The organism is Shewanella marisflavi (assembly GCF_023283925.1).
In the GTDB taxonomy this organism is placed as follows: Bacteria; Pseudomonadota; Gammaproteobacteria; order Enterobacterales; family Shewanellaceae; genus Shewanella; species Shewanella marisflavi.
Window position 1 is genome coordinate 632,786 of record NZ_JAKIKX010000001.1, and the last position, 115,343, is coordinate 748,128.

105 protein-coding genes, 2 tRNA genes and 1 other annotated feature (2 of these 108 running past the window's edge) are annotated in these 115,343 nt (G+C 48.1%); of the genes, 75 read left to right on the forward strand and 32 right to left on the reverse strand.

Annotation, left to right across the window (positions count from 1 at the left end):
- The 8 genes from ptsP to L2712_RS02700 form a co-directional block, all read left to right on the forward strand.
- On the forward strand, positions 1-720 hold the 3' portion of the coding sequence (gene ptsP, locus L2712_RS02665; RefSeq protein WP_248976810.1) for a phosphoenolpyruvate--protein phosphotransferase. 1,512 nt of this gene lie to the left of the window's left edge; 720 of the gene's 2,232 nt are visible here — the last part of the coding sequence; its start codon lies beyond the left edge, outside the window; the stop codon is at positions 718-720.
- 76 nt (positions 721-796) lie between these two features.
- Positions 797-1,591 (forward strand): sulfite exporter TauE/SafE family protein, encoded by a 795-nt coding sequence (locus L2712_RS02670; protein WP_248976811.1) that lies wholly within the window; start codon positions 797-799, stop codon positions 1,589-1,591.
- A gap of 76 nt (positions 1,592-1,667) precedes the next feature.
- On the forward strand, positions 1,668-2,519 hold the full coding sequence (locus tag L2712_RS02675; protein WP_248976812.1) for a thymidylate synthase: 852 nt from the start codon (positions 1,668-1,670) through the stop codon (positions 2,517-2,519).
- A gap of 308 nt (positions 2,520-2,827) precedes the next feature.
- Positions 2,828-4,003 (forward strand): Na+/H+ antiporter NhaA, encoded by a 1,176-nt coding sequence (nhaA, locus tag L2712_RS02680; protein ID WP_248976813.1) that lies wholly within the window; start codon positions 2,828-2,830, stop codon positions 4,001-4,003.
- Positions 4,000-4,383 (forward strand): hypothetical protein, encoded by a 384-nt coding sequence (locus tag L2712_RS02685; RefSeq protein WP_033539772.1) that lies wholly within the window; start codon positions 4,000-4,002, stop codon positions 4,381-4,383. The genes nhaA and L2712_RS02685 overlap by 4 nt, the downstream gene beginning before the upstream one ends.
- A gap of 22 nt (positions 4,384-4,405) precedes the next feature.
- A complete protein-coding gene (nhaR, locus tag L2712_RS02690) occupies positions 4,406-5,314 on the forward strand; it encodes a transcriptional activator NhaR (protein WP_033539773.1) in 909 nt (302 codons plus the stop codon).
- A gap of 77 nt (positions 5,315-5,391) precedes the next feature.
- Positions 5,392-5,631, forward strand: a complete 240-nt coding sequence (locus L2712_RS02695) for an FAD assembly factor SdhE (protein ID WP_033539774.1) — start codon at positions 5,392-5,394, stop codon at positions 5,629-5,631.
- Complete coding sequence (locus tag L2712_RS02700) at positions 5,612-6,049, forward strand: protein YgfX (protein WP_346347558.1); 438 nt, start codon at positions 5,612-5,614, stop codon at positions 6,047-6,049. The genes L2712_RS02695 and L2712_RS02700 overlap by 20 nt, the downstream gene beginning before the upstream one ends.
- A 6-nt stretch (positions 6,050-6,055) precedes the next feature.
- Here the strand turns inward: L2712_RS02700 and nadB are convergent, their stop codons facing one another.
- Entirely contained in the window at positions 6,056-7,669 is a 1,614-nt protein-coding gene (nadB, locus tag L2712_RS02705; RefSeq protein ID WP_033539776.1) for an L-aspartate oxidase, read from the reverse strand.
- 199 nt (positions 7,670-7,868) lie between these two features.
- Between nadB and rpoE the strand changes: the two genes are divergently transcribed.
- From rpoE to L2712_RS02765, 12 genes are all read left to right on the forward strand, one after another.
- Entirely contained in the window at positions 7,869-8,447 is a 579-nt protein-coding gene (gene rpoE / locus L2712_RS02710; protein ID WP_033539777.1) for an RNA polymerase sigma factor RpoE, read from the forward strand.
- A 39-nt stretch (positions 8,448-8,486) separates the two neighbouring features.
- The gene (locus L2712_RS02715) at positions 8,487-9,092 is read left to right on the forward strand and encodes a sigma-E factor negative regulatory protein (RefSeq protein WP_033539778.1); all 606 of its coding nucleotides are present in this window, start codon (positions 8,487-8,489) and stop codon (positions 9,090-9,092) included.
- Positions 9,093-9,156: 64 nt separating this feature from the next.
- Entirely contained in the window at positions 9,157-10,089 is a 933-nt protein-coding gene (locus L2712_RS02720) for a MucB/RseB C-terminal domain-containing protein (RefSeq protein WP_088905220.1), read from the forward strand.
- Positions 10,090-10,096: 7 nt separating this feature from the next.
- Positions 10,097-10,573 carry a SoxR reducing system RseC family protein gene (locus tag L2712_RS02725; RefSeq protein WP_248976815.1) on the forward strand — a complete coding sequence of 159 codons (477 nt, stop codon included), beginning with the start codon at positions 10,097-10,099 and terminating at the stop codon, positions 10,571-10,573.
- Positions 10,574-10,681: 108 nt separating this feature from the next.
- Positions 10,682-12,472 carry a translation elongation factor 4 gene (gene lepA, locus L2712_RS02730; protein WP_088905218.1) on the forward strand — a complete coding sequence of 597 codons (1,791 nt, stop codon included), beginning with the start codon at positions 10,682-10,684 and terminating at the stop codon, positions 12,470-12,472.
- A gap of 144 nt (positions 12,473-12,616) precedes the next feature.
- Positions 12,617-13,534, forward strand: coding sequence for a signal peptidase I (lepB, locus tag L2712_RS02735; protein WP_033539782.1), 918 nt, complete (start codon positions 12,617-12,619; stop codon positions 13,532-13,534).
- On the forward strand, positions 13,535-14,212 hold the full coding sequence (gene rnc, locus L2712_RS02740) for a ribonuclease III (RefSeq protein ID WP_033539783.1): 678 nt from the start codon (positions 13,535-13,537) through the stop codon (positions 14,210-14,212).
- Positions 14,209-15,195: a GTPase Era gene (era, locus tag L2712_RS02745; RefSeq protein ID WP_033539784.1), complete on the forward strand. Its 987-nt coding sequence runs from the start codon at positions 14,209-14,211 to the stop codon at positions 15,193-15,195. Before rnc ends, era begins: the two co-directional genes overlap by 4 nt.
- Positions 15,196-15,285: 90 nt before the next feature.
- Positions 15,286-15,981 carry a DNA repair protein RecO gene (gene recO, locus L2712_RS02750; RefSeq protein ID WP_033539785.1) on the forward strand — a complete coding sequence of 232 codons (696 nt, stop codon included), beginning with the start codon at positions 15,286-15,288 and terminating at the stop codon, positions 15,979-15,981.
- Between the two features lie 128 nt (positions 15,982-16,109).
- The gene (gene pdxJ, locus L2712_RS02755) at positions 16,110-16,847 is read left to right on the forward strand and encodes a pyridoxine 5'-phosphate synthase (protein WP_033539786.1); all 738 of its coding nucleotides are present in this window, start codon (positions 16,110-16,112) and stop codon (positions 16,845-16,847) included.
- 45 nt (positions 16,848-16,892) lie between these two features.
- Positions 16,893-17,294, forward strand: coding sequence for a holo-ACP synthase (gene acpS / locus L2712_RS02760; protein WP_088905215.1), 402 nt, complete (start codon positions 16,893-16,895; stop codon positions 17,292-17,294).
- A gap of 254 nt (positions 17,295-17,548) precedes the next feature.
- Positions 17,549-18,088, forward strand: coding sequence for an Mpo1 family 2-hydroxy fatty acid dioxygenase (locus L2712_RS02765; RefSeq protein WP_248976816.1), 540 nt, complete (start codon positions 17,549-17,551; stop codon positions 18,086-18,088).
- Positions 18,089-18,160: 72 nt separating this feature from the next.
- On the opposite strand, the gene L2712_RS02770 is transcribed toward L2712_RS02765, so the two are convergent.
- Positions 18,161-19,444 (reverse strand): HlyC/CorC family transporter, encoded by a 1,284-nt coding sequence (locus L2712_RS02770; RefSeq protein WP_033539789.1) that lies wholly within the window; start codon positions 19,442-19,444, stop codon positions 18,161-18,163.
- A gap of 150 nt (positions 19,445-19,594) precedes the next feature.
- Positions 19,595-20,383 (reverse strand): cytochrome C assembly family protein, encoded by a 789-nt coding sequence (locus L2712_RS02775; RefSeq protein ID WP_088905212.1) that lies wholly within the window; start codon positions 20,381-20,383, stop codon positions 19,595-19,597.
- 294 nt (positions 20,384-20,677) lie between these two features.
- On the opposite strand from L2712_RS02775, the gene ffh reads away from it, so the two are divergent.
- The 13 genes from ffh to L2712_RS02840 all read left to right on the forward strand — a co-directional run bounded on the left by ffh (position 20,678) and on the right by L2712_RS02840 (position 36,453).
- On the forward strand, positions 20,678-22,051 hold the full coding sequence (ffh, locus tag L2712_RS02780; protein ID WP_033539791.1) for a signal recognition particle protein: 1,374 nt from the start codon (positions 20,678-20,680) through the stop codon (positions 22,049-22,051).
- A gap of 271 nt (positions 22,052-22,322) precedes the next feature.
- Positions 22,323-23,543 (forward strand): efflux RND transporter periplasmic adaptor subunit, encoded by a 1,221-nt coding sequence (locus L2712_RS02785; RefSeq protein WP_088905211.1) that lies wholly within the window; start codon positions 22,323-22,325, stop codon positions 23,541-23,543.
- Between the two features lie 2 nt (positions 23,544-23,545).
- Positions 23,546-26,692 (forward strand): efflux RND transporter permease subunit, encoded by a 3,147-nt coding sequence (locus L2712_RS02790; RefSeq protein ID WP_088905210.1) that lies wholly within the window; start codon positions 23,546-23,548, stop codon positions 26,690-26,692.
- Positions 26,685-28,196 carry an efflux transporter outer membrane subunit gene (locus L2712_RS02795; RefSeq protein WP_248976817.1) on the forward strand — a complete coding sequence of 504 codons (1,512 nt, stop codon included), beginning with the start codon at positions 26,685-26,687 and terminating at the stop codon, positions 28,194-28,196. Before L2712_RS02790 ends, L2712_RS02795 begins: the two co-directional genes overlap by 8 nt.
- 257 nt (positions 28,197-28,453) lie before the next feature.
- On the forward strand, positions 28,454-28,705 hold the full coding sequence (rpsP, locus tag L2712_RS02800; RefSeq protein ID WP_033539792.1) for a 30S ribosomal protein S16: 252 nt from the start codon (positions 28,454-28,456) through the stop codon (positions 28,703-28,705).
- A 20-nt stretch (positions 28,706-28,725) separates the two neighbouring features.
- Positions 28,726-29,256 (forward strand): ribosome maturation factor RimM, encoded by a 531-nt coding sequence (gene rimM / locus L2712_RS02805; protein ID WP_033539793.1) that lies wholly within the window; start codon positions 28,726-28,728, stop codon positions 29,254-29,256.
- 15 nt (positions 29,257-29,271) lie between these two features.
- Positions 29,272-30,018, forward strand: a complete 747-nt coding sequence (gene trmD / locus L2712_RS02810; protein WP_248976818.1) for a tRNA (guanosine(37)-N1)-methyltransferase TrmD — start codon at positions 29,272-29,274, stop codon at positions 30,016-30,018.
- 34 nt (positions 30,019-30,052) lie between these two features.
- Positions 30,053-30,403, forward strand: coding sequence for a 50S ribosomal protein L19 (gene rplS / locus L2712_RS02815; RefSeq protein WP_011864870.1), 351 nt, complete (start codon positions 30,053-30,055; stop codon positions 30,401-30,403).
- A 310-nt stretch (positions 30,404-30,713) separates the two neighbouring features.
- Complete coding sequence (locus tag L2712_RS02820) at positions 30,714-31,805, forward strand: 3-deoxy-7-phosphoheptulonate synthase (protein WP_248976819.1); 1,092 nt, start codon at positions 30,714-30,716, stop codon at positions 31,803-31,805.
- A 14-nt stretch (positions 31,806-31,819) separates the two neighbouring features.
- Positions 31,820-32,959, forward strand: a complete 1,140-nt coding sequence (gene tyrA / locus L2712_RS02825; protein ID WP_033539860.1) for a bifunctional chorismate mutase/prephenate dehydrogenase — start codon at positions 31,820-31,822, stop codon at positions 32,957-32,959.
- 266 nt (positions 32,960-33,225) lie between these two features.
- Positions 33,226-34,890 carry a hydroxylamine reductase gene (hcp, locus tag L2712_RS02830; protein WP_033539796.1) on the forward strand — a complete coding sequence of 555 codons (1,665 nt, stop codon included), beginning with the start codon at positions 33,226-33,228 and terminating at the stop codon, positions 34,888-34,890.
- Positions 34,891-34,951: 61 nt separating this feature from the next.
- Positions 34,952-35,998 carry an FAD-binding oxidoreductase gene (locus L2712_RS02835; protein WP_248976820.1) on the forward strand — a complete coding sequence of 349 codons (1,047 nt, stop codon included), beginning with the start codon at positions 34,952-34,954 and terminating at the stop codon, positions 35,996-35,998.
- A 119-nt stretch (positions 35,999-36,117) separates the two neighbouring features.
- Positions 36,118-36,453, forward strand: a complete 336-nt coding sequence (locus tag L2712_RS02840; RefSeq protein ID WP_088905205.1) for a hypothetical protein — start codon at positions 36,118-36,120, stop codon at positions 36,451-36,453.
- Positions 36,454-36,509: 56 nt separating this feature from the next.
- Here L2712_RS02840 and pheA read toward each other — a convergent pair whose 3' ends face one another.
- Together pheA and hpf are read right to left on the reverse strand one after the other, a co-directional pair.
- Positions 36,510-38,480, reverse strand: coding sequence for a prephenate dehydratase (gene pheA, locus L2712_RS02845; RefSeq protein WP_248976821.1), 1,971 nt, complete (start codon positions 38,478-38,480; stop codon positions 36,510-36,512).
- A 40-nt stretch (positions 38,481-38,520) separates the two neighbouring features.
- Positions 38,521-38,640 (reverse strand) — a sequence feature (Phe leader region).
- Between the two features lie 848 nt (positions 38,641-39,488).
- Positions 39,489-39,863 carry a ribosome hibernation-promoting factor, HPF/YfiA family gene (hpf, locus tag L2712_RS02850; protein ID WP_033539800.1) on the reverse strand — a complete coding sequence of 125 codons (375 nt, stop codon included), beginning with the start codon at positions 39,861-39,863 and terminating at the stop codon, positions 39,489-39,491.
- 274 nt (positions 39,864-40,137) lie between these two features.
- Between hpf and L2712_RS02855 the strand changes: the two genes are divergently transcribed.
- Complete coding sequence (locus L2712_RS02855; protein ID WP_033539801.1) at positions 40,138-40,821, forward strand: cytochrome b/b6 domain-containing protein; 684 nt, start codon at positions 40,138-40,140, stop codon at positions 40,819-40,821.
- 60 nt (positions 40,822-40,881) lie between these two features.
- Here the strand turns inward: L2712_RS02855 and L2712_RS02860 are convergent, their stop codons facing one another.
- A complete protein-coding gene (locus L2712_RS02860; RefSeq protein WP_248977059.1) occupies positions 40,882-41,343 on the reverse strand; it encodes a c-type cytochrome in 462 nt (153 codons plus the stop codon).
- Positions 41,344-41,573: 230 nt separating this feature from the next.
- On the opposite strand from L2712_RS02860, the gene trpR reads away from it, so the two are divergent.
- The gene (gene trpR, locus L2712_RS02865) at positions 41,574-41,849 is read left to right on the forward strand and encodes a trp operon repressor (RefSeq protein WP_088905962.1); all 276 of its coding nucleotides are present in this window, start codon (positions 41,574-41,576) and stop codon (positions 41,847-41,849) included.
- Here the strand turns inward: trpR and L2712_RS02870 are convergent, their stop codons facing one another.
- Positions 41,850-42,230, reverse strand: a complete 381-nt coding sequence (locus L2712_RS02870; RefSeq protein ID WP_248976822.1) for a hypothetical protein — start codon at positions 42,228-42,230, stop codon at positions 41,850-41,852. It lies immediately after the preceding gene.
- A gap of 162 nt (positions 42,231-42,392) precedes the next feature.
- The gene (gene slyD, locus L2712_RS02875) at positions 42,393-43,004 is read right to left on the reverse strand and encodes a peptidylprolyl isomerase (RefSeq protein WP_248976823.1); all 612 of its coding nucleotides are present in this window, start codon (positions 43,002-43,004) and stop codon (positions 42,393-42,395) included.
- Positions 43,005-43,707: 703 nt separating this feature from the next.
- Between slyD and thrA the strand changes: the two genes are divergently transcribed.
- The 4 genes from thrA to L2712_RS02895 all read left to right on the forward strand — a co-directional run bounded on the left by thrA (position 43,708) and on the right by L2712_RS02895 (position 49,065).
- Positions 43,708-46,176 carry a bifunctional aspartate kinase/homoserine dehydrogenase I gene (thrA, locus tag L2712_RS02880; RefSeq protein WP_248976824.1) on the forward strand — a complete coding sequence of 823 codons (2,469 nt, stop codon included), beginning with the start codon at positions 43,708-43,710 and terminating at the stop codon, positions 46,174-46,176.
- Complete coding sequence (gene thrB / locus L2712_RS02885; RefSeq protein ID WP_248976825.1) at positions 46,173-47,126, forward strand: homoserine kinase; 954 nt, start codon at positions 46,173-46,175, stop codon at positions 47,124-47,126. Before thrA ends, thrB begins: the two co-directional genes overlap by 4 nt.
- Positions 47,127-47,136: 10 nt before the next feature.
- Positions 47,137-48,420 (forward strand): threonine synthase, encoded by a 1,284-nt coding sequence (thrC, locus tag L2712_RS02890; protein WP_248976826.1) that lies wholly within the window; start codon positions 47,137-47,139, stop codon positions 48,418-48,420.
- A gap of 363 nt (positions 48,421-48,783) precedes the next feature.
- A complete protein-coding gene (locus L2712_RS02895) occupies positions 48,784-49,065 on the forward strand; it encodes a hypothetical protein (RefSeq protein ID WP_248977060.1) in 282 nt (93 codons plus the stop codon).
- Here L2712_RS02895 and nfo read toward each other — a convergent pair.
- On the reverse strand, positions 49,057-49,914 hold the full coding sequence (nfo, locus tag L2712_RS02900) for a deoxyribonuclease IV (RefSeq protein ID WP_248976827.1): 858 nt from the start codon (positions 49,912-49,914) through the stop codon (positions 49,057-49,059). The two genes, L2712_RS02895 and nfo, sit on opposite strands and share 9 nt — an antisense overlap.
- Positions 49,915-50,048: 134 nt before the next feature.
- Here nfo and L2712_RS02905 point away from each other — a divergent pair, with 134 nt between their 5' ends.
- The 3 genes from L2712_RS02905 to L2712_RS02915 all read left to right on the forward strand — a co-directional run bounded on the left by L2712_RS02905 (position 50,049) and on the right by L2712_RS02915 (position 53,829).
- Positions 50,049-52,070, forward strand: coding sequence for an ATP-binding protein (locus L2712_RS02905; protein ID WP_248976828.1), 2,022 nt, complete (start codon positions 50,049-50,051; stop codon positions 52,068-52,070).
- Positions 52,067-53,164 (forward strand): response regulator transcription factor, encoded by a 1,098-nt coding sequence (locus tag L2712_RS02910; RefSeq protein ID WP_248976829.1) that lies wholly within the window; start codon positions 52,067-52,069, stop codon positions 53,162-53,164. The genes L2712_RS02905 and L2712_RS02910 overlap by 4 nt, the downstream gene beginning before the upstream one ends.
- A gap of 122 nt (positions 53,165-53,286) precedes the next feature.
- Positions 53,287-53,829, forward strand: coding sequence for a hemerythrin domain-containing protein (locus L2712_RS02915; RefSeq protein ID WP_033539811.1), 543 nt, complete (start codon positions 53,287-53,289; stop codon positions 53,827-53,829).
- A gap of 50 nt (positions 53,830-53,879) precedes the next feature.
- Here L2712_RS02915 and L2712_RS02920 read toward each other — a convergent pair whose 3' ends face one another.
- The 5 genes from L2712_RS02920 to L2712_RS02940 form a co-directional block, all read right to left on the reverse strand.
- Positions 53,880-54,071, reverse strand: coding sequence for a DUF3545 family protein (locus tag L2712_RS02920; protein ID WP_011864891.1), 192 nt, complete (start codon positions 54,069-54,071; stop codon positions 53,880-53,882).
- 222 nt (positions 54,072-54,293) lie between these two features.
- Positions 54,294-55,931 (reverse strand): glucose-6-phosphate isomerase, encoded by a 1,638-nt coding sequence (gene pgi / locus L2712_RS02925; RefSeq protein ID WP_248976830.1) that lies wholly within the window; start codon positions 55,929-55,931, stop codon positions 54,294-54,296.
- Between the two features lie 14 nt (positions 55,932-55,945).
- Positions 55,946-56,902: a transaldolase gene (gene tal, locus L2712_RS02930; protein WP_248976831.1), complete on the reverse strand. Its 957-nt coding sequence runs from the start codon at positions 56,900-56,902 to the stop codon at positions 55,946-55,948.
- A 271-nt stretch (positions 56,903-57,173) separates the two neighbouring features.
- Complete coding sequence (locus L2712_RS02935) at positions 57,174-58,277, reverse strand: OmpA family protein (RefSeq protein ID WP_033539814.1); 1,104 nt, start codon at positions 58,275-58,277, stop codon at positions 57,174-57,176.
- Between the two features lie 246 nt (positions 58,278-58,523).
- Positions 58,524-60,890 (reverse strand): phosphoketolase family protein, encoded by a 2,367-nt coding sequence (locus L2712_RS02940; RefSeq protein WP_088905193.1) that lies wholly within the window; start codon positions 60,888-60,890, stop codon positions 58,524-58,526.
- A gap of 426 nt (positions 60,891-61,316) precedes the next feature.
- On the opposite strand from L2712_RS02940, the gene L2712_RS02945 reads away from it, so the two are divergent.
- Together L2712_RS02945 and yaaA are read left to right on the forward strand one after the other, a co-directional pair.
- Entirely contained in the window at positions 61,317-62,795 is a 1,479-nt protein-coding gene (locus tag L2712_RS02945) for an alanine/glycine:cation symporter family protein (RefSeq protein WP_248976832.1), read from the forward strand.
- Between the two features lie 131 nt (positions 62,796-62,926).
- Positions 62,927-63,703, forward strand: coding sequence for a peroxide stress protein YaaA (gene yaaA, locus L2712_RS02950; protein ID WP_248976833.1), 777 nt, complete (start codon positions 62,927-62,929; stop codon positions 63,701-63,703).
- A gap of 108 nt (positions 63,704-63,811) precedes the next feature.
- Here the strand turns inward: yaaA and L2712_RS02955 are convergent, their stop codons facing one another.
- Entirely contained in the window at positions 63,812-65,218 is a 1,407-nt protein-coding gene (locus L2712_RS02955; RefSeq protein WP_248976834.1) for a M28 family peptidase, read from the reverse strand.
- 135 nt (positions 65,219-65,353) lie between these two features.
- Between L2712_RS02955 and L2712_RS02960 the strand changes: the two genes are divergently transcribed.
- Positions 65,354-65,650: an ArsR/SmtB family transcription factor gene (locus L2712_RS02960; protein ID WP_011864899.1), complete on the forward strand. Its 297-nt coding sequence runs from the start codon at positions 65,354-65,356 to the stop codon at positions 65,648-65,650.
- A 151-nt stretch (positions 65,651-65,801) separates the two neighbouring features.
- Here L2712_RS02960 and rpsT read toward each other — a convergent pair whose 3' ends face one another.
- Complete coding sequence (gene rpsT / locus L2712_RS02965; protein WP_011864900.1) at positions 65,802-66,068, reverse strand: 30S ribosomal protein S20; 267 nt, start codon at positions 66,066-66,068, stop codon at positions 65,802-65,804.
- A gap of 247 nt (positions 66,069-66,315) precedes the next feature.
- On the opposite strand from rpsT, the gene murJ reads away from it, so the two are divergent.
- From murJ to L2712_RS03025, 12 genes are all read left to right on the forward strand, one after another.
- Positions 66,316-67,875: a murein biosynthesis integral membrane protein MurJ gene (gene murJ, locus L2712_RS02970; RefSeq protein WP_088905189.1), complete on the forward strand. Its 1,560-nt coding sequence runs from the start codon at positions 66,316-66,318 to the stop codon at positions 67,873-67,875.
- Between the two features lie 65 nt (positions 67,876-67,940).
- A complete protein-coding gene (gene ribF, locus L2712_RS02975; RefSeq protein WP_088905188.1) occupies positions 67,941-68,876 on the forward strand; it encodes a bifunctional riboflavin kinase/FAD synthetase in 936 nt (311 codons plus the stop codon).
- Between the two features lie 32 nt (positions 68,877-68,908).
- The gene (ileS, locus tag L2712_RS02980; RefSeq protein WP_248976835.1) at positions 68,909-71,731 is read left to right on the forward strand and encodes an isoleucine--tRNA ligase; all 2,823 of its coding nucleotides are present in this window, start codon (positions 68,909-68,911) and stop codon (positions 71,729-71,731) included.
- A 9-nt stretch (positions 71,732-71,740) separates the two neighbouring features.
- A complete protein-coding gene (gene lspA, locus L2712_RS02985; protein ID WP_033539822.1) occupies positions 71,741-72,253 on the forward strand; it encodes a signal peptidase II in 513 nt (170 codons plus the stop codon).
- 6 nt (positions 72,254-72,259) lie between these two features.
- On the forward strand, positions 72,260-72,682 hold the full coding sequence (gene fkpB / locus L2712_RS02990) for an FKBP-type peptidyl-prolyl cis-trans isomerase (RefSeq protein WP_248976836.1): 423 nt from the start codon (positions 72,260-72,262) through the stop codon (positions 72,680-72,682).
- Between the two features lie 23 nt (positions 72,683-72,705).
- On the forward strand, positions 72,706-73,635 hold the full coding sequence (gene ispH / locus L2712_RS02995) for a 4-hydroxy-3-methylbut-2-enyl diphosphate reductase (protein ID WP_181404220.1): 930 nt from the start codon (positions 72,706-72,708) through the stop codon (positions 73,633-73,635).
- A 233-nt stretch (positions 73,636-73,868) separates the two neighbouring features.
- Complete coding sequence (pilV, locus tag L2712_RS03000; protein ID WP_033539825.1) at positions 73,869-74,387, forward strand: type IV pilus modification protein PilV; 519 nt, start codon at positions 73,869-73,871, stop codon at positions 74,385-74,387.
- Between the two features lie 5 nt (positions 74,388-74,392).
- Positions 74,393-75,367: a PilW family protein gene (locus tag L2712_RS03005; protein ID WP_248976837.1), complete on the forward strand. Its 975-nt coding sequence runs from the start codon at positions 74,393-74,395 to the stop codon at positions 75,365-75,367.
- An 11-nt stretch (positions 75,368-75,378) separates the two neighbouring features.
- Entirely contained in the window at positions 75,379-75,849 is a 471-nt protein-coding gene (locus tag L2712_RS03010; RefSeq protein WP_033539827.1) for a pilus assembly PilX family protein, read from the forward strand.
- On the forward strand, positions 75,846-79,469 hold the full coding sequence (locus tag L2712_RS03015) for a pilus assembly protein (RefSeq protein ID WP_248976838.1): 3,624 nt from the start codon (positions 75,846-75,848) through the stop codon (positions 79,467-79,469). Before L2712_RS03010 ends, L2712_RS03015 begins: the two co-directional genes overlap by 4 nt.
- A gap of 7 nt (positions 79,470-79,476) precedes the next feature.
- Positions 79,477-79,875: a type IV pilin protein gene (locus tag L2712_RS03020; protein WP_033539829.1), complete on the forward strand. Its 399-nt coding sequence runs from the start codon at positions 79,477-79,479 to the stop codon at positions 79,873-79,875.
- A complete protein-coding gene (locus L2712_RS03025; protein ID WP_033539830.1) occupies positions 79,872-80,171 on the forward strand; it encodes a TapY2 family type IVa secretion system protein in 300 nt (99 codons plus the stop codon). Before L2712_RS03020 ends, L2712_RS03025 begins: the two co-directional genes overlap by 4 nt.
- A gap of 68 nt (positions 80,172-80,239) precedes the next feature.
- Here the strand turns inward: L2712_RS03025 and L2712_RS03030 are convergent, their stop codons facing one another.
- Positions 80,240-80,731: a GspH/FimT family pseudopilin gene (locus L2712_RS03030; RefSeq protein WP_033539831.1), complete on the reverse strand. Its 492-nt coding sequence runs from the start codon at positions 80,729-80,731 to the stop codon at positions 80,240-80,242.
- A gap of 139 nt (positions 80,732-80,870) precedes the next feature.
- Positions 80,871-81,380: a GspH/FimT family pseudopilin gene (locus L2712_RS03035; RefSeq protein WP_248976839.1), complete on the reverse strand. Its 510-nt coding sequence runs from the start codon at positions 81,378-81,380 to the stop codon at positions 80,871-80,873.
- A 238-nt stretch (positions 81,381-81,618) separates the two neighbouring features.
- Here L2712_RS03035 and L2712_RS03040 point away from each other — a divergent pair, with 238 nt between their 5' ends.
- Positions 81,619-81,957 carry a P-II family nitrogen regulator gene (locus L2712_RS03040; RefSeq protein ID WP_033539833.1) on the forward strand — a complete coding sequence of 113 codons (339 nt, stop codon included), beginning with the start codon at positions 81,619-81,621 and terminating at the stop codon, positions 81,955-81,957.
- A gap of 68 nt (positions 81,958-82,025) precedes the next feature.
- On the opposite strand, the gene L2712_RS03045 is transcribed toward L2712_RS03040, so the two are convergent.
- Positions 82,026-83,042 (reverse strand): LacI family DNA-binding transcriptional regulator, encoded by a 1,017-nt coding sequence (locus L2712_RS03045; protein WP_088905178.1) that lies wholly within the window; start codon positions 83,040-83,042, stop codon positions 82,026-82,028.
- A 411-nt stretch (positions 83,043-83,453) separates the two neighbouring features.
- Here L2712_RS03045 and L2712_RS03050 point away from each other — a divergent pair, with 411 nt between their 5' ends.
- Positions 83,454-86,078 (forward strand): TonB-dependent receptor, encoded by a 2,625-nt coding sequence (locus tag L2712_RS03050; protein ID WP_248976840.1) that lies wholly within the window; start codon positions 83,454-83,456, stop codon positions 86,076-86,078.
- Between the two features lie 85 nt (positions 86,079-86,163).
- A complete protein-coding gene (locus L2712_RS03055; RefSeq protein ID WP_248976841.1) occupies positions 86,164-87,690 on the forward strand; it encodes a tryptophan halogenase family protein in 1,527 nt (508 codons plus the stop codon).
- A 98-nt stretch (positions 87,691-87,788) separates the two neighbouring features.
- On the opposite strand, the gene L2712_RS03060 is transcribed toward L2712_RS03055, so the two are convergent.
- Positions 87,789-88,508, reverse strand: coding sequence for a SapC family protein (locus L2712_RS03060; protein WP_248976842.1), 720 nt, complete (start codon positions 88,506-88,508; stop codon positions 87,789-87,791).
- A gap of 903 nt (positions 88,509-89,411) precedes the next feature.
- Here L2712_RS03060 and L2712_RS03065 point away from each other — a divergent pair.
- The 5 genes from L2712_RS03065 (at position 89,412) to nagP (ending at position 97,173) form a co-directional block, all read left to right on the forward strand.
- Positions 89,412-92,078, forward strand: a complete 2,667-nt coding sequence (locus L2712_RS03065) for a family 20 glycosylhydrolase (protein WP_248976843.1) — start codon at positions 89,412-89,414, stop codon at positions 92,076-92,078.
- A 243-nt stretch (positions 92,079-92,321) separates the two neighbouring features.
- Positions 92,322-93,224, forward strand: a complete 903-nt coding sequence (nagK, locus tag L2712_RS03070; protein WP_088905174.1) for an N-acetylglucosamine kinase — start codon at positions 92,322-92,324, stop codon at positions 93,222-93,224.
- Positions 93,225-93,264: 40 nt separating this feature from the next.
- Complete coding sequence (nagA, locus tag L2712_RS03075) at positions 93,265-94,395, forward strand: N-acetylglucosamine-6-phosphate deacetylase (RefSeq protein ID WP_248976844.1); 1,131 nt, start codon at positions 93,265-93,267, stop codon at positions 94,393-94,395.
- Positions 94,396-94,485: 90 nt separating this feature from the next.
- Positions 94,486-95,625 carry a transmembrane glucosamine N-acetyltransferase NagX gene (nagX, locus tag L2712_RS03080; protein ID WP_248976845.1) on the forward strand — a complete coding sequence of 380 codons (1,140 nt, stop codon included), beginning with the start codon at positions 94,486-94,488 and terminating at the stop codon, positions 95,623-95,625.
- Positions 95,626-95,868: 243 nt separating this feature from the next.
- The gene (gene nagP, locus L2712_RS03085; RefSeq protein ID WP_408640496.1) at positions 95,869-97,173 is read left to right on the forward strand and encodes an N-acetylglucosamine MFS transporter NagP; all 1,305 of its coding nucleotides are present in this window, start codon (positions 95,869-95,871) and stop codon (positions 97,171-97,173) included.
- 190 nt (positions 97,174-97,363) lie between these two features.
- Here nagP and L2712_RS03090 read toward each other — a convergent pair.
- Positions 97,364-97,439, reverse strand: a tRNA-Thr gene (locus L2712_RS03090).
- Positions 97,440-97,446: 7 nt separating this feature from the next.
- A tRNA-Phe gene (locus tag L2712_RS03095) sits at positions 97,447-97,522 on the reverse strand.
- 386 nt (positions 97,523-97,908) lie between these two features.
- Here L2712_RS03095 and L2712_RS03100 point away from each other — a divergent pair.
- Both L2712_RS03100 and L2712_RS03105 read left to right on the forward strand, forming a co-directional pair.
- Positions 97,909-98,463, forward strand: a complete 555-nt coding sequence (locus L2712_RS03100; protein ID WP_248976846.1) for a cytochrome b — start codon at positions 97,909-97,911, stop codon at positions 98,461-98,463.
- Complete coding sequence (locus tag L2712_RS03105) at positions 98,460-99,050, forward strand: YceI family protein (RefSeq protein ID WP_248976847.1); 591 nt, start codon at positions 98,460-98,462, stop codon at positions 99,048-99,050. Before L2712_RS03100 ends, L2712_RS03105 begins: the two co-directional genes overlap by 4 nt.
- Before the next feature lie 61 nt (positions 99,051-99,111).
- Here L2712_RS03105 and L2712_RS03110 read toward each other — a convergent pair whose 3' ends face one another.
- Positions 99,112-99,390 carry an oxidative damage protection protein gene (locus L2712_RS03110; RefSeq protein WP_011864926.1) on the reverse strand — a complete coding sequence of 93 codons (279 nt, stop codon included), beginning with the start codon at positions 99,388-99,390 and terminating at the stop codon, positions 99,112-99,114.
- 2 nt (positions 99,391-99,392) lie between these two features.
- Entirely contained in the window at positions 99,393-100,451 is a 1,059-nt protein-coding gene (gene mutY / locus L2712_RS03115; RefSeq protein ID WP_248977061.1) for an A/G-specific adenine glycosylase, read from the reverse strand.
- Positions 100,452-100,735: 284 nt separating this feature from the next.
- On the opposite strand from mutY, the gene trmB reads away from it, so the two are divergent.
- The 6 genes from trmB (at position 100,736) to L2712_RS03145 (ending at position 106,389) form a co-directional block, all read left to right on the forward strand.
- Positions 100,736-101,452, forward strand: a complete 717-nt coding sequence (gene trmB / locus L2712_RS03120; protein WP_088905169.1) for a tRNA (guanosine(46)-N7)-methyltransferase TrmB — start codon at positions 100,736-100,738, stop codon at positions 101,450-101,452.
- 30 nt (positions 101,453-101,482) lie between these two features.
- On the forward strand, positions 101,483-101,806 hold the full coding sequence (locus tag L2712_RS03125; protein ID WP_033539844.1) for a YggL family protein: 324 nt from the start codon (positions 101,483-101,485) through the stop codon (positions 101,804-101,806).
- On the forward strand, positions 101,806-102,720 hold the full coding sequence (gene glsB, locus L2712_RS03130) for a glutaminase B (RefSeq protein WP_033539845.1): 915 nt from the start codon (positions 101,806-101,808) through the stop codon (positions 102,718-102,720). Before L2712_RS03125 ends, glsB begins: the two co-directional genes overlap by 1 nt.
- A gap of 219 nt (positions 102,721-102,939) precedes the next feature.
- Positions 102,940-103,770 carry a YggN family protein gene (locus tag L2712_RS03135; protein WP_248976848.1) on the forward strand — a complete coding sequence of 277 codons (831 nt, stop codon included), beginning with the start codon at positions 102,940-102,942 and terminating at the stop codon, positions 103,768-103,770.
- Positions 103,771-104,123: 353 nt separating this feature from the next.
- Positions 104,124-105,065, forward strand: a complete 942-nt coding sequence (locus L2712_RS03140) for a LysR family transcriptional regulator (protein WP_033539847.1) — start codon at positions 104,124-104,126, stop codon at positions 105,063-105,065.
- Between the two features lie 673 nt (positions 105,066-105,738).
- On the forward strand, positions 105,739-106,389 hold the full coding sequence (locus L2712_RS03145; RefSeq protein WP_248976849.1) for a hypothetical protein: 651 nt from the start codon (positions 105,739-105,741) through the stop codon (positions 106,387-106,389).
- 231 nt (positions 106,390-106,620) lie between these two features.
- On the opposite strand, the gene L2712_RS03150 is transcribed toward L2712_RS03145, so the two are convergent.
- From L2712_RS03150 to L2712_RS03185, 8 genes are all read right to left on the reverse strand, one after another.
- Positions 106,621-108,459, reverse strand: coding sequence for a DUF885 domain-containing protein (locus L2712_RS03150; RefSeq protein ID WP_248976850.1), 1,839 nt, complete (start codon positions 108,457-108,459; stop codon positions 106,621-106,623).
- A gap of 108 nt (positions 108,460-108,567) precedes the next feature.
- Complete coding sequence (gene hemW / locus L2712_RS03155) at positions 108,568-109,707, reverse strand: radical SAM family heme chaperone HemW (protein ID WP_248976851.1); 1,140 nt, start codon at positions 109,705-109,707, stop codon at positions 108,568-108,570.
- Positions 109,707-110,306: an RdgB/HAM1 family non-canonical purine NTP pyrophosphatase gene (gene rdgB / locus L2712_RS03160; RefSeq protein WP_248976852.1), complete on the reverse strand. Its 600-nt coding sequence runs from the start codon at positions 110,304-110,306 to the stop codon at positions 109,707-109,709. The genes hemW and rdgB overlap by 1 nt, the downstream gene beginning before the upstream one ends.
- A gap of 138 nt (positions 110,307-110,444) precedes the next feature.
- Positions 110,445-110,879, reverse strand: a complete 435-nt coding sequence (locus L2712_RS03165) for a DUF4426 domain-containing protein (protein ID WP_033539850.1) — start codon at positions 110,877-110,879, stop codon at positions 110,445-110,447.
- An 86-nt stretch (positions 110,880-110,965) separates the two neighbouring features.
- Entirely contained in the window at positions 110,966-111,256 is a 291-nt protein-coding gene (yggU, locus tag L2712_RS03170) for a DUF167 family protein YggU (RefSeq protein ID WP_248976853.1), read from the reverse strand.
- Complete coding sequence (locus L2712_RS03175) at positions 111,257-111,805, reverse strand: YggT family protein (RefSeq protein WP_033539852.1); 549 nt, start codon at positions 111,803-111,805, stop codon at positions 111,257-111,259.
- A gap of 57 nt (positions 111,806-111,862) precedes the next feature.
- On the reverse strand, positions 111,863-112,681 hold the full coding sequence (gene proC, locus L2712_RS03180) for a pyrroline-5-carboxylate reductase (protein ID WP_248976854.1): 819 nt from the start codon (positions 112,679-112,681) through the stop codon (positions 111,863-111,865).
- Between the two features lie 78 nt (positions 112,682-112,759).
- On the reverse strand, positions 112,760-113,449 hold the full coding sequence (locus L2712_RS03185) for a YggS family pyridoxal phosphate-dependent enzyme (RefSeq protein WP_248976855.1): 690 nt from the start codon (positions 113,447-113,449) through the stop codon (positions 112,760-112,762).
- Positions 113,450-113,484: 35 nt separating this feature from the next.
- Between L2712_RS03185 and L2712_RS03190 the strand changes: the two genes are divergently transcribed.
- Positions 113,485-114,522, forward strand: a complete 1,038-nt coding sequence (locus tag L2712_RS03190; protein ID WP_033539855.1) for a type IV pilus twitching motility protein PilT — start codon at positions 113,485-113,487, stop codon at positions 114,520-114,522.
- A 12-nt stretch (positions 114,523-114,534) separates the two neighbouring features.
- Positions 114,535-115,343: the 5' portion of a PilT/PilU family type 4a pilus ATPase gene (locus tag L2712_RS03195; RefSeq protein ID WP_033539856.1), read on the forward strand. Its footprint extends 304 nt past the window's final position; the window shows 809 of its 1,113 coding nt (coding positions 1-809); it begins with the start codon at positions 114,535-114,537; its stop codon lies beyond the right edge, outside the window.

Here is a 115,343-nt window from a genome sequence, read left to right on the forward strand (position 1 = left end):
AAGCCGCTTTCTTATCTGCCTATCACCGAAGAGAATCCCTTCCTAGGATGGCGAGGAATACGCCTAAGCCTAGATCATCCAGAGCTTTTCCTGGTGCAACTAAGAGCTATGTTAAATGCATCCGGTGGGCGCGATCAGTTACATATTTTGCTACCAATGGTTTGTTGCCTCGATGAGATCGATCAGGCTATCGCCTATCTTGAGCAGGCCTATCTTGAGGTGAAGCAAGATGTTCATCCGGATCTACAGCGACCTAAGCTAGGGATCATGCTGGAAGTGCCAGCGCTCTTGTTCCAGCTGGAAGAGGTAGCTAAACGGGTCGATTTTATCTCAGTAGGATCCAACGACCTGACACAATATTTACTGGCGGTCGACCGTAACAACCCCAGAGTCAGCACCCTTTACGATTGCTACCATCCAGGTATTTTACGGGCCTTGAAGCAGGCGAGATTGGCCTGTAAGCACTATCGACTGCCAATCAGTGTTTGTGGTGAGCTGGCGGGGGAGGCGATAGGTGTCCTTTTGCTCGTGGCTATGGGCTACACCCAGTTGAGTATGAACCAGGGTAGCCTTGCCAAGATCAATTATTTGATCCGCAGAGTCTCCTATAGCGATCTCAGTGCCATCCTCAATGAGGCACTATCGCTCAGCAATGGAGCCGAGGTGAGGCAGCTATTGACTCAATACCTTAAAGATAACGAATTGGATGAGTTCTTATAACTGGGCTTGGGTAATTTCAATCTGCCATTATTTCCATTAAGCTAATGCCTCATTTTGCCATCGCGATAGAGGTTTCATGTTCACCATAGTTGTTAGCTGCATTGCTTTAGGTGCCTTTATTGGCTTTATGGCAGGTCTGTTAGGCATAGGGGGCGGTGTGATCGCTGTGCCTGTACTGCTGTTTTTGTTACCTAAGGCGGGCGTGGTACCCGAGCATCTGACCCATGTGGCGATAGCAACCTCCCTGGCGGCGATTATTTTAACCTCACTCTCCTCAGCCAGGGCACATCATAGCCGTGGTAATATTCCCTGGCATTTACTGACTATTATGTTGCCGGGTTTTATCATTGGTGCTCTGTCGGCAGGCTTTATCTCTTCACTCTTTTCCGCCGAGTTGCTTAAGCAGATCTTTGCTGGTTTCTTGGTGCTTATGGCTGTGCAGATGGTTTTTCCCGTTAAGGCTACAGAGGTAGAGCGCTCCTTACCCCCTGCGCCCTACTTATTCCTTGCGGCCTGTATTATTGCAGTGATTGCGGCGCTGATGGGAATTGGTGGCGGTATCTTGTTGATCCCTTTCCTGACTTGGGCTGGCGTGCAGATGCGCCATGCTATCGGCTTTTCATCGGTCACAGGTCTGATGATTGCGTTGTTTGGTAGCCTGAGTTATGTCTTTGCTGGCTGGGCGACCCAAGGCCTGCCTGAGTACACCTTAGGGTATATCTATTTGCCGGCTTTGCTGGGCATAGTCTGCACCTCAATGTTGACGGCGCCCTTGGGGGCGAAAGCTGCCAGTATTTGGCCGACGGCAAGACTGAAAAAGATCTTCGCCGTCATGTTATTCTTTACGGGAATCAAGATAGCCCTGACCTAATCGGCAAATGGGGAAGGATGAACAAGCAGTGGGCGTCTTGCGCGCACTTATAAGTAACAATAAAAAGTAGGACAAGATGAAACAGTATTTGGCGTTATGTGAGCGAATCATCAATGAGGGCGTTTGGGTCGAGAACGAACGTACGGGCAAGCGCTGCTTAACCGTGATTAATGCCGATCTGGAATATAATGTGGCTGGTAATGAGTTTCCCTTGATCACCACACGCAAAAGCTTTTGGAAAGGGGCTATCGCTGAGCTTTTGGGTTATCTCAGAGGTTATGACAACGCCGCTGACTTTAGAAAGTTAGGTGCCAAGACTTGGGATGCTAACGCTAACGAAAATGCCGCTTGGCTTAACAATCCCCACCGTAAAGGTCATGATGATATGGGCCGGGTCTATGGTGTTCAGGGCAGAGCTTGGGCAAAACCTGATGGCGGCACAGTGGATCAGCTTCGAAAAATTATCGATAACCTCTCCAGGGGAATAGATGATCGCGGTGAGATCTTAAGCTTTTATAATCCTGGTGAATTCCATATGGGCTGTCTGCGCCCTTGTATGCACACCCATAACTTTTCCTTGCTAGGTGACACTCTCTATCTCAATAGTTTCCAGCGCTCATGCGATGTCCCTCTTGGACTTAACTTTAATCAGGTGCAGGTGTTTACCCTGTTGGCCATTGTCGCTCAGATCACTGGCCATAAACCGGGTAAGGCTTACCACAAGATAGTCAACGCTCATATTTACGAAGATCAGTTGCCTTTAATGCAAGAAGTGCAGCTCAAGCGTCAGCCCTTCCCATCGCCTCAGCTACATATCAATCCTGAAATCAAGTCGCTCGAAGATCTTGAAACCTGGGTCACTATGGATGATTTCGAAGTGACAGGTTACCAGCATCATGACGCGATCCAGTACCCTTTCTCTGTATAACCTACAGTCATAAGACTGAGGAATTTCTGAGGTAAAGCTCCAGCGGCGGATTATCGTCACTGGAGCTTTATTAATTTATTCTGCATAAAAAAACCTCTATTTATCGAGTATATGCCAGTATGTGTTGTCACATAAAGGTTTAGGCTTGGTGAACAAGCTGTCAAATTGCATTATGTTGATTAGTCTCGATAGAGAGTCTACACTTGATACTTCGGAATTACCGATGTTTAATGCTGATGCAAACGATTATTCAGTTAGGTTGCATTCCGCTAGACTCGATCCATTAAGTGTTTTTTGGAGTTTAATTTATGGAAAAGGCGATTAGAAATTTTCTAAGCCAAGAATCAGCTGGCGGCATCCTCTTGATGGCCGCAGTGCTACTAGCCATGATCATGGCCAACTCTCCCTTGTCTGGTTTGTACCAGGGGTTCTTGCATACAGAAATGCAGGTGAGAGTCGGTAGCCTAGATATCGATAAGACTCTCATTCATTGGATTAATGATGGCTTGATGGCCCTGTTCTTTATGCTGATCGGCTTGGAAGTGAAGCGTGAACTGCTTGAAGGCGCATTGTCGAGCCGTGAGCAGGCGTCTCTGCCCACTTTTGCTGCCATCGGTGGCATGATCTTTCCGGCGGCGATCTATCTCATCTTTAACTATTCCGACCCCATCACTCAGGTGGGCTGGGCGATTCCTGCTGCAACAGATATTGCCTTTGCATTGGGTATCATGGCCCTGTTGGGTAGCCGAGTACCGGTAGCGCTTAAGGTCTTTCTGCTTGCGTTAGCCATTATCGATGACTTAGGCGTGGTGGTGATCATTGCCATGTTCTACAGCACAGATTTGTCGACCATCAGCCTGGTGGTGGCAGCGCTGGCGATAGTGATTCTGGTTGGGCTCAACCGTAAGGGGGTCACCTCATTGGCGCCTTATGGCGTAGTGGGCCTGATACTGTGGATCGCCGTGCTCAAATCTGGGGTCCATGCGACTTTGGCGGGCGTTATTATTGCTTTCTGTATTCCACTGCGGGCGAAAGACGGTAGCTCACCCTCTGAAAATTTAGAGCATAGTCTGCATCCTTGGAGCACCTTTATGATCTTGCCTATCTTCGCCTTTGCCAATGCGGGCGTGGATCTGTCGGGTATGAGTTTAGGGGATTTGCTATCGCCTGTACCAGTAGGGATCGCCTTGGGACTCTTGCTCGGTAAGCCGCTTGGAGTACTGCTATTTAGTTTTGTGGCCGTGAAGCTCAAACTTGCCGCGCTGCCAGATGGTATGGGCTGGCGTCATATTGCGCCCGTAGCCTTAATGTGTGGTATCGGTTTTACTATGTCGATGTTTATCTCGTCCCTGGCCTTTATCGGTGAAGGTGAAGCCTATGGCGATTTAGCAAGATTGGGCATATTGACAGGATCTATCGCGTCGGCGGTAATAGGGTATTTTTGGTTATCTAAAGTGCTGCCAGAGAAAGGAGAAAAATCATGAAAAAAATCGTCGTGACACTCATGCTCTCGTTGGGATTAGCTGGGGGCGCCTCGGCTAGCCAACTGGCCGCCTGTAATCAGGATATCAATAGCGAGTCTTGTCAGCACTATCTTGAAGGGGTGGTTGACGGTGCGCTGATGTATAAGCCCAATGCTATGGGGAAAAGAGTCGAGAGTAATGGTTATGAGTCTCGCGCTCTTAAGTATCGCAGTGGTAAACGCTTCGAAGAAGCAAACCGTACCTATTGCGAGAGCCGTCTACCAGAGAGAGAAACCTTGGTACAGGGACTCGCTGAGGCGTTTGAGATGGGCAAAATCGATTCTGTCGATTCCCTCAGCGAAGTGATGTACGACCTGATGGATTGCCAGCGTCTGAAATAGGACGGGAGATTCGCAAACCTTGATGTCCCATCTTAATTACAACCATCTCTACTATTTTTGGATGGTGCACAAAAAAGGCTCGGTGGCTAAGGCCGCCGAGACCTTATGTTTGACCCCGCAGACGGTAACTGGACAGATACGCGTATTGGAGCAGCGTCTCAACGGCACGCTATTTAAGCGGGTAGGGCGTAACCTTGAGCCCACTGAGCTGGGTGAGCTGGTATTCCGTTATGCGGACAAGATGTTTAGTCTGAGTTATGAGATGTTAGATATCCTTAACTATCAAAAGGATAATAACATCTTATTTGAGGTAGGCATCGCCGATGCCTTGTCCAAGGCGTTGGCCAGCCGCGTGTTACTTTCTGTTGTCCCCAGCGATGGCTCTATGCACCTGGCTTGCTACGAGGCGACTCACGAGAGCCTGATGGAACGCCTAAGAGCCCACAAGCTGGATATGATCTTGTCCGACTGTGCCGGCGAGTCACTTAAATATCCCGAGATCTTATCTAAGAAGCTCGGGGAGTGCGGCGTGGCATTTTTCTCATCGACTACTTATGAGCAACCCTTTCCCGCCTGTCTGGAGCAGGGCAAGCTGTTGATCCCGGGCAAACGTACTTCGCTTGGCCAGCAGCTGCACCATTGGTTTGATGAGAATGGCCTGGATGTGACCATTCTTGGAGAGTTCGATGATGCTGCTATGATGAAAGCCTTCGGTTTCTTTAAGAAGGGGATCTTTGTGGCGCCCTCTATCTATAAGCAAGATATTCTCGCCCATGATATTCATCTTTTAGGGGAAACCAATGATATTAAAGAGGTTTATCATGTAATGTTTGCCGAGCGGATGATTCAGCATCCGGCGGTGAAATCATTGCTGGAAACCGATTTTAGTGATCTGTTTGCCGGTAAAGATCTTGAGGTGGAACGCTTATAAAAACGGTGTGAAGCCGTTAGCCTAACTGGTACACTATCGCCAATTAAAAATAAGGGAGTAGTTGTGTGTCAGAGCCAATGAACATTGCCAGAGTGAGATGGGCGTGCCGACGCGGCATGTTAGAGCTTGATGTATTGTTTCAACCCTTTGTTGAAACGCAATATGAGCATCTTTCTAATGATGACAAAGCTGTTTTTGTTCGTTTGTTAGAGTGTGAAGATCCCGAGTTGTTTGCCTGGTTTATGGGTCATGAAGTGTGTCCCGATCCTCTGCTTGCCGATATGGTCGTAAAAGTTCGTGGCCGGGCGGCGCCATAAGTTTCACCTTATCGCTTCATTTGATCAGCGACTCTCGCTGATATGTTTTGCGGCCGTTTGTCTAAGTTCATTCTTGGTCTGGCCGCCAATTTCCCTTCTCTGGTTTGTTATCATCAAATACGCCCTGCTATCGGCAGTGGTCGGTTTCTTTGTTTATCAATTTTGGATGCTCAAACACTGGTCATTTGGCTTCTGGCTGGATGAGTCCGGTAAGATTGGGCTGGATGAAAAGTCGCAAGGCGCTGCGCAAACGGAAAACTGTGTGGCTCTGTATTATCGGCGGGTGTGGGTGAGTCCCTTTGCCGTACTCTTTTGGCTCTGTAGTGATGACAATAAGCGTTTGGTGATTCTGTGGCGGGATATGTTTGACGACACAGGCTATCGGCATCTGTGTCGTCTATTGCTCAGATTTGGTTAACTTAGGTTATTGCTCTGGGAGCAATATGGTAGGTAGCGGGTTATTGCCCTTATTCGGGTAATCGATATTGTAGTGCAGCCCACGGCTTTCTTTACGTTCCATGGCGCAGCGAATGATCAGCTCGGCAACCTGAACCAGATTACGCAGTTCAAGTAAGTTATTACTCACCTTGAAGTTGCTGTAATACTCCTGGATCTCCTGCTGTAGCATGGCGCAGCGACGCAGCGCGCGCTCAAGGCGTTTGTCTGAGCGTACGATCCCCACATAGTCCCACATGAAAAGACGCAGTTCATGCCAGTTGTGGGCAATCACCACCTCTTCATCTGAGTTGGATACTTTACTCTCATCCCAGGCGGGCAGCGCACCCGGCATAGGGATTTTAGTCAGTTGGCTCTCGATATCTTCGGCTGCGGCGCGGGCGAATACTAAACATTCCAGTAGTGAGTTACTGGCGAGGCGGTTGGCGCCATGCAGACCAGTATAAGCCACTTCACCTATGGCATAGAGGCCATTGAGATCGGTTTGGCCGTGGAGATCTGTCATCACGCCCCCACAGGTATAGTGAGCGGCAGGTACGACAGGGATAGGATCTTTAGTGATATCTATACCCAGCTCTAGACAACGTTTGTAGATAGTCGGGAAATGTTTGATCACAAAGTCAGCGGGTTTATGGGTGATATCCAGATAGACACAATCGGCGCCCAGACGCTTCATCTCATAGTCGATGGCACGAGCCACGATATCACGAGGGGCGAGTTCGCCACGCTCGTCGAAGTCGGGCATAAAGCGGGTGCCGTCCGGGCGTTTCAAATAGGCCCCTTCGCCCCTAAGCGCTTCGGTCAATAGGAAGTTGCGCGCATCGGCGTGGTAGAGACAAGTCGGATGGAACTGGTTGAACTCCATATTGGCCACACGGCAACCCGAGCGCCAGGCCATGGCTATACCGTCACCCGAAGCGATATCAGGATTTGAGGTGTATTGGTATACCTTTGAGCTACCACCTGTAGCCAGGGCAACAAAGCGTGCCTTGACGGTTTCCACATGCTCTTCGTCGCGGTTCCATACATAAGCACCGAGAACACGGTTGCCCGGTCGTTTGAGTTTACGGGTGGTGATCAGGTCAATGGCGTTGTAGCGCTCCAGTACCTTGATATTGGGGTGGGTGAGCGCGCGCTCTTGCAGCGTAACTTGTACCTCTTTGCCTGTGGCATCGGCCGCGTGCAAGATGCGTCTATGGCTATGGCCACCTTCACGGGTTAAGTGGTACGGCGCCTTGCTTTTATCACCGTCGGCGGTCTCTTCCTTATCGAAGGCAACACCGCAATGGATCAGCCATTCCATAGAGCTCTTGGCGTTTTCGGCAGTGAAGGTCACAACTTCTTCGTCGCATAACCCCGCCCCGGCAATCAGGGTATCGGTCACGTGAGATTCGATGGTATCCTCTTCATCGAATACTGAGGCGATGCCACCTTGTGCATAATAGGTGGAGCCTTCGCTGAGTGGACCTTTGGAGAGTAAGATAACGTTTGATTTTTCAGCCAGATGTAATGCTAAAGTCAAACCAGCAGCCCCGCTGCCGATAACCAAAACGTCAGATTGATGTTCAACTACTTGTTTCATCAGGTATCATGGTAAGTTATGCGAGTATTGTCTATGGTAAACCAAGACGGAATTTATGGATACAGATCTCGCGGTAGAAAATAAATTTGGATATCGCAATTTTTTTTAGAACTTTTTCGGTGTGGGCTAGTCTACATATGTGAATATGATTCGAGCGACTGAGAAATCAGCATTTTAGATTTAGGAGTAGTCGGCTCGGATGAGTGGACAGATAAGTGATCAACAACTCGTTGAGCGAGTGCAGCAAGGAGACAAAAACGCTTTTAACCTGCTGGTACAGAAATACCAGAGTAAAGTCATTAATCTGATTGCCCGTTATGTGCGGAATCAGGCGGATGTGGCGGATGTGGCACAGGAAGCCTTTATTAAAGCTTATCGTGCGCTGCCTAACTTTAGGGGTGAGAGTGCGTTTTACACTTGGTTGTATCGCATCGCGGTGAATACCGCGAAAAATCATTTAGTGGCACAGGGCAGGCGAGCGCCTGCCAATGATGTCGATGCAGAAGAAGCCGAATACTATGACGGCAGTGATGCGCTAAAGGAGTTCGCCTCCCCAGAGCGTCTTATGTTGTCAGATGAGATTCAGAAAGTGGTTTTCGATACGCTCGATACCTTGCCGGAAGAATTGAAGATGGCCATCTCTTTACGTGAACTCGATGGGATGAGTTATGAAGAGATTGCCAATGTGATGGAGTGCCCTGTGGGTACTGTGCGTTCTCGTATTTTTAGAGCGCGTGAAGCCATCGACAAGAAGTTGCAGCCTTTGCTGGAACGATAAAGCATTTAACTCGATACACTAAATTTATATGGGTGATAAATGGATAAATTAGGTCAGGAATGGGTCTCCGCTGCCGTTGACGGTGAAGTCGACGAGCAGGTATTGGCTGAATTGGCAGCCGATACGGATTCGCATGAAAAGTGGCGTGATTATCACATGATAGGTGATGCTATGCGTGGTGAGTTGCCAGCTGCGATCAATTTAGATCTCAGTGCCAATATCGCTGCGGCTATCGAGCATGAGCCTAGTATCCTGGTGCCTAAGCGTGTCGATACGCCTGAAGTCGCGCCCCAAAGTCAGTTTGCCAAGGTGGTCCCGCTATTTAAGCAGTTTGGTCAGTATGCCATTGCGGCCAGTGTGGCACTGGTAGCCGTGATTGGTGTACAAAATTATAATCAGACTGGTATCGAAGATGCGGCGCCTATGCCGGTACTCAATACCCGTCCTTTGATTGGTAGCGCATCACCGGTGAGTTTGCAGACGGGCCCTGTGCAGCAAAATCAAAGCTATACCAATGAGCGTGTGATGGAGCAGCGTCATCGCATTAACACCTATATTCAAGATCATATGCTGCAACAAAGATTGAACAACAGTGCCAATATAGACGACAATGGTGAGATGACACCGATCCCGGTTAATCACTAAAAGCTTTTTATACTGGTCACACTGTTACCCTATATGTGTCGATTAGTATGGTTAAGGAGTTAGCTTGCGTCTTATTTGGTTGGCCCTGTTAGTCCTGGTTTTTCCTGTCAGCGCGCAGGAAGAACTGTCCGCTAAGGCTTGGCTTGAAAATATGAGCCTTGCCTTGAAAGGGCAAGAATTCAAGATGTCCTTGATCCACCTTCAAGCGGATCACATTCGTCCCCTGGTTTATATTCACGGTATGGTCGATGATCAAGAGGTGGCTTTTCTCGAACACCTTAATGGTCCGCCGAAAAACGCCGTGCGTGTCGGCAATACCGTCACCTTTATCGAACATGACCAACCCGCCTATAGCGTGAGAGCTGATCGTATCCAAGGGGTATTACCTCCCGCCTTTGCTGGCTCTATCTCCAACCTGGAAGCTGGGTATCAGTTTGTGCTAGGCGGTCGTTCGCGACTTGCAGGGCGCCCCAGTCAGTTGGTGCGAATTATTCCTAATGATGACCATAGATACGGTTATCAGGTGTGGCTGGATATGGATACCTATCTGCCTCTACGTTATGACATGCTCAATCTTGAGAAGCAGTTACTCGAGCAGATACTGGTCGTAGAGCTGATTGTGCTAGATGACGCGCCAGCGATTTTGCATGAAGCCTATAAGCAGGATTGGCCCGAGATCATGCCGCAGCCCCAAAGGGAACAGGCCGATAACTGGCAATTCACTTGGTTGCCCCAAGGTTTTAAGATCTTGGTGAAGGATAATCACAGGCTGATTGGTAGCCATGAGGCGGTGGAGTACATTGCCCTAAGCGATGGTTTAGTCAATATCTCAGTGTATGTGGCCAGAGCCGGTGATACCGCGCTGCCCGATGAGTTGATGACACGTAACGGTTTGTCCTTAGCAACTGAAAGGGTGGGTAACGCCGAAGTCGTTGCGGTGGGCAAGGTGCCTGCAGAGACACTAAGCCGTATCGCAAAAAGCATCACTATAGAGTGATCTGATTATGATGGAAGAAACCGCCACAGTGATCAGGTGCCCGGGCGATGGCTGGGTTACTGTTGAAGTGAAAGTTAAAAATGCCTGTAATCATTGTGATAACAATGAGAGTTGTGGAACTTCTGCCGTATCCAAGGCTTTTTCTCCTAAAGTGCAGCGATTCTCGCTGCCCAGTAATACCCAATATGAAGCGGGCGAACTGCTTAAGCTTGGCCTGCCTGAAAGCGTGATCTTAAAGGCCGCTGCCATCGTCTATCTAATGCCGCTGGCGGGTTTATTTATCGGCGCAGGCATAGGCCATTTTATGGCGCAAAGTCTGGATCTCGCTGGCAATGATATACCGGCCATTATCACTGGTATTCTCGGGGCTGTTAGTGCCTGGATGGTCGGGCGCCGCCGGGCCAAGGCCATAGAGGTAAACAGTCAACCTGTTATCATCTCACGTCTGGGGCACCCCCTTAGCAAGGTGTCTTCAGTCAGCTAGTCTATTATTTTCACCGTCTGAATGATTCCAATTGGTATTAGGTTGTCGATCGGGTACAATTCGGCACTTTTAGATAATTTTCAATTTCGAGTTTAGTCATTTCGCACAATGAAGCATATTAGAAACTTTTCGATTATTGCCCATATTGATCACGGCAAATCAACCCTTTCTGACCGTCTTATTCAAGAGTGCGGTGGCTTGTCTGACCGCGAGATGGCGGCGCAAGTCTTGGACTCAATGGATCTCGAGCGTGAGCGCGGTATTACCATTAAAGCCCAGAGTGTGACACTCGACTATAAAGCCAAAGATGGTGAAACCTACCAGCTTAACTTCATCGATACTCCTGGCCACGTGGATTTCTCCTATGAAGTTTCGCGTTCTCTGGCGGCTTGTGAAGGCGCCTTGTTAGTGGTCGATGCCGGGCAAGGTGTTGAGGCCCAGACGCTGGCAAACTGCTATACCGCCCTCGAAATGGATCTCGACGTGGTGCCGGTACTCAACAAGATAGATCTACCTCAGGCCGACCCAGAGCGAGTCGCTGAAGAGATTGAAGATATTGTAGGTATCGAGGCCACTGACGCGGTGCGCTGTTCGGCGAAGACGGGTCTTGGTATTAGCGATGTGCTGGAAACGATTGTTGCGCAGATCCCGCCACCAAAAGGCGATCCTGATGCGCCGCTGCAGGCTTTGATTATCGATTCTTGGTTTGACAGTTACCTGGGCGTGGTTTCTTTGGTGCGCATCAAGAACGGCATGCTTAAGAAGGGTGACAAGTTTAAGGTGATGTCGACCGGCCAAACCCACACAGCCGATCGCGTCGGTATCTTCACGCCTAAGCAGACAGATACGACTCAGCTGAATACGGGTGAAGTGGGCTTCGTGATTGCGGGCATCAAAGAGATCCACGGCGCGCCAGTGGGCGATACTTTGACGCTGGCCAAGAATGGCGCCGACAAGCCTCTGCCTGGTTTTAAGAAGGTGAAGCCTCAGGTATATGCGGGCGTATTCCCTATCTCGACCGATGATTATGAAAATTTCCGTGATGCGCTCAACAAGCTGAGTCTTAATGATGCGTCGCTCTTCTTCGAGCCAGAAACCTCATCGGCACTGGGCTTTGGTTTCCGTATCGGTTACCTCGGCCTACTGCACATGGAGATCATTCAGGAGCGTCTGGAACGCGAATATAACCTGGATCTGATCACGACAGCACCTACGGTAGTTTATGAGGTGGTGACCACTAAGGGCGAGACAATCTATGTCGATAACCCATCGGATCTTCCACCGATGAATAATATCGAAGAGATGCGCGAGCCTATCGTGGAGACTAATATCCTGGTACCGAAAGAATACCTGGGTAATGTGATCACCCTTTGTGTCGAGAAACGTGGTGTACAGACCAACATGGTCTACCACGGCAATCAGGTGGCAATCACCTATGATATGCCGATGGCCGAAGTGGTGATGGACTTCTTTGATCGTCTGAAATCAACCAGTCGTGGTTATGCGTCGCTGGAATACAACTTTAAGCGTTTCGAGGCCGCCGACATGGTGCGTCTGGATGTGTTGATTAACGGCGATCGCGTCGATGCCCTAGCGATGATTCTGCATAAGGCTAACGTGCGTTACCAAGGTTTGGCCTTGGTCAACAAGATGAAAGAGCTTATTCCTAGACAGATGTTTGATATCGCAATTCAGGCCGCCGTTGGCAGTCAGATCATTGCCCGTTCTTCAGTGAAAGCACTGCGTAAAGACGTAACCGCTAAGTGTTATGGTGGTGACGTGTCGCGTAAGAAGAAGCTGCTGCAGAAGCAGAAAGAGGGTAAGAAGCGTATGAAGCAGGTGGGTAATGTTGAAGTGCCTCAAGAGGCCTTCCTGGCAGTGCTCAAGCTCAACGAGTAATCACTTTTTAGTTAATAATTGTTAATAGTGATCGATAATGAGCGCCGCGGTTTGCGGCGCTTTGTTTGTTACAGTATAAATGGGCTATTGACCTGCTCCCTAGGCAGGTACCGACAATCTCATTTCGCAGGAGTTAGTTAGCGTATGGCAGCTTATTTTTCCCTTATTTTGGTCTTGGTGACACTGGGCAGTGGCTTGATCTGGATGTTTGATGCCCTGGTGTTAGCGCCGAAGCGCCAACAGAAGCTGGCGATAGCTCAGGCCGCTAATCAGGAGATCAGTGAAGAGAGTGCTGAAAAAATCGTGCGTGAATCCGCCATAGTGGAAACCTCGCGCTCTATTTTTCCAGTTATCGCTTTCGTGTTGATCTTACGCTCTTTTCTTTATGAGCCGTTTCAAATTCCCTCAGGTTCTATGATGCCAACTCTGTTGGTGGGTGACTTTATCCTGGTAGAGAAGTTTAGCTATGGACTAAAAGACCCTGTGTGGCGCAGTAAACTGGTAGAAACTGGCAAGCCTGAGCGCGGTGATGTGGCGGTATTTAAATATCCGGAAAATCCACAAATTGACTATATCAAGCGAGTCATCGGCCTGCCGGGCGACCGCATCGTCTATCGTAACAAGGACCTCTATATTCAAAAAGCCTGCCCAGAGGGACAGAGTGAATGTCCAAAGCTTGAGAAGATAGCGCGCGTCGGGGTCAATCAGGGAGAGTTCACCCAAGATAATATTCCACTGCTACGTTACAAGGAGCAGTTAGGGGATGTGACCCATGATATCTTGATCAACCCAGGGCGCGGTGAGCCAACCTCTTACTACTTCCGTGAAGGCAATCTGGCAGTGGGTGAGTTTGTGGTGCCAGAGGGACAATATTTCATGATGGGCGACAACCGCGATAATAGTACCGACTCGCGCTTCTGGGGCTTTGTGCCTGAAGCGAACCTAGTCGGCAAGGCGGTAGCGATCTGGATTAGTTTTGAATTTGAGCGTAAGCCATCGGACTTTTTGCCCACTTGGGTACCGACAGGTGTACGTTTTAACCGTGTAGGCGGAATTGTGTAGATGGAACCCATTAAAAATCTGCCGCGTTTGGGTAGAACCTTAGGTTATCAGTTTCAGCAAATTGCCCTGCTAGAGCAGGCGCTGACCCACAGGAGTGCGGCCAGCAAGCATAATGAAAGACTTGAGTTTTTAGGTGACTCGATTCTCTCAATCGTGATCTCAGATGCCTTGTATCAACAGTTTCCCAAGGCGACCGAAGGCGATCTCAGCCGCATGCGTGCCACGCTTGTGTGTGGCAAGATGCTGGCAGAGATCGCCAAAGAGTTTAAGCTTGGCGACTATCTTAAGTTAGGCCCTGGCGAACTTAAGAGTGGCGGATTCCGCCGTGAATCTATTCTGGCCGATGCCATGGAAGCCATTATCGGCGCCATCTATCTTGATGCTGATATCGAGGCTTGTCGCACTTTAGTACTAAACTGGTATAAGAGCCGCTTGGCGGTGATAGAGCCGGTGAATCAGAAAGATCCAAAGACCCTGCTGCAGGAGCACCTGCAGGGATTTAAACAGCCACTACCTGTATACAAGGTGGTGAATATTAGCGGCGAAGCCCACGCGCAAACCTTTACCGTGGAATGCAAAGTGGAGCAGTTGAAAGAGGCCGTTGTTGGCGTGGCAAATTCCCGCAGAAAGGCAGAACAGATTGCCGCGGCAGAAGTATTGGAGCGTATTAAATCATGAGCGATAAACCCGAACAGGCACAAGAGCCCAGTTTAGATGAACTCTTGGCTCGAATGAACCAAGGGGCCAGTGGCACTCAATATGAAGTGACCTACTGCGGCATGGTGGCGATCGTTGGTCGTCCAAATGTGGGTAAGTCGACACTGCTAAATAAGCTGTTAGGCCAAAAGATTTCGATCACCTCCAAGAAACCGCAGACCACGCGTCATCGCATCATGGGGATCCATACCGATGGGCCGCGTCAGGTGGTGTTTATCGACACCCCAGGACTGCATATCGAAGAAAAACGTGCCATCAACCGCCTGATGAACCGCGCCGCGTCCAGCTCTCTGGCGGAGGTCAGTCTGGTGGTGTTTGTGGTCGATGGTCTTAACTGGACCGCCGACGATGAGATGGTGCTGAAGAAGCTCCAAAGCCGTGATGATGGTCGTAAGACGATTCTGGCGATCAACAAGGTGGATAACATCAAGGATAAGGAAGCGCTGTTTCCGCATCTGCAGAGCTTAGCTGCTAAATTTGAATTTGATGAGATTCTGCCTATCTCGGCCACCCATGGCACCAATGTGCAGCGCATCATGGATCTCGCGCTAGAGTCTGTGCCTGAGTCACCTCATTTCTTCCCGGAAGATTATGTGACCGACAGATCGCAGAAATTCATGGCATCTGAGATAGTGCGTGAGAAACTGATGCGCTTCTTAGGGGATGAACTGCCTTACGATGCCACGGTGGAGATCGAGCAATTTAAGATGATGGAAAATGGCGTCTATCAGATCAATGCTCTGATTCTGGTGGAGCGTGAGACCCAAAAACGCATGGTGATCGGTAACAAGGGTGAGCGCATCCGTACCATAGCCACCCAGGCCCGCCTGGATATGGAGGTCTTATTCGATAATAAGGTGTTCCTCGAGGTATGGGTTAAGGTCAAGTCGGGCTGGGCGGATGATGAGCGTGCCCTGCGCTCACTGGGTTATGGCGAAAGCTAGGCCAGCAGGATAAGATTGAGCCGAGATGATGAAAGTGAGTACTTTTGTCATCTCGGCTTTTTTATGAGTATCGATTAAGGAAAAGGATACATGCAAAGGGGGTATGTACTACACACCCGCCCTTACAGGGAGTCGAGTGTGCTGGTTAATCTATTGGTGGATGGCCTCGGCCGGGTCGATGCCGTGGCGCGCCTTGGCAGCGGTAAATCGTCCATCAAGAGCATACTGCAACCTTTTCAGCCCCTATTGTTTCAACTGTCGGGTCGAAGCAGTCTTAAGAGCCTGTACCAGGTGGAAGCGGCCAGTCCGGCCGTGCCCTTAAGTGGCAGCGACAGCTTTGCTGGCCTCTATCTCAACGAGTTGATGGTACGCTGCCTGTCGGTTGAACATGGCGCCGAGCAGTTTTTCTTTACCTATCACAAGACGCTGATGGCCATGGCGGCAAGCTTTAGCGAGGCCCAGCTCAGACAGTTTGAGTTAGCACTGCTTAAAGAGCTTGGGGTGATGCCTTCTCTGAGCCGGGATATCGATGGTAGCCCTATCGAAGCCGATTACTATTATCGCCTGCTGTCTGAGGAGGGTTTTAGCACGGCGCTTGGGCCTAAGCCTAACCATTTTAGTGGCGAGATGCTGCTGGCGCTGGAGCAAGATAAGCTAGTCGCAGACCAATTTAAGCAGGCTAAGCTGTTGATGCGGCAGCTGCTGGCGCCGCTGTTAGGAGACAAGCCACTCAAGTCCCGGGCACTGTTTTTAAAGGGTAACCGTCCATCTCGCTACAGTAAGTAACGCTGCAGTCGCGGTGAGGGCGTAGACTTGAGTATTTTCATTTGGTGTTTTCCTTGTGGCCTTCCCTTAAGCTTGAGTAAAATAGGCACAAAATTCAAATCGCTAAACTCTACACTTAAGGAATCTCCATGAGCCGCATTCATCTAGGCGTTAATATTGATCACATTGCTACCTTACGTCAGGCCCGTGGGACCAGCTATCCAGATCCCGTGCATGCTGCAGCCGTTGCCGAGCATGCGGGCGCCGAAGGCATTACCGTGCATCTGCGTGAAGACAGACGTCATATCTGCGACCGCGATATCTATCTGTTGGCTAAGACCATCAAGACGCGCATGAATTTCGAGATGGCGGTGACCGAGGAGATGTTGGATATCGCCTGTGAGGTTAAGCCTGCCTATGTTTGTTTAGTGCCAGAGAAGCGCGAAGAGCTGACCACAGAAGGTGGTTTAGACGTAGCCGGTCAGCAGGAGAAGATCCGCGCCGCAGTTGAGCGTTTGACCGCCCTTGGCATCAAGGTATCGCTGTTTATCGACGCCGATCCCGTGCAGATTGATGCAACGGTCGCCGTGGGCGCCCCAGTTATCGAGCTTCACACAGGTTGCTATGCCGATGCCGAGACTGATGCAGAGCAGGCTAAAGAACTGGCGCGTATCACAGAGATGGCAACCTATGCCCATGGTAAAGGCTTAGTGGTTAACGCGGGTCATGGTCTGCACTATCACAATGTTAAGCCTATCGCGGCAATTCCTGAGCTCTATGAGCTTAATATTGGCCACGCCATTATTGCCCGCGCCGCTATCGACGGTTTAGATAAGGCCGTTCGCGACATGAAGCAGTTGATGGTCGAAGGCCGTAGCGGTCAGTAGTACATAGGCATGCGCCCTTATTGGGCGCGTGTCGAAGGAGAACTTATGATCGTAGGCTTAGGGACTGATATCGTCGAGATCGCGCGTATCGTCAACAAGGTGCCCGAGGCGGGTGATGAGTTAGCCTTGGCTAAATGTCCACTGGCCAAGCGAGTGCTGACCCAGACTGAGATGGCGATATTTGTTGCCTCCGCGCAGCCTGGGCGCTACCTGGCCAAACGCTTCGCCGCTAAGGAAGCTGCCGCCAAGGCATTGGGTACCGGAATAGGGCGCGGCGTCTCATTTCAACATATTGCCATCAGTAACGATGCCAATGGTGCTCCTTCAATCACTTTTAGCGATGGTGCGGCAGATAGACTGACAACACTTGGGGGCGCGCGCGCACATATCTCCATTGCTGATGAAAAGCATTATGCTACGGCAACCGTGATCCTGGAATCCTGCTAAGGCAGGATGCTAACCGCACCTTTTTTGTTTGAAATCTTCTTTCGGATTCGCGCGAGTACTCGGCTTGAGTGCTCTAGCGTGTTTGAGTCTTATATTCCTGATTTATAGAAACTTATGCTGCGCTGGTATCTGTTAATGAAATGTTTTAGCTTAGGTTGAATCAGACAAGCGTTGTGCTTCATCCCTTGAGTCTTAATGGCATGGTTGGGAAGAGTTGATGGAACGCTAAAAGCCATAAGATAATGGAGCTAAACATGAAATCTGCGATTGAGCAGTTATCCACCTATAAGAGCGTTCACCTCAATCCCACTAATATTAAGACGCATTTTGTGGGGATACCGCTGATCATCTGGGCGGCTTTTGTGATGTTAAACAGCATACCTGTGACCTTTTTTATCCATGAACCATCGGGTCTGATATTTAATGTCGCTGGGCTGTTTACTGTTTGTGTCTTGCTCTATTATTTCATCTTGCATGCGAGACTCGCCTTTGGGCTGATGTTGTTTATTCTTCCTGTGCTCTACACCTCCTATTTAGTGTCACTGCAGGATCAGGCTTGGCCTATCGCCATTAGTATCTTCGTGATTGGCTGGATCTTTCAGCTTATTGGCCACAAGTATGAGAAAGCTAAGCCGGCCTTTATCGACGACTTGAACCAGTTGCTTATTGGCCCCTTTTTCCTGATGGCTGAGCTCTATTTTATGCTAGGGCTGGAGAAGGAGCTGGACAAGGCGATAACGCCTCTGGCGATAGAGAAGCGCCGCGCCTTAACCCATGCCAGTAAGGGCGGCTAATAACAGTGTTCATATAAGTGATAATAAGCAAAAAGGCGCTTTAGAGCGCCTTTTTTTGTGAGTGGTGGAACACTATTTTCGACTGCCCTTGGGCGCCTTGTAGTGCTGGGGTATCACCCGTACCGTCTTGACCATGTTATCTGCAACTTCTACCACCTCGAGCGGATAGCCACACAGACGCATCGAAGTATTGGGCTCGGGGATCTCTTCCAGATATTCCAAGATCAGCCCGTTAAGTGTCTTAGGTCCGTCGATAGGAAAATGCCAATCCATCTCCTTGTTCAGATCACGGATGTTGATGGTGGCGTCAATCAAAAAGCTGCCGTCTTGCTGCTTGTTGATATCTTCGCTGGGTGTGGTGATCATCGAAGTGGTAAAGTCGCCGACGATCTCTTCGAGAATATCTTCCAGTGTCACCAGCCCCTGAATATCGCCATATTCATCCACTACTAGACCGATGCGCTCCTTATTGTGCTGAAAGTTAGCCAGCTGCACGTTAAGGGGCGTTCCTTCTGGAATAAAGTAGATCTCTTTTACTGCCCTTAGCAGTGAGGACTTACTGAATTGCTGCTTAGATTGCAGTCGCAGCGCATCTCTTAAGTGCACAAAGCCTACCGCATCATCTATGTTGTCGCGGTATAGCAATACCCGGGTATGGGGACTCTGAATCACCTGTCTATTGATGCGGCTAAAGTCATCGTTAATGTTGATGGCGTAGAGATCCGAGCGGGGGATCATGATGTCTTCGACCGTGACCTTTTCCAGATCCATGATAGACAGCAACATCTCCTGGTGGCGCTGAGGGATCAGGGCGCCCGCTTCGTGCACCACAGTGCGCAGCTCCTCCTGACTCAGGGCATCATCGGCCTTCACCGAACGAATTCCCAGTAAGCGCAGGAAAGTGGAGGTAATAAAGTTAACGATTTTCACCAGAGGTGATAGCACGACCAATAGCGCCTTGAGCAGTATGCTCGAAGGAAAAGCGATGCGTTCAGGATGCAAGGCCGCCACGGTTTTCGGCGTCACTTCGGCAAACACCAGCACCACTAAGGTAAGCACACCAGTGGCAATGGCGACCCCCAGATCGCCAAATAAGCGTATACCTAAGATGGTGGCAATGGCCGAGGCGAGAATATTCACCAGGTTGTTGCCGATCAGAATTAAACCTATCAAACGGTCAGGACGCTCTAACAGCTTGATGGCTCGCTTGGCGCCCTTGTGCCCGCTATTAGCCAGATGCCGTAAGCGATAGCGGTTGAGCGACATCATGGCGGTTTCTGAGCCAGAGAAGTAGGCGGAGATAATAATGAGTACAAATAGAAGTATTAGAAGTACGCTGGTGGATATAGCTTCCAATCAGTGGCCCCACTTTGGCGTTGATGAGTAAGAATAGCGTTAAGGCATAAGTAAATACAGCGGTTTGGACAAAGAGTCAAGTTCACCTGGGTAGCACTTTAGTCAATACTGACCCAGATGAATGTTAGTACTTAGCCTCTGCTGGGCTCACTATTGCAGGATTAACTCTTTAACGATACGGGCGCCGAAATAGGCGAGAGAGAGCAGAGTCGCTCCTATCAAGGTGTAGGCGACCGCGGTGCGGATCTTACAGCCTACCCAGTATTGTTGGCCCAACATGGCGATATAGGTAAACCAAGCCATGATAGAGAGAATAGCCTTATGGCCTTGGCCATTGGCAAACATATCGTCCAGGAAGATAAAGCCGGTTGCCAGCGATAGGCTTAACAGCACCACACCGATAATCACCAGATGATACAGCTGTTTTTCAACTGTCATTAGTGGGGGAATTGCCGGGCTGAGCATCAACTGTTTCTTTTTCAGCTTGTTTTGGATCATCGCCAGTTGAATGGCGTACAAGGCAGCAATCATCAGCGCACTGTATGCCATCAGTGACAGCACCACGTGGGCAAGGACTTCAGGATAGAGTTCGAAGTGGGTGATATATTCGGGCGGTAGTAGCCACAGCAAGGCGACAGAGATCACCGAGCAGGCATAGACAACCGGCACAACTACAATGACCTTAAGGCGGAACATCAAAATGGTAAAGGTGAAGGAGATGATCCAGTTCACCATGGAGATCACATTGGTCAGGCTAAAGTTTTGACCGTTACCGGTAAAGATGGCCTGATACAGTGCGGCGGCATGAAGTACCACGGCCACAGCGGCAACGGCCGCGACGGCTTTACGGTTAGGGCCATCAGCATGAAACAGTCGACTGACCACTAAGACGAGCGCGATACTGTAAAATAAAATGGCAGAAGCCGAAAAAATCACCATCGAAAATTAACCTACCGTTATGTTAGCTTTCTTGTTGTAAAACGGCTCGCACTAAGCGGCCGAGTTTGTCTCGTTAGTTGATTGTTAGAATAACACGACGGAGACTATTTTGGGCAGAGGGTTTACACACAAAAATTAGCACTTTCTGAGCGTTACTCCTAAGTTTTGACATTTTCTTGCCTGCAAAATAGTGCGATGTCCCAGCCATAACTTACGCTGTGCGGTAGCATAATATCTGTGCATCGCTATAATACGCCCCAATCATGTAAATTCTAACCGGTAAAGAACGCGATAATGTTTGAGAACCTAACCGACAGATTATCACGAACCCTGAAGAACATCAGTGGCCGTGGTCGCTTAACTGAAGACAATATTAAAGAAACGTTACGCGAAGTGCGCATGGCGCTACTGGAAGCAGACGTCGCTTTGCCCGTTGTACGTGCCTTCGTCAACAGCGTCAAGGAACGTGCCGTCGGCCAGGAAGTCTCTAAAAGTCTGAGTCCTGGCCAGGCCTTTATCAAAATCGTCCAGAGTGAACTGGAAAACGCCATGGGCGAAGCCAACGAGGCATTAAACCTCTCGGCGCAGCCTCCGGCGGTGATCATGATGGCGGGTCTGCAAGGTGCGGGTAAGACCACCAGTGTCGCCAAGCTATCTAAGTTCCTACGCGAAAGAGAGAAAAAATCGGTACTCGTGGTTAGTGCCGATGTTTATCGCCCCGCGGCGATAAAACAGTTGGAAACCTTGGCCGCCGAAGTCGAAGTTGAATTTTTCCCATCGGATGTTAGCCAGAAGCCTATCGATATCGTTAACGCAGCCATGGCTCACGCTAAGCTCAAGTTTATCGATGTGGTGATTGTCGATACCGCAGGTCGCCTGCATGTCGATGAAAGCATGATGGATGAGATCAAGGCATTACACGCTGCCGTTAAGCCTATCGAAACCCTGTTTGTGGTCGATGCCATGACAGGTCAGGATGCGGCCAATACCGCCAAGGCCTTTAATGAGGCGTTGCCACTGACTGGTGTGGTGTTGACTAAGGTCGACGGTGATGCCCGCGGTGGTGCGGCCTTGTCGATTCGTCATATCACCGGCAAGCCAATTAAGTTTTTAGGTGTCGGCGAGAAGACCGATGCGTTAGAGCCTTTCCATCCGGATCGTGTTGCTTCACGAATTCTTGGCATGGGCGATGTCCTCTCTTTGATCGAAGAGGTCGAACGCGGCGTCGACAAAGAGAAGGCGATGAAGCTGGCCTCTAAGGTCAAGAAGGGCGGCAGCTTTGACTTAGAAGATTTCCGCGAGCAACTGCAACAGATGAAAAACATGGGCGGCATGATGAATATGCTGGAGAAGCTACCCGGTGTGGGTCAGTTGCCGCCAGAAGCCTTGGCTCAGGTGCAAGACGGTAAGCTAACCGGGCAAATGGAGGCCATTATTAACTCTATGACGCCTGCTGAGCGTAAGCGCCCTGATATTATCAAAGGATCTCGCAAGCGTCGTATCGCCATGGGCTCGGGCACTCAGATCCAGGATGTGAACCGCCTGCTCAAGCAATTTACCCAGATGCAGAAGATGATGAAGAAAATGTCGGGTAAAGGTGGCATGAAGAAGATGATGCGCGGCATGAGTGGCATGCTGCCTCCTGGCATGAAGATGCCTGGCCGTTAATTAAGTCTTTTTAAAATTCGCAAATCATAAAGCTCAAGCAATACGCTTGAGCTTTTTTTTGCGATGTCGAAGAAAGCTGCAACTGAGGTTATTGACTGATTTTATGGTTTTTATCTTGCTGCTATTTGGTTGTTCTCTTGATGTTGTTGGATGTTAGCATTTACACTTATTCCTGCACACCACATCGTATTAACGTTGCTCATTGATTCGTTGAGTTTGAAATGGGCAGCCTTGTGCTGCGTGGTACGATTGATTAATTTAGGACATATTCATGATTAGAATAGTTTTTCCGGCAAAACACTTAGTCGTTGTCATTGTGGCATTAATTTCTTTAGTTGGCTGCGAGAAGACTGAGCCGAAAATCATTCCTAAGTTAGTTGTTGTTGAGAAAGTCAGTTCAACCAATGTGCCACTTTATGGCAACTACATTGGCGTGACACAAGCATCACTTGATGTAGAGGTTAGGGCACGTATTGATGGTTTTGTTGAAGAAAAAAGCTTCATCGAAGGTAGTGCGGTAAAAAAAGGTGCAGTGTTATATCGCATTGACAATCGACCTTATTTGGCAGTGGTAAATCGTTTAAAAGCCAATGTCGAATCACAGCAATCAGCTTTGGATAAAGCCAAGCGTGATGTGGACCGTTTAAGGCCTTTGTATGAGCAAGATGCTGCTAGTCAGCTCGATTTTGATAATGCGTTATCAGTGTTATCCCAAGCTAAATCAAGTCTTGCGGCAAGTATGGCTGAGTTGGAAGAAGCTCAGTTGGAGCTGAGTTATACAGAGATTAAATCGCCGATATCTGGTTTAGTTAGCCGTTCAGAGGTTGATATAGGTGCACTCGTTGGCAGTAATGGTCAATCTTTGCTTACTCGGGTAAAGCAAGTTAACCCCATCTATGTCACCTTCAATATGTCGGCTTTAGATTACCTTAATGCCCGTCGTCGCATGACGAGTTACTCTGACAAGAAAGAAGCCGAGACCGAAGGTAAAGCCGTCGAAGGTTTTGTGGCTATTACCTTACCCGACAATAGTGCTTACCCATATTTGGGGGATGTGCGCTTTACCGACCCGTCAGTTAATCCTGAAACGGGTACCTTTCAAGTAAGGGCTGAGCTACCCAATCCCAATAAAGAGCTGCTACCAGGTCAATATACCAATGTACGAATCAAGCTTGATGAGATAGATGACGCCGTAGTGATCCCACAAAAGGCTACCCAGGTCGAACAGGGCGGGGTATATGTCATGGTGGTGCAACCTGATAATAAGGTCGAGCGGCGTTTTATCGTGATAGAGCACCAGGGTAAGATGGGGGTAGTGGTTAAGAGTGGTTTACGCGCGGGTGAATTGGTGATTGTTGAAGGTATGCACCGCGTTCGTCACGGTCAACTGGCTGAGCCATTAACTCAACAAGAATATCAACAGCGCGAAGATCGAGCTCAAAAAGAACAGGCGCTTAAGCAGCAAGCGTTAGAACAAGAACAGGAGCAGTAACCATGGCACAATTTTTTGTGACTCGACCGGTTTATGCTTGTGTTATCTCCATTGTGATCGTGCTGCTTGGCTTAATTGCCATGTTTAAACTGCCGATAGATCAATATCCTTATATTACGCCGCCACAAGTTAAAGTGTCGGCTTCCTATCCTGGTGCCGCATCAACAACGGCTGCAGAGTCGGTTGCTACGCCGTTAGAGCAAGAATTAAACGGTTTACCGAACATGATTTATATGAGCTCTAAGAGCACTAACTCTGGCAGCACTAATGTCACCATTACCTTTGATGTTGGCACTAACCCTGACTTGGCTGCGGTTGATGTGCAAAACTCAACTCAACAAGCCGCTGGAAGCTTACCCATTGATGTGCAAACCGAAGGGGTGTCTGTATCGAAAGAAGCCTCGGTTGAGCTACTTAAATTGGCGTTAACATCGACCGATGATCGCTATGACGAAATTTATTTAAGTAACTACGCTACCATCAATATTCAAGCTGCCCTTAAACGTATCCCAGGCGTCGGGCGAGTGCGAAATACCGGGTCACGAAGCTATTCAATGCGAGTCTGGTTAAAGCCCGATATTATGGCTGGTTATGGCCTTACGACTAGCGACGTGATCGCAGCGGTAAAAGCACAGAATAAGGAGTCGCCCGCGGGGGCTATTGGTTCTCAGCCCAATGCAGAGTCCCTAAGTATGACAATGCCTATCACCGCAGAGGGGCGTATGAGCAGTGTGCCGCAATTTAAAGAGATTATTGTACGTGCCAATAGCGATGGTTCTCTTATCAGGTTGCGTGATATTGCGCGGGTGGAGTTAGGCTCGTCATCCTACACCCTACAGTCACAACTAAATGGGGTCAATGCGACCATTTTGCAGGTTTACCTGTTACCCGGCGCCAATGCCCTAGAGGTGACCAAAAAAGTTAAAAACGAAATGGCGACACTGGCAGAAAAGTTCCCTCAAGGTATGAACTGGGAAGTCTTTTTTGATGCCTCGATTTTTATTGAAAACTCGATTGAAGAAGTGGTTAAAACGTTAATTGAAGCGTTGATACTAGTGATATTGGTGGTCTATCTATTCCTGCAGAACTTGCGGGCAACCTTGATCCCTGCAATTGCGGTGCCAGTATCATTGATTGGCACGCTGGCGGCCATGCTGGCGTTTGGGTTTACAATCAACACTGTTAGTTTACTGGCCTTAGTGCTGGCGATCGGTATTGTGGTTGATGATGCCATTGTGGTCGTGGAAAACGTTGAGCGCTTAATGCATGAAAAGGGCTTAAACTCCGTTGAGGCGACCGGTGTTGCCATGAAAGAGCTTTCTGGCGCGCTGGTGGCAACAAGCTTAGTCTTGGCGGCGGTATTTGTACCTGTTTCTTTTTTATCGGGGATAACCGGGATCATGTACCGTGAGTTTGCCATAGCGATTACCGTGGCGGTGTTGATCTCTACGATCGTGGCGCTGACATTGTCGCCAGCCTTGTGTGCCTTATTGCTAAGGCCAGGAGATAAGGCCACCTCGGGTTTTTTCAAATGGATGAACGACAAGCTGGATATTTGTACCAGTAAATATGTCGCGATCGTTGCATTAACTGCTCGGCAGGCTACACGCAGTTATTTGGTGTTTGCCATTATGGTCGGTGGCGTTTATATGATCATGTCAAACCTACCGTCGAGTTTTATGCCTGATGAAGATCAAGGTCGCTTTTTTATCGATATGACCTTACCTGATGGCGCAACCGTGAATCGTTCACAAGCTGTGCTAAAGAAAGCCGAAGCCAAAGTGTTGGCCCATCCCGCTGTTGCATATTCGTTTACCTTGGCCGGAGAGAATCGTCGTTCAGGCTCTAACCAAGCAAATGGTCAATTCGAAATTATTCTTAAGCCTTGGTCTGAGCGGATGCAGAGTGATGCAACGGTTAAAAAAGTGATGAAAGAGATAGATCACGCGTTACTCGATATATTAGAAGCTGAGTTCAACGTGTATTTACCCTCGGCAGTACCAGGATTAGGTAATGGTTCTGGGGTTGAAATGGAGCTACAAGACACCTCTGGGACAAACTTTAAAGGCTTAATGGAAACCGCTGGTGAGCTGGTTGAACAACTTAAATTACAACCAGAAATTTCGACGGCAGGGCTGTCCCTTCAAAGTGCGATACCACAGCTGCACTTAACGGTTGATGAAGCCAAAGCGATGGCTATTGGCGTTAATGTGGCTGATATCTACAGTACGATAAAAACTTTTACAGATTCTTCTACGGTTAATGATTTCAATTTATTTGGCCGTGTGTATCGAGTAAAAGTGCAAGCCGAGGAGAGTTATCGTCAGTTTCCTGAGCAGATAAAAGATTACTATGTGCGTTCATCCAGCGGTGCTATGGTGCCTATCGGTGTGCTGGCGAAGTATGAGTATTCTGTTGGCCCTGCTGCGGTAACTCATTACAATTTATTTAGCAGCGCCTCTATTAATGCAACGCCGGCAGCGGGTTATGCCTCTGGTGATGTGATTAGAGCCATAGAGCGAGTTGCTAAACCCATTTTACCCAATGAGTTTAGTTACGAATGGACAGGAATCACCTATCAGGAGGTACAGTCAGCCAATCAAACCAGTATCGCTGTCGCGTTAGCCATGTTGTTTGTATTCTTATTCCTAGCTGCACTCTATGAGAGTTGGACTATCCCCATAGCGGTATTGCTCATCGCACCGATTGCTATGTTGGGGGCAGCCTTAGGCACTTGGGTCAGTGGCATGGAGAGTAATTTATTCTTCCAAGTCGCCTTTATTGCGCTGATTGGGATGGCGGCGAAGAACTCTATTTTGATTGTCGAGTTTGCCAATCAATTGCTTAAGGAAGGAAAAGGCTATCTTGAGGCCGCGCTAGAGGCAGCCAACATGCGTTTTCGCCCCATTCTGATGACCTCAATGGCATTCATTTTAGGCGTGTTGCCGCTAGTGTTATCTGTGGGGCCTGGCGCTGTGAGTCGCCAGAGCATTTCTATCCCTATTCTGTGCGGAATGGTGTTTGCGACCACTATAGGTATTATTATGGTGCCCCTCTTTTTCGTCACGACCGCAGGCTGGTTAAAGTCTAAAATAAACCCTACTGCAGCGAATGAACATCCTGCGCAGGAGGGCAATGCTCATGGCTAATCAACGTCTCGGAGATCAAGCTAGATTCGCGTTAAAGCTCGCTTTGGTTGCTAAGGCTAAGGTCATAGGAGTTACAGCGATGGTACTGGGCTTAGTGGGTTGTGCAATGGGGCCTAATTATCAGCGTCCAGACCTTGAGCTACCGGCGCAATATCATCACGAGTTGGTACAAGATACCATCGACAATGATGGTCTTGTGGCATGGCAGTCATTTTACCTTGACCCCAATGTGCGTAAGCTTATCTCTTATGCGTTAGCGCAAAACTTAGATCTTGAGGCGGTACGTTCTCGCCTCATCGCTGCTCGTTCGAAAGTGACAGTGACTGACGCGACGCTTTATCCGGAAATTGGCTTAGAGGCTAATGCAGAGCGTTCAATCGACAGTGGGATAATCAGCGCAGATCCCACTCACAGCAATGACTTCGATATTGCAGGTACAGTGTCTTGGGAACTTGATATTTGGGGAGCTAATCGGCGTCGCAGTGAAGCTGAATATGCACATTTTCTATCGGCACAAGAAGCGCTTAATTTGGCGGTTATTAGCCTAATAAGCGATGTTGCCAGTCGTTATTATGAATGGCTTGATATTGAGCAGCGTTATCAAATCTCTGTCAATACGGTTCAGTTGCGTAAAAAAGAGCGTGATTTGGCAAGGTTAAGAAAACAAAATGGGGTGATTTCAAGCTTGCAGGTTAAGCAAGCTGAAGTGGAATACCAGAGTGCTAAAGTCACCTTGCCGTCTCTCGATTTTGCACGTCAAGAAAAAGCTAATCAGTTAAGGGTTTTGCTCGGCGAATATGATTATCCGCTTAAAGTAGAGGGTGATTTAGCGTCACTCATTGCCGAAGTGCCATTTCCTTCTTCTTTTAGGGTGGGCATCCCGTCACAAATGCTGTCACAGAGGCCTGATGTCAAAGCTGCAGAGCTGGCATTAATTGCGGCCAACGCGAATGTGGGGTTGGCCAAAACGGCTTTTTTCCCTAAATTTAACATTACTGGTCGCTATGGCACGGAATCTGAGGATTTAGATAAGATCTTTGATAGTCAAGGAGTCACTTGGTCACTACTTGGAGGTATTACTGCGCCTATTTTCAATGCTGGCAGTATCGCGGCCCAATACGATATAGCCCTAGAGGAATCGAAGCAGGCTCTACTTGCTTATCGCAGCACAGTGTTGGCAGCATATTTTGAAGTTAACGATGCCATGAATAGTTTTCGGCGCTCTGAGTTAGCGATTGAAGCGCAAGAAGAGCTGGTCGAAGCAGCACGCGGATATACTCACCTAGCGATGTTACGATATCGCAATGGCGTATCGAGTTCGTTAGATCTTATGGATGCACAACGAAGCTTGTTTAATGCCGAGCTTAGCTTAAGTGAGGTGAGACGAGACAAATTGTTGGCGATGATCAAGCTATATCGCTCACTCGGTGGCGGTGTGCTTAAGGAAGAGCAACAGACGCAGACTTTGGCGGATAAGTCTTCTAGGGTGGGGGATGTTCAATAGCCGTCGAGTTGCCGTTGACCTTTTGGGTTACACTTACCATTAATTAGCTTTTTAAGCTTATTGCCTGCGGTTTGAGTTGCATATTCCCAATGATGAGTAAGTCATATGCTGTAGAGTATTGTCGTGTAAAAATGTTGCATTCGTCGCCGATTCAGGTAGAATCGTGCGGCTTTCTATCTGGGACTCTTCGCGAACACGGGGTTCCAGTTTTTATTTTTGCTTCATAACGAAGCAAATCATTAGAGGATAAAAGACGCATGGTTACCATTCGTTTAGCTCGAGGCGGCGCAAAAAAGCGTCCATTTTATAACATCGTTGTTGCTGATAGCCGTAACGCTCGTGATGGTCGTTTCATCGAACGTGTTGGCTTCTTCAACCCTGTTGCTCAAGGTCAAGAAGAAGCGCTTCGCTTAGATCTTGATCGTGTAGAACACTGGGTTGCTAACGGTGCTGCTACTACTGATCGTGTAGCGAAACTGATCAAAGACGCTCGTAAAGCTGCTGCTTAATAGCGTTAAGGTATAGATTGATGAGTAGTCACCAAGACCCAGTCGTACTAGGCAAATTAGGCGCTAGTCACGGCATTAAAGGTTGGTTGAAGATCACTAGCTATACCGATTCTGTCGAAGATATTTTTGACTATTCTCCTTGGTTGATTAAAGAGCAAGGTGAATGGCGCGAAGTCAAGGTTGAACAGTGGCGCTACCAAGGCAAGGCGATTATCGCCGTGTTAGAAGGTGTTACCACTCGAGACCAAGCGCAAATGCTCACTAACTGTGAGATTGCCATTCCCGCCGAGGCGATGAAAGAACTGCCAGAAGACGAGTTCTACTGGCGTGACCTTATCGGCTGTGACGTGGTGAATACGAAAGGCTATAACATGGGCAAGGTTGACCAGATCGTGGAAACAGGATCGAACGACGTGCTACTTGTGAAGGCCAACGCGAAAGATGGCTTTGGCAAAACGGAACGTATGATTCCTTTTGTTACCGAGCAGTTCATCCTTGAGGTGAACCTAACGGAAAAACAAATTTTGGTGGATTGGGATCCGGACTTCTAAGTCGAGGGACAACAGATGTGGTTAGGGGTAGTAACCCTGTTTCCAGAGATGTTTCGTGCCGTAACAGACTTTGGTGTAACGGGTCGGGCCGTAAGTAACGGTTTGTTAGAGTTGCAGACGTGGAATCCTCGAGATTTCACCCATGATAAACATAGAACAGTGGACGACAGGCCTTATGGCGGCGGACCTGGCATGTTGATGATGGTGCAGCCTCTACGCGATGCCATCCACGCTGCTAAAGCGGCGGCGGGTAACAAGGTAAAGGTGATTTATCTTTCTCCTCAGGGACGCAAGCTGACTCAGCAGGGCGTCGAAGAGTTAGCTAAATCGGAGCGTTTGATTCTAGTGTGTGGTCGCTACGAAGGTATCGATGAACGCATTATACAAACGGAAGTGGATGAAGAGTGGTCGATAGGGGATTACGTGCTTTCGGGCGGTGAACTCCCAGCGATGACCCTGATTGATTCGGTATCACGCTTGGTTCCAGGGGTTCTTGGAAAACAGGCATCGGCAGAGCAGGATTCCTTCTCTGACGGATTACTGGATTGCCCCCACTATACTCGCCCCGAAAGCCTTGATGGTATCGATGTACCGGCAGTATTACTTAGTGGCAACCACGAACATATTAGACGCTGGCGTTTGCAGCAGAGTCTCGGAAGAACTTTGTTACGACGACCAGAATTATTTGAAAATCTAGCTCTGACTGACGAACAAACCAAGCTATTAGCCGAGTTTGTTAATACCGCCCAAGCAGGCGAGTAAAAGTGGTCAGTTATTACTAGTATGGAGTTTATTCATGAATAACATCATTAAAATGCTCAACGATGAGCAAATGAAGCAAGACGTACCAGAATTTGGTGCAGGTGACACAGTAGTTGTAAAAGTACGTGTTGTTGAAGGCGGTAAAGAGCGTCTACAGGCGTTTGAAGGCGTTGTTATCGCTAAGCGTAACCGTGGTCTGCACTCTGCATTCACTGTACGTAAGATCTCTAATGGCGAAGGTGTTGAGCGTGCGTTCCAGACTCACAGCCCACTCATCTCTAGCATCGAAGTTAAGCGTCGCGGCCGTGTTCGTCGTGCTAAGCTTTACTACCTACGTGAGCGTTCAGGTAAGTCTGCACGTATCCGCGAGAAGCTTGCTAAGTAAGCACTCGTTAAAACGTAAAATAAGATGCAGTGTTCGCACAATGACCCGCCTAAATGGCGGGTTTTTGTTTTCTAGTAGTTTTCTAGTATTAGGCACCAAGTTCCTACTCCCTCATTTTCAGTGACAGTTAAAACCTATCTCCCAGCGTTTATGTAACCTCATATTGGTTTTGATCGTGAATTATGTTTGAAAAGCTAATTTCTGCTTGATTTAAATTTGGTCAACAGGCATAGTTACTCCATTGGTGTAATGGCGTAGCATTACAATATTACAGGTTGGTATGAGAAGAGACGTTAGGTTGGTGACAGGTATGCAGCAAGATACGATTAATAATGTTCACATCAGTTCAGAAAAAGTGCTGGTGACCCCGGAAGAGTTAAAGCAACAACTGCCCCTGTCGAATGCTGCCTATAATTACGTGCTTAATGCACGCAAAACGGTATCGGACATAGTGCACAAGCGTGATAACCGTGTATTGGTGGTGAGTGGACCTTGCTCTATTCACGATATCGCTTCGGCCAAAGAGTATGCGCTGCGACTAAAGACCTTACACGATGAACTTAAAGATGAGTTTTACATCCTGATGCGTGTCTACTTCGAGAAACCACGTACTACCGTGGGCTGGAAGGGGATGATCAATGACCCGGATATGGATGAATCTTTCGATGTCGAGAAAGGCTTACGCCAGGCTCGTGAGCTGATGATTTGGTTAGCAGAGCTTGGGCTGCCATTGGCCACCGAGGCACTTGATCCTATCAGCCCACAGTACATCTCTGAGCTAGTGACCTGGTCGGCCATTGGGGCGAGAACCACAGAGTCACAGACACACAGAGAGATGGCCTCAGGCCTCTCCATGCCTGTGGGCTTTAAAAATGGCACCGACGGTAAGTTAGGTGTGGCGATCAACGCGCTGCAATCGGCGGCCAGCAGTCATAGATTTATGGGGATTAACCAGGCAGGGCAGGTCGCACTACTGCAAACCGCGGGTAATCCTGATGGGCATGTGATCTTACGCGGTGGTAAGACGCCTAACTATGACGCCAAAAGTGTGGCCGAGAGTGAGCAGCAGTTACATGCGGCTAATCTCAATGCCAGATTGATAGTGGACTGCAGCCACGGCAACTCGAGTAAAGATCACACCAAGCAGCCCATGGTCTGCCAAGATGTGTTCGATCAGATCGCTAATGGTAACAAGTCGATTATCGGTGTCATGTTAGAGAGCCATTTAAATGGTGGTAATCAGAGTTGTGATAAGCCGATGAGTGAGCTGGCCTATGGGGTGTCGGTCACCGACGCCTGCATTGACTGGCAGACTACCGAACAGCTTTTACGTCAGGGCGCAGCGCAATTGGCATCGGTTTTACCCAAGAGATTTGATATGCTCAAGGCGGTCAATGCTTGATGGAACACGCGCAAATGAGTGAGAAAACCACCCAAGAACTGGAAAAATTGAGAGAACATATCGACAGCGTCGATCAGCAGCTGTTGCATCTGCTGCGTAAGCGTCTGGATCTGGTTGCCCAAGTGGGCGGCGTCAAGCATGCCGCCGGTGTGCCTATCTATGCGCCGCAGCGAGAGGCTTCCATGTTAGCCAAGCGTCGGGAAGAGGCGGCTAAGATGAATGTCTCGCCCCAGCTAATCGAAGATATTTTGCGCCGTTTGATGCGTGAGTCTTATCTCAACGAGAAAGATGTCGGTTTCAAACAGGTGAAGACAGATCTTGGCCATGTGGTGATCGTCGGTGGTGAGGGCAAGTTGGGCGGTCTGTTTGCGCAGATGCTCAGTTTGTCTGGCTACCAGGTGAAGTCACTTGATAAAGATGACTGGCAGCAGGCCGAGGCCATATTCGATGGGGCTGGGTTAGTGATAGTCACAGTGCCCATCAGTATCACCTGTGAGCTGATCCGTGACAAGTTAACCCGTTTACCAAGTCATTGTATCTTGGCCGATCTGACATCGGTCAAAGAGAAGCCGCTTGAGGCGATGCTCGCCAGCCATCCTGGCCCTGTTGTGGGGCTGCACCCCATGTTTGGTCCAGATGTGGGCAGCTTGGCAAAGCAAGTGGTAGTAGTGTGTCACGGCCGTGGTCGCGAGCAATATGAGTGGTTGCTGGAGCAGATAGGTATATGGGGCGCGCGGCTGGTTGAGGCCGATGCCCAGCAGCATGATAAGGCGATGCAGTTAGTGCAGGCGATGCGTCATTTCTCCTCTTTCGTTTATGGTTTGAATCTATACCGAGAGGCGGCCGATATCGACAATCTGTTGCAGTTTAGCTCGCCGATTTACCGGCTCGAACTGGCCATGGTTGGGCGCCTGTTTGCCCAGAGTCCTGAGCTGTATGCCGACATTATTTTCGCTCAGCAGGAGAGCCTAACGGCCATTGGGGATTACCTGGACAATTATGCTCAGGCACTCGAACTCTTGAAACGCGGTGACAGGCAGGGCTTTATCCGCGAGTTTGAAGAAGTCGCCGCCTGGTTTGGAGATTTCGCGCCGCAATTCCAGCGTGAGAGTAGAGCCATGCTGCAATCAGTCAACGATATGAAGACTGGCTAACCCTTATTAGCGATCAAACCTCCCTATGGGCGCCCAAGTGACTTTCACTAATGGCGCCATTTTTTTATGGGGAGATATCGAAGCAAGTAACTGTTTTAAAATTTTTTTACTCTTTAATTTGACGGTTTAGATTCGAAAATACTAATTTGATCTGCTTCATAGTTTCTCACATTGCTATCAAGATTCACTTTTGTCGTTGAAGCTACCACAGTAGACTGCCTCAAAACATGCAAAAAAAAAGCATGATTAAATAAAGGAGCAGTATTGTGTTTTGTATTCAGTGTGAGCAAACGATTCGAACCCCTGCCGGTAATGGTTGTAGTTATTCTCAAGGTATGTGTGGCAAGCTGGCCGCGACCTCAGATCTGCAAGATCTACTCATTTATATTCTGCAAGGCGTGTCTGCCTATGCTGAGAAAGCCCGTGAATTTGGCATTATTGACGAGGCTATCGACACCTTCGTTCCCAAGGCATTCTTCGCGACCCTAACCAATGTTAACTTTGATGATGCGCGTATCATAGCCTATACCCAGCAGGCATATGCCTATCGCACCCAACTGCAAACGGCCTATGAGACAGCGTGTAAGGCACAAGGTAAGACAGTTGAGACGCTTATCCCAGCAGCAAGTTTAGTACTTGCCAGTGTTAAGGAAGAGATGTTGGCGCAAGCGGCTCAGGCACTGCCTAATCGCGGTAAAGATCAGGTCGATGAAGATATTATGGGGCTGCGTTTACTCTGTCTCTATGGTCTTAAAGGCGCGGCCGCTTATATGGAGCATGCCCGCGTACTGGAGCAGACAGATAGCGATGTGGCGGCTAAGTTTCACCAGATCATGGCCTTCTTAGGTTCTGATTCTGTCGATGCCGACAAGTTGTTTGCTACTGCCATGGAGATTGGTCAGCTTAACTATCGCGTTATGGCGATGCTTGATGAAGGCGAGACCCAGGCCTTTGGACACCCTGAGCCGACTCAGGTCAATACGGTTGCGGTGAAGGGCAAGGCGATTTTAGTGTCGGGCCATGACATGAAAGATCTAGAGCTTATCTTGCAACAAACCCAAGGTAAGGGCATTAACGTCTTCACCCATGGTGAAATGCTGCCAGCGTTGGCCTATCCAGAATTGAAAAAGTATCCACACCTGGTCGGCAACTACGGCAGTGCGTGGCAAAACCAACAGAAAGAGTTCGCCAACTTCCCTGGTGCGGTGGTGATGACCTCTAACTGTATTATCGATCCTAATGTGGGCGACTACGCCGACCGTATCTTTACCCGCAGCATAGTGGGTTGGCCGGGCGTGACCCATATCGTGGGGGATGACTTCTCTGCGGTGATCGATAAGGCCTTATCCCTTGAGGGCTTTGCCTATGATGAGATCCCCCATCACATCACCATAGGTTTTGCCCGCAATGCGTTAATGGCCGCCGCGCCTGCCGTTGTCGAAAATGTTAAAAACGGTTCGATTAAGCACTTCTTCCTGGTTGGCGGTTGTGACGGTGACAAGGCTGAACGTAGCTACTTTACCGATATTGCCAAGGCGGCGCCTCAGGACTCTATCATCATGACCTTAGGTTGCGGTAAGTATAAGTTCAATAAGCTTTCCTTTGGCGATATCAATGGTATTCCGCGTCTGCTGGATATCGGTCAGTGTAACGATGCTTACTCTGCCATTCAGCTGGCGATCGCTTTATCAGAGGTATTTGAGTGTGAGATCAATGAGCTGCCACTGAGCCTGGTACTCTCTTGGTTTGAACAGAAGGCTATTGTCATCTTGTTGACCTTGTTGTCTCTGGGTGTGAAGAACATTCGCACTGGCCCAAGTGCACCGGCTTTCTTAACGCCGAATCTGCTAAAGGTGTTAGAAGATAAGTTCGGTTTGCGCAGCACCACAACGGTTGAACAAGACCTCAATGCCATTTTGAACGTTGCTTAAAAAATGCCTCTAAACGCCCGCGCTAATGTTGTGGGCGTTTCTTTTGTTTGGTAAGTCACCCATGAATCAACAAGATTATCTATCTCCCAACTGGCAGCGCGGCGAGGTGAGACTCGTCTGTGTCGAGCGCTGGCAGGAAACCCATGATGTCACCAGCTTTCGCTTTCAGGGGACTCAGCGGGTAAAGTTTCATTTTAAGCCTGGCCAGTTTATTACCTTCATGCTGGACATAGGTGGTGAGCGTGTTGCGCGCAGTTATACCATCTCTTCGTCGCCATCGCGTCCCTATTCGCTGGTCGTGACCATTAAGCGTATCTCCGGTGGGCGCGTCTCTAATTATCTTATCGATAATTTGAAGGTGGGTCACAGCGTTGATGTGACTGGTCCTGATGGCGCTTTTAACCTTATCGATATATCCGCCAGCCGCTATTTATTTTTGAGCGCAGGCAGCGGTATCACGCCCATGTATTCCATGTCGCGCTGGTTGACCGATACTCAGATTGGTAGCGACATCGCCTTTGTGCACAGTGCTAAATCAGTCAAAGATCTTATTTTCCATGACGAGCTAGCGACGATGGCCGAGCGTCATCAGGCCATGGACCTCTTCTATGCTATAGAGTCTGGAGAGCGGCTTGAAGCGTTCGCGAGCGTTGCGGGTAGGTTAACTTTAGCGGCCTTGTCAGAGGCAGTACCCGACTATCTTGAGCGTACTGTATTTGTGTGTGGGCCTGCGCCTTACATGCAAGCCGTGAAGACTATGCTGCATGATGCGGGTTTCGACATGAGTCGCTACCATGAAGAGAGCTTTGGTGCGCCAGCGGCCTCGGCTGAGATAAGCGCTCAAGACGGGACGGATTTTACTCTACAAATAGGTGATGTAACCGCTGGCCTAAATGAGGGGCAGACGATACTAGAGGGGATTGAAGCTAAAGGATTGCCTATTATTGCCGCCTGTCGCTCCGGCGTCTGTGGCGCCTGCAAGTGTCAGGTATTAAGCGGTGAGACAGAATCCAGCAGTGAGATGACGTTAACGCCGATGGAGATAGAGCAAGGTTTCGTATTGGCTTGTTCGACGCGGTTGAAATCGGATGTAACTCTGTCCCTTTAATCAAATCAGCTCGCAAATTTGCGCTATGGGCAATGACACAGTATGGTTAATAATGAAGGCACGGTATTGCGTCTTTCTACCATTAGTTTAACCCCTATTGATTGCTTGGAGCTGCCCTTATGGTATCGACTACGTCACAGCCTGTCGTCTTGGACGACCATAGCCTTGGGCATCTGCTCTATGCTTTGATGTCGGCATTCCCTTTGTTGCTGCTACCACCGCTGTTTGCGCTATTGATCAGCCTTGGGCAGAAGAGCGATAAGATGAGCAGTTTGCTCTATTCTCACATTCGATGGCAGCGTTGGTCTATCGTGTCGCTACTGTCGATGTTGCTACTGGCGTATCTGGTGCCCCAGGGCTGGTTGACGATCAGCCTTTCCTTATTGGCACTCTTGTGGTTTTGTCATCGCACCATTAAGGGTTGGATGAGCCTGCTCGATGGTCATGCGATTTAGCGCAGTTTAATTAAAAAAGAGGATCTAAGGTCCTCTTTTTTGTGGGTGATAGATGATTAGTCACCCCGATAAAGACGGCTTAGGATCTCGCTATGGGTTTGCAGTTGCTGCGCCAGTAGAGCGTCACTAATCCCAAGTATAAGACCATCGGCCTTTAGAGCTCTTGCTGCGCTCGCCTGACTCGCCAGTTCATCATCTACGCAGGCGTAGCGAGTGTTGATTAGGACAGGCAGATGCGTGCTGTGTTTAAGGCTGATCAATCCTGAGAAATCTAACGTCGGTCGCTGCTCGTTAAAGGTGCGAATGCCGGCTTCACTAAGTACCAGCTGCTGATTACCCGCCGCCAATATGGTTTCGGCCGCATCGAGCCATTCATCCAGGCTTGCCATGGTATTGCGCTCTAAGATCACCGGAATATGTAGGGCGCCAACGCGCTCTAAAAGGTGCTTGTTGTGCATCTGCTTACCGCTGATCATCAAGAGGTCGGCATAGTCACAGGCTAGTGCTAGCTCGGTCTCGTATTCGATGGCAATAATACAGGCGAGATCGAATTGATTGAGGGCTCTTCTCATTTCACTCAGTTGCTGTTTGGCATCTGGGCTGGTGTTGAACTCGCTAACGGAGACCGCTTGAAACCCTGCTTCTTTAATCTGTTTGGCCACTTGACTGAACTGACTGGGATCTATGCCTAGGGCGAGCTGGGCAATGGCGCCAAATTGACCATCTCCAATGTGCAGCTGGCCTGTGACGACTTGGGTTGCCTGTGGATGTTGCGAGAGCTCATGGCGTTTATGTCCGGTATCCGAGCTTTCTTTGGCCTGCTGGGCCTCTCGGCTAGTGGTAGGCTCTATCGCCAGCTGGCTATTACTTAGCTGAGTTGGGTTTACGGTTTCGCAGGGGTAACACCCGAGGACTTTGATGAAGCGAGTAATGCGCTCGAGCTCTTTCAATGCCTGTTGCATCTCCTTGCTGGCCAGATTGGCATCGAGATCCAGATAGAACATCTCTTCCCAAGGCGTACCCGGGATAGGCCGGGATTCAAGCTTGCTCATGTTGAGGTTATGGGCTTTTAACACCAAGAGTGCTTCCACCAGTGCGCCTGGCTTCTGGCCGGTAGCCATGATCAGCGTAGTCTTGGCTGGCAGTTGTTCGGGCACAGCGATGGCTTTGCGGGCTACCACGATAAAACGGCTCTGGTTGATCTTTTGATTGGCCAGCTCACGTTCAATGGCCTCGAGTTGATACAAGGCTCCCCCTTCGGCACTGCCGATCGCGGCGACACTGTCATCATTAGCTTCGAGCACTCGCTCCATGGCCTCGGCGCTGCTGGAGCAGTACTCTAATTTGAATTCAGGGTGCTGACTTAAGTAGCGGCTGCATTGGCTAATAGGTTGGGGGTGGGCATAGATGGTTTTTATCTGTTTTGAGTTGCTGCCAGGTTTGGCTAGCAGGCAATGACCAACTTCAATGGTGGTTTCGCCAACGATGGCTAGGCTGGTGTGTTGTAGCACATCATAGACTTCATTGATTGAGCCAGAGGAGGTATTTTCTATCGGTAAAAATCCATAATCGGCGTGGCCTGATTCCACTGCCTGGACAATTTCATCGAAGCTCTTACAGCCGAGATCTTGCATACCAACTTGTCTTCGCTCGCAGTAACGGGTGGCGGCAAGGTAGGAGTAGGAGCCTCGCGCGCCCAAGTAAGCTATGTTGTATTGCTGTTTCTGAAAGTCTGGATTGGCTCGGCCTTGCAGATAGGCCTGCTGGTTTAATACAGAATCTTCAATGATGCTCTGATAGAGAGATAATACATAGTGAGCGTCTAAACCTTGCTCGCGTCCTTGTTTTACCAGGCGTGCCAGCAACTCTTTTTCTCTTTGAGTATCGCGAATGGGGCGAATATCGACCTCTTTGCTGCGAGCAACATCTAAGCTTAGTGCCCTTCGTTTGGACAATAGTGCCAGCAGTTCATTGTCGAGCGCGGTGATCTGTTCCCGTGTGTGGCTAAGGGGCTGTGGTTTGGTCATGCTGTCCTCTGTCGTTGAACGCTTCTTGCTGTATTCATCAAATAAAAAAGCCTCCCATAAAGGGAGGCTTTGGAATTCTTACTTTCGTTTTTACACCGAAATTCCGCCTCCCTAGAAGGGTGGAATAAAAAAGAAAGTAAAAAAAGCGTTAGTGATCGTTTTCATAGTCATCAAATTAAATCTTGCTCCCAGACCTGTCAATCAAAAAAAGGACAAAGTGAGAATTTATCCTTTTCGTCGCTTGGCATATTGTCTCGGGTCTAAGAGTTTGGGCGCTTGTAATAGAAAGCGCACCTAAATAAGGTGCGCCGAGAGAGCAAAAAGATCTGAATCTAAAATGGGTCATCCTCCTTTTCTGTCAGCCTGCAGTTATAAATAAGCTGCGGCAAGTGATAAGGAAGAGGCAGCGGGCTAATCGACTAGCGGTGATCCAATGGCCTGTTAACGTCTATTACGTTGGTTTGCCTTTATTGGCTTTCAGGCTGCCTCAATTACGGAAAAAGAACTCAATGTTAAAATGGGATTGCGCTCCTCTTTATCTGCTCAGGATGGCTGTTTGCTAATTGGTTTTAGCAAGGCGATCCTTTTGACCTTCAGGGGACGACTAGTTTGGCGTTATGCCTGTTTCCTATTGCGGGCTTATCAAAAGCCTTAGGTTGTGTGAGTCGTCAGTAAAAATCAAAGCTAACGGTATAACGTTTCGTTCTAGATTGATTTGACCTTTTACTCCTGTGTTATTTTTATTTTGACGTCTAAAAACAGGACTTATTGTAAGTATAACAAGGGCGGACAACATAGCTAGTTTGTTAGCTTAATTCCACTGCCTTATTTATGGCATCTGTGGCTTACTGATTGTGCGTCCCCGTTACCCTTTGCCTGACTATAGACCTCTAGATTGGTGGCGATTCACCAAAGTCGGGTAAGTGGCTTTTGTGCCTGTTCGTTGGCGTTCGTTCCTCGGTATCTCACCTGAGGCGATGATTCGCCACTTACCGTTAAATAAAACTGTTAAGCTGCGTAGTCCTTATCTAAAGTCTCTTCATACTCATCGTCGATGTCGACGCTATCAGGTGTTGGCTCCATCACCGGAGCGGTATAGCGTGCTCCTTCTGGTTTGTGGCTGAGGCGATTTAGCTGTTTCTCCAATTTTTGACCCATTGCATTAATTGCTGCATAGAGATCTTTGTCTTTCGCCTGAGCAAATAAGGTGTTACTTGGTATACCGACTGAAGCTTCTATTTTAAACCCTTGCTTCTCTTGACCTATGATTACATGTGGATTGATGAGCTGCACATCGTGTCTGCTCAATTTCTCTAAACGGCTCTCGATACGTTCACGGATAGGTGCTGTGACTTCGAAATCTTTACTTGTAATCTTTATCATATGTCGAACCTTTCGTTGTTTCCTTGACTTCAGATTACCAATTTACCCCCTTTAAAACGTGATCTAGATCAACTTTTTGAGGCCTATTATATCCGTTCGTTGGTTATTTGAGCCCTTAGACAAAATTGCAAAATAAACATTAGGATTGGCTTGTATTTCTCAATTTTAGTGGGCATATTTGACTGGATAACACTGCTTACATAAATCTATTTGCCTCCCCACCACGCTTCAAATATCATCGATTTCATTATTTTCTAACGTGATGAGTAATCGGATGTCCTCAGAAAAACACGCTATAGAATCCAAAGTTAAAATTAAGGTGTGGGATCTGCCTACTCGCCTGTTTCATTGGTTGATGATCTGCTTGTTAGCGGCTTTATGGTGGAGCGCAGACGTGGGAGAGATGCAGTGGCACCAGGTATTTGCCTATAGCCTGCTTGTCCTGATTGTATTTCGTGTACTTTGGGGACTTATAGGCAGTGAGACCTCGCGCTTTAGCCATTTTGTTAAACCGCCTTCTCAGGTGCTGGCCTATGTTAAGCAGCCCGAAAAGCACAGTATTGGTCACAATCCTCTCGGTGGCTATATGGTGGTTGCCATGATCCTGGTGCTGGTTGTGCAACTGACTACCGGACTGTTTTCGACCGATGAGATCTTTACCGAAGGCCCTTTGTACACTTATGTCAGCAGCGAAGTGGCCAGTAGTTTGACCTGGCTACATAAGCAAAATTTCAATTTACTCTTGCTTCTCGCACTATTGCATATTCTTGCAGTGGTCTGGCACGGCATTAAGGGAGATAAATTGGTTGGTGCGATGATAACTGGCTATAAGCGTGTGAGTCGTGATCATGTTACTCAGTTTGAGTTTCGCTCTAGTCTGGTGGCGTTAACCTTAGTAGGGGTCTTGGCGGGATTGGTGGTGAACTATTTAATTTGGCCTATTGCAGCCATGTTATAAGGCTCATTTGAGATAGAAGATGGGGAGCTTAACTGGCTCCCCTTTTTCATTCGTCTTTTATTAATCTTTCTTGTAGACGTCGTGGCAACCTTTACAGCTTTTTCCTGTGTTCATAAAGGCTTGTTTTATAGCATTTTGATCATCAGATTGCGCGGCAACGGCGAGCTTGGCTGCATTATCTTGAAATGCGCTCATCTTGCTATCAAAGTCTGCTTTATCGCTCCAAATCTTTGCCAGAGCACCAGTGTCTCCCTTGTCAGAACCGGCGACAAATCCCTCTGCAGGGAGTTTGCTCAAGGCGGCAACATTTTGTGCGCGCATGGCAAAGACTTCGGCATCGAAAGGCTTTTTGCCTTTTAACATGGCACCCATGTCGCCAAAGTTGTGAGCGATTAGGCCAAACGCAGATTGACGGTAGTGAATGGCATCGTCAGTCTCTTTAAAATTATTGGCTTGTACCGCTGAAGCAAGTAGGGCACTACCTGTTATGGCTAGCAGGCTAAGTTTGAGCTGTTTTTTCATGGCGTTCATTCTCACTACTTTGTTGGTTTATGTGATCTTGCGCAAGCATTCTAATCTTATTTAACTATCAGATACTATAGATTTTTCTCTAATATGCTCATCAAAATGTTGCCGAATGTGTCTAACTCCTATACGGCTCGCTAAATGCTGGCGAATCCTTCATAGCCAGAGTAGGTCAATTCTTGGTACACTTTCGTGTAATGGTAAACAAGTACAGTTTAGGGGGCTATGTGCGCGCAAGTTGGGATCTGGTATTAGAGAAGGTGGTTAATCATCAAGATCATGAAGCCTTGATCGATCTTTTTGAGTTGTTACTAACCGAAGAAGAGCGCAGTGCCATTGCTGGACGTTTGAAGGTGTTTCAGGCTTTGCTTATCGGCGAGATGAGTCAGCGACAGATTGCCGCTGAGTTTGAAATCAGTATTGCCACCATTACTCGCTGCTCGAATTACTTAAAGCATATGCCTGAGCCCCAACGCGATAGAATTAAGGCGTTGATCCTCTAGCTATATGACTCTAATAGCCTGTGGCAGCTGGTGTTTGCGATAGTGGCTTCGTTGAGCTAGGCGAAATAGTGAGTAACAGCCTAATGCTCCCGCAACCAGTAACAAGGTGTTAGAAGAAGCATGGCGAAAGACAAATATTGCCGCCAGCAGATAACCATAGGGCAGCAGATTATAGAGGGCATCTGGCCAAAGACCACTCTTGCGGCGTTTAGGATTGTCGCTACGACGATTCTGTGAGCGTAGATTAAATATGTGGGCGCCGAGCATGAAGACCAATATAGCTAAGAGCTTCGGGGTGGTGCCATCGCTCAGTAGTATGGTTGCAGTACCGATAGTCAGATACAGGGTAGGGAGTTTTTCATAAACTGGCTTAGCTAACATTATCGATATCCTTATCGTATACAGGCTTCTATCACTTTCCTTTGCAGCATAAAGTAAAAAAGCTGGCATCACCTAGTAAAAGGTGGCCAACTTTGTTCATATTACTACCTGAGTTTGACTCTCTGGAGGCAATGTAACGCTTTAGGTTAAGAGATTGAGCAGTTAGTGGCGACAGCCACATCCACCGTTACCGTCACAGCCTTCTTTGGCTGGTTTTTCAGTATCTTCGCTGCAGCAACCGCCATGGCTATGGCTTTCGCCGCCACAACAACCACCTTCGTGGCTATGCTCGTGTCCACCGCAGCCGCCTGCAGCATGGATATGACCGTGGGCAATCTCTTCTTCGCTTGCTTCACGAACAGATAATACTTCAACACTGAAGTTAAGCGTTTGGCCCGCCAGTGGATGGTTGCCGTCAACGACAACCACATCATCTTTCACTTCGGTGACTTGTACTGGACGCTGACCCATTTCTGTTTCGGCAATAAAGCGCATGCCAGGAACGATATCTTCGATATCACCAAAGGCCGCTAAAGGAACGTCTTGGCGTAAACCATCGTGGTAAGGACCGTAAGCGTCTTCTGCTTCAACGGTGACTTCGAGTTTGTCGCCAACACTTTTACCTTCGAGCGCTTTTTCTAGGCCGGGGATCATGTTTTCCGCACCATGAAGATATAGCATTGGCTCACCTTCAAAAGAACTCTCGATCAATTCGCCTTGTTGATTCGTTAAGCTGTAATGGATGCTAACAGCTGTGTGTTGGGTGATTATCATATCGCCTCCAATTCAGAATGTGGCGGCATTTTAGCTCGGTTTTCCTCACTTGGCGATGACCTAACACTGCTTCTTAGAGGTAAATCGATAAATTTTTGATCTGATAGATGCAGCGTGGGAGGTAGAGTTCGGCTACCTCAATCTATTTTTGTATTTTTATTCACTATAGGTGAAAAAATATTGTTGTTTAGAGGGGTGGGTTTAACGCCCTTCTATAGTCGTTTTTGAGGCTTTTAATTGATTTATCAGCTTAACCTTATTTTTAGAGCGCTTGGGCTTGTGATGTTTTTATTTTATTGTTTTTAAATGAAAATTTTTGATGCTGGGTTGAGCTGTGTCTTCTGTGGGATAGCGTGGGTTGCGCTTTGTCTATGGTTTAGATGTCGTGGGGTATAGGTTTTTGCGCTCTTGGCTGCCATGCTTGTTGAAACTGTATTTTTATAAAGTTTCGTTTCAGGGGTTGACACCTGAGGGCAAAAAAGGCAATTCTGTAACGACATGATGCAAACTCATTGAATGTGACCGAATAGAATTTATATGTTTAGCCTAAACCGAGTAGTAACCACCATTATTACCACCACCACGATTACCAGCGTGGGGGCCGGCTAAGCATACTCGAAAGAAACGATTTGAAATGACTAAGCCCGCTCCCCATCAAGGAGCGGGTTTTTTTGTTTCTGGGGCGCGGTACTAAGGAGAGAATATGAAGGTAATGAAGTTTGGCGGTACCTCGCTGGCCAATTGGCAGAGGTTTAACAGTGCGGCGCAGATCGTATTGGCCTCGGCCTGTGAACAACCTACGGCAGTGGTGTTAAGTGCTCCAGCAACAGTGACTAACGGTTTGTTGGAAATGGTGGATCTGGCGGTGGCAGGGGATGATTTCTCTTCGGTCTTGGGTCAGGTACATGGGGTGTTTAAGACCTTATATGGTCAGGCTGCGCTTGAATCCTTAAGTGCCGAACAAACCGCTGGACTCGAAGAGGTTTTGGCCGGTCAGCTTAAACACTGGCAAGATAAGCTTCAAGGTGTGGTATTACTGGGTGAGTGTCCCGATTTTGTTCGCGCCGAAATCGTGGTGGGTGGCGAGCGTCTCTCTGCCGCCCTGATGGAACAGCTGATGCTTGCTCAAGGTGTATCGGCCAACCAGTTGGTACCACAGCAGTTATTTGTAGCTAACGGCCCTGCGCTGGAATCGGTGGTCGATATCGGCTTGAGCAAACAGCGCTTTGCCCAGCTTTCTCTCGATGCTCACCAAGTCTGGGTAATGCCTGGTTTTACCGCTGGCGATAAAAATGGTCGTATCGTGACCTTAGGTCGTAATGGTTCAGACTATTCCGCTGCCGTCTTATCTGCGTGTATCGATGCCAGTTGCTGTGAGATCTGGACTGACGTCGATGGCGTGTATAACACTGACCCGCGCGTGGTTGCCGATGCTAAGCTGCTAACTCAGCTCAGTTATCAAGAGGCGATGGAGTTATCCTATTTTGGGGCCAAGGTGTTACATCCAAAAACCATCGCCCCTATCGCTCAATATCATATCCCTTGCTATATACGTAACAGTTTCAATCCTCAGGCCCCTGGCACTTTAGTTTCTAACCAAGCCGATGAAACCGGCCTGAACGTCAAGGCGATCTCAAACCTTGATGATCAAACCATGTTTGATATTGCAGGTCCTGGCATGAAGGGGATGGTGGGTATGGCGAGCCGCACATTGGGCGCCATCTCTCGCTCCGGGGTGTCAGTATCTTTGATCACTCAGAGTTCATCTGAATACAGCATCAGCTTCTGTGTGGCGACACAAGATGCCGAGCGGGTGCGTTTGGCACTTGAGCAGGAGTTTGAGCTGGAGCTTAAGAGTGAAATCCTCGAAGAGATCGCCATGCGTCATCATCTGGCTATCGTTTCTTTGATAGGCGACGGTATGCGCACCCACAAAGGCGTTGCGGGTAAGTTTTTCCAGGCGTTGGCGCAGGCCAATGTCAACATAGTGGCCATTGCCCAGGGATCTTCTGAGCGTTCTATTTCGGCGGTAATTGAGCTGCGTAAGACCAAGCATGCCATCGCCGCTTGTCATCAGAGTTTCTTCGATGTGCAGCATTATCTGGACGTCTTCCTGGTAGGTTGCGGCAATGTCGGTGCTGGTCTGCTTGAGCAGGTTAAGCAGCAATCTGAAATGCTTAAGGCGCAGCATATTACGGTGCGCGTCTGTGGCGTGGCCAACTCGCGTAATATGCTGCTCGATGCCAAGGGGATAGACCTTAATCATTGGCAAGGCTTGCTAAGTGACAGTCAAGAAGCGTGCGATCTGGATAAGATGCTCGCCTGGGCCAAAGATCAACAGCTACTCAATCCTGTGCTGGTGGATTGCACCTCTAGCGAAGCCGTGTCGGACCAATATGTTGCAGTAATGAATGCCGGACTGCATGTGGTCACACCTAATAAGAAGGCCAATACTCGTGATTTTGACTACTACCGGGCACTCAGACAGACGGCGCTGCATCAGCGTCGCCAGTTCCTCTATGAGACGACTGTCGGTGCCGGTTTGCCAGTTATCGACAACCTGAAGAAATTGCTGTTTGCCGGTGATAAGCTACAGAAATTCAATGGCATACTCTCTGGTTCGCTGTCATATATCTTCGGTATGCTCGATGAGGGGATGAGCCTGTCTGAGGCGACACGTATCGCACGCGAAAAGTGCTTTACCGAGCCAGATCCTCGAGACGATTTAAGCGGCATGGACGTTGCGCGAAAGGTGCTGATCCTTGCCCGTGAAGTTGGCATGCAGATAGAGCTGAGTGATATCGAGGTTGAGTCAGTGTTGCCAAGTCACTTTGATGCCACTGGTGATGTCGAAACCTTTATGGCGAATCTGAGTAGGTTAGATGACGAGCTGGCCCAGCGCGTTGCTAGCGCCAAGGCGGAGGGCAAGGTGCTGCGTTATGTCGGTCAAATTGATGAGGTTGGCTGCCGGGTGAAGATCGCCGAGGTCGATGCCAATGATCCGCTTTACAGCGTTAAAGGTGGGGAGAATGCGCTGGCCTTCTACAGCCGTTATTATCAACCGATCCCATTTGTGCTGCGTGGTTATGGCGCGGGTACCGAAGTCACGGCGGCAGGTGTGTTTGCCGATCTATTGAGAACCCTTAACTGGACGCGGGAGATGGGCGTATGAGTTTAACGGTTTATGCGCCGGCCTCTATGGGCAACGTCGGGGTCGGATTTGACCTGCTTGGCGCCGCCTTGGCGCCTGTTGATGGTAGCTTGCTTGGAGACCGCGTCGCCATTACATCTGCGCCCCACGGAGTGTCTTTGACCTTAGCGGGTCACTGGGCCGATAAACTGCCTGCTGCCAGCGAAGAGAATATTGTTTTCCAATGTGCGACCTTTTTTCTTGAGCAGCTCGGCAGCCATGCGGGCGTCGCCTTGACGTTAGAGAAAAACCTGCCGGTGGGCAGTGGTCTTGGCTCGAGTGCCAGTTCAGTGGTTGCCGCCCTGTACGCCCTAAACGAGCACTTTGACCGTCCCTATGACAGTGATGCTCTGCTAAGGCTGATGGGGGAGTTTGAGGGCAAGATCAGCGGTTCGGTTCACTATGATAATGTGGCGCCTTGTTACCTTGGTGGCATGCAGTTGATGCTGGATACCCCAAGTGTCGTGTGTCAGGGACTACCCGTATTTACAGACTGGTATTGGGTGGTGGCTTACCCTGGGATCTCCCTCTCTACCGCCAAAATGCGGGCACTGTTGCCGGCGCAATATGATAAATCTGTGGCGATTGATTTTGGTCGTTACCTGAGTGCATTTGTACATGCCAGCTACCGCCAAGATGCCAAGTTGGCCATCGAGGTATTAAAGGATGTATTGGCGGAGCCTTACCGCGCCTCTGAAATTCCCGGCTATGAAGAGGCGCGCGCTGCACTGGCCGAACTCGGTATGGCAACGACAGGTATTTCAGGAAGCGGACCCACGCTCTTTTCGGTTACCGATAACCTGCAAACGGCTCAGCAGGCCAAGGCCTGGCTGGACGCGCATTATGTAACTTCTGGCGCAGGTTTTTCCCACATATGTCAAATCGATATGCTCGGCACGCGCCGCGTAGACGAATCAATTTTAGATCAATAGGCGGATCAAGATGGAACTCTATAACTTAAAACACCCTTCGCAGAAGGTCAGTTTCACCCAGGCAGTTAAATTAGGGCTAGGGAAGGACCGCGGCCTGTTTTTCCCTGCGAGTATCCCTAGATTGGAAGATATCGACGCGCTGCTGGCGATGGATTTTGTCGAGCGCTCTAAGGCGATCCTTGGTGCCTGGCTGGCCGAGGAGCTGGGTCAGGAGATGGTGAATAAGCTGGTGGAACGCGCCTTTAACTTTGCGTTGCCACTGACCAAGGCAGATGACAAGCGCTATTGTCTGGAGTTGTTTCATGGCCCAACCTTGGCCTTTAAGGACTTTGGCGCGCGGTTTATGGCCCAGTGTCTCAATAGCCAGGCACAGGACGATAAGCTCACCATATTGACCGCCACCTCCGGTGACACGGGCGCCGCAGTGGCCGATGCCTTTTATGGATTGGATAAGGTGCAGGTAGTGGTGCTCTATCCAAAGGGCAAGATCAGCCTGTTGCAGGAGAAGATGTTTACCACTCTGGGTGACAATATTCATACCGTGGCGGTACAGGCCGATTTTGATGCCTGCCAGGAGATGGTTAAGGCTGCCTTTGAAGATAGCGATGTGCGTGATGGCTTGCACCTTAACTCAGCGAACTCAATCAATATCAGTCGTTTATTGGCGCAGATATGTTACTACTTTGAGGCGGTCGCCCAATTTAAGCAGAGCAATCAAGGTGATCCCGTAATCGCTGTGCCCAGTGGTAACTTCGGTAACCTCACGGCGGGCCTATTTGCCAAGGCGATGGGGCTGCCGGTGAAGCGTTTCGTTGCAGCCACCAATAGTAATGATACTGTGCCACGTTATTTGGCCGAGGGGGAATGGTCGCCTAAGGCGACAGTGGCGACCCTATCAAACGCCATGGATGTAGCTGAGCCAAGCAACTGGCCTAGAGTCGAGGCCATTATGCAGGTGATGAACTGGCCGTTGAGTGAGCTTGTGGGAGTTGGACTGTCTGAGCAAGATACGGTCGAGGCATTGGCTGAACTTCATCAAGGTGGTTATCTATCTGAGCCCCATGCAGCCATTGCGGCTAAAGCCCTCTCTTTAACCCTGTCAGCAGACGAGCAAGGGATCTTCCTCGGTACGGCTCATCCGGCAAAATTTAAAGAGGTTGTCGAAGAGGCGCTGGCAATCACACTTCCTCTGCCACCAGAGTTGCAGGCGGTAAAGGATAAGCCGATCTTGTCGGCAGAGCTGCCCTCAGACTTCGCTAAGCTTAAGGCGCATCTGTTTGAGGTGTTAGCCTAGTCGGTACTATTGATAAAGGGGTGAGATAGGTCGTTGATTAGCCGAGTCTTTTCCCTTATTGAAAACTTAGCAGTGTATCAAACCAAGGCCTCGCGCCTTGGTTTTTCTTTTTCTGTTCTGGGCCTGCTTTAGCCGGGGTGGGGAGTCAATTCGAAAGTGCTAATAAGATAGGTAACACTAAGGTCGCCTGTCGTTTGCCTAAATGGTTATTCATTTCATCTTTTGGTCAGTCAGCCTGAGATACTAAATGTAACAATCGGCCTATATCAGGCGTGATAGCCGTCACAATCAAAGTGATGTAAATAACTTATCTTTCAGCCCTTTTTCATAAAGTTGAGTCATAAGGTGTTGCCTTTGAGATTGATGTTACTTGCCCTGGTGGGCCTATCGGCCTGTGCATCGAACGAACCTGTATTGCAATCGCGTATAAATGAAGCCTATGACTTTGAGGTGACTCATTGTGATAGTTTCGCGATGGTGACGGGCATGGGAGCAGGCAATGCGCCGCTCAGGGCGGCGAAAGAGAGCGCTAAAACGCAGGGCGAGTCGCTGCAAGGCACCCATATTGTTTGGTTACAGGAGGACCAATTTGATCATGGCAATCGCGCCAGGGTGATTGCCATAGTGTACAAATGCTTACAATGACTTAGCCTGACTTCGTAGCCAGTTGATCTCCTGGGGCCAGATCTCCGGCTCTATGGTTTCCAATATGAGTGGAATATGGCGAGTGGCCGGGTGCTGCATGATAAAGCTAAAGGCTTGCATGCCAATATAACCGGCGCCGAGTGAGTGGTGCCTGTCGACTCGACTGTTAAGCGGCGTCTTGCTGTCGTTCAGATGCATCGCTTTAAGATAGCGGTTACCCACTATGGCGTCGAACTGCTTGAAGCTCTCTTCGCAGGCGGCTTGGGTGGTTAGATCATAGCCTGCGGCAAACATGTGGCAGGTGTTGATACAAACGCCCACACGGGATTTATCTTCGACCTTATCGATGATCTGCGCCAATTGCTCAAAGCTATGGCCCAGGTTTGACCCTTGACCTGCGGTATTTTCAATGATGGCACTTACGCCTTGGGTTTTGTCCAGTGCCAGGTTTATCGACTCACTGATTCGAGCGAGACAATCATCTATCCCTATCTTGTTGAGATGACTGCCAGGATGAAAGTTAAGCAGCTTAAGCCCCATCTGCTCACAGCGCTGCATCTCATCTAAAAAGGCTTCTCTTGAGCGCTGCAGTTGGGCCTCATCAGGGTGGCCTAAGTTAATCAGGTAACTGTCATGGGGCAGTATGGCTTCGGGTTTGATATTGGCCTGTTGGCAGTTGGTTTTAAAGTCACGGATCTGTTTCTGGCTTAGAGGAGCCGCCTGCCAACGTCTTTGGTTTTTAGTAAACAGAGCAAAGGCGTTGGCCCCGATCTTCTGTGCGTTTAGTGGTGCATTGGCGATACCGCCGGCGGCGCTAACATGGGCACCAACCCAATGGCTTTCTGACATGTTTCCCTCATGGATATCGAACAAGTTCATAAATTGTTTAAGATTTTTAAGCGATTTTCCGGGGCTGGACTATGCTCAATAAATGGGAATTTTCCCCTAAACCATCAATAGTCATTATCGGAATGGACTCTATCGTGTTTAAGGCTCTCTCACAATCTGAATTTATGGACTTTGGCCCGGCGCTGATTGCTGAGCTGGGAAAGTTACAAGGGCAGTTTATTCGTGGAGACGATGTGCTACTGCCTTTGTGCCGTATCTTAGCCGAAAGTAGCGGCGCTGAGTCTGTGATGATCTTGTCTCGGCGCTTGCTGGATAGTGACGAGATGCCCGCGGATGTGACCTGTTGGTGTCGCGACTCTATTCGTTATATCACCCTTTGGCGACAGGTAAAGGATTGGCCTTTTCTTGATGACCATATGGGCGCGCATCAATGGCAGAGCTTTACCGTATGGCCTGTAGAAGGGCTTGACGTCAATATCTTCTTCTACCGGCCAGCGAAGGGCTGGCTCTCTTTTCTCACCTCTTATCAGCCTTTTATTGCTGACAGTATCAGCGGCATGTTGCAGCAACAGAGTCAGGATTGGTTACAGAGCCGCAATGCGCAGATCATTAAGTCAATCGATACCCAGATGTATCAATCTATCGTCAGTAATAGTGAAGATATGATAGTGGTGGCGTCGCGCCAGAAAGGCATGGCGCCCGTTGTTATGTATGCCAATGCGGCGGCCACGGCGATCAGTCATTATCCCCGAAGTCAGCTGATTGGTAAGTCTATCGAGCTTTTCTTCGGTGATGATGAAAAGGCGCAAGAGCTGCTTGAGGCGATTGAGTTGAGGCGGGAGTTTGCGGGTGAGCTGGAGTGTGCGACAGCGACAGGGGAAAAGGTAATTTTACATACCCATCTGATCGCCCTTAACGAACCATTTGAAGATGGCAGTCTGTTTACCTTGGTTGGCCGCGATATTACCCAGCAAAAGCTATTACAAAATACCATGGCACGGTCCCAAAAGATGCAGGCCATGGGGCAGTTGGTAGGTGGTGTCGCCCATGATTTCAATAATATCTTAGGTGTGCTGAAAGGCAATTTAGAACTAATGGAATTAAAGGGCAAGGATGATTCCATTGGCCGTTATTTGGCCACGGCGCTAAAGGCTTGCCAGCGCGGTACGGATCTTACTCGGCGTTTGCTGCAATTTTCCAGACAGGAACAGTTTAGCGCCCAGCCTCTGCAGGTGAATGAGGTGATTGAGGGGCTTGAGGAGCTGCTGGGTAAGTCGTTAACCACTCAGGTTGAACTGTGCGTCAAGATGGCGGATCAAATGCGTGATATCTGCGTCGATCGTGGCGATCTTGAAGATGCGTTGATCAATCTGGTCCTTAATGCCAAGGATGCCATGAATGGCGAGGGACTAATCACTATAGAGACCGGCGAGCAGTATTTGTCGGGCTATCTGCCTGGAGTGGGAAATACCGTCAGTACAGAAAGTCGGGACTATGTGTGGGTGTCGGTGATCGACCAGGGCAGCGGTATCGCCCATCACGTGCTGGATAAGATTTTTGAACCCTTTTTTACCACCAAGGATAAGAGTAAGGGCACGGGGCTTGGCCTTTCTATGGTGTATGGGTTTGTTAAACGCTCTAACGGTTACATGAGCATTATACGAACTGGCCCCGAGGGCACAGAGATCCGTCTCTGGTTTCCCGCTATTAAGCCTGTGGCTCGCTCGGTTGAGCGAGAGCGCAGCTCGCTGGACTATCCTCAAGTGACGCAGCCTGTCAGGGTATTGATTGTTGATGATGAGCCAGATCTGCTCGAGGTGCTTTGTGACTATTGTCAGATGATGGGGATGGAGGTGTTGGCCTATACCGATCCCTTGTTAGTAAAAGAGCAATACAAAGAGGGGATAGACAATATCGATTTAATCATCTCGGATCTGCTGATGCCCGGCGGGATCAACGGTTATGAGCTGGTCACAGACTTAAACAAGCACAAGACCATCCCTGTGTTGTTGATTTCTGGCTATGTGGGGGAGGTGGGGATCAGCAGCCGGGAAGATTTACCTTTTCAGGTGTTACAAAAACCCTTTGATCTTCGCGCTTTCGTGAGGGGACTTGAAGGGGTTGGAATTGAGTTCGTTCAAGGAGATTTAAGATGACCAACATGGAGATCTGGGTAGTCGATGATGACAGGGATTACTGTGAGTTAATCGTCGAAATGTTGCAGGATGACTTCAAGGTGCGGCCTTTTTATGGTGCTGGCGAGTTTCGCGCCGCGCTGCAAGCGCAAACACCCGATATGCTCTTGATGGACATTAATCTGCCCGACACCGATGGTATTACCCTTTGCAGCGAATTGCTGGCGTCTAACCAGGATGTGGCAGTGTTGTTTGTTTCTGGGATGAATACGCTGGAAGAGCGCTTAAAGGCCTATGAAGTTAATGCGGTTGATTTTATCGCTAAGCCTTTTGAGCTTAAAGAGTTACTTGCCAAGGTACATAGCGTCGCGAATTATCAACTTAAACAGCGAGAGTTGATCAAGGCGGAATCTGTTTCTCGTAATATGGCGTTTCAGTCTATGACTGAGTCATCTCAGTATGGCAGCGTGCTGCAGTTTTTCCGCCAATGTTTTCTGTGTAACGACCACCAGTCATTGGCTGATGCCTTTTTTGATCTGATGGCGCAGCTAAATCTCAATACCTGCTTGGAGATCCGCGGCGAATGTGTCGAGTATTTTGCGCCTAAACATGCCGCTATTAGTCCAATTGAATCAAATATTCTTGAGCTGCTGGATAAGCATGGCCGCTTGTTTGATTTTGGTTGTCGCACTATATGTAACGATAAACATGTCTCTTTTTTGATTAAAAACATGCCGATTAAAGATGAAGTCATGTACGGCCGGTTACGTGACATCATCGCGGTCGTGGTCGAAGGCCTTGAGGCAAGAGTCTTAGATATCAATCGGCAGCAGACCTTGAAAAAGGTATTTGTCGATATCGAATCCCTGATTGCGGATATCAATGCGGCGACCTTGGAGCATGATGAGCGATTTAGTTCGGCGCTTATCAACATGAATACCGAGATCCGGGGTAGCTTTCATGTGTTGGATATGACCATAGAGCAGGAAGATTACTTTACGGGCTTGATTGAGCGTAATTTAAAAGAGGTGAATTCGGCCAGTGTCGCCTTTACACGCCTGCAGTCTTCTCTGGCGAAGGTGATGGATGTTTTAGGAGCAAGTGTTCCTAAGTGACTATTTTATGTTCACTTTACTTGATCTGAGTCACGTCATCATGACGGCTTACATATTAGTGTGAGTAAAAGTTCAACAATTTACTATAGTAACTAAAGGCGCCAAGAAGGTTGGAGGTGACGATGTTAGCGAGACTTCATAATGACCATAAACATATCGCGATACTGTTAAATGTTCTTAAAAATAAGCAGCAAAGGCTGCAAAATGGCGAAGCCGTCAACTTTAACCTGATCAGAGATATCGTCGAGTACATGCAGAGCTATGCCGAACATAGTCATCATCCGCTCGAAGATTTAATCAATGAGTTTTATATCAAGACTCACCCCGGTGAGGAGTTGGAGAAGCAGTTAGGTGAAGAACATCATCAATTGATTGATAATTCTTCAAGCTTGATGTCCAGCCTGAATTTAGTATTAAGTGATGTACCTGTTCAGAATGAGATTTTGAGCCAGGCCTTAAAAGATTATGTGGAAGCGCAACGAAAACACATGATGTATGAAGAAGCTAAATTGTTTCCCATTTGGGAAGCTGGGATGACGCCGGCGCAATGGGAAGAGGTGGCCGATATGTGCCAGGAGAAATTAATTAGTGATCCCCTGTTTAGTGACGACGACAACTTACTCTTCGAGGAACTAAAAGAGTATCTTGCTAGAGCAGAAGATTAGATGAAAAACAGACATAAAAATAGCGCCAGTGGCGCTATTTTTTCATCTCTTTACATCAGAAGGTTATCTAAGTCGTATTCGAAACTACTATCGATATCCTGAAGCTCTTTAATCAAACGTTGTTTCTCTTTGATAGCTTCTATTTCACGCCATTTTCGCTTCTTATTGGAGCTTCGCGAACGACTGTTTGGTCTTTCAATGACGGTATCATCTAGCGCACTACCATAATCTAAACGATTCATGGCAACCTCCTGTTGTTGTATTTTTTCTCAACAATTAAATATCACACTTCCAATTTATGGTGCAAGAGAAATGTTTCAGCAATGTTAACTTTGGGTGAATTGTTTATGGCGTCATCACGGTCTCTCTGTTTGTGGTTGACGTACAAAATAGGAAGAGGTGTGGTGATATTTGCTGCAGAGAATAAAAAAGCCAGTGAAAACTGGCTTTTTTATCGAGACGAGTTAGATGGTGCTTCGTCTATAGAGGTTGATGAGGGCATTGCTCGAGGCATCTAAAGCTGTTGCCTCTTGCTGACTCTGAAGTCTTGCTAACACATCATTGCCCAGGGTCTTGCCAAGCTCGACGCCCCACTGATCGAAAGAGTTGATATCCCATAGCGCACCTTGAACAAAAGTTCTGTGCTCGTATAGGGCAATTAAGGCACCGAGTGTCTCAGGCGTTAATTTATTCATCAATAGGGTGTTGCTTGGTTTATTGCCTTCCATCACCTTATGTTTGGCGATTAGCGCTTTTTCATCCTGGCTTAGCGAGCTGCCTTCAAGTTCGGCAAGTGCCTCGTCGAAGGTTCTGCCTTGCATCAGTGCCTGAGTCTGTCCAATACAGTTGGACGCTAGCTGGACGTGATGCTCCCCAAGAGGGTTGTGGCTTTGCAAGGGTAAAATGAAATCCGCTGGGATAAGCGCAGTGCCTTGATGCAATAACTGATGGTAGGCATGTTGGCCGTTAGTGCCTTCGCCGCCCCAGATAACTGGACCTGTGGAGTGATCAACCTTATCACCGTTAAGGGTGACAGATTTACCATTACTCTCCATATCGAGCTGTTGGAAGTAAGCTGGTAGGCCTCTGAGGTAATGATCATAGGTCAATACCACGTGAGACTGTGCCTGGTAAAAGTTGCCATACAGCAATGAAAATAGCCCCATGATCACCGGCATATTGCTTTCCAGAGGAGCCTCAACAAAGTGCTTGTCCATGGCCTTAGCCCCAGCAAGCAACTCGTAGAAATTATCCATACCAATCAGCAGAGCGATAGGAAGACCAATAGCCGACCAGAGCGAGTAGCGTCCGCCTACCCAGTCCCACATAGGGAAGATATTGTCCGCATCCATGCCAAATTCTGTGGCTTTGGCGACATTGGAGGTCACAGCGACGAAATGCTTGGCGATATCGGCCTGAGCGCCGCCGTTTTCCAAGAACCAAGCTTTGGCGCTCAGTGTGTTGGTCAGCGTTTCTTGCGTGCCGAAAGACTTAGACGACATCACGAATAGGGTGGTTTCAGGATCGACCAGACGTAGTTTCTCACACAGAGAGGTCGCATCGACGTTGGCCACAAAGTGGCATTTTAACGCAGGGTTCCAGTAAGGTCTTAGGGCCTGGGTAACGATTTTGGGGCCCAAGAAAGAGCCGCCAATGCCGATGCTGACGATATCTGTGATCGCCTTACCCGTGTAACCTTTCCATTTACCTGAGGTTACTGCTTGGACAAATTTGGCCATCTTGGCCTGAGTCTGTTTGACTTCTGGCACGATATTGACGCCGTCGACCAGAATAACTTCGTCGGCGTTAGCTCTAAGCGCTGTGTGCAGCACGGCGCGCTTTTCGGTGTTGTTAATGATCTCGCCATTGAACATGGCGCGAATTTTTTCGCTAAGGCCTGCAGTCTTGGCAAGATCAAACAGCAGGTTCAAGGTCTGTTCGTCGGCCCTGTTTTTAGAATAATCCAGCAGTAAGCCGCAAGCTGACAAGGACATCTTGTCGAAGCGTTTGGGATCGGCATTAAATAGCGCGCGCATATGGGGCAGCTGTTTAGTCTGAGCCTCGAGCTGAGCCCAGGCTGCTTGCTGAGTAAGCTTAGTCATAACGTAATTACCTTTTAAGCTTCCAGTTCTGCTTTTAACATCTCTTCAAGTTTGCCTTGGTCGACGGCAAAGTTGCGGATACCTTCGGCAAGTTTCTCTACGGCCATTGGGTCTTGGTTAAACTCCCAGCGGAACTCGGCTTCGGTTAGCGGAGCACCAGGTGCTTGGATATCTGTGGTCGGTTTCAGTTTTTGCACCACTTGGGTGTTGCTGTTGGCCATCTCTTCCAGTAGCGCTGGGCCTATGGTGAGGCGATCACAACCAGCCAGTTCGATGATCTCACCCGTATTACGGAAGCTAGCACCCATGACGACAGTTTTGTAATCGTGGCGCTTATAGTAGTTGTAGATGTTGGTGACAGAGACAACGCCTGGATCTTCTTCTGCGCAGTACTCTTTACCTGTGTCTTTTTTGTACCAATCCAGGATGCGACCCACAAAAGGTGAGATAAGGTAAACGCCCGCTTCGGCACAGGCTCTGGCCTGAGCGAAACAGAAAAGCAGTGTTAGGTTGCAGTTAATACCTTCTTTTTCTAGTTCTTTTGCGGCGCAAATACCTTCCCAGGTTGAAGCAAGTTTGATCAAGATGCGCGACTTGTCGATACCGGCTTCTTCATAAAGTTTGATCAGCTTGTGAGCCTTTTCAATGGAGCCGGCTTTATCGAAAGAGAGTCTGGCGTCGACTTCAGTGGAGATGCGGCCAGGAACAATTTTCAGGATCTCTAAGCCAATGTTGACCGCGAGTTTGTCACCTGCGTCTTCGACTTGTTGCGCCAGATCGTCGCTCTGGGTCTTGGCCCATTCTATAGCGTTAGTGATCAGGTGTTTATATTCTGGTATTTGAGCTGCTTTTAAGATGAGAGAGGGGTTGGTGGTAGCGTCTTGCGGTTGATAACGCTTGATGGCTTCGATATCCCCGGTATCGGCGACTATGGTAGTGATCGATTTGAATTGCTCTAGTGTATTAGCCATGAAAATTACATCCTTCTTAAGAAGCAGCTTAAGTGTGTGGTTTGCTAACGGCTATTAGACGCGATTTTGCCGATATTTCCAACCGTGAATGAAAAAAAATTACAGAAAAGTTGCTAAATATCAGTAAAAGGCATTCTAACCGTAGCCATTTAGTGAGGCTGACGTTTTCCCTAAACGGATTTAGAGTATAACCATTAAATTATGACAGGAAAAAAAATCGCTGCCTAAGCAGCGATTTTAGTGAAGAAGATCTCAGTGAATCCTTATCGATTTACTTTAATACCGCTTCTTTTTGTACGCCTGTTACGTGTGCTTCGATGCGGCGGTTAGCCTTGTTTGCTTCAGGGCTATTACCTTCGATTAGCGGCTCAGTGATACCATAACCCTTAGCACTTACGCGCTGCTGGTTAATACCATATTTGCTAACTAATAGCTCGGCAACGGCGTTGGCACGACGCTCAGACAGCTCCATGTTGTAATCTGGATTACCTACGTTAGAGGCGTGGCCAGCAATTACCACGGTTGAGCGTGGGTGCGTGTTCATGTAGTTAGCCAGTTTTTCGATTTGATCATAAGATGCCGAGTTTACAACGGCTGAATTATTGGCAAAACGAATGGTGCCCAGTTCATGCTTTTCAGTGACTTCGCGATAGATGGTGCAACCATTGGCGTCAACCTTGTGGTTGCTTGGGGTGTCTGCACACTGGTCTTTATCGTCAGTGACTCCATCATTGTCTGAATCTTTTGGTGCGACAACGACAGGGGCTACTGCAGCGGCAGGCGCTGTACGACCAAAGCGGTAGCTGAGTTCAAGACCCCAGTAATTACTCTCCATTTCGAGTGTGTTCCACTCGTTTTCATCGAGATTTTCATAACGACGATACTTGGCTTGCAACTTGAGGTTCTCTGTGAAGTTGTAGCCGATACCAGCGCCAAAGTATGGCGCTACACCGCTATCGCTGTAGTACTCGCTTCCCCACTGTTTGTTGTTTGAAAGCAGGTAGTTCATTGCCCCCGCTTCAAAAGACATGCTCCAGTGGTTGGCAAATGGCCAGAAACCGACAAGGCCTAGTGTCATTCCTCGTGCACCAGCGTCGTTAAGTTTGTTGGCATAGTCGACCCATTCGGCGCGGCCCAGGTCGCGATAACCTAGTTCAATACCGAAGTAGTCGTTAAACAGATAACCACCAAATACATCCCAAGCATAAGGATCATCTTCACCACACTCTTTCATGGTTTTCTGATCGCAGTTAGGTTCGTAGTTGTTTACGCCTAAACCACCACCGACGTACCAAGGAGTAAGTTCTTGTGCTGCATTAGCTGCAAATGGGAGCATTGATGTAAGCAGAATAGCTTTCAATGTATTGTTCATCATTTTCCAATTCCTTTGTTTTTTATCGTCCCCCATGCTGTTTCTACCCTGTAAAAACATGCCAGCACTTTGTGGGGGGATTCCTTTGGTATTATCGCTAGCCTTTTTATTATCTTACGGGGATATAGAAATTGCCATGTATAACAGGTAATTTTTTTATGATTAGTGGTTATATGGTAATAAAAAAGGCGTTTCCTCTGGGAAGCGCCTTTTTTCTAGTCGAATGATTAATGTGGCGTTAATCTAGTCTTAACGTGTCCACACCCAGTTTTCGATGTTTTCTGGGTCAACACCGTTCGCTTTAATATAGTTACGGTGATCGACTAAGCGTTGTAGCATGTCGGTGGTGATGGCCACATGTTGGGTCTCATCGATAACACCTTGCTGGAATAGCTTGTAAGCCATGTCGATAACCAAGTGGTAGCGAGAGGTACCGTTACGTACACCCATGTCGAAAGGCGTAGTGGTTGAGCCTTCTTCTTCATAGCCTTTAATGCGGAATCTGTGGCTACCTTTGTAATCAAATACCAGTTTCTTAATGGTGTTTGGATAACCATGGTAGTTAAATACTACTCCCTTATCGGCGGTGAAGATCTCATCCATCATCCAAGGTTTGCTTTGGAACTTACGGCTACCCAGGCCGCTGCTGGTCAACTCTGTTACGCTGACGAAGCGTACGCGCACTCTTGGTAACAGTTCGCGTAGGATAACCAGAGATGCCATACACTCTTGCGTGACATAGTCACCACAGCCTGCCAGCACCACATCAGGATTATCATCTGAGGCAAAATCCCACACCATGACACCATCTTTGGCCTGTTGACGTGCTTCGTCCAACGTTAGCCACTGTGGTAGTTCTTTCTTACCTGCGGCAATGATGTTGAGTTTATCGCGGTCGGCGAAGGCGCGCTCAGTGTAGACCAGTGTAGAGTTTGCATCGGCAGGTAGATAAGCCGAGATGATCTCTGGGTGTTTCTCAAGCATAGCGCCCAAGAATGATGGATTCTGGTGAGAATAACCGTTGTGATCTTGACGCTCGAGCAGTGAAGAGAGCACGACGTTACAAGCAGGAACCGGCTTACGGAAGTGTACGCCTTGGCTGGCATAGACATATTTACAGTATTGGTCGGCCATAGACGACACCACTTGCGAGAAGGACTCATAAGTGGGGAACATGCCGTGACGACCTGTTACTGTGTAGCCGTGCAGCATACCAAAGAGCAAGTTTTCTGATAGCAACTCGAGTACGCGGCCATCGCGAGACATATCTTCGTCCCAGCTTTCAATTGGCCATTGCCATGCACGATCTGTCTCTTCAAACACAGCCTGAAGCTGGTTAGAATAAGTTTCATCTGGACTGAAGATACGCAGGTTACGCTGGTCTCTGTTGAGCTTGAAGGCGTCACGCATCCATTGACCCATCTTCAGCATAGAGTAACCACGCTGGCCTCTTGGTGTTTCTGCGCCGTAGGCCAGATCTTCCAGCTTAGGATTGTTCAGTGAACGTACCACTTCACCGCCATAGCTCAAGTGTTGACGACCACAGCAAAGCTCTTTTGGTGGGAGCAGTGATTGGATATCTTTGTCAAAGACGATCTGGTTTTGCTCGTTGATGCTATAGAGTTCACTGAACTTGTAGCTGGCAAGCCATTGATCCAGTGCTTCCAGGTGCTGTTTATCTTTAGCACACTTGTTAACGATAACCTGATGCGATTCGCAGTTACCTTCTAGCTTCTTACCGTTATCTTCGGCGACACCTGTCCAGCCTTTGGCTGTGCGCATCAGGATCACTGGCCAGCGAGGCTTAACGACATCTTCGCCACTGCGAGCTTTGGTCTGAATCGCGTCGATCATGGCATAGGCATCATCCATGGCTTTGGTCATCTGCAGATAGACATCTTCTTCAAGATCACTGTCGACAATGATTGGATGGTAGCCAAGGCCTTTAAATTCAAGTTCAAGCTCTTCGTGGCTCATGCGACCCATACGGGTTGGGCCTGAGATCTTGTAGCCGTTAATGTGTACGATTGGCAGTACGGCACCATTGTTGGCTGGCGAAACCAGACGGTTTGCATACCAAGATGCCGCCAATGGGCCGGTTTCAGACTCGCCGTCACCGATAAGTACGGTAGCGATTAGGTTAGGGTTATCCAGTACAGCGCCCCAGGCCACTGATAATGAGTAACCCAGTTCACCACCTTCTAGGATCTGACCCGGTGCTTCAGGGTTAGCATGTGATGGATAACCATAGGCGGCTGAAAATTTCTTACAGATATCTTCGATACCTGTCTCGTTGTAAGGGATGGTCTCAGGATAGAAATGGCTTAACGATCCTTCCATAAACAGGTTAGCTTGCACTGCTGGGAAGCCGTGGCCTGGGCCGACAAGGTAAAGGAAAGGGCGATTGGTTTTCTTGATGAGACGATTAACGTTGGCGTAGACGAAGTTGATACCTGGGCAAGTTCCCCAGTGACCTAGCAGTCTGGGCTTGATATCGCTATGTTCTAACGGACGTTTATGCAGAACGTTCTGCTTTAAGTAAATTTGCGAGGTAGCCAAGAAGTTGGTTGCTCTTACAAATTTCTTGAGTGCGGTGATCTCTTGCTGTTGTGACATAAATAACCCCATTTATAGTAAGCAAAAAGTTAATCAAAGCTTATGTGAGGCACTATATTTGTAATTTTATTACAAAAACGTGTTCAATATCTTATTTTTGCAAAGTGATAAAATTTACAGAATGTTAAATTTTTGGTCGTAAATACTATGTTATCCACGTTAATACAGTAGCTTGTTTGTTTCTGGTTGCGTGATGCCAATGTCATGCAAATGGGTAAGCGTGATCTATGTCACATGGTGATTTTTTGATGGTATGCTATTTTGGCGTGTCGGATTCGGCAGGCATGTTGCTTTAGCATCATGAAAGGATAATTCGAAAAGATAATCCTGCCGAAAATATTCGATCAAATTGGGAAGGAAATTCAACAACGATGGCGACCTGTTTTACTATGGCGCCGTAAACGTCCTAAGGGTTATAGAAGTTCTATGTTTGAATCTGTATTAAATTTAATCGACTCTGCGATTAATGCGGTTAACGGCATGTTGTGGGGTAGCGTGCTGATTTACGTGCTGGTCGCTGCGGGCGTGTTGTTTACATTAAGATTGGGCTTTATTCAGCTCAGAATGTTTGGTCATGGCACTAAGCTAGTGTTACAGGGCCGTGAGAAAACTAACGGTATTTCATCCTTTCAGGTGTTTTGTACCTCTATGGCTGCAAGGGTGGGTACCGGAAACATGGCCGGTGTGGCCGTGGCGATCACTGTCGGTGGTGCGGGTGCCGTTTTTTGGATGTGGCTCATTGCGTTGCTGGGGATGGCGACCGCCTTTATTGAATCAACCTTAGCACAAGTCTATAAAATCAAAGACAGCGATGGCCAGTATCGTGGTGGTCCTGCTTACTATATGGAAAAAGGCTTAGGTAAGCGTTGGATGGGAACTCTGTTTTCTATTTTGCTGATCATTGCCTTCGGTTTTGCCTTTAACGCCGCCCAGGCTAATACCATGACAGACGCGCTTAACAATGCCTTTGGTTTCGATAAGACCATGGTTGGCTTAGTCATAGTTGCTGCATCGGCCTATATCATTAGCGGAGGCCTTAAGAAAGTGGCTAAGGCTTCTGAGCTTATCGTGCCTATCATGGCGGTGGCTTATCTGGCGATTGCGCTGGTGGTGCTTGCGATGAACATTGAGCAAGTTCCTGCGGCGATTGCCTACATAGTAAAAAGTGCTTTTGGTTGGGAAGAAGCCGCCGGCGGTGCGATGGGCGCTATGATGGCGGGTATCGCCCGGGGGCTATTTTCAAACGAAGCCGGTATGGGTAGCGCAGCCAACATTGCAGCATCGGCTTCGCCGAATCCTAATCACCCGGCATCACAGGGCTTTGTGCAGATGATAGGGGTCTTTGTTGATACTATCGTGATCTGTAGCGCAACGGCAGCCATTATCTTGCTGTCCGGAGTGTTAGATGCGCCTGGCGAGCAGAAAGGCATAGGCTTGCTGCAGCTAGCCTTGACCAATGAAGTGGGTGGATGGGCCGCCTATTTTGTGGCATTTGCGATTATCTTATTCTGTTTCTCCTCGATCATTGCTAACTATAGTTATGCCGAGAGCAACATCCTGTTCCTCAGTAAGAGTAAGAAGATACTGTATAGCTTCCGTGTTGCAGTGCTAGCTATGGTTATGGCGGGCTCCGTTGCTTCACTGCAGTTGGTATGGAACTTTGCCGACGTGTCTATGGGCTTGATGGCGCTGGTCAACATTGCTGCGATTGTCATGCTCTCTAAGGTCGCCTATGCGGTGATTAAAGATTACGAAGTACAGCTGAAGGCAGGCAAGGTGCCTACCTTTGATGCGGCGCAGTTCCCAGAGTTAAATGGGCTCGATGAGCAGATCTGGAAAGGTAAGCCTAACGCGGCGGTACTGACTAAAGATCAAGATAAGTCGATAGCCGTGCCTGAGGTGTAGGCTAATACCTCGACGCTAATAGCCAATATCTATTAGTACCATCTAAAAAACCACGTCCTATGGGCGTGGTTTTTTTATGTCAGCGTCAGTATGATAGACATCTCGTTGATCGTTAGAAATAAGGACAATTTATGCTGATTTTAGTCTCTCCGGCTAAAACCCTGGATTATGAAACACCAGCAAGTACTCAAACCTTTACCATGCCGACACTGCTTGAGCACAGTGAAGCGCTGATCGAGGTATGTCGAGAGCTAACACCAGCAGATATCGCCTCTTTAATGAAGGTAAGTGACAAGATAGCCGGTTTGAATGCGGCGCGTTTTGCCGAGTGGAACAAGGATTTTAATCTGGACAATGCTAAACAGGCCTTGTTTGCATTTCGTGGCGATGTTTATACCGGACTGGATGCCGATACTTTGTCGGCGCAAAGTCTTGAACGAGCACAAAAGCATTTACGTATCTTATCTGGCTTGTACGGCTTGCTACGCCCATTGGATCTGATGCAGGCTTATCGACTGGAGATGGGCACTAAGCTGGCAAACCCAAGAGGAGCGAACTTGTATCAGTTTTGGGGCGATATTGTCACCACAGAGGTCAATAAAGCCCTTGCCGAGCAGGGGGATGACATTCTGGTCAATCTTGCTTCAAATGAATATTTTAAGGCGGTTAAGCCTAAGCAGATCCAAGGTCAGGTGATAACGCCTATTTTCAAGGATAAGAAGAATGGCCAGTACAAGGTCATTAGTTTCTTCGCAAAGAAGGCGCGCGGCATGATGGTGCGTTATATGCTGGACAATAATGTCAGCCGTTATGAAGATCTCCTTAAGTTTGATATGGCCGGCTACTATTACAGTGAAGCGGATTCAGGCGTTAATGAGCCTGTATTCCTCAGAGAAGAGCAAGCCTAGCGAATGCCAGAGCCACAACGGCTCAACCCCATGAAAAAAGCAGCCATCGGCTGCTTTTTTTGTCTGAAACTAAGGTTGGAATTTAGACTATCGCTTAACTGAGATTGTCTACTTGGTCTTAGACGTTAGCGGTCTAAGCTCAATCTCTGATTGCGCCATCAGGTAAGCAAACTGCGCATAGGCGGCGGCATTTTGTGCCAGGGCCTTGGGATCGATTTTGTCTAAGGTATCGTTTGGCGTGTGGTGATAGTCAAAGTAATCGGTGCCATCTTGTCTAAGTGATGCGACCGGAACGCCATGGTTAGGCAGCATAGAGACATCGGGCCCGCCTGAAGCCTGGTTGTTACCCATGGCAACGCCGTTGGCTTGCATTGAGGCTGTATGGGCTTGTATGGCCGCAAAGGCGCTGTCAGCGACGTTAAAGTCTAGCTGGTAGATATATCCTGCGCCGAAGTCAGATTCGGCGGCAATATAGTGTTTATCCAGCTCATGTTGATGTGCTTTAGCGTAGCTCTTACCACCAATCAACCCCAACTCTTCTGCGGCATAGAGTACAACCCGAACCGTGCGGGCTGGCCGTTGTGGTAGCTGGGAGATAAGATGCCCAGCCGTAGTGACAATTGCGACACCAGCACCATCATCAATAGCCCCCGTGCCTTCGTCCCATGAGTCCAGGTGCGCGCCGATAAGCACTATTTCATCAGGTTTACTGCTGCCAGTGACTTCGGCGATAACATTATATGAGGTGGCATAGCCCAGGTTTTTAGGGGTCAGCTTAAGGTGGAGTATGACATTGGGATCGCGCTTTAGCATCAAGGCAATGAGATCGGCATCGGGGTTAGACATAGCGGCCGCAGGGATCTTCTCAACCCCTTCTTGGTAACGCATCATACCCGTGTGTGCCATCCTGTCATGATCTGTGCCGATAGAGCGAATGACAATGGCCAGGGCGCCCTTTTCGGCTGCGGCAATGGCGCCGCGTGAACGACCACCAACTGTGATGCCATAGCCTTTACCTGTCTTAAACCTAGGGGTGATGTGATCGATAAACACGATTTTCCCCGATACCTGGCTAGGCTCGGCGAGTTTTAGCGCTTCAAGGGACTCAAAGCGTACGATAGGGGCATTGATGCCTTCTTCTGGCGTGCCCACACTGCCACCGAGGGCTGTGATCACTAAAGGTTGGGCGAAAGGGGAGACAATGCTGGCCTTAGCCTCTCCACGTTGCCAGACGGGAACCTTAACGGCTTCTTTATAGACCTTGTCAAAACCGAGTGAGTTAAGCTTGTTCTCGGCCCACTGAACGGCGATTAGGTCTTTCTCGCTACCAGCGAGTCTTGGGCCAACCTCAACCGTCAATGACTCGACAATATCGTAAGATAAGCTGGACTCGAGTGCTTTTTGTTGTAGTTGCGCGCTAACATTTTGATTTGTGTCTGCTGTTGTCGTGCTTTGACAACCTACTAGCCCGGTAAAAAAGAGGGTGAATAAGAGAGGGAGAGGGGAGCTTTTCATGAGTTTCCTTTATTTTTATTACGTATGTCCCATTTTTGAAAACAATCTAGCAAAAAGTGTGCTTTATGTCCCGACTATATCTTTAAGTCAACGCTATATTAGTGCCGGGGTTTGTTTTAGGAGAAATTGCTCGTAATGAATATAGAATTGATGCAGCAACGAGCGGATAATGCTGTTGTATTGCTAAAGGCTCTGGCAAATGAACGCCGACTGTTCATCTTATGCTACTTGTTGAGCGAAGGTGAGATGTGTGTCGGTGAGATGAATAAAAAGCTCGGGCTTAGCCAATCTGCGCTATCGCAACACTTAGCATGGCTTCGTAAAGACAACTTAGTTGAAACGCGAAAAGAAGCGCAAACGGTATTTTATTCGCTAAAAAGCAAGGAAGTATCCGAGATTATTAAGTTACTCAATACCATCTATTGCCACTAGGTAGAGATGATATAGTGCAGGGAGAAAAGCTGATAGGCAGTATGCTGTCAGCTTTTTTTTTCGGGCGCGAGATTGAGCGGCTTTTAGCAGCCCCACTATATTTTAGATACAAAAAAACCGGCCTAAGCCGGTTTTTTTATATCGCGACAGATTAAGCAGCCAGTGCTTTGATCTTAGCGTTTAGACGAGCCTTATGACGAGCAGCTTTATTCTTGTGAATAAGGCCTTTAGTCGCCATACGGTCAACAATTGGTTGTGCAGCATTGAATGCTTCAGTTGCCGCTTTGTGATCGCCAGTGTTGATCGCAGCGATAACTTTCTTAACGTAAGAACGTAGCATAGAACGACGGCTAGCGTTGTGCTGACGACGTTTTTCAGATTGAAGCGCGCGCTTCTTTGCAGACTTGCTATTAGCCAAGGTGCAACTCCTAAAAGGGTTAGATATTTTTAAAGGTCGAGGAATATGCCTTTTTTTAGTCAGTTTGTCAATGACAATGATCGGATCTTTATCTTAAAGATAAATAATCAGAGCAGACTTGGCGTTCTTCAACCTAACTCGTGTAATATGGTGCGCAATTCTAGCAGTATTTGCTGCTTGGTGACAGGGGGTAAGTCGACTTTTTAACTTGCTCGACACACCTGTGGTGCTCGTTTCAGGGGGAGCTTTGAGCAAGAAACTTTTTAAGTCAGGCATGATCGTGAGTGCTATGACGCTGATTTCTCGTGTTTTAGGTTTAGTGAGAGACGTTGTAATTGCAAACCTAATGGGGGCTGGGAGCAGCGCAGACGTTTTCTTTTTCGCTAATAAAATTCCTAATTTTTTACGTCGACTATTTGCCGAAGGAGCATTCGCTCAAGCGTTCGTGCCTGTATTAACCGAATACCAAGAGAAGCATGATGACGAGGCGGTAAGGCTGTTGCTGGCTAAAGTGGCCGGCACGCTCGGAGTAGTAGTGACCCTGGTGACCTTGATTGGAGTGATCGCCTCTCCGGTATTGACGGCGCTATTTGGTGGCGGCTGGTTTTTGGCTTGGTTGAACGATGAGCCCAATGGTCAAAAATTTGAGCTAGCCTCGCTGATGCTGAAGATCACCTTTCCTTACCTCTGGTTTATTACCTTTACTGCGCTGGCCGGATCTATCCTAAATACTCGGGGGCGGTTTGCCGTGTCGGCTTTTACGCCGGTATTTTTGAATGTAGCAATTATCAGCGCTGCCATTTTCCTGGCCCCCAGGCTCGAACAGCCGGAAATAGGCTTGGCGTGGGGCGTCTTTGCTGGTGGTTTAATTCAGTTTCTGTTTCAAATTCCATTCTTGATGCGAGAAAAGGCTTTGGTTAAGCCCTCGTGGGGATGGCATCATCCCGGCGTGGTGAAGATTCGCACCTTGATGCTGCCGGCGCTGTTTGGGGTGTCGGTGTCGCAAATCAATCTACTGCTCGATACTTTTATCGCCAGTTTCTTGATGACAGGCTCGATCAGTTGGCTCTATTACTCTGACCGTTTGTTGGAGTTTCCCTTGGGCTTGTTTGGTATCGCGATTGCGACTGTGATCTTACCCGCGCTGTCGAAGAAATATGTAAATGCCGAGGGAGATGGCTTTGCCAAGACTATGGACTGGGGCATTAAAGCGATATTACTGATGGGCGTACCAGCGATGTGCGGCTTGATTTTGTTAGCCAAGCCTATGCTGATGGTGCTGTTTATGCGCGGCGCCTTTACTGTCGATGATGTCTATATGGCCTCATACAGTTTGATGGCTTATGGGTCGGGACTGTTAAGTTTCATGCTGATTAAAGTGTTAGCGCCTGGGTATTACTCTCGTCAGGATACTAAGACGCCCGTGCGTTATGGCATTATCGCCATGGTGAGCAACATGGTGTTTAATCTTATCTTTGTATTTCCCTTTGGCTATGTGGGATTGGCGATTGCGACCTCTCTGTCGGCGCTGCTTAATGCTTGTTTGCTCTATCGCGGTTTACATCGCGCCGGTGTTTATCAAGTGCCAAAGCAAACCTTTGTCTTTATGGGTAAAACCATTACCGCCGCAGTGCTAATGATGTCGGTGCTCTATTACTTGATGCCGAGCATGGACGACTGGTTGAATTTTACCTTTGTGGGACGGGCGACAGAACTGGCCTTGTTGATCGGTTCGGGGGCTGTGGTGTACCTGTTGGTTATGTTATTGTTAGGAATTCGCCCTTGGAGGATGAAAGCTGGCTTTTGAGTGCTGATTATCCTTCTCAGCTAGTATATAATCCGCGAACTTATGCTTGCTAGTTATTGAATGTAATGGAACTGATCCGCGGTATACATAATATTTTACCCAGACACCAGGGTTGCGTGCTGACTATTGGTAACTTTGATGGCGTGCACCGTGGTCATGCCGAAGTCATTGCTGCCCTTGTGAAAAAGGCAAAGCAACTCAAGGTTCCTGCGACACTGATGACCTTCGAGCCACAGCCTCAAGAGCTGTTTAGAGGGGAGAATGCCCCTGCCAGGCTGAGTTTGCTGCGCGATAAAATTGTCTTGCTCGATGAGCTCGGCATAGATCGTCTGCTATGTGTCAATTTCAATCAGAAGTTTGCCTCGATGCCCGCCGAAGCCTTTATCGAAGATCTCTTGGTTAAGCAGCTTGGTGTTAAGTATCTGGTGGTCGGTGATGATTTCTGTTTTGGCAAGCAGCGACGTGGAAATTTTGAGATGCTGAAAGCCGCCGGCGAGCGATATGGCTTTGCTGTGGTCAATACCCATAGTTTTATCATTGGCGATAAGCGGGTGAGTTCCACCGAGATCCGCTCTCAGTTAGCCAAAGGTAATCTGGAGCAGGCAAGGCGCCTATTGGGACATCCCTATGCGCTCAGTGGCAAGGTGGCTCACGGGGAAAAAATTGGCCGAACCATAGGTTTTCCAACGGCGAACATCGCCTTAAAACGCAAGGTCTCTCCGGTGAGAGGTGTCTTTGCGGTGAAACTGTATTGGGACGGCAGCGATATTTACGAAGGCGTTGCCAATGTGGGTTTCAGGCCCACAGTCAATGGACAAAATTGTCAGTTAGAAGTCCATCTGTTTGATTTCGATGGTGACCTTTATGGCCGCACAGTTGAAGTCGAGTTGGTGGCAAAGATTAGGGATGAACAGCCATTTAAGTCATTAGATGCGCTGAAGCTTCAAATTAAAGATGATGCTGACAGAGCCAAGGCTCTGCTTGGCTTAGATGCAGGCTGAGCTCTATTAGCTAAATTAACGGTATAGGATCAATGAGCGACTATAAATCTACTTTAAACTTGCCGGAAACTGAGTTTCCGATGCGTGGTAACCTGGCAAAGCGCGAGCCAGAGATGTTGAAATCTTGGACAGAGAACAAGCTGTACCAAAAGATTCGTGAAAGCCGCACAGGTGCCAAGCCCTTCATTTTGCACGACGGCCCGCCGTATGCGAACGGTAGTATTCATATTGGTCACTCAGTAAATAAGATTTTAAAAGACATCATTATTAAGTCTAAAACCTTGTCGGGTTTCGATGCGCCTTATATTCCGGGTTGGGACTGTCACGGTCTGCCGATCGAACTTAAGGTTGAGCAGAAAGTGGGTAAGCCTGGACAGAAGGTAACCGCAGCCGAGTTTCGTCAGAAGTGTCGTGAATATGCGGCGCAGCAGGTTGACGGCCAGCGCGAAGACTTTATCCGTCTTGGTGTGTTTGGGGATTGGCAAAATCCTTACCTGACCATGAATTTTGATACCGAAGCCAACATTGTTCGCTCACTGGCTAAGGTTATTGATAATGGTCACCTGCACAAAGGGGTTAAGCCAGTACACTGGTGTACCGATTGTGGCTCGGCGTTAGCGGAAGCTGAAGTTGAATATGAAGATAAGACCTCACCTGCCATTGATGTTGCCTTCTTGGCGGTAGATAAGGCTGCAGTGCTGGCTAAATTCGGTGTCGAGCAATGTGACGCCGATGTCGCGACCGTTATCTGGACCACGACCCCTTGGACCTTGCCTGCGAACCGTGGCCTCTCAATGGCCGGTGATATCGATTACGATTTGGTTGAGTTCACTAAAGAAGACAAGCAGCTTGCCATCATAGTGGCGCAGGAGTTGGTTGAGTCTTGCGTTGAGCGTTATGGCGCCGAGTCGCACCGTGTACTTGGCAGTGTTAAAGGTCAGGCATTAGAGCTACTTCGCTTTAAGCATCCTTTCTACGATTTCGATGTACCTGTCATTATTGGCGATCACGTGACTGTCGATTCGGGTACAGGTGTGGTGCATACAGCCCCTGGCCATGGTCAGGATGACTTCGTGATTGGTCAAAAGTATGGTCTGGAAGTGGCTAACCCTGTGGGAGACAATGGTGTTTATAAGCCAGACACTGAGTTCTTTGCTGGTCAACATGTCTTTAAAGCGAACGATAACGTTGTTGCGCTGCTTGAAGAGAAAGGCGCGCTACTGAATCATGTGGCCTATCGTCACAGCTACCCACACTGCTGGCGTCATAAGACACCTATCATCTTCCGCGCGACGCCGCAGTGGTTTATCTCTATGGATCAAAAGGGGCTGCGTAGTCAGTCACTGAGTGAGATCGAGAAGACGCAATGGATCCCTGACTGGGGACAGAGCCGCATCGAGAAGATGGTTGAAAACCGTCCAGATTGGTGTATCTCGCGTCAGCGTACCTGGGGTGTACCTATTACCCTGTTTGTACACAGAGAGACCGAAGAGCTACACCCTGATAGCGTTTCCTTAATGGAGCGTGTAGCCCACAGAATTGAGCAAGAAGGCATTCAGGCTTGGTGGGATCTTGACGCAGCAGAGCTGTTAGGCGAAGAGGCCGACCAATACCGTAAGGTCACAGATACCTTAGATGTGTGGTATGACTCAGGTTCTACCTTCTCGTCTGTGGTTGCCGCGCGTCCAGAATATAATGGTCACCCTGTCGATCTTTACCTTGAGGGTAGTGACCAGCACCGTGGCTGGTTTATGTCGTCTCTGATGATCTCTACCGCCATGAGTGGCAAGGCGCCGTACAAGCAGGTATTAACCCATGGTTTCACCGTGGATGGTCAGGGCCGTAAGATGTCTAAATCTATCGGCAACGTGATCGCCCCGCTACAAGTCACCAATAAACTTGGCGCCGACATATTGCGTCTTTGGGTAGCGGCGACAGATTATAGCGGTGAGATGACCGTCTCTGACGAGATCCTTAAGCGTAGTGCCGATGCCTATCGCCGTATCCGTAACACAGCGCGTTTCTTGCTTGCAAACCTCAATGGTTTTGACCCTGTTAAGGATACCGTTGCCGTTGAAGATATGGTGGCATTGGATCGCTGGGTGGTACGCCGTGCAGCAGCCTTGCAAGCTGAGATCTTAGAGGCTTACGAGCAATATAACTTCCATTTGGTGACGCAGAAACTGATGCAATTCTGCTCTGTCGAACTGGGTAGTTTCTATCTGGACATCATCAAAGACAGACAATATACGGCTAAGGGCGATAGCTTAGCTCGTCGCAGCTGTCAGAGTGCACTCTACTTGATTGCCGAAGCCATGGTGCGCTGGATTGCGCCTATTCTAAGCTTCACTGCCGATGAGGTATGGCAATCTCTGCCGGGTGAGCGCGACGAGTTTGTGTTTACTCAGACCTGGTTTGAAGGCTTAGCGTCAGTGACCCTAGATAGCGACCTGAGCGATGAGTACTGGACAAACCTCATCACGGTACGTGACGAAGTGAACAAGGCGATTGAACAAGCGCGTCGTGAACAACGCGTTGGTGGTTCTTTAGAGGCTGAAGTCACGCTTTACGCTGATGAGTCCCTAACCGAGTCTTTAGCATTGTTAGGTGATGAGCTGCGTTTTGTGCTACTGACCTCTAACACCCAGATTGCGCCGCTGGCGAGTGCGGGTGATGATGCAGTAGCTACTGAGCTTGCCGGTCTAAAACTGTTAGTTGCTAAGACCGAGGCGGCTAAGTGTGACCGCTGCTGGCACCATAGAGAAGATGTGGGCCAGGTTGCTGAGCACCCACTGCTTTGTACACGCTGCGTCACCAATATTGAAGGTGACGGCGAAGTACGTCAGTTCGCATAAGGGAATAGAATGCCATCTAGCTGGAAAGAGAGTGGCTTACGTTGGTATTGGGTAGTTGTATTGGTGTTTATCGCCGATCAACTATCCAAACAATGGGTGTTAGCCAATTTTGACCTGAGAGAGTCAATTAACTTATTGCCATTTTTTAATTTCACCTATGTGAGAAATTATGGCGCTGCCTTTAGCTTTTTAAGCGATGCCGGTGGCTGGCAGCGTTGGCTGTTTACCATTGTGGCTGTCGGTTTTAGTACCTTGTTGACTGTTTGGCTGCGTAAGCAACCAAACGCTATGTGGCGACTAAATCTGGCCTATACCTTAGTCATAGGTGGGGCGCTGGGTAATCTTATCGACCGGCTGCAACATGGCTTTGTGGTTGATTTTCTCGATTTTTATTGGAAGACGAGCCATTTCCCTGCTTTTAATATTGCCGATTCGGCGATTTGTGTTGGTGCCGGGCTGATTATCTTGGATTCGTTTATCTCAGAGAGTAAACCAGACGGCAAAGATGTCGCAAAGGGGTAGTATTAAGTGACTGTTACGCGTTCATTATTATGTCATATGAATATAGTGCTAGAAGATGGCTCTACCGCCGATAGTACTAAAGCTTCAGGTAAGCCTGCCAAGTTAAACATAGGCGATAAAACCTTGAGTCCTGCTTTTGAAGCAGAGTTGAAGGGCCTGAAGCAAGGGGACAAGCACAGTTTTACCCTAGAGGCCGCAGATGCCTTTGGGGAGTCGAATCCCGATGCGATTCATCATATGGACAGGAGCAAGTTTCCTGCCGATATGCAACTCGAAGCCGGGGTTATCCTAAGTTTCGCAGGTCCTGGCGGCAGTGAGATCCCAGGTATCGTTCGCGATGTACTTGGTGACTCTGTTACTGTCGATCTCAATCATCCGTTAGCGGGTCGTACAGTGACATTTGAATTGGAAGTGATTCAGGAGCTCTAATTATGACTCAACCTCCACAAAGCTTGCAGATCAAGCTGGCTAATCCTCGTGGTTTTTGTGCCGGTGTCGACAGGGCGATTAGCATTGTCGAAAGGGCTCTTGAGTTGTTTTCACCGCCTATCTATGTGCGTCACGAAGTGGTGCACAACAGGTACGTGGTACAAAACCTCAAAGACAGAGGCGCAGTTTTTGTCGATGAGCTGGATCAAGTACCTGACGATAGCATAGTGATCTTCAGTGCCCACGGCGTATCTCAGGCGGTACGCGCCGAAGCGAAAAAACGCGGACTACGTGTGTTTGATGCGACCTGCCCCTTAGTCACTAAGGTGCATCTTCAGGTTACTCGTGCGAGCCGCAAAGGGATCGAATGTATCTTAATCGGTCATGCGGGACACCCTGAAGTCGAGGGCACCATGGGGCAGTATGATAACCCTGAAGGGGGCGTGCTCTTGGTGGAGTCTCCGGCGGATGTTGAAGCTTTGGTTGTTAAAGATCCAGAAAACCTCTGCTTTGTTACTCAGACCACTTTGTCGATGGACGATACTGCCGATGTGATCGCGGCGCTGCAGAAACGTTTTCCGTCTATCCAGGGACCGCGTAAAGATGATATTTGTTACGCGACTCAAAATAGACAAGACGCGGTACGTAATGTTGCCGATGACGTTGACCTTTTTATTGTCGTGGGCTCGAAAAACAGCTCTAACTCTAACCGTTTGATGGAGCTGGCTATCAAGAAGGGAACTCAGTCTTACCTTGTCGATAATGCCGATGACATAAACTCTGAATGGTTTAACGGTATCGAAAAGGTTGCCGTTACAGCGGGTGCATCAGCTCCTGAAGTCCTAGTAAAACAGGTTATAGATGCCATTGCCAAGTTGGCACCGAGCGTTATTACCGAGGTTGAGGGACGAAAAGAAGATACGGTGTTTGCCGTTCCGGCGGAATTGCGTTAGCTATATCTGATTGTTTTGATGAGAAAAGGAGGCCAAGGCCTCCTTTTTTGTTGTTTAAAAATCATCCTGGCTATATGGAGATACATTTTTAGACTTAATATTACTAGCGCGTAATATTCGACTAATCTATGATTAACTAGTATAGTTTAAAGTTATGCTAACATTCAGATTTTTAAAGACTAAACAACTGAAACGACTGTCAAAAGTATGGCTATTATCGGAGATTTGACATCATGGTAAAACGTGGGAAAGGGTTTTCCCTAATTGAGGTGATGGTATCACTCGTCATTTTAGTTATTGGCTTAATCGGCATTTTCAATCTTCACGTTGTCTCTAAACGAGGCAGCTTCGAGTCTTTTCAGCAAACCCAGGCTTCATACTACGCCAACGATATTATCAATCGTATGAAGTTAAATCCTACCCAGTTAGCCACTTATGCAGGTACCTATAGTGGAATACCAAGTTCGGTAAGTAAGCAATGCCAGGGGGCTGCAATCTGTTCATCTTCGGAGATGGCAGCTTGGGATCTATATGAGTGGCGAACATTATTCAATGGTGGCGCTGAGACAGTAGGAACTCAGAATGTTGGAGGGCTAGATACCCCAACAGCCTGCGTCGTGGTAAGCGGTAATAGCGTTACAGTTAGCATGGCGTGGAAGGGGATTCGTGAAACATCTATTGAATCGGCCTCCTCTGATTGTGGCTCTACCACAACCCATCGACGCTTATTTACAGTACAGACGGTGATTTGAACAGAATGAAGATTTTAACTATACGTGCTCAGTCTGGAATGTCACTCGTCGAGTTGATGGTGGCTTTGGTCATTAGCCTATTCTTATCTGCTGGCATATTTACTATGTTTAGCATGTCATCATCTAACGTAACGACAACCAGTCAGTTTAATCAATTGCAAGAAAATGGACGTATTGCCTTAGCAATTATGGAGCGTGATTTAACCCAGTTGGCCTTTATGGGAGATATGACTGGAACAGATTTTGTGGTTGGGAGTAATACGACAATATCATCCGCAGCTGTTCCAAATGATTGTGTAGGTGGAGGAGTTAATAACGCAACGCTGCCAAATGGTACAGCGTCCCATTTTAGGCGGATTTGGGGGTATGAAGCGGGTGTTAGTGGCGTTGCTTTTGGCTGCCTTACTGGAGTGAATGCGAATACAGATGTATTGCAGATAAAACGACTGGTTGGTCCTAATACATTGTCTCCGAATGTTGGCACAAATCATTATGTTGCTACAACTTCGAGCCAGGCAATATTTTTTACTGGTAATCAAGTGACGCCAGTTTTAACTAATAGTCGATTTTGGGAATATCAACATCATATTTACTTTATAAAAAATGATGGGACGGTACCTGTGCTAAGACGACGAACTTTGTCGGTTGCCAATGGAATGAATAACGAGGAGCAACTCGTAGAAGGTATTGAAAATTTAAGAGTTTTGTATGGTGTTGATGATAATGGGGATGATATACCGAATCGATATGTTCCTGTTGGAAGCGTAAATACCGTGATGTGGGATAATCAGTCCTTTCAGAGGATTGTGGCCTTGAAAGTCTTTTTGCTTGTGCGTTCGGTTGAAGAAGATCCTAGCTATACTAATGAAACTCAATATTCGCTGGGTGATAAAACAATTGTAGCGCCACAAGATCATTTTAGGCGGAAAGTGATGTCAACCACTGTAATGCTTGAAAACCCTGTTTTGATTAGGAATTAGTAGAGGGGCACATGAAAAAACAACAAGGAGTCGTGCTATTTTTTGCCTTAATCGTTTTGATTCTTATGACGGTTATTGGTGTTGCATTGGCTGTAAACTCTACTCAATCACTCCGAATGGCTGGCGCAGGGGCCGAACGAATAGAGGCAAAAGCCTTGGCTGATGGTGGAATTGCAGCTGTTCTGTTAAATAAGACGCCAGCATTTTTAGCAACTATGTCAGCTATTGATGCTCAGAACTCATTTTCTGGCGGTAAGCAAGTACTCACCCCTTTGCCATTAGTCGATGATGGAGCAGGGAATTTAGTCGTTCAGCCTAAGAATGTGTCTTGTCAGAGAAGTGCTGCTGCCAGCGGAACAGATTTGTTTAAATGTCGCCGTATTGAAATATCCAGCCAGGTTAGTTTCGGACGAGATAATCTAGGTCAAGTAATGGTTGTAACAGGTATTGAGCAGGAAGTGCTCAGCGGGAGCGGGTCATGAAGTTTAATAAAATTTTATTTGCAAGCCTAGTTACAGCATTGGCTTTGCCTGTACAGTCTTTTGCGGATGATACAGATCTTTATCTTAACCCAGCGGAAAATAATGTACGGCCTCAAGTGCTGATAATTTTCGACAACTCAGGCAGTATGGACACCATTGTTGAAGGTTTGCCGGGAGGGTACGTTAATGATCCAAATAATCCCTATGAGCCACTAGATAGCGCTAACTCCTATGACGATGGCATGGTTTATTTTGCGATCGGTGTTGGTATTGATGAGGCGGGTTTAGGTATTCCAGATAGCCCTTCAGAAACTAATAGATTTAATGATTTGCTTAATGGGTGCTCTGTTGCCAGAGAGGCATTAAATAAATACGGACGATTTACTGGTTATATTCGAGAGTACATTACAAGTGGAAATGGTAAAGGTACTTGGCAACCGATAAAGAATAACTCGGGCAAAGATCAAAATAATCCTGTTGATTGTTGGGAAGATATTCCTGCACAAAAAACTGATAATAATAACGATATAACATCGTTTGCTCCAGGTTACCCAGTTGATAGTCTTAAGAGTGGTAATGGAAGTAATGCTGTATATCTTCCTTGGGGGTCAACTCCTGGTGTTAATGGTTTCAATACAGGGGAGCTGGTTACGCTTTATTCGGCTAACTATTTACGTTGGTATCGTCATTATCAGAAAGATGTTGCGGAAGGGACTAACCCTGATTTTCCAGATCAAACGCGCTTGGCTATTGCAAAAACTGCCATTTCGAGTGTGATAAGTACGGTTCCATCTGTAGATTTTGGTTTAGCAGTGTTTAATTTGAACTTTCCAAATGAGGGCGACAGTGATGGTGGGCGAATCGTCGCTGGAATAAAACAGCGAACAGCTTCTGAAAAGGAAGCATTAATTAATACCATTACTAACCTACCAGCAGAAACCAACACGCCCTTATGCGAAACCTTATACGAGGCCTACCGTTACTTTAGTGGTGGCGCAATACATTTTGGCCATTCAGATAGAGATTATAACGGTAACAGTGACGGTACCAATATTAAATATGATGCTAACAAGCCTATGTATGATACCAGTATTGAAAGCGGTGGGAATTATATTTCGCCGTTGTCAAAGTGTAATCGGCTCGCGCATGTCATCTACATTACTGACGGGGCACCTGTATTAGATAAATCAGCTGATAATTTAATTATTTCCTTGGGGGGGACGCCATTTACTTATCGTCCAGCAGAGGGAGATCAACCCGCTAAAGAAAGTTATCTGCCAGCGTTAGCTGAGTATATGTTTAATGAAGATATGTCTCCTGCCGATGGTTTTCAACGTGTTATCACACACACCATAGGCTTTAGCTTGGGTGAGGATGAAGAGGCTGCTGAGCCTTTGCTTATAGAAACGGCCAGACGTTCAAATGATCCAAAAAATGGACTAAGAGGCACTTATTCTAGGGCTGATAATACAGTTCAATTGATTGAAGCTATTACTAAACTCATTGGTGAGATTGATAGTACAGGACAGCGTTTTTCTGCCCCTGGTGTAGCGTTTAGTAGTGCAGACCCCACTCGAACTTTAGATGCTGCTTATTATGCGCTTTTTGAACCTTCGCAAAGCCCTAAATGGACAGGTAATCTTAAGAAGTTAAAAGTCAACTCTAGCGGAGGGTTAGTAGATGCTAACGGGGATCCGGCAATTGACTCTTCAGGCAGTATTGCTAATACGGCTTGTACTATATGGAGTGATTGCAGTACCAACGGAGATAAAAGTGGATATTTAGATGAAAAAGGGGATCCTGTAGATGGCGGTAATATCGTTGCCGCAGGGGGAGCTACGAGAAGTATAGATCCTAGTGGGCGAAGCCTTTATAGCGACCTTGGGGGGTTGAAATTATTTTCCGCGAGTAATTTTAATGATGTTTCATTAAAAGCAGGTGGGAAAAGTAATTTAGCTGCCTATATGGGATTGCCGATTGATAATGTCGATGTAGAGTTAGAGAAAGCTTTTAAGTGGATTGAAGGCTGGAATGTTGATGTTGCTTCTTACAAAGATACTGGAGAGGTGGACGAGTACACCTCGATTGACATCAATGGTGTTAGAGCTGACATCATGGGAGATCCTCTGCATTCTCAGCCTTTAGCTATTGATTACGGTGACCATACTATGATTTTTGTGGGTACAAATCATGGTCTAATGCATGCGTTTAAAGATACAGGTAACGCTGTATCCGAAAGTTGGGCTTTTATGCCATATGAATTGCTGCCAAATGTTAGTGTTATTAGGCGAAATGATTATTCCGCAGGGCACAGTGTTTATGGGGTGGATGGTTCCCCTGTAGCTTATGTGCAAAGAAATGGTGCGACGATAGAAGAAGCTTGGTTGTTTTTCGGTTTACGCAGAGGTGGCCAATCTTATTATGCATTGGATGTTAAAGGCGATGTCCCTAGTCTGAAGTGGCAAATATCCAATACAACAGTAGGCTTTGAAGATTTAGGACAGACTTGGTCAACTCCCGTCGTGACAAGGATCCCAGGTTTTGATGGACCCGTGATTATCTTCGGCGGCGGATATAACACTGGTTATGATAGCGGCGGAGGTCAAAATGCTTCAGGAAGGATGGTGTATATTGTAAATGCTGCGAATGGTCAGCTTATTCATTCTTTCGGCGCGTCAGGTAATACATCGCTACCTAACATTGAAGATTCTATAGTTGGCTCAATTGCAACATTAGATAGTAACAGTGATGGTGTAACAGACAGATTGTACGCAGCAGATCTTGGAGGAAATGTTTGGCGTATTGACATGCCTTCAGAGGATAAAACTACTTGGAGTGGGTTTAAATTTGCACAAGTTGGTGGTGCATTAAGTAATAGTGATAGGAGATTTTTTTATGAACCTACTGTCGCTCAAACTTATTTTACGAATACTTCAAGAGTCACTGTTACAGATGAATCTGGTACCACGACCACAGTGGCTTATCAGAATGTTCCATATGATGCGGTGACTTTAGGTTCTGGTAACCGAGCCAATCCATTGGGTACCGCCACAGAAGATATGTTTTTTGTTTTTCAAGATAGGAATGTGATTACACAGCAGTTTGGTGTAGGAGGTACAGCTGTACCAACTCCGTTGAGCTATCCAGATAATCTTTACAACATTACATCAGGAGCTCCTTCCACAGAGAGTGAAAATATCGCCTTTGGGGAGAAAAGAGGTTGGTATTACGATTTTGCTGGAGCCGGAGAGAAAAGCTTGTCACCGTCAGTGATCATAAGCGGTAAAGTATATTTCACTTCGTTTACGCCGACAGGCCCTGCCCCAGATCCAGATTCATGTTCGCTTCAATCTGTAGGGAAGTTATATACGTTAGATCTGCATAAGGGGGGAAGGTATTCAGAAGAGTATGTCATTGATGTGTGTGACAACTGTATTCCTCAGCCACCAAAAATTATAACTCCGCCAGAATCGGATGACCCAAATGATCCCGATAATCCCGATGCTGTACTTATCATTGGTCGAGGAAAATGTGATGAAAAAGGCGAGAATTGCTCAGGGACTGTAGATATTGAATCGGGCTTGAACACAAACAAAATTTATTACCACATAGATGAGTAGCGTTTTAATGAAGAAGAGTTCACTACTTGGGTTTACCCTGATTGAGTTAATGATAACAGTCGCTATTGTCGGAATATTGGCGGCAATAGCCTATCCTTCATATATCAATTATGTGACTAAGAGTGGCCGCTCTGAAGGGGTAGCGGCGGTAATGCGAGTCGCCAATTTACAGGAGCAGTATTATCTTGATAATCGTGCCTATGCTACGGATATGACGAAGCTCGGATTGGGAGCGAGTCCATTTGTAACTGAACATGGTCATTATAGTGTGGCTTCATCGGGTACTAGCTCGTTCACTATTACTGCAACTGCTCAAGGTGCACAAGCTAGCAGAGACTCGACATGTGGAACCATTACTATGACATCTGCAGGTGTTAAAGGACCTTCGGCGGAGTGTTGGAAATGAATAAATTAGTAGTCAGCGTATTATGCTTCGCACTATCAAGTGTAGCCAGCTCAGCATTTGCGGCTAAGCAGGATTATAAGTGCTTTATCAATAGTACTAAAAAAGGCGAGCAAGTCGTTTTTTATCGCTGGAACGAGAAAGATCTTCAGTTAAGAGTTGCCAGTTTACCAGGAAAACAATTAACAGATAATAAAGGTAAGAAGTACTTTATTAAAAGTGTTGAAGAATGTGTGCCTTTGGGGCATGAGTTCTCAAGCACTAATGCAAAAAGAATAGATAAACAAACGCTTAGATAGGATTTAGGTGATAAGTTTCAAAGGCCCCATTTTAGTGGGGCTTTTTATTTTTATAAAAGTAATGATTATTAGCAGGCATTTCCGTCAGTGCCATAAGAAACTAATCCACTTGTACTAATGAGGACTCTTTGCGAGTTTGAGGCTTTGCCATTCGGGCAGTAGGTTACATTTCCACCTGAAGATAATCCGTCTGGTGAAAAAGTCATTGAGATTGCTGATGCTTTAACTTTGTCTTGGCTATTAAAACTGTCAATAGCTTTTAACTCATGATCGTTATTGTCGGCATCAGTAATATAGACTCTAATACCTCCACTCCAATCAGTGTCTGTTCCGCATGAGGTTGCCGACGCAAAAGAACAAACGTTTACGGTTGCTCCGTAGCTAATTGCTTGATTGCGAGCGAAAGCAAAGAGATTGTGAATCTTTTCAACGTTATTGTTTACTCGCACTTGTTCATACACTGACGTTAAAGAAGGGACACCAATCGTCAAAAGTATCGCTGCCACGGCAACTGTCACCATTAATTCTACTAGGGTAAAACCTTTCTTGTTCTTACGCATTTAAGGATCCTCACTGCTACTGTTACAAAGTATAAGCGAGAAGCTTTAGGATTTCAGTATATATAAGCTATTCTTTTTAATGCCAATAATTTGTCAGCTTGATTAAATTTGGCATCTACTGCTAGCTAGGGGATAGTTACTAATTGCAGCTGATATTTTTCTCCTTTGAAAAGCGTACTCTACCTGCTTGATTGACGACTACCGCTTTAGAATGAGGGCTATCGGCCGAGCTTGGGCAATACCTTAATGTTCCGTTGCTAGCCGATGCTAGACCATCAGGCTGAAAGCGCGCCGCAGCGCGGTTGTAGTAAACGAAGTCATCGCGATCGAATGAGGCTGTTTGCATCAATAGTTTGTCATTACCATCGAGTTGATTGCTGGTTCCTGAGTCAGTAAAAACACTGAGTCCTAAGTGCCAATCATTAGTGCATTGATTATCTTTGATTGGGCATACAGTTACCCGCACACCATAATTAATGGCGGCATTTCGAGCAAACTGAAGTGTTTGTTGGATGATTCTTATCGCTGCATCGGCGCGATATGCCTGATGTAGGCTGGATAAGTTGGGTACCGCTATGGAGAGGAGTATGGTAGCGACCGACAGGGTCACCATTAGCTCAATGAGCGTAAATCCATTTTTAAGTTTCATGGCATTTCCTTGCGATTGTTGAGTCTATGCGTCCTGCAATGACTTGCCCCAGCTTTTTACGGCGGGTTTATAGAGTATAGATAAGCAGATGCTGGTTGATGGGGGACTGATATATTGTTCTGTTCTATGAATATTGAATCGTTTTACCTCTCGATATAATCATCTTTGGCGGATTAATTGGACGTGGTAAGCTAGTACTTCATAAACTTAAGGTTAACGTAATATTAGGGAGCGTTTGATGAAGAAGGTCGAGGCCATTATTAAGCCGTTTAAGTTAGATGATGTGCGTGAATCTCTGGCGGAGATCGGTATTACCGGCATGACGGTTTCTGAAGTCAAAGGTTTCGGTCGCCAGAAAGGGCATACTGAGCTCTATCGCGGCGCCGAGTATATGGTTGATTTTTTGCCTAAGGTTAAAATTGAGTTAGTGATCCAAGATGAACAATTGGAGCAAGCCTTAGAGGTTATCGTTGATACCGCCAAAACAGGTAAAATCGGGGATGGTAAGATCTTCGTTACCGAAGTGGAGCGTGTGATTCGTATTCGCACCGGTGAAGAGAACGAAGAAGCCGTTTAAGGTGAAGATTAAAAAAGCCGTTGATTAATATCAGCGGCTTTTTTATGGAATAGGCTAATCTTACCAAGTTATCTAGGACTCGATGAGGAGTCTCTGATCACAGGTTGAGGAATAAAGACCTGGTAAGTCAGTTCGCTTTGTTTATTACCTTGATTCTCAATAAGCAGTTCGGTGGCGGTTTGTGCAATCAGCTTATTGGGCTGATGGACTGTGGTTAGTTTGGGCCATGTTTGTCTGGAAAAGGGGCTGTCTTCAAACCCGACAATTGAGAGCTCTTCGGGGATGGCCACGCCCTCTAATCTAGCCGCAAAGAGCGCGCCAGCTGCGATTTCATCGTTACAGGCCACAATGGCAGTAGGGCGCTCTGCTTTAGCCAAGAGTTGTTTGGCACCTTGCACACCTGACTCGAAAGAATATTGGCCATTAATAATGTTTGATGGGTCAACCTCTAATTGATTGTTCTCCATAGCGAGTGTAAAGCCTGCCAGGCGGGCTTTAGTCGACTCGTGTTGATGATCGCCACTTAAGAAGGCGATTTTTTTATGGCCTAAATCAATCAGATGTTGGGTTATTGAGATGGCACCATGCTTGTCGTTTACCATAATCGATAAACCCGTATCATAATCCGCCTCTTCCCCGGCGATGATTCGGACATAGTTAGCCCCAATTTTGTCTAGCGCCGCCAAGACTTTTGGGTCTTCAGATAGCGGTGGCGTCAGCACTAATCCTGACAGTCTTGCATGGCGCACCATATCGACCAGTTCTTGGCAAATATTGTCTGATTTGGCATCACAAGGATGGATAAGCAGTTCATATCCGCGTTGTTTGCATGATGACAAAATACCATTTTGCATATCAATGACATAGTAAGCGTTTGGATTGTCATAGACGAAGGCAATTACATAGGATTTAGTTCCTGCTAGATTTCGGGCGGCGACATTGGGTTGGTAATTCAATGCCGCAATAGCTTGATTTACCTTATCTATGGTCGTCTGACGCACTGACGGTTCGTTATTCGTGACCCTTGAAACCGTTTTTATCGAAACGCCGGCATGTTTTGCGACATCGTTTATGGTGACTTTCATCTAGCGGATACTCGTTGTGTCTGTGCAGTTTTAGCTGCAACAGAAAATAAATATGTCTCAAACGATATACTGTATGGTTAGACAGCAAATCTCACTTCCCCTGGCGACAATATTGCTAACTTTTACCCTATTAAGCAATCATCAAATTGATTTCCTTAGTTAACTCTCGTTTGGTAACACGAATTCAATATTGAATTTGTTGATAATAATCAGCAGCTTAAATCGTTACCGTGTTTCTTAAATTTGTTTGGTAAATGTATAAAACCGAAGAATTTTCCGCTTTTGGTTATTTTGTTGTGGCACATCTGTTAATTGTTGTGTAATCTTTGTACTCACATGACAGCGTTGTCATTCCTTCGGGGATGGTTATGAATACGAATAAAGATAATAAAGTTATGGAAGGGAAACGAGATGCGACCATCTACTTTTAAGAAAAGTGTACTAGCTACAAACATTGCATTGCTCATGAGTGGTGCTGTGTCTGTTTCTGCAATGGCGGCCGAAGCCGATGCAGAAGCTGTCAATACGGATAATATTGAAAAAATTGAAGTGCGTGGTTTACGTGCGTCGATGAAGGCGTCGATCAACGCTAAAAGATTCTCTGATGCTGTTGTTGATGCAGTAACAGCTGAAGATATTGGTAAGTTTCCTGACGGAGACGTAGGTGAATCACTGGGTCGTATCCCAGGGGTGTCTGTTAACCGTCAATTTGGTCAGGGACAGCAGGTGTCTATCCGTGGTGCTTCGGCGCAATTAACACGCACCTTACTAAATGGCCACTCGGTAGCCTCAACCGGTTGGTTCGATCAGCAGGCTATCGACCGTAGCTTTAACTACTCTTTGCTGCCACCTGAGATGATCAGCGGTATTGAAGTGTATAAATCTTCTCAAGCCGATATCACAGAAGGTGGTATTGGTGGTACTGTCGTTGTTAAGACGCGCAAGCCATTAGATTTGGACGCTAACACGCTGTTTTTAAGCGCTAAAGGCGACTACGGTACGGTTTCTGAAGCAACAGATCCTGCGCTATCTGGTCTTTACAGCTGGACCAACGAAAGTGAAAACTTTGGTATCTTGGTTTCTGCTGCCGGTTCGCAAACCGAGTATCAGCGTAACGGTATTGAAACTTTGCTTGGTTGGGGCGAGATAGTGCCAACAACCTTCCAACAAGATCGTGAGCGTACCGCTTACAACGTTGCCCTACAGTATCGTCCAACCGATAACCTAGAGTTTGGCTTTACTGCAACTAGCCTGGATCTTAAGGCAAACAACGCTAACACCTCTATTTTCCTTTTCCCAACACAGCAGGGTGTTAGTACCTGTAATGAGACAAATGCTGCAGGTGTATGTGTTGATATCACTCACACAGGTGAAGGCGGATTTGCATGGGCGCAAACTTGGGCTCGTGAAGCCGAGATGTCATCTGATACCTATGACTTTGACTTCAAATACGAAGGTGACAGATTCACCATGGAAGGCCGTGTAGGTAATACCAAGGCTGATGGTGGCACTAGCTTAACCTCTAACTATGGTAACTCTATTGGCCAGCCAGGTGATTTTGCCGGTCGTTACGATGCTACTGGTGAGAAAATCCTGATTGATATCGCCAAAAAGTCATTCGACGCGGGTGATTTTAACAGCGAATTAGCTACTGCGGGCTGGGCGCTGAAGAAGCAACCTAACACAGACGAAGAGACCTATGCTCAGGTTGATTTCACCGTGCCTGTCGATTTTGGGGCTATCACCTCAATTAAGGCCGGGGTGCGCTACGCCGATCATGATGTGACTCAGGAAACTGATGCTGCTATCGTCGGTGACATAGTATCCAGAGATGCTTCTGAATACTATTCAGGAACTATCTCAGCGGGCGCTGGTTTCACTCTGCCTAAGCCTAATTTTGATGCCATGATCCGCGATGCTAAAGCCTCTGTCGATGGCTTTACCCGTGACAAGTCTGGCTACGGTACACTGAACGAGAAGAACCTGGCGGCATACGCCATGGCAAACTTCGAAGGCGAAGGTATTCGCGGTAACTTTGGTCTACGTTTCATCTCAACTGATATCGAGTCTGATTACTATGCACTGAGTTCAACCGGTGAGTTTGCCGATGAACTGAGCACTGACAAGTCTAGCTATAGCGACGTGTTGCCTAGCATCAACGTGACTTTCGATCTGACACCTGATCTATTACTGCGTACCACTGCGGCGCAGGTAATGTCTCGACCAAACTATGCCGATCTGTTTGCGACTTCTACGCTGCCAGGTTTGAACGATGGTACACCAGGCAACGAGAAATTGAACCGCGGCTCTGTGGCACTAGACCCATTTAAGGCGACTCAAGCTGATGTGAGCCTGGAGTGGTACTTCGGTGGTGAAGGTTTGGCATCTTTGACTTACTTCATCAAGGACGTAAGCTCATTTATTACCACTCGTCAAAAGCTTAACCAGCAGATCGGTATTGAAGATCCTAATCTGATTGAGCAAGGTGGCAGTGCTTGTGGTGAGGGAGTTTATGACTGCTGGACTGTGAGTGAGAAGTACAATGCTAACGGTGGCCGTATTGAAGGGGTGGAATTGCAGCTGCAAGACTCTTTCGATAATGGTTTAGGTTACTCAGTTAACTATACCTTTGCCGATGCCGGCTCACCTGCTGAGAACTATCCTGACAAAGTCGGTGTATTCTCTGACTCTTCTAAGCACACAGTTAACCTAGTGGGCTACTACGAGATGGAGAGCTTCTCTGCTCGTCTGGCTTACAACTGGCGCAGTGAGTATATGATGCGTGAACTGCCTGGTTTCTACGGCAACCGTCAGCATCAGGACTATGGCTCACTGGATCTGAGCATGAACTACAGTGTGACAGAGTGGTTGGATCTGACCTTTGAAGCGGTTAACCTGACCGAAGAAGACAGCATCCAGATTGGTGTGTCACCAATAGATAACCCAGATGTGATTAACGAGTTCAAGGATAACTACCCAGTATGGAGCTTCGATGGTGAAGCAAGATACAAGGTCGGTATTGCACTAAGATTCTAATCTTAAAGTAACATCTAAAGAAGCCCGGCATTTGCTGGGCTTTTTATTAGCAGCAAGCCCAATGACACATTAGCGTAGGTGGTTTATGGACATTAAACGTATCATTATTCTGGGTGGCGGAACGGCAGGCTGGTTAGCGGCCAATCATTTAGGCAAGGCGTTAGCGCATAGAGAGGACGTTCTAATCAGTCTGGTGGAGTCGCCCGATATTCCCATTATCGGTGTTGGCGAAGGCACAGTGCCGGCCATTCGTCAGAGCCTGAAGCGTTTTGGGATCAGTGAGTCAGAGTTTATTCGCCGCTGTGATGTGACCTTTAAACAGTCCATTAAGTTTGTTAATTGGATGGATAAGGGCCGTCATGGAGAGGGCAATTTTTACCATCATCTTTTCGACATGCCAAGCCCACTTGGTGAGGATCTGACTCAACATTGGCTGACCAATTCAGAGCTGGCCTATGGCGATCTGGTTTCGCCCCAGCACAAAGTGTGTGAAGCGGGCAGGGCGCCAAAACAGATCACCCATAGCGAGTATGAAGGGGCATTAGGTTATGCCTATCACCTCAATGCGGCTAAGTTTGCCAAGTTGTTGGCCGAGAATGCCATTTGCCGTTTTAATGTTGAGCATATTATGGCGAATGTTCTCGATGTTTCGCTAACGGGCAGTGGCGATATAGGCTCCCTTGAAACCGATAGCCGAGGCAGTATCAGCGCTGACTTCTATATCGATTGCAGTGGTTTTGAATCGCTGCTGATCGATAAAACACTCAAGGTGCCTTTTGTCGATAAATCCCATCAGCTCTTCGCCGATAAGGCGATAGCTGTGCAGGTGCCCATTGCTGCCGATGCGTCGATTCCGCCTTATACCTTGGCTACCGCTCATCAGGCGGGATGGATATGGGACATAGCCCTAACTAACAGACGCGGGGTAGGATTTGTCTATTCGTCTGAATATATGGATGACGACGAGGCGTTAAATAAGTTATCTCGCTATTTGGGACAAGATCTGGCGCAGTATAAGTACCGAGTGCTGCCAATGAAGCTCGGTTATCGTAAGGAGTTCTTGCACAAAAACTGCCTCTCTCTGGGGTTAGCCCAAGGTTTTCTCGAGCCACTAGAGGCCACCTCTATTTTACTGACCGATTTTGCCGCAGGATTCATTGCCAACCGTTTCCCTGCCGATAGGGATGCCCTCGACCTACTTGGACAGCAGTTTAATCAGGTGATGACCTATGCCTGGGAGCGGGTGGTTGAATTTATCAAGATGCACTATTACTTGTCAGATAGAGAGGATTCCGCCTTCTGGCGAGATAATCGTGCGCCTTCGGGGTTGCCGAGTGAATTGGCCAACAGGTTAGCCCTATGGCGCAACCATGTGCCTATCAGACAAGACTTCTTTAGTAAGTTTGAGGTGTTTGATTTAGAAAACTATCTTTATGTCCTCTATGGCATGCATTACCCGACGGCGAAAGCTGCGCCTCAGGCTGAGCAAACTGAGGCTAGTCAAGCGCAGGCCCAGCAAATAGCTAAGGTTGCACAGCATCTGGTGAGTGAGCTGCCCGATCACAGAGAATTGCTAGAAAAAATCGCAGCTTATGGCTTACAAAAGTGCTGAGTTGAGAAGCTCTAAGATGGGTAATTTTTGTGTGAGGTAAATCGATTTGGCGGGGCGCTGTTTATTCCAGCGTCCCGCCATTAGCTTAAAGCGGATGCTTATTGCAGCTTATCGAACTGGTTTTGTTTGGCGATAAGACGCGACAGCTGATTGAGCGAGGCTCTATGGGCGTAGATGATGGGTAGCAGGCCCTTCTTTCTCAGTTCGAGGAACTCTTCATCGCTAAGTTCATTTAAGGTTTTATCATCAATTAAATAGACGCCATTGATGTTGATCTTCTGCTCCGATTTTTCCAACTTGATGGTTAATTGCTGCGGGGTAAGTAAGTTTTTATCGGCAAGATATTGGCAAATGGCTTGGGTTTGTTGGTGCATTGCCGCCACGTCCAATAGGGCGTTAGTTCTGGCAGTTAGGTACTCGCTTCGCTCGCCATCATCGGTAAACAGGCGATTACCTTCCTCTTGAGAAACCATGTGGCTCTCTTCATCTATGCATACGATCACATTGTCACCCTCGGCTGAGGTTTTGGCGATAGAGAGTGGCGCATTGCTAAAGCCGATAGGACTAATTGGCGCATCCCACTGGTTGTTTTGACAGTACAGGTTGACCTCTGGCTCAATTCCCATGATGGCCACAGGGATGAAGTGGCCCGTTTCACCATTTTTTACAAAAACGATCGGAAACTCAGAGGCAAGGCCGGGGATCTCTCGAGCCAGTACTGGGATCAGATGTTCTTTGCTGAAACGGCTGAAATCGTTTGAGTGAGTTAGCTTAGTGTTTAAATGCTTTTCCGTTGAAAGAGGGACTATCTTGGCCATCTTGATACCTTAATTAATTTTAGTTTGTGGCGATTACCTGAGATGTGAACACAATTGTCAGGTAACTACTGGTCTATCTTTTACCGTCTGAATGGGGCCAAGTGCAAGTGATAACGTCTTAAGGTTACGTTTTTTCACAGATCCCCAAATCGAGCCTATCTCATCATTTACCTAAACCATGTCAGTTTGACGCTAACAAGAGCTTATGGCTTTGGCGAAGCAGGCGGCTTTTAAAATGAGCGCATGAGATGTTAGCAAGAGTTGACAGCGTTGTCACACAGATGTGACTTAATGAAGCGCTCTAGTTAGGCAGAAACAACCACAGACAGGCGCTTTGTTATCATCGGCAGAAAAAATTGCCTCAAAATGTCAAAAAAATGTAGAAATTCTGTTCTTTCTTAGGTAGATTAACTAATGACAGCGTTGTCATTTGCTTGTGTGACACGTTCGTTTTGTAAGGTTTGCATTGTTAGGGAGAGGTCTCCTAACGCTTGCATTGGCAGTAGCCATTTACTTTATGGTTATTGTGTTTGTTTTTTCCTATAGTCTCTCCCCAGATACTAGAGATGGCTAGATGTGTTATTGAGTCAAAGATTTGCTGTTTGTTCGGCGTCGATGAAGCATGGCACATCTAGCATTTTTTTCTTGGGAGGCTAAATGCAAACTTTACACAGCTACTGGTGGAAGCTGACCTCATTGGCTAAATTCACCGGTCGTGATGAGGAAGTCTGCTGAGTTTCAGGCATATTTTGCCCGGTAAAAGCGCTAGGCCTTATTAAAAATCAAAGTGGTGGCGATCTCAGATCTTGCAATATAAAGGATGTTTATTGCCGATACTGAAAGGGGAAAGGTGGCCGCAAGAAGACTTGAAGCTTCAAGTTGTATAAAGATGTGAGGATAACAATGAATAATAAGCTCATCCCATTGGCGCTGCTGTTTAGCCTTGGATTACCAGCCTGTAGTCAGCAGGCCAGTCTCGAAGCGTCAAAGCCCGAATCTGCGCAGACTCAAATTTCAGTTAAAGCCCCGGCGCAGCAAACACTACATCAATTTGCCACAAGTCTGGACGTCACCTACAGCACCTTAACTAATTACCCCGAGCAATGCACCTCGGCAGGTGTCGACGGCCGCTGCTTTGCGGCGCAAATTCGATTGCTCCCAGGTACTGATTTTGCCGAGAAGGACTGGGCAATCTATTACAGCCAGATGCGTCCGGTAAAAGAAGTATTGACCGACGAGTTTGAGCTGATACAAGTTAAAGGCGATCTACACAGGATCTCGCCGACAGATAAGTTTGCAGGCTTTCAAAAAGGTCAGCCAGTTGATATCACCTTTTTAGGTGAGCTGTGGCAGCTGTCTGAAACCGATGCCATGCCCAATTACTATATTATCGTACCCGGTCTTGAACCTGAGGTGATTGCCAGTACCCAATTAAGCAAAGATGCTGCAACAGGTATGGAGCAGCGTCCCTATGTCGAAGCCTATGTTAGCGCTGAGACCCAATATAAGCGCAGCGATACCGATAAGTTGAAATGGGCAACACCTCAGGTGTTGTTCGATGCCAATCAAGATATCGAAAACCGTCCCGAACTTGCCGTTAACAGCATTATTCCCACCCCTAAAAAGCAGATCATAGACAGCCAGAGTGCACCCATTTCACTGGCAGCCGGCTATCGATTGATGCTGGGCGATGTCTCTATGGCATCGGTGCAGGCTGCGTTCGATAGGCTATCTCGGTTGGGCGTTAACGCTTCACCCGAGGGGATTTTACTCAAGCTCACTACTCTGCCATCTGCGGTCAGCGAGGGGAGTTACCAGCTTACGATTAGTCAAGACGGCATCACTATTGCCGCGGCCGATGACGCCGGCTTCTCTTATGGTCTGTCATCACTTGCGAGTCTTATCGATTTAAATACTCTATCGATAAGTGCCATGCATATTGAAGATGAGCCAAGGTATGAGTTTCGTGGCATGCATGTGGATGTGGCGCGTAACTTTCACAGTAAGCAGTTTATCCTGAATCTGCTGGATCAGATGGCAGCGTACAAACTTAATAAGTTGCACCTGCATATGGCAGACGATGAGGGGTGGCGCCTGGAGATAGAGGGGTTGCCAGAGCTGACAGAGGTGGGGAGTCGCCGCTGTCATGATCTGCAAGAAAACACCTGCCTCTTACCTCAGTTGGGAAGTGGCCCTGATGCAACCAGTAAGGTCAACGGTTTCTATTCTAAGGCCGATTATATTGAGATCCTCAAATACGCCAGTGCCAGACAGATCCAGGTGATCCCATCAATGGACATGCCAGGGCATTCTCGCGCCGCCATTAAGTCGATGGAAGCCAGATATCGCAAGCTTATGGCTAAGGGGGATGAGGCCGGCGCTAATGAATATCGCCTGATCGATCCGCTGGATACGACGCAATATGCCTCTATTCAATATTATGACGACAACACGCTCAACGTTTGTATGGCCTCAAGCTATCACTTTGTCGATAAGGTGGTTAGCGAGATAGCCAAGTTGCATCAGGCGGCTGGGCAAACATTGACCTTGTATCATATCGGTGCCGATGAGACTGCAGGCGCCTGGGTTGAATCGCCAGTATGTCAGGCACTGCTCAAAGAGAAAGGTAATGGTCTAGACAATGAGGCAGATTTTGGCGCGTACTTTATCGAGCGAGTTGCCAACATGCTGGCAGCTAAAGGCATAGAAGCGGCAGGTTGGAGTGATGGCATGAGCCATACCCGTCCTGAGCGTATGCCGAAGAAGAATCAAACCAATATTTGGGACGTAGTGGCACACGGCGGCCATAAACGTGCCCATGCTCAGGCCAATTTGGGTTGGGATACAGTATTAAGTAATCCCGAGGTGCTTTATTTCGATTTTCCCTACGAGGCAGATCCTAAAGAGCATGGTTATTACTGGGCGAGTCGCAGCACTAATGAACGTAAGCTATTTAGCTTTATGCCGGATAACCTGCCTGCCAACGCCGAGCAGTGGACTGATATCGAAGGTAACACCTTCGAAGCCGACGATACCCTAAAGCTTGATGAGCAGGGTAATCGTATCAGTGGACCGCTCGATGCTGGTGTACGGTTCAAGGGGATCCAGGGACAGCTTTGGAGTGAGACCGTACGTAGCGATCAAGTGGTCGAGTATCTGGTGTTTCCGCGACTGTTAGTCTTGGCCGAAAGGGCTTGGCACAAGGCTGATTGGGAAGTGCCTTACCAATATCAAGGGGCCAAATATGGCCCAGAGTCTAACTTTTTCACCCCTGAGATGCGGGCTGCGCAAACCGCTCAGTGGCAAGTTTTTGCCAATACTCTAGGGCACAAGGAGCTGGCTAAGTTAGACAAGGCTGGCATCGCCTATCGAGTGCCGACAGTCGGGGCCAAGATCAAAGAGGGTTACCTGCACACCAATATTATCTATCCAGGCCTTGGCGTTGAGTATCGCGTCGACGACGGCCCTTGGCAGACCTATACCGAAGCGGTGAAGGTATCGGGCAAGGTTGAGGTCAGAGCGGTGGCCGCCGATGGTGTTCGCAAGGGGCGGATTCTTAGAGTCAATTAACACTTCATCTAGCTTGAGAGTCGCTTTTAGGCTCTCAAGCTACGCTTTCTAATTTGCCAGTTTAAAGGACTTAAGTTCAGTTGAAGACGCCTTATTTTTACAGGTGCTAATTAGCTTTAAGGCGATTAAAAAATATTAAATGACAGCGTTGTCATTTTTGGTGTAACATGGCATTAACTTAGTCAGTGGACAGGGCGGTTTTAGATCTCGCCCTGGATAATAAAACTGTGAAAGAGGTCCGTGATGGGATTTAACCAGACAGAGGAACAAGCCCTGTTCATAGGCATAGACGGCGGTGGCAGCAAATGCCGTGCAACGATTTATGCCAGCGATGATAGCGTCGTGGGTACAGGTGTGGCAGGGCGTGCTAATCCGCTTTACGGTCTAACACACACCTTTGATTCTATCATTGGGGCGACTGAGTTAGCGCTGAAAGATGCGGGATTGGCGCCAGGTGATAGCAAGCAACTTATCGCGGGTGTCGGTCTTGCCGGCGTCAATGTACAGCACCTCTATAATGAAATTACCAGCTGGCAACACCCGTTTGCGAAGATGTATGTCACCACAGATCTGCACACGGCCTGTATTGGGGCTCATAGAGGCGGCGACGGCGCTGTGATCATTACTGGCACAGGCTCTTGTGGATATGCCCATGTCGGTGATAAATCTCTGAGCTTGGGCGGCCATGGTTTCGCACTGGGTGATAAAGGTAGTGGCGCATGGCTGGGCCTGCAGGCGGCTCAGCAGGTGCTTCTACATCTCGACGGCTTCGGCCCTGCTACACAACTTACCGAACGATTACTGTCTCATTTCAAGGTGAGCGACGCCATGGGAATAGTCGAGCATCTGGCTGGTCAATCTTCAGGTTGTTATGCCACCTTGGCTCGTACGGTGTTATCTTGTGCCCAGGAGCAAGATCCGGTCGCTAAAGCCATTGTGATGGAAGGCGCAGAATATATCAGTGCCTTGGCTAAGAGGTTGTTTGAGGTTAAGCCACCGCGTTTTTCTATGATAGGTGGACTTGCGGAGCCTTTAGCACCCTGGTTAGACAAGGGAGTGGTTGAGAAGATCTCTCCTATATTGGCGCCACCAGAATTAGGTGCCGCTTATTTTGCGCGTCAGCGTCACGGCATCAGCCAAGATTAAACCATCATTGTATGACCATGTTTTGCCAGGAATTGAGTATATGAAACAGACACTGATCGCCGAGCAAGTATTCGATGGCGAGCACTATCATCATAACCAAGCCATTACCCTAGAGGCTGGCCATATAATCGCGTTTGAAAAGGCGCCTGGTATCGAGCCCATCTATCTGGCTGGAACCTTAGTGCCCGGCTTTATCGACGTGCAGGTGAACGGCGGGGGCGGCGCACTCTTTAATGCCGCGCCAAGTGTCGAGTGTCTTAAAACCATTGGCCAGGCCCACGCAAGGTTTGGTACCACGGGCTTTCTACCTACTCTGATCACAGATGATCTTGGTGTGATGCAAGCGGCGGCAGACACAGTTGCCGAGGCATTAGCGGCTAATACACCAGGTGTGTTAGGTATACATTTTGAAGGGCCTCACCTCTCCGTCCCCAAAAAAGGGGTGCACCCGGCTAATTTTATTCGCCATATCTCAGAGGCTGAGCTTGCTATCTTTGCTAGAGAAGATCTGGGCACTAAAGTGGTAACCTTGGCGCCTGAAAATGTGGCGCCTGAGGTGATTCGTACCTTAGTTGATTCAGGTGTTCGCGTCTGTCTTGGCCATTCCAATGCCGACTATGACACTGTGATCAAAGCACTTGAGGCTGGTGCGAGCGGTTTTACCCATCTGTTTAATGCCATGTCTCCCATGGATTCAAGAGCGCCTGGAATGGTAGGTGCAGCTCTTGAGAGCCAAAGCGCATGGTGCGGATTGATTGTCGATGGTCATCATGTGCACCCAGCGTCTGCCAAGGTGGCTATTGCTGCCAAGCCAAAAGGCAAGGTGATGCTGGTGACTGATGCCATGCCGCCGGTGGGCATGGATGATAACGCCAGTTTCGAGCTATTTGGCACCCAGGTCATCCGTAAAGGAGACAGACTCAATGCGGTGACGGGTGAGCTGGCAGGTTGTGTGCTGGATATGGTGGGCGCGGTAAACAATAGTGTGGCCATGCTGGGTGTTTCAAGGGAAGAGGCGCTTAGAATGGCGGCTAAGTATCCTGCCGAGTTTATCGGTCATCGCCAGCGTGGTGTCTTTAGAGTGGGCGCCAAGGCAGATATGGTGCTGCTCGACCAGGATAATCGAGTAGCTCAAACCTATATCGATGGCCATCTGGTGTATCAGGCCTAAATAAGTAGGTCAGCAGTCTCGAGCCCTGAAAGCTAGCTTTCGGGGCTTTAATCTATAAGAACAATGATAAGAGATCCCCTGATGGATTCAATGAATAAGACAAGTCCAAAACCTACAGTTAAACCTAGGCTTAAGTCACTCGATGCCCTGCGCGGCTTCGATATGTTCTGGATCTTGGGCGGTGAGGCACTGTTTGCCGCGCTACTTGTCTGGACTGGCTGGCAGGGCTGGCGTATCGCCGATGCCCAGATGCACCATAGTCAGTGGCATGGTTTTACCTTCTACGACCTTATCTTTCCGTTATTTATCTTCCTCTCTGGTGTTGCCTTAGGTCTCTCTCCTAAACGCATCGACAGCCTTGCCTGGAATGAGCGGCTACCGCTCTACCGTCACGCAATAAAACGTTTGTTTTTGCTACTTGTGTTTGGTGTGCTTTATAACCATGGTTGGGGCGTTGGCGTCCCCATGGCTGGCGATGAGGTAAGGTATGCTAGCGTGCTTGGCCGCATAGCCTTTGCCTGGTTCTTTGCTGCCTTGTTGGTATGGCATACAAGCCTGCGTACCCAGATATTGCTGGCGTTTGGCATCTTGTTTGGCTATGGCGCGCTGCAGTTATGGTTGCCGGTTCCTGGTGGTGTGGCCGGCGATCTGTCTATGTCTGGCTCTATTAACGCCTATGTAGATAGTCATTTTCTCCCCGGTATAACGTATCAGGGGAGGGCAACCGACCCCGAAGGGATCCTCTCGACTTTTCCCGCCATAGTAAATGCCTTGGCAGGCGTATTTACCGGTCACTTTATCGTTAAGGCTCATCCCAAAGGGGAGTGGGCCAAGGTGATTACCTTGTTATTAGCGGGCGTCCTTTGCGTTGCTCTTGGCTGGTTGATAGACCCTTACCTGCCGGTAAATAAAGATCTCTGGACCAGCAGCTTTGTCTTGGTGACTGCGGGCTGGAGCTTAATACTACTGGCTATCTTCTACGCGCTGGTGGATGTGATAAAGCTACATCGCCTCTCGTTTGTATTTGTCGTGATAGGGTGCAACGCCATCATCATCTATTTGGCATCAAGCCTGGTCAAATGGGAATATCTGGCTAGTAGTTTGTTTGGTGGTTTGATCCATGCACTGCCTTTTGATATGCAGCCACTGGCTTCGGCGGCTGCCCTATTGTTAGTGCAGTGGCTGTTACTCTATTGGATGTATAAGCGCGGCATATTCATCAAGGTTTAAGCCTGGGTGTGAATAATGGCCTGACATTTTGATAACTAAAACGCAGGGTTATGTCTTCCTGTTAAAAACACAAAATGACAGCGTTGTCTTTTTTGTGTTTATGTTTTAACATCGATGAAACAATGGAGCAGAGTAAGGCAATGCTTTCGCCGCTTTGCTCTCTTGTTGCAGTAGCCGTAAATGTAACGAGCCGATATCAGCAAACTGATATCCAAAGATTAATTACTATAAGAAAACAGGCTTATGGAAATGACATTAAATAGTGAAAGTAAGCGCAGCAGCGTGATCCCTATGGCGATCGTGGCAGGGCTCTTCTTTATTTTGGGCTTTGCGACCTGGCTGAACGGGTCCTTGATGCCTTACCTTAAACAGATCCTGCAACTCACCCCTCTGCAAGCCTCCCTCATCCTCTTCTCCTTCTATATCGCCGTAACCTTTACCGCTTTGCCCTCTGCATGGGTGATCCGCAAGGTAGGTTATAAAACCGGTATGGCAATGGGGATGGGGATCATGATGATTGCCGGTCTGTTGTTTATTCCTGCGGCTAAGACTCAGATATTTGCACTGTTTCTCTTCGCTCAGTTGGTCATGGGCACAGGGCAAACGCTGCTACAAACTGCGGTGAACCCCTATGTGGTCAGAATTGGCCCCGAAGAATCGGCCGCAGCCCGTGTAAGCGTAATGGGGATCCTCAATAAAGGTGCTGGGGTTATCGCGCCGCTAGTATTTACCGCACTTATCCTAGATAGCTTTAAAGATCGTGTGGGCACAGAGCTTACTCAGGCTCAGATAGATGAGATGGCTAATGGTTTGGTTTTCCCTTATCTGGGAATGGCCATTTTTATCGGGGTATTGGCTGTGCTGGTGAAGAAGTCGCCACTGCCTGAGCTTGAAAATGAGGATGAGCCAGAAGAAGGCAGCAAAGGCCATACTCGTGAGGCATTATCGCATCCCAACCTGGCGCTTGGCGTGGTTGCGCTCTTTTTCTATGTCGCCGTCGAGGTGATTGCCGGTGATACCATAGGCACCTTCGCACTCTCTTTGGGGGTCGAGAACTATGGTGTGATGACCTCCTATACCATGATCTGTATGGTTCTGGGTTATTCGCTTGGTATTCTGACGATTCCTCGCTTTATCTCTCAGCCTAAAGCGTTGATGATCTCTGCGATATTGGGGCTCTTGCTGACCTTAGGTATCCTGTTTGGCGACAACGAATCTTATACCATTGCAAATATACTTTTGGTGCCTTTCGGTGGTGCCATGTTGCCCGACACTCTGCTGATGATCGCCTTCTTAGGTTTGGCTAACGCCATCGTCTGGCCTGCGGTGTGGCCTCTGGCGCTCTCAGGCATGGGCAAACTGACCAGTACTGGCTCAGCGCTCTTGGTGATGGGGATTGCAGGCGGCGCCTTCGGCCCGCTTTTCTGGGGACTCACTAGCTCGGCGACCTCTCTGGGTCAGCAGGGCGGCTATATGGTGATGTTGCCATGCTACCTGTTTATTCTCTTTTATGCCGTAAAAGGCTATAAGATGCGTAGCTGGAAGTAATATTCAAAAATATACTTAACCACAAAAGGAGCCTAGTGCTCCTTTTTTGTTGCCTAGTATCAAGGGGCAACTCGTTAATGACGGCTTTATTAAGAGAGGGGAGGTTGGCATCAGGAGTGCAATGAATCCCATCAAGGGGCGGTAAATTACAGATATAAAAAAGCCCCGACAATGTCGAGGCTGATTTATATGGTGCCGGCACCAAGAGTCGAACTCGGGACCTACTGATTACAAGTCAGTTGCTCTACCAACTGAGCTATGCCGGCTAAATTGTGGTGCCCGAACCCGGAATCGAACCAGGGACACGAGGATTTTCAATCCTCTGCTCTACCGACTGAGCTATTCGGGCAACTAAACTAAGTGTCTAGTTAACTACTTCAAACCAGGTCTTTGTGACCCGTCCCGTTTGGAGTGCGCGTATAATATAGCGCTGATATTTATCCTGCAAGTGCTTTTTTGGATAATTTTAACCGCATGGCTAGTTAATGCTCAAAGTGCTGGCTTTTTAGCAATGATGTCGGTTTTTAGTACAAATTGAGAGATGAAATCTGACTTTTTACTCTGTTTCGTCTTGAAGAGACCATATCTGTTCCTAGCTTACCTCTGTTTCCCCCGATATAAGGCTTCTATGGTTGAAACCTTTCTAAAATCTAGAAGTTAATTGGCGAAATTACGCGATATTTATCTAGATAAACCGAAGTTAACATGGTGTTAAGTCGTTAATGAGGATGAATCGTGTTTAAAAATACTCAGAGCCGCTATGGGGTTATCAGTATCGCCTTGCATTGGTTGTCGGCCATTGCCGTATTGGTGCTGTTTGCCCTTGGTGTATGGATGGTTGAGTTGACCTATTACAGCCCTTGGTACAAGCAGGCGCCGGATCTGCATAAGAGTATCGGTGTCCTGTTGTTAGTCGCCACCCTGTGTCGTTTGCTTTGGCGTGGATTTAACCCGGCCCCCAAGGCGTTAACAGAGCATAAAAAGTGGGAGCAGGTATCGGCGGCCATAGTTCATCGCCTGCTATACCTGTTGCTGATTGCCATTTTAATCACCGGCTATCTGATATCTACGGCCGACGGCCGTGCGATTGGTGTGTTTTCGCTGGTTGAGTTACCCAGTCTAGGGCGTTTGTTCGAGGGGCAGGCGGATATTGCCGGTTGGCTGCACCAATATTTAGCCTATGGCTTTATCGCTTTGGTATCTCTGCATGCCTTGGGCGCCATAAAACATCACCTCATAGACAGAGACGCAACATTAAAACGCATGTTAAACATTAAGGAGACACAATGAAGAAGGCTTTATTAGGCGCCACACTCTTAAGCGCAATAGGTGCAGGTGCAATCATGCTTCCTATGACGGCATCAGCCGCCGATTATGTAATAGATACCCAAGGTGCTCATGCCTCGATACAGTTTAAGGTGAGTCATCTGGGCTACAGCTTTGTCGTTGGGCGTTTTAACGACTTTGAAGGTAACTTTAGCTTCGATAGCAAGCAGATCGGCGATGCAAAGGTTAATGTTGAAATCGACACTGCAAGCCTAGATTCAAACCACGCCGAACGTGACAAGCACTTAAGAAGCGAAGATTTCCTTAATGTTGCCAAGCACCCCAAGGCTAGCTTTGTTTCAAGCTCGGTGGAAGATTTAGGCCAGGGTAAGTTCGTGCTTAATGGCAATCTGACTCTTAATGGTGTCACTAAGCCGGTGGCGATAGATGCTAAGTTTATCGGTGAGGGGCAAGACCCGTGGGGTGGCTATCGCGCCGGTTTTGTTGGACAGACAGAATTTGCCCTGAAAGATTATGATATCAAGATGGACCTTGGACCAGCCTCTAGCCATGTAACCCTGGATCTTGTGGTCGAAGGTATCCGCCAGTAATCTCTTTTTGAAGTAAAGAGTATCTGCCAGACACAAAAAAGCGCCTTTCGGCGCTTTTTTATTATTCGTCATCTTTTTGCGGCACATAGCCTTCAATCTCGACCTCTTTGCCCTCAAACAGAAAGTTTACCATCTGCTCTTCGAGGAACTTGCGATCGTCAACATTCATCATGTTGAGTTTTTTCTCATTGATAAGCATGGTCTGCTTCGCCTGCCAGAGTGACCAGGCTTCCTGACTGATGTTGTCAAAAATACGCTTACCGAGTTCACCCGGGTATAGCTGAAAGGCTAGGCCGTCTGCCTCTTTCTTTAGATACTGGCAGTTAACTGTACGCGCCATGATTACTCCTTATTTAATACTGAACCTAAGTTAGACAGTAGCCGCTCCGTTGCAGCGGCGAGTCCAACCTTGGGTGGCTTGGCTATGTTATACCAGAGAGATGCCGCTTCTTCCATGATCTCATGTGGAGTTGTGGTTTTCTCGGCAATATAGGCACTGATATCCAGATGGAAATGGCTGAAGGTATGGCGAAAGCTGTCAAAGGGGTCACGACTCTTGAGGGTAAGCCCCTTAGCCTTGGCAAACTCCTCGAGTGCACTTTGACTGTCAAACTGAGGAAAACACCAGAGGCCGCCCCATATTCCCGCGGGGGGCCTCTTACTCATCAGTACTTGATCGCCTTCTTTAATGACCAGCATAAAGGCTAGCTTCTCTGGGATTGATTTTTTCGGCTTCTTACCGGGAAAATCCGTTTGACGACCCATTAGCTGTGCCTTGCAGTCGATGGCAACAGGGCAGAGCTCGCACTTAGGTTTTGAGCGGGTACAGATGCTGGCGCCAATATCCATCATCGCCTGATTGTATTTGGTTACGCCCTCTTGCGGCGTCAATGTTTGGGTGAGTTGCCACAGCTGCTCTTCGACCTCACGTTTTCCAGGCCAACCGGCGATGGCGCCATGCCTGGCCAGCACTCGCTTGACGTTACCATCTAAGATGGGGTGATGCTGACCAAGAGATAGTGAGAGTATTGCACCTGCGGTGGAGCGACCAATTCCTGGCAAGGCGAGCACCTGCTCAAATTCTGTGGGGAATTGCCCTTGATAGTCGTTAGCCACTATCTGAGCACTCTTGTGCAGGTTGCGGGCCCTGGCGTAATAGCCAAGGCCTGTCCAGTGGTGCAACACCTCATCCTGATCGGCGTTTGCCAGATCCACTATGGTTGGGAAGCGCTTCATAAAGGCTTCGAAGTAGGGGATAACGGTTGCTACCTGAGTCTGCTGCAACATGATCTCAGATACCCAAACTTTGTAGGGGGTCTTATCTTGTTGCCAGGGAAGGTGTTTGCGCCCATGTTCGTCATACCAGGAGACGATGCGCTGGTGAAATTGCTCTGTTTTCATGGCGCTCAGTGTATAGACGGGTAAGGTTTTTCTCAACCTAAATGGCATCCTTGTAAAGGCACAATTCGCGCCTGTCGGGATTATTGGTATACTTTGGCAACATAGGGCTTGCCTTAGCGCAGTAACTTTGGATAATGCCCTTCTTTTTATAATTTTCCAATCATATAAGTGTCAGGATCCAGGTCGGATCAAATGAGTTTGTGAGTCGAGCCTTGAGATGCTTGACGCTTACTTTTTCTCGGCGCTATATGGCCAATTAATGGCAGAGCAGAGGCTGAAAAATAATGAGCGAAGTAACCACAGCAGAGTTTAACGAAGAGGGTAAGTACCTTCGTAAAGTTAGAAGCTTTGTATTACGTGAAGGACGTCTGACCAAAGGCCAGGCGCAGGCCATGGAGCAGCAATGGCCTATCATGGGATTGGATTACTCTCCCGAGCCGCTGGATCTGGCTAAGGTGTTTGGCCGTGAGGCTGATACTGTGCTTGAGATTGGCTTTGGTATGGGGGCCTCACTGGTCGAGATGGCTAAGGCGGCGCCAGAGCTTAACTTTATCGGCATCGAAGTGCATAAGCCTGGCGTGGGCGCCTGCTTGGCCGATGCGGCAGAAGCGGGTGTTACAAACCTGCGCGTGTTTCACCATGATGCCATCGAAGTATTGGAAAATAGCATTCAAAGCGGTAGTTTAGCCAGGGTGCAGCTGTTCTTCCCCGATCCTTGGCATAAGAAGCGTCATCATAAGCGTCGTATCGTGCAGCCTGAGTTTGCTCAGCTTATTCGCCGCTGCCTGAAAGTGGGTGGTGTGTTCCACCTTGCGACCGATTGGGAAAACTACAGTGAGCATATGTTAGAGGTGATGAGCGCGGCACCAGGTTATAAAAACCAATCTGCCAGTGGCGATTTTGTGCCTCGCCCCGATCATCGCCCTTTGACCAAATTTGAGGCCAGAGGCCATCGCTTAGGCCATGGTGTCTGGGATCTGATGTTTGAGCGTACCGAGTAAGCTGAATTTCTATAAAGAGAGGGTATACACATGGCAACACGTAGTCGTCGTTTACGCAAGAAATTACGCATCGATGAATTTCAAGAGTTAGGTTTCGACGTAAACTGGACCTTCGAAGACTCGGTAAGCGAAGAACAGATCGATGACATTGTCGATCAGTTTATCGATCAGGTGATTGAAGCCAGAAAACTGGGTTTTCATGGTGGCGGTCATAAAGAGTGGGAAGGGATCATCGCGACCCAGACCATAGGCAAGTGCACCGAAGAAGATCGCCAAGCCGTGAGCGATTTTTGGAAGAATCAGCCAGCTAAAGATGTTGTGGTTAGCGAACTGTACGATATTTGGTGGAACTAATGCCGCAAAAGGCACTGCTCGAAAATATTATCGAGCAGGTTCGTCCGCTGCTGGGCAAGGGTAAGGTTGCCGATTATATTCCAGCCTTAGCCGAGGTGGATCCCCAAAAATTGGGGATCGCCGTCACCACAGTTGATGGTCAAACGATAGGGGCTGGAGATTATCTCGAGCCCTTTTCGATTCAGAGTATCTCTAAAGTATTTAGCCTCACGCTGGCCTTAACCCTTTATGAAGAGAGGGAGATCTGGTCTCGTGTCGGTAAAGAGCCTTCTGGGCAGTCCTTTAACTCTCTGGTTCAGATTGAACTTGAGCGCGGCGTGCCGCGAAACCCCTTTATTAATGCTGGCGCCCTGATCATTGCCGATCTCTTGCAAAGCCGTTTGGGCGCGCCCAAGCATCATATGCTAGAGGTGGTGAGAAAACTGAGCACCAATCCCCATGTGATTTACGATAAGCGTGTCGCAGCCTCTGAATATGAACACAGCGCCCGCAACGCGGCCATCGCCTATCTGATGAAGTCTTTCGGCAACTTTAATAACGATGTCGATAAGGTGCTAAAAAACTACTTTCATTACTGCGCCCTTAAGATGAGCTGCGCCGATCTGTCAAAGGCGATGCTCTACCTGGCAAACGCTGGCAAGAGCATAGACGGTAAGCCTGTGGTATCACCCATCCAGACCCGTAAACTTAATGCCCTACTGGCGACATCTGGCCTGTATGATGGGGCTGGAGAGTTTGCCTATCGGGTAGGTATGCCAGGTAAGAGTGGCGTCGGGGGCGGTATTATTGCCGTGATCCCAGGTGATATGAGTGTCTGTGTCTGGTCACCCGAACTAGATAAGAATGGCAACTCATTAGCGGGAACCGCCGCACTTGAACATCTCTCCCAGGCCTTGGGCCGTTCTATCTTTTAAAGGCTGCGATCGCCGCTTTATCAGTTAGTAAAATTCACTAAAAACTGGTTGGAGAGTTAACTTTTCTCACTAGGTCTATCCTATCGAATATGGCTATCCTTTTGATTGTATTGAATTAGTTAATTTTGGCACGATATCTGTATTCTCTGTAATCAACGACACATGGTGCCCCTTGAGCTACACATCATGTGAATCATCGACGACTTAAGGAATAAGAACATGAAGAAACTGACAGCATCTCTTGGACTGACTGCATTTGTACTAGCGACAACGAGTTCGGCTTGGGCCGGCGAGGGTAAAGATAACCAGATCTCCTTTGGCCGTGACGACAAGCAGTGCGAGGTGAGTCTCAATTATGATGTCTCGGTGGAGCCGAGCAAGTTGGTTGTCAGTAAATCAAAAAAAGAGGTCTATCGTATCGAGCTGGGTCAGCTCTATGTCGATGGCGACAGAGTCCAGCTTAATGACAAACAGCAGGCACTGGTTAATCAGTATGCGGGGGAGGTGTCTAAGCAACTTCCTGAGGTGATCGATGTGGTACATGACGCCGTGGATATCGCCTCTACCGCCGTAAGCATGGCATTAACGCCGCTACTCGGTGATGCCGCCGGTGCTAAGATTGATGAGATGATGGACAGCCTGGCTAAGCGTATCGATACCGTAGCCTATCAAAATGGCGATAAGTTTTACCTTGGCGCAACCGAGTCCTCTCTGGAAGACACCTTTGGTAAGGAGTTTGAAAAAGAGATGGAGCAGGTCGTTCAAAGTTCAATCGGTAGCATGATGATGACCCTGGGCAGCGAGATGATGAACGGCGATGGTGATACCTTCGAAGAGAAGATGAACGCCTTTTCTGCCAAGATGGAGCGAGTCGGTGATGATATCGAAGCCCAAATCGAGCAACAGGCAACAGATTTAGAAGTGCGCGCCGACAAGCTGTGTGACAACTTTCAGCATCTGGTTATGATTGAGTCACAGCTGCGCAGCGAAATCCCCGCACTGAGCGATTTCCCATTAGTGAGCGCTAAACAGCAGCCGCTGCGCGAGTAATTCGCAAGTTAATTCCTCTGGCATCGCAAGATCCACATTTCCCTGCACTTACCTTGGGTGCAGGGCTTTTTTTTGCCTTCAGGTTGCTTTTTGTTATTGGCTTTTCCTAATGTCCTATCTGGGTGTATAGTGACTAAAAAATAGGTATTAGAATCAAAGTGCAAATCTTTGGTATACTTGTAAAAATAATAACAATGCTGGCTAAATTTCGATAACGAAATTGAAATGGCTAACAGTCTGACTCTACTCTTAAAATAATCTGCATAGTCAAGGGGATAACTCTAAACCGTTGAGGTATCTCTATGATTTATAATTGGTATTTATAGTGTCGCATACACCTTAAGGCTATTTAAATGTTAGAACTTTTAGAACCTATTGCAATTTTTACTCATGTTGCTCGCGCCGGGAGTTTTAGCTCTGCAGCGCGAAAATTGGGGATTTCTAAGTCAAAAGTCAGTACTCAGGTTGCCGATCTTGAGCATAAATTAGGTGTTCAGCTGATACAGCGTACCACTCGAAGCCTGAGTTTAACCGAAGCCGGACAGCTACTTTATGCACAAGGTGAGGAGTTACTTCGCGACGCAGACCAGGCGGTTGCCAGTGTGCATAATCTCAACGATGCGACACGTGGTGTACTCAAGGTGGGGATTTCGCAGTCTTTCGGTACCATGCATATCATTCCTGCATTGCCTGATTTTATGGCCAGACATCCTGAGTTGGAGTTGCAGGTCAGTTTGCTGGATCATAAGGTCGATGTGGTCAGCGAAGGGCTAGATCTTTTACTAACCATGTCAGAGCAGTTGCCGCTGGGCATGGTTGCCAGACCTTTGATGAAGTGTCAGTTTCTGTTAGCCGCATCGCCAGACTATGTAGCTAAGCATGGTTATCCTGATCGCCCCGAGCAGTTGGTGGATCATAACTGTCTCGTTTACCAAGGTGAGTGGCACGAACATAGCGTGTGGCAGTTTAAGAAGGGCGATGATTACTGCGAGATAGGTGTGTCGGGTAATTTCAGAGTCGACAATGCCCCAGCACTTAAGTCTGCCGCTGTGAGCGGTTTAGGTGTCGTCTATTTGGCCAGTTACCTGCTCGAAGATGAGATAGAGAAGGGGACTTTGGTGCCATTATTGCCTGAGTGGCAATTGACTCATCACCTGCCTCTGCAGGCGGTTTACCCAAGACGTAAGCACTTGGCGCCAAAGGTCAGTGCCTTTATCGATTTTATTAAAGACCATATTGGCTCGCCTCCATATTGGGATGAACCATATGCAGCGCTGTATGCTCAGCGTAAATAACCTGAAGTGACTGAAAAAGCAGCATTTTGTCCATGTCAGCGTCAAGGTTATTGCTACTTTCAGTTATCAATAACTTAAAAACATTGTTCTCTTAACAAGACGATAACCCTGGGCGTGAGAAATGCCCAGGGTTATTTTTTTAAAATCATATAGTTAAAAAAGTATTGCCTATCTGATTTGCAATGGCTTATTTAGGTTGAGCTAATCCTTGAACAGAATTCACGTTGCAGTCTGTTCTTTATTTAATACAATAGTTGCAGTTGATATCGGGATGACCTGATTCAGATAGCTGAGGATGAGAATGACCCCTCTCATGTTTGGTTACACAGGTCGGCGTTACTGCAATCTTGGATCAATGCTGGCAGCGGTTTAAGAACTAAAACAATGCTAGCCTTAAAACCATCATCCTAGTTTTGGTTTACCCCAGCAATTATTGCTGGGGTATTTTTCTTTTAAGCGTCCTCATTTTTTCCCCCTCTCAATTCGGCCGCTATTTCGTCATGCGATGCTATCTCTTCACTTCTTTTTTGCGCAGGCTTACCTAAGTTTGTGGTGAAATATAGCTGTCTAATAAAGATTATTTAATTTATCTATTATGGTACTGGATTAAAACTCAGGGTATTGTGCTGTGAATGTTCGCATGTTTATGCCCATGGCAGTTAAAGGGATGTTTATGGTTAAAAAAATTGTATTACTTATTGCCGCATTGATTGGTCTTGTTATCCTCGCCGGGATCTACCGGTTTAACTTTACTGACGATGATCTCTATGTCGTACAGCAAGATGGTACTGTGGTTCCCCTTAATGAAGACAGGGATAATGTCATTCTGACTCTGTTTAGTATCAAGACTCATAAGCACTGGGTTATCCAATTGCCTGAGTCTGATGCAGAGGCACAATTAACCAGAGTTGGCCTAGGCGACAGCCCTTTTGTCAGTGGTGACTACCAGGATGGCCCAGAGCGTGGCAGCGTAAACCTGGATTATCAAAAGATTCTGCCGATTAATGGCGCAGGCATTGATGCAAGCAAGAATATGCTATTTGTCGCGCCCTTTTTTGTTTCCAATCAGGGCAGTGGCGTGTTTTATTATTTGGGCTTGTTTAGCCTGAATCATCAAAGTGGTGAAATAAAACAGCTTGGCACGCATCTGCTTGGCGACAGAATCGAGATAAAGTCGCTTACAATCGATGAGCCATTCGATGTTACCTCAAGCCTGGTTGTCAGTTACCTGACCCATGGCGATGAGCAGAGCATGGCTCAGCAGCCAGCGAAAGTAATGCAAGAAAGCATTAAGGTGTCAGATAAAGGCTTTGAGGCTGATTAATAGCTGCTTCAAAGCTATGCGGTAATTTCCATCCTTCATCGCCCAAGTACTGCTGTACTCAAAATGACACTTAAGATGCCACTTAAGATAGCACTTAGATAAAAAGGCCGCTCAATGGAGCGGCCTTTTTAATGAGGCTCTGAAACATTGTTCAACAAATCATTGGCGATTTAAGCTATTGGTGACTTAAGTATTAGTGACTTAAGTATTAGCGACTTAAGTATTAGCGACTTAGGCATTGTTGGCCCAGTTCATCACCTTAGATTCCAATATATCCAAGGGTAGCGGACCGTTCTTAAGCACTAAGGTGTGGAACTCACGAATATCGAACTTGTCTCCCATGATCTCCTTGGCCTTCTCGCGAATATTGACAATCTTCAGCATACCAATCTTGTAGGCCGTGGCTTGAGATGGCATCACAATATGGCGCTCGACCATCTTAACCGCATCAGACTCGGCGTTAGGGGTATTATTCATGTAATACTGAATGCCCTGCTCACGGGTCCACTTCTTAGCGTGTATACCGGTATCGACGACCAGACGGCATGAGCGCCACAGCTCCATGGCCAAGCGACCAAAATCAGAGTAAGGGTCTTGATACAGGCCCATCTCCTTAGGGAAGTACTCACTGTAGAGTCCCCAGCCTTCTATGTAGGCTGTATAGCCGCCAAACTTTCTGAACTTGGGAATGCTCTCCAATTCCTGGGCGATGGCTATCTGCATGTGGTGGCCAGGGGTACCTTCATGATAGGCCAGTGCCTCCATCTGATACTTGGGCATGGCCTCCATGTCGTAAAGGTTGGCGTAGTAGGTGCCTGGGCGGCTGCCGTCTGGGGTAGGTTGGTTGTAGAAGGCCTTACCCGCCGATTTCTCTCTAAAGGCTTCGACGCGCTTGACTATCATGGGCGCCTTGGGCTTAACATAAAACACCTCATCCAGACGGGAAGAGATGTTATCGATCAGCGTCTTGGCGTCATTTAAGTAGGCGCTGCGACCTTCTTCAGTATCTGAATAGTAGAACTGTTTATCTTCGCGCATAAATTTAAAGAAGGCCTTAAGATCGCCTTCAAAGCCGACCTTCTTCATGATGGCGCGCATCTCTTGGTGGATACGATCGACCTCGGCAAGACCCAGCTGGTGGATATTATCGGCTGTCATATCTGTGGTTGTGGTGCGTGCCAAGGCATTGTTATAGAAGGCTTCACCATCTCTGAACTTCCACACCCCATCTTTGGTATTGGCGCGCTTCTCAAGGGTTTCTATGTAAGCGATCAGCTTGTCATAGGCAGGCTTAACCTGAGCGGTGAGAGCTTGTTTGGCTTCATCAAGTAGCTGCTGTTGCTCGCTTTCAGTTATGGCTAACTTGGCGACTTTACGCTGAAAGTCTGCCCAGATGGCGCTATCCTCTCCCTGGTTAAAGGGAGTGCCATTGATGATATTACGGCTGTCGGATAACACATAGGCGAAGACAAACTTAGGCGCGATGATCCCCACCTTGGCGCGCTCTTCCAGCGCAGCCTCTAGCTGCTGCATATAGCGAGGCACACCATTGAGTCGACTGATATAGGCCTTGGCATCTGAGACGCTGTCTATCTGGTGTTGGTTAATCAGGAAAGAGGCCACCATAGAGTGACCACCGTACATCTGGTTTACCGGGTAGCTGTACAGGCGCCATTTATAATCGCTGATGCTGTTTTCAAGCTTTTGGGTCAGCAGGTCATAGCTTAAGCGAGTTTGTGCATCGAGTTTAGCGATATCTAGCTGCTTAAGTTGAACAAGGTGTTTCTTGTTACGTGCCAGGCTCTCCTTATCGGCGGCTTCACCACGCTCATCCCACTTGTCGTAGTCTTTCTTAATCCCCAGGTGTGTCTGGCGGATGGGGCTGGCCATCACATTCTCCATGAAGATGGCTTCAAACAGTTGATTGGCTTTTAATGATTCCTGAGTGCTCAACTGGGCGCTTGGCTCAGAGGCACTATGTAATAGAGAGATAGGAGCGGCGTGAAGGGCGCCGGAAATAAGGGTCGCCAGAGAGAAGGCGATAATTGTCGTTTTTGTTTTTATAGGCATAAGTAGGGCTTCCGTTGTTTGGTGCCCATTATCCTAATAAAGCTGACGATTAAATATGCGAACTAAGTGTTAGAAAATGTTTCTATTCCCCTCTGATGAGGGGAAAGATTATTCGCAAAAGAGTCCAAGGAGTTCATTGACGAACATGTTGCCTTTGGCGGTGAGTTGCCAATGTTCCTCGCCGATAATGACCAGGCCTTTGGCGGCGCCGCGTGCCATACCTTCATCGAGCACCTGGGCGGACAAGCCGGTGCGGCTTTCAAATTCACTTTTGGGAATAGGTGACATTAGCCTGAGGCGGTTCATCAGATATTCCAATGCCCTGTCTTCTGGCAATACCTCGCTCTTATCGAACAGGTAATCACTGGCACCAAGGTAGCCCTTGGGGTGCTTTATTTTGACCGTGCGCCAGATACGCTGATCTTGGGCAGTGGTTATCTTGCCATGGGCGCCACAGCCAATGCCCAGATAGTCACCAAATTGCCAATAGTTGAGGTTGTGGCGACAACGATATCCCGGCTTGGCGTAGGCGGAGATCTCATACTGTTCATAGCCGAGTGCCTTGAGGCGCTGCTGGCCCTGCTCATAGATCTGCCAAAGATCTTCATCGTCAGGCAGCTGAGGGGGCTTAGAGTGAAACAGGGTATTGGGCTCTATGGTGAGCTGATACCAGGAGAGGTGAGGCGGATTAAGCGCCGCCGCCGTGTCGATATCACGCATCGCCTCTTCAAAGCTTTGGTTTGGCAGGCCATGCATCAGATCGAGATTAAAGCTTTGATAGCCAGCCTCGGCCGCCTTGCTTGCCGCGACTTCAGCCTCCTGCTTATCGTGTATCCTGCCCAAGAGGTTGAGCTTATCGCTGGAAAAACTCTGGACTCCGATGGAGAGGCGAGTGACGCCGGCGGCGCGATAAGCGCTAAAGTCGTCATGTTCCAGCGTGCCTGGGTTGGCCTCCATGGTGATCTCTATATCCGCTGCGAAAGGGATCTGCTCAGCGACCCCTTCGAGCAGACGCTTAATCTGACTGGCATCAAACAAAGACGGCGTACCGCCACCGATAAAGATGGAGTGCAGGTTACGTCCCTGAACATAAGCGGCATCGGCAGCTAAGTCCGCCAGTAGCGCATCGACATACTCTTGCTGCGGCAGCTCACCATGCTGTCCATGGGAGTTGAAGTCACAGTAGGGACATTTCTGCACGCACCAGGGAATATGAATATAGAGGCTGAGCGGAGGTAGCTGTAGCATTAACCTAATACACCCTTAGCCTTAAGTTCGCTTAGCAGCAGTTGCATCGCCTTGCCCCTGTGGCTGAGGGCATTTTTCTCATCGCTGCTCAGTTCGGCGGCGCTGCACTCATGCTCAGCGGGAATAAAGATAGGGTCGTAGCCGTGGCCATTGTCACCCTTAGGCTCGAAACCTACGGTGCCTTCCCAGGACGCCTGGCAGATGATGGGAGTAGGATCTTTGGCATGGCGCATATAGACCAAGATACACTGAAAGCGTGCGCGGCGCTGGTCTGAATCTCCTAGGGCGCCGAGCAACTTAGTGTAGTTGTCGCTGTCGCTTGCCCCTTCGCCGCCGTAACGGGCGGAGTAGATCCCTGGTGCGCCTTCAAGGGCATCCACCTCTAAACCTGAGTCGTCGGCGATGGCGGCAAGGCCGGTGACCTCGGCGGCATGACGCGCCTTGATGATCGCATTCTCAACGAAGGTGGTGCCTGTCTCCGGTACCTCTTCGACATTGAATTGGCTCTGAGGCAGGACCTCTATGCCATATTCGGCGAGGATCTCGGCAAACTCTTTCAGTTTCCCCTTGTTGCCGCTGGCTAGTACGATTTGATTCATGTTTAGTGACTCATTGTGGCAGGTTTCATTGGCGGCAATGATACCCAAGCTGGGCGGGAAACGATAGAGCAAAGCCAGCAAAAATAACGCCGCGAACCTAAGTGCGCGGCGTTATTGAGAGCTATCGGTTTTGACTGATTAATCGACGTAGAATTTCTGCTTAAACTTCAGCTGAGTGTTGAGCTTATTGCCATGCTTGATGGCGATCTGAAAGTTGATCTCTTGATCGTCACGGTAGGGTACTTCGGCAATATAGTAGATAGCATCACCTTCACGGATCTCTTTAAATGACAGTTCAACCCTGGCATCGAGCAGGTTGTTAGCGATCCCTGAGATCTCCACTGGCACGGCCGGATTGCCCTCGGCATTGGTATCCAGCACCGAGATGTTAATCAGCCCGGTATAGCTACTGCGTGTGATGCCATAGGTCTTAGCAATCGATGGCGTAATAAAGGTGCTGCCCAGGGCAACATAGTGAATATCGAAATTACCGACTGTCTGTTTTTGCTCTGCAAAGGCATTGCTCATGGGAAGCAGCATAAGCGCCAAGGCACAGAAAAGGGTACGTATCATGGTGGACTCCTGTCACGGAACAATTGATTCTAGTATAGCTATTAAAGTCTTAACCTGGGGCCACTGGCTTTATTTGCTTACACATTTCATGGGATTAAGGTCGTAATCACCTCTGGGATCGCCTTGGGCATCACCACGCGGATCTGCTTGTGGCGCCCCAGCTCCCCCTTTTCGATAAGGATATTGCCCTTGGCAGTTTTAAACTGCTTTGCCAGAAACTTGCAAAGGTGGGCATTAGCCTTACCGTCGATGGGAGGAGCGGTAATGGCAACCTTAAGCTCGTCGCCATGGGGACCAATGATCTGGTCCCGGCTGGCTTTCGGCTGAATATAGAGCCTGATTAATAGATCTTCCTGCTCTCGTGTTACGGGTGGCATCTAGACGTTGGCCCAGAAGGGAACGTATTGAGACAGCAACTTGTTGATAAAGATCAGGCCGAACATAAAGATCATTACAGAGAAGTCCAGGCCGCCCATGGGGGGAATGATTCGGCGTATTGGAGCAACCAGTGGCTCAGTCAATTGCGCCATTACCATCTCAATCGGGTTATGTCCCTGGCTGACCCAGCTAAGAATCGCCCGCAGGATAAGCATCCAAAACAGCAAGACGCCTGCCTGCTTAATCACAGAGACCAGGGCTACCAGGAGTATGATCGGCAGGTTTATATCAGCGCCCGCCATCAGGCTGAGGATCACAAACTTAATCACGACCACAGCAAGCGCGAGTACCACAGAAGCCGTATCTAAACTGCCCAATGGCGGCAGGACGCGACGCATAGGGCCGACGATAGGATGGGTCGCCTTCACGACAAACTGACTGAAGGGGTTGTAAAAATCGGCGCGGGCAAGCTGCAGCCAGATACGAATAATGACCACCATAAGGTACAGGTCAAACAGGGTGTTCACTAAAAAGCTAAATGCATCCATTGTGTTTCTCTACTTATATGTATCGAATGAATCTGTTCGAATAAAAAAGGGCTAGACCTAAAACTGTTTTGCCATCTCCTGGGCTCTGTCCATGCAGTCATGCATGGCGGTGCGCACTATCTCTCTCAGACCTGCGCGTTCGAACGCCGCCAGCGCCTGCGCCGTGGTGCCGCCCTTAGAGGTGACATTTTCTCTTAACTGCGCCGGAGAAAGCTGCGGATTTTGCTTTACCATAGAGGCCGCGCCTAAGGCTGCCTGCTGCACCATCTCTCTGGCAGTTTGCTCATCGACGCCATCTTGTTTGGCACTGTCAATCATAGCCTCCATCATAAGGAAAAAATAGGCCGGAGAGCTGCCTGCCAGGGCGATAACTTGATTGAGATCATCTTCCTTTTCGACCCAGACTACTTCGCCACCCGTCTTCATGATCTGCTCACACAGTTGGCGATCGGCTTCACTTACCCCTGGCTGGGCATAGAGGCCTGTCATGCCAAGGCCGATTTGAGTGGGAGTGTTGGGCATGGTGCGGATAAGCTTTATTGGCTGCTTAAAGAAGCTATGGTAACGCTCGGCCGTGACACCTGCGGCGATGGTGACAATCAGCTTATCTTTGAGATCTAGGCCGCTCATCTCTTCACACACCTGCTGCATCAGCTGAGGTTTCACCGCTAGCACGATAACATCGGCATTTTTGGCCGCGTTAAGATTGTCGTGGGAGACTATGATGCCTAAATCATTTTTCAGGGCGACCAGCTTGGCCTCGCTGGGGTTGGTGGCATGAATCAGCTGCGGCGCATAGCCGCCTTTTACCAAACCACTGGTGATACTGCGGGTCATGTTTCCTGCGCCGATAAAGCAAATCTTCTTCTGTGTCATAAGGCTCTCTATTTATTCGTCTAATTATCTATATTTGGGCACTGGGTTAAATTACAAGGCCAAAGCTTAAGCTTTGGCCTAGTCACGCTCGCCAAAGATGGCGCTGCCGATACGCACCATGGTCGAGCCCGAGGCGATAGCCAGTTCCAGATCTTGGCTCATTCCCATGGAGAGGGTATCAATTGCCGGATAGCTCTGTTGTAGCTGTTTAAACAGGGTTTGCATTTGGCGAAACTCAGCCTGCTGTACCGATTGATCAGAGGTGGCGGTCGGAATGGCCATTAGCCCTCTGAGTGTCAGCTTGGGCAGGGCCGAGATAGCATCGGCCAGCGGCGCTATCTCCTCTGGCGAGACTCCAGACTTACTCTCTTCCTGGCTGATATTCACCTGAATACAGACCTGAAGCGGCGGCAGATCCTCTGGGCGCTGCTCGCTCAGGCGTCTGGCGATTTTTTCTCGGCTCAGGGTATGCATCCAATCAAAATGTTCGGCGATACTCTTGCTCTTGTTCGATTGCAGTGGGCCGATAAAATGCCACTCTATGTCACCGTGGCTTTCACGTAGGGCTTTAACCTTCTCTTCCCCTTCCTGGACATAGTTTTCACCAAAAAGCCGTTGCCCGGCATCATATGCCGCTACTATCTGCGAAATAGGCTTGGTTTTACTGACTGCCAGCAGCTGTATGTCCTTGCTGTCACGTGATGAATTTTGCGCCGCTTGAGCGATTCTTTGGTGGGCGTCAGCCAGTCTGTCTGCTATTGTTGTCATGTTGTAAGTTTTTGGTTGAATGGATATCCCATACTATGGAAATCACAGAGTTACTTGCCTTTAGTGTAAAACACAACGCGTCGGATCTACACCTTTCAGCGGGAGTATCTCCCATGATACGTGTTGATGGCGAGGTCAGAAAGATTAATCTGCCGGCCCTGGATCATCAAGGCGTACATAGCCTCGTTTATGACATCATGAACGACAAACAGCGTAAAGATTATGAAGAGCACTTAGAGATAGATTTCTCGTTCGAAGTGCCCAATTTAGCTCGCTTCCGTGTGAACGCCTTTAACCAATCGCGTGGCGCCGCGGCGGTGTTTCGTACTATTCCCAGCGAGATCTTAAGCCTAGAAAAACTCGGTGCCCCCGATATTTTCAAAAAGATTGCCAGCTTCCCTCGTGGCCTGGTGCTGGTAACCGGCCCCACAGGTTCGGGTAAGAGTACCACCCTGGCGGGCATGATAGATTATGTGAACGAAAACCGTCACGACCATATCCTGACCATCGAAGACCCTATCGAATTCGTACACCAGAATAAGCAATGTCTGATCAACCAGAGGGAAGTGCACAGACACACCCACAGCTTCAACGCGGCGCTACGTAGCGCACTGCGTGAAGACCCGGACGTGATCCTGGTGGGTGAGATGCGTGACCTTGAAACCATTCGTCTGGCCATGACGGCGGCGGAAACCGGTCACTTAGTATTCGGTACCCTGCACACCACCTCGGCGGCGAAAACCATTGACCGTGTGGTCGACGTTTTCCCTGAAGGTGAAAAGAGTATGGTTCGTACCATGTTGTCTGAATCACTGCAGGCGGTTATCTCGCAAACCCTGATCAAGAAGGTAGGCGGCGGCCGTGTGGCAGCTCACGAGATCATGATGGGTACCCCGGCTATCCGTAACCTGATCCGTGAAGACAAGGTGGCCCAGATGTACTCGGCCATTCAAACGGGTATGGCTCACGGGATGCAGACTCTTGATCAATGCTTGCAGAATCTGGTTAATCGCGGCCTGATCACCCGTGAAGATGCAATGTCTAAGAGTTCTAATAAAAACGCTAGTTTCTAGTAAGGTTTGATTATGGAAGTTCGTCCATTTTTAAAGGTGATGGTAGAGCGTAAGGCATCGGATCTATTCATCACGGCTGGTTTTCCTCCCAGCGCCAAGGTTGATGGTGAGGTGAGACCCCTTGCCGAAAATCCCTTTACGCCGGCTCAGTCACTGGAGTTTGTCGAAGCCTTGATGACAGAGGCTCAGCGCAAAGAGTTTCATGAGACCCGCGAATGTAACTTCGCCTATGGCGAGAAGGATCTGGGGCGTTTCCGTGTTAGCGCCTTCTGGCAGCGAGAGTCGCCAGGTTGCGTTATGCGTCGCATCGAGACCAAGATCCCGCTAGTCGAAGATCTTCATCTGCCGCCAATTTTGAAAGACTTAGTGATGAGTAAGCGCGGTCTTATCATCATGGTGGGTGGTACGGGTACGGGTAAGTCGACTTCGCTCGCGGCCCTGGTGGGCTATCGCAATGCCCATGCTCGCGGTCATATTCTGACCATCGAAGATCCGGTGGAATTTGTCCATGACCATCGCAAGAGCATCATCACTCAGCGAGAGGTGGGCATAGATACTGACTCTTTCGATGCTGCGCTAAAGAGCTCCTTGCGTCAGGCACCAGATGTCATTCTGATCGGTGAGATCCGAACCCAGGAAACCATGGAGTTTGCCCTGTCGTTCGCTGAAACCGGTCACCTCTGTATGGCAACCTTGCACGCCAACAACGCTAACCAGGCGCTGGACCGCATCATGCACCTGGTGCCAGAGAGTAAGCACCAGCAGTTACTGTTCGATTTGTCGTTAAACCTGCGCGGCATTGTGGCGCAGCAGTTGGTGCC

Excerpts from the sequence above, each read along its gene's own strand:
- L2712_RS02670 (WP_248976811.1), top strand. The coding sequence starts at position 797 with ATGTTCACCATAGTTGTTAGCTGCATTGCTTTAGGTGCCTTTATTGGC.
- L2712_RS02675 (WP_248976812.1), top strand. The coding sequence starts at position 1,668 with ATGAAACAGTATTTGGCGTTATGTGAGCGAATCATCAATGAGGGCGTT.
- nhaA (WP_248976813.1), top strand. The coding sequence starts at position 2,828 with ATGGAAAAGGCGATTAGAAATTTTCTAAGCCAAGAATCAGCTGGCGGC.
- L2712_RS02685 (WP_033539772.1), top strand. The coding sequence starts at position 4,000 with ATGAAAAAAATCGTCGTGACACTCATGCTCTCGTTGGGATTAGCTGGG.
- nhaR (WP_033539773.1), top strand. The coding sequence starts at position 4,406 with ATGTCCCATCTTAATTACAACCATCTCTACTATTTTTGGATGGTGCAC.
- L2712_RS02695 (WP_033539774.1), top strand. The coding sequence starts at position 5,392 with ATGAACATTGCCAGAGTGAGATGGGCGTGCCGACGCGGCATGTTAGAG.
- nadB (WP_033539776.1), bottom strand. The coding sequence starts at position 7,669 with ATGAAACAAGTAGTTGAACATCAATCTGACGTTTTGGTTATCGGCAGC.
- rpoE (WP_033539777.1), top strand. The coding sequence starts at position 7,869 with ATGAGTGGACAGATAAGTGATCAACAACTCGTTGAGCGAGTGCAGCAA.
- L2712_RS02715 (WP_033539778.1), top strand. The coding sequence starts at position 8,487 with ATGGATAAATTAGGTCAGGAATGGGTCTCCGCTGCCGTTGACGGTGAA.
- L2712_RS02725 (WP_248976815.1), top strand. The coding sequence starts at position 10,097 with ATGATGGAAGAAACCGCCACAGTGATCAGGTGCCCGGGCGATGGCTGG.
- lepA (WP_088905218.1), top strand. The coding sequence starts at position 10,682 with ATGAAGCATATTAGAAACTTTTCGATTATTGCCCATATTGATCACGGC.
- lepB (WP_033539782.1), top strand. The coding sequence starts at position 12,617 with ATGGCAGCTTATTTTTCCCTTATTTTGGTCTTGGTGACACTGGGCAGT.
- rnc (WP_033539783.1), top strand. The coding sequence starts at position 13,535 with ATGGAACCCATTAAAAATCTGCCGCGTTTGGGTAGAACCTTAGGTTAT.
- era (WP_033539784.1), top strand. The coding sequence starts at position 14,209 with ATGAGCGATAAACCCGAACAGGCACAAGAGCCCAGTTTAGATGAACTC.
- recO (WP_033539785.1), top strand. The coding sequence starts at position 15,286 with ATGCAAAGGGGGTATGTACTACACACCCGCCCTTACAGGGAGTCGAGT.
- pdxJ (WP_033539786.1), top strand. The coding sequence starts at position 16,110 with ATGAGCCGCATTCATCTAGGCGTTAATATTGATCACATTGCTACCTTA.
- acpS (WP_088905215.1), top strand. The coding sequence starts at position 16,893 with ATGATCGTAGGCTTAGGGACTGATATCGTCGAGATCGCGCGTATCGTC.
- L2712_RS02765 (WP_248976816.1), top strand. The coding sequence starts at position 17,549 with ATGAAATCTGCGATTGAGCAGTTATCCACCTATAAGAGCGTTCACCTC.
- L2712_RS02775 (WP_088905212.1), bottom strand. The coding sequence starts at position 20,383 with ATGGTGATTTTTTCGGCTTCTGCCATTTTATTTTACAGTATCGCGCTC.
- ffh (WP_033539791.1), top strand. The coding sequence starts at position 20,678 with ATGTTTGAGAACCTAACCGACAGATTATCACGAACCCTGAAGAACATC.
- L2712_RS02785 (WP_088905211.1), top strand. The coding sequence starts at position 22,323 with ATGATTAGAATAGTTTTTCCGGCAAAACACTTAGTCGTTGTCATTGTG.
- L2712_RS02790 (WP_088905210.1), top strand. The coding sequence starts at position 23,546 with ATGGCACAATTTTTTGTGACTCGACCGGTTTATGCTTGTGTTATCTCC.
- L2712_RS02795 (WP_248976817.1), top strand. The coding sequence starts at position 26,685 with ATGGCTAATCAACGTCTCGGAGATCAAGCTAGATTCGCGTTAAAGCTC.
- rpsP (WP_033539792.1), top strand. The coding sequence starts at position 28,454 with ATGGTTACCATTCGTTTAGCTCGAGGCGGCGCAAAAAAGCGTCCATTT.
- rimM (WP_033539793.1), top strand. The coding sequence starts at position 28,726 with ATGAGTAGTCACCAAGACCCAGTCGTACTAGGCAAATTAGGCGCTAGT.
- trmD (WP_248976818.1), top strand. The coding sequence starts at position 29,272 with ATGTGGTTAGGGGTAGTAACCCTGTTTCCAGAGATGTTTCGTGCCGTA.
- rplS (WP_011864870.1), top strand. The coding sequence starts at position 30,053 with ATGAATAACATCATTAAAATGCTCAACGATGAGCAAATGAAGCAAGAC.
- L2712_RS02820 (WP_248976819.1), top strand. The coding sequence starts at position 30,714 with ATGCAGCAAGATACGATTAATAATGTTCACATCAGTTCAGAAAAAGTG.
- tyrA (WP_033539860.1), top strand. The coding sequence starts at position 31,820 with ATGAGTGAGAAAACCACCCAAGAACTGGAAAAATTGAGAGAACATATC.
- L2712_RS02835 (WP_248976820.1), top strand. The coding sequence starts at position 34,952 with ATGAATCAACAAGATTATCTATCTCCCAACTGGCAGCGCGGCGAGGTG.
- L2712_RS02840 (WP_088905205.1), top strand. The coding sequence starts at position 36,118 with ATGGTATCGACTACGTCACAGCCTGTCGTCTTGGACGACCATAGCCTT.
- pheA (WP_248976821.1), bottom strand. The coding sequence starts at position 38,480 with ATGACCAAACCACAGCCCCTTAGCCACACACGGGAACAGATCACCGCG.
- hpf (WP_033539800.1), bottom strand. The coding sequence starts at position 39,863 with ATGATAAAGATTACAAGTAAAGATTTCGAAGTCACAGCACCTATCCGT.
- L2712_RS02855 (WP_033539801.1), top strand. The coding sequence starts at position 40,138 with ATGTCCTCAGAAAAACACGCTATAGAATCCAAAGTTAAAATTAAGGTG.
- L2712_RS02860 (WP_248977059.1), bottom strand. The coding sequence starts at position 41,343 with ATGAAAAAACAGCTCAAACTTAGCCTGCTAGCCATAACAGGTAGTGCC.
- L2712_RS02870 (WP_248976822.1), bottom strand. The coding sequence starts at position 42,230 with ATGTTAGCTAAGCCAGTTTATGAAAAACTCCCTACCCTGTATCTGACT.
- slyD (WP_248976823.1), bottom strand. The coding sequence starts at position 43,004 with ATGATAATCACCCAACACACAGCTGTTAGCATCCATTACAGCTTAACG.
- thrA (WP_248976824.1), top strand. The coding sequence starts at position 43,708 with ATGAAGGTAATGAAGTTTGGCGGTACCTCGCTGGCCAATTGGCAGAGG.
- thrB (WP_248976825.1), top strand. The coding sequence starts at position 46,173 with ATGAGTTTAACGGTTTATGCGCCGGCCTCTATGGGCAACGTCGGGGTC.
- thrC (WP_248976826.1), top strand. The coding sequence starts at position 47,137 with ATGGAACTCTATAACTTAAAACACCCTTCGCAGAAGGTCAGTTTCACC.
- L2712_RS02895 (WP_248977060.1), top strand. The coding sequence starts at position 48,784 with ATGTTACTTGCCCTGGTGGGCCTATCGGCCTGTGCATCGAACGAACCT.
- nfo (WP_248976827.1), bottom strand. The coding sequence starts at position 49,914 with ATGTCAGAAAGCCATTGGGTTGGTGCCCATGTTAGCGCCGCCGGCGGT.
- L2712_RS02910 (WP_248976829.1), top strand. The coding sequence starts at position 52,067 with ATGACCAACATGGAGATCTGGGTAGTCGATGATGACAGGGATTACTGT.
- L2712_RS02915 (WP_033539811.1), top strand. The coding sequence starts at position 53,287 with ATGTTAGCGAGACTTCATAATGACCATAAACATATCGCGATACTGTTA.
- L2712_RS02920 (WP_011864891.1), bottom strand. The coding sequence starts at position 54,071 with ATGAATCGTTTAGATTATGGTAGTGCGCTAGATGATACCGTCATTGAA.
- pgi (WP_248976830.1), bottom strand. The coding sequence starts at position 55,931 with ATGACTAAGCTTACTCAGCAAGCAGCCTGGGCTCAGCTCGAGGCTCAG.
- tal (WP_248976831.1), bottom strand. The coding sequence starts at position 56,902 with ATGGCTAATACACTAGAGCAATTCAAATCGATCACTACCATAGTCGCC.
- L2712_RS02935 (WP_033539814.1), bottom strand. The coding sequence starts at position 58,277 with ATGATGAACAATACATTGAAAGCTATTCTGCTTACATCAATGCTCCCA.
- L2712_RS02940 (WP_088905193.1), bottom strand. The coding sequence starts at position 60,890 with ATGTCACAACAGCAAGAGATCACCGCACTCAAGAAATTTGTAAGAGCA.
- L2712_RS02945 (WP_248976832.1), top strand. The coding sequence starts at position 61,317 with ATGTTTGAATCTGTATTAAATTTAATCGACTCTGCGATTAATGCGGTT.
- yaaA (WP_248976833.1), top strand. The coding sequence starts at position 62,927 with ATGCTGATTTTAGTCTCTCCGGCTAAAACCCTGGATTATGAAACACCA.
- L2712_RS02955 (WP_248976834.1), bottom strand. The coding sequence starts at position 65,218 with ATGAAAAGCTCCCCTCTCCCTCTCTTATTCACCCTCTTTTTTACCGGG.
- L2712_RS02960 (WP_011864899.1), top strand. The coding sequence starts at position 65,354 with ATGAATATAGAATTGATGCAGCAACGAGCGGATAATGCTGTTGTATTG.
- ribF (WP_088905188.1), top strand. The coding sequence starts at position 67,941 with ATGGAACTGATCCGCGGTATACATAATATTTTACCCAGACACCAGGGT.
- ileS (WP_248976835.1), top strand. The coding sequence starts at position 68,909 with ATGAGCGACTATAAATCTACTTTAAACTTGCCGGAAACTGAGTTTCCG.
- lspA (WP_033539822.1), top strand. The coding sequence starts at position 71,741 with ATGCCATCTAGCTGGAAAGAGAGTGGCTTACGTTGGTATTGGGTAGTT.
- pilV (WP_033539825.1), top strand. The coding sequence starts at position 73,869 with ATGGTAAAACGTGGGAAAGGGTTTTCCCTAATTGAGGTGATGGTATCA.
- L2712_RS03005 (WP_248976837.1), top strand. The coding sequence starts at position 74,393 with ATGAAGATTTTAACTATACGTGCTCAGTCTGGAATGTCACTCGTCGAG.
- L2712_RS03010 (WP_033539827.1), top strand. The coding sequence starts at position 75,379 with ATGAAAAAACAACAAGGAGTCGTGCTATTTTTTGCCTTAATCGTTTTG.
- L2712_RS03015 (WP_248976838.1), top strand. The coding sequence starts at position 75,846 with ATGAAGTTTAATAAAATTTTATTTGCAAGCCTAGTTACAGCATTGGCT.
- L2712_RS03020 (WP_033539829.1), top strand. The coding sequence starts at position 79,477 with ATGAAGAAGAGTTCACTACTTGGGTTTACCCTGATTGAGTTAATGATA.
- L2712_RS03025 (WP_033539830.1), top strand. The coding sequence starts at position 79,872 with ATGAATAAATTAGTAGTCAGCGTATTATGCTTCGCACTATCAAGTGTA.
- L2712_RS03030 (WP_033539831.1), bottom strand. The coding sequence starts at position 80,731 with ATGCGTAAGAACAAGAAAGGTTTTACCCTAGTAGAATTAATGGTGACA.
- L2712_RS03035 (WP_248976839.1), bottom strand. The coding sequence starts at position 81,380 with ATGAAACTTAAAAATGGATTTACGCTCATTGAGCTAATGGTGACCCTG.
- L2712_RS03040 (WP_033539833.1), top strand. The coding sequence starts at position 81,619 with ATGAAGAAGGTCGAGGCCATTATTAAGCCGTTTAAGTTAGATGATGTG.
- L2712_RS03045 (WP_088905178.1), bottom strand. The coding sequence starts at position 83,042 with ATGAAAGTCACCATAAACGATGTCGCAAAACATGCCGGCGTTTCGATA.
- L2712_RS03050 (WP_248976840.1), top strand. The coding sequence starts at position 83,454 with ATGCGACCATCTACTTTTAAGAAAAGTGTACTAGCTACAAACATTGCA.
- L2712_RS03055 (WP_248976841.1), top strand. The coding sequence starts at position 86,164 with ATGGACATTAAACGTATCATTATTCTGGGTGGCGGAACGGCAGGCTGG.
- L2712_RS03060 (WP_248976842.1), bottom strand. The coding sequence starts at position 88,508 with ATGGCCAAGATAGTCCCTCTTTCAACGGAAAAGCATTTAAACACTAAG.
- L2712_RS03065 (WP_248976843.1), top strand. The coding sequence starts at position 89,412 with ATGAATAATAAGCTCATCCCATTGGCGCTGCTGTTTAGCCTTGGATTA.
- nagK (WP_088905174.1), top strand. The coding sequence starts at position 92,322 with ATGGGATTTAACCAGACAGAGGAACAAGCCCTGTTCATAGGCATAGAC.
- nagA (WP_248976844.1), top strand. The coding sequence starts at position 93,265 with ATGAAACAGACACTGATCGCCGAGCAAGTATTCGATGGCGAGCACTAT.
- nagX (WP_248976845.1), top strand. The coding sequence starts at position 94,486 with ATGAATAAGACAAGTCCAAAACCTACAGTTAAACCTAGGCTTAAGTCA.
- nagP (WP_408640496.1), top strand. The coding sequence starts at position 95,869 with ATGGAAATGACATTAAATAGTGAAAGTAAGCGCAGCAGCGTGATCCCT.
- L2712_RS03105 (WP_248976847.1), top strand. The coding sequence starts at position 98,460 with ATGAAGAAGGCTTTATTAGGCGCCACACTCTTAAGCGCAATAGGTGCA.
- L2712_RS03110 (WP_011864926.1), bottom strand. The coding sequence starts at position 99,390 with ATGGCGCGTACAGTTAACTGCCAGTATCTAAAGAAAGAGGCAGACGGC.
- mutY (WP_248977061.1), bottom strand. The coding sequence starts at position 100,451 with ATGAAAACAGAGCAATTTCACCAGCGCATCGTCTCCTGGTATGACGAA.
- trmB (WP_088905169.1), top strand. The coding sequence starts at position 100,736 with ATGAGCGAAGTAACCACAGCAGAGTTTAACGAAGAGGGTAAGTACCTT.
- L2712_RS03125 (WP_033539844.1), top strand. The coding sequence starts at position 101,483 with ATGGCAACACGTAGTCGTCGTTTACGCAAGAAATTACGCATCGATGAA.
- glsB (WP_033539845.1), top strand. The coding sequence starts at position 101,806 with ATGCCGCAAAAGGCACTGCTCGAAAATATTATCGAGCAGGTTCGTCCG.
- L2712_RS03135 (WP_248976848.1), top strand. The coding sequence starts at position 102,940 with ATGAAGAAACTGACAGCATCTCTTGGACTGACTGCATTTGTACTAGCG.
- L2712_RS03140 (WP_033539847.1), top strand. The coding sequence starts at position 104,124 with ATGTTAGAACTTTTAGAACCTATTGCAATTTTTACTCATGTTGCTCGC.
- L2712_RS03145 (WP_248976849.1), top strand. The coding sequence starts at position 105,739 with ATGGTTAAAAAAATTGTATTACTTATTGCCGCATTGATTGGTCTTGTT.
- L2712_RS03150 (WP_248976850.1), bottom strand. The coding sequence starts at position 108,459 with ATGCCTATAAAAACAAAAACGACAATTATCGCCTTCTCTCTGGCGACC.
- hemW (WP_248976851.1), bottom strand. The coding sequence starts at position 109,707 with ATGCTACAGCTACCTCCGCTCAGCCTCTATATTCATATTCCCTGGTGC.
- rdgB (WP_248976852.1), bottom strand. The coding sequence starts at position 110,306 with ATGAATCAAATCGTACTAGCCAGCGGCAACAAGGGGAAACTGAAAGAG.
- L2712_RS03165 (WP_033539850.1), bottom strand. The coding sequence starts at position 110,879 with ATGATACGTACCCTTTTCTGTGCCTTGGCGCTTATGCTGCTTCCCATG.
- yggU (WP_248976853.1), bottom strand. The coding sequence starts at position 111,256 with ATGCCACCCGTAACACGAGAGCAGGAAGATCTATTAATCAGGCTCTAT.
- L2712_RS03175 (WP_033539852.1), bottom strand. The coding sequence starts at position 111,805 with ATGGATGCATTTAGCTTTTTAGTGAACACCCTGTTTGACCTGTACCTT.
- proC (WP_248976854.1), bottom strand. The coding sequence starts at position 112,681 with ATGACACAGAAGAAGATTTGCTTTATCGGCGCAGGAAACATGACCCGC.
- L2712_RS03185 (WP_248976855.1), bottom strand. The coding sequence starts at position 113,449 with ATGACAACAATAGCAGACAGACTGGCTGACGCCCACCAAAGAATCGCT.
- L2712_RS03190 (WP_033539855.1), top strand. The coding sequence starts at position 113,485 with ATGGAAATCACAGAGTTACTTGCCTTTAGTGTAAAACACAACGCGTCG.